Here is a 113,099-nt window from a genome sequence, read left to right as displayed (position 1 = left end):
ACCGCGTTCGCCCAGCACCTGCGCGACCTCCGGGAGGACCTGGGGATGTCCTCCACCGACATCGTGAAGTGGCTCAAGGAGAGCGAGCCCGGGGCCGCCGTCGACGCGAGCCGGCTCTCCAGATACCTGAGCGGCACCGACCTGCCGAAGCCCTCGCTGCTGCCCGCCCTGTACCGGCTGCTGGCCACGCGCCGGGCCGTGGACCCGGACCGGATGGCGGACGGCTGGAAGCTGCTCTACGCCGCGGCCCGGACCAAGGGCCCGCTGGTCGCGCGCGAGTACAAGGAGGAGGCCTCGCGGATCGCGCTGGAGGAGCACCGAGTCCAGACCGCACACGCCCTGGCCGGTCTGCGCGAACAGCTCGACCGGGGACGGGAGCACCGCGAGCGCCTCGGCGAGAGCCTCGCCGACGTGTTCACCCGGGCGGAGGGAACCCACCAGCAGGCACAGGACCTGGAGGAGGAGCTGCGCCGCGTCGGCCATCGGCTCGATGAGCTCGAAGACCTGGTGCAGCAGCACGAATCCGTGCTCCGCCTCCTCCAGGCCGATTCCGAGCGCGCCGCGCAGGCCCGGCGGGAGACCGGCACCGAGATCGACCTGTGGCGGGGGAACGTACCGGCCTCCTGGACGGAGGACCCCATGGCCCTGGCCCGCGGCGTGATCGCGCTGCGGGACGAGGGAGCGGACGAACAGGCCGATCACCTGCTGTCGCTGGCGGCGAGGGACCTTCCCGTGGCCCTCCTGCCCGAGGTCTACGACGCCTTCGAGGAACTCGGCCGCCTGCTCGAGCGCTCGCGCCTGACCCGAAGCATCAGCGCGCAGCGGAAGGCCAAGGACATCCTCGCGCTCACCACACCCGGCGAGAAGCTCAGTGGTCCCTTTCTGAACAGCAGGGAATTCCTGGAGATCTGGGCGGAGCAGGTGCTCGTCGAGACCGGCACCAGGGCAGCGGCCCGGGAGCTCCTGCTGCTGATGAGACTGCTCGACGAGACCGGCCGGGTCGGACACAAGATCCATCTGATCAAGGGCCTGAAGCAACGCACCGAGGGCTTGGCGGAGATCGCCGCGTCGGGCGTGTTCCAGTCCCACCAGGTGCCCGCGGCCAGAGGGGCGGCGCGGGGCACGACGTCCGCGGCTCCCAGACGGCGGCGGTGGTTCCGCTCCTGACCCCGGGCCGCGGACTGCGGGCCCAGGCCCGCGGCCCCGGCCCGCCGCCGCCGTCCGCCGTCCGCCGTCCGCCGTCCGCCGTCCGCCGTCCGCCGCGCCCCCTACCGCGCCCCGTACACCGGCTGCGGCCGCTCCGACTCCGCCAGGAGCTTCGCCGCCGTCTCCCCCGCCTCCGACGGAGTCCACCGCGCGCCCCGGTCCGCCGTGGGGCCCGGCCGCCAGCCCTCCATGACCGTGATCCGGCCGCCCTCCGCCTCGAAGACCCGGCCGGTGACCCCGGCCGAGGCGTCCGAGCCCAGCCAGACCACCAGCGGGGACACGTTCTCCGGGGCCATGGCGTCGAAGGCCCCGGCTTCCGGGGCGGCCATGGTGTCCGCGAAGGTCTGCTCCGTCATCCGGGTCCGCGCGGCCGGGGCGATGGCGTTGACCTGGACCCCGTACCGCCCCATCTCCGCCGCAGAGACCAGGGTCAGCCCGAGGATGCCCGCCTTGGCCGCGCTGTAGTTGCCCTGCCCGACCGAGCCCAGCAGCCCCGCCCCCGAGGAGGTGTTGACCACCCGGGCGGCCACCCGGCGGCCTTCCTTCGCCTCCGCCCGCCAGTACGCGGCCGCGTGCTTCAGCGGCAGGAAGTGCCCCTTCAGGTGCACCCGCATCACCGCGTCCCAGTCGTCCTCGTCGAGGTTCACGAGCATCCGGTCGCGCAGGAACCCCGCGTTGTTGACCAGGGTGTCCAGCCGTCCGAACGTCGAGACGGCCGTCTCGACCAGCGAGGCCGCGCCCTGCGAGGTGGCGATGTCCCCGCCGTGCGCCACCGCCTCCCCGCCCAGCGCCCGGATCTCGGCGACCACGAGCGCCGCCGGACCCTCCGGTCCCGGCAGCCCGTCCAGGCCGACCCCGAGGTCGTTGACCACGATCCGCGCCCCCTCCTCCGCGAAGGCCAGCGCGTGGGCCCGGCCCAGCCCCCGCCCGGCGCCCGTCACGATGACCACACGGCCCTCGGCAAGTCCCATGTCAGCTCTCCTTCTTCGGATTGTTCGCGGTTGCCGTGTCCAGGAAGGCGGGGCGTTCGCCGCCGCCGTGCACGAGCAGGCTCGCGCCGCTCACGTACGCCGCCCGGCCGGAGGCCAGGAAGACCGCCGCGTCGCCCACGTCGGAGGGTTCGGCCAGCCGCCCCAGCGGGACGGTCGCGCCGACCGCCGCGACACCGGCCTCGTCCCCGTAGTGCAGGTGCGAGAGCTCGGTCCGCACCATGCCCAGGACCAGCGAGTTGACCCGTACCTCGGGGGCCCATTCCACGGCCATGGAACGGGCCAGGTTCTCCAGGCCCGCCTTGGCCGCCCCGTACGCCGCCGTACCCGGCGAGGGGCGGGTCCCGCTGACGCTGCCGATCATCACGACCGAGCCGCGCGCCTCCCGCAGCCAGGGGTACGCGGCCAGCGAGGCGGTCATCGGGGCGACCAGATTGAGCTCGACGACCCGCGCGTGGCGTTCCGCCTCGCCCTCCCCCAGCAGCCGGTACGGGGTTCCGCCGGCGTTGTTGACCAGGCAGTCGAGCCGTCCGTGGCGCCTGGCGACCGACCTGAAGAAGTCCTGTACGGCGGCCGGATTGCGCAGGTCGACGGCGGTGAACGACGCCGAGCGGCCCTCGGCCACCACCGGTTCCTCCGGTGGCCTGCGCGCGCAGACGACGACCTCGGCCCCCGCCGCGAGGAACGACTTCGCGATCCCGGCGCCGACGCCCCGGGTTCCGCCGGTGACGACGACAACCCTCCCGTTGAGCTCCATCGGCTGCTACCTTCCTCACCTAACAAATGTTTGGTGGAAAGGTAGCTGATCCGCTCATGGGTGTCTCCACCTCCAGCCCCGACAAGGGCATCGCACTCGTCACAGTCGACTTCCCGCCCGTCAACGCACTGCCCGTGCAGGGCTGGTACGACCTGGCCGACGCCCTGCGCGCGGCCGGCCGGGACCCCGAGGTCCGGTGCGTGGTCCTCGCCGCCGAGGGCCGCGGCTTCAACGCCGGCGTCGACATCAAGGAGATGCAGCGCGACACCGGCCACACCTCCCTCATCGGCGCCAACCGGGGCTGCTACGAGGCCTTCGCCGCCGTGTACGAGTGCGAGGTGCCCGTCGTGGCCGCCGTGAACGGCTTCTGCCTGGGCGGCGGGATCGGCCTGGTCGGCAACGCCGACGCCATCGTCGCCTCCGACGACGCGACCTTCGGACTGCCGGAGCTGGACCGGGGCGCCCTCGGGGCCGCCACCCACCTGGCCCGGCTCGTCCCGCAGCACCTGATGCGCACGCTGTACTACACCTCGCGCACCGCCACCGCCGCCGAACTGCACGCGCACGGCTCGGTGTGGAAGGTGGTCCCGCGCGCGGAACTGCGGGCGGCCGCCCTGGAGCTGGCCGCCGAGATCGCCAAGAAGGACGGCTACCTCATCCGGCTGGCCAAGGCCGCCATCAACGGCATCGACCCGGTGGACGTGCGCCGCAGCTACCGCTTCGAGCAGGGCTTCACCTTCGAGGCCAACCTCAGCGGCGTCGCCGACCGGGTACGCGACACCTTCGGAAGCGACGGCACGGACGCAAAGGCGGAATCGGCATGACCGACAAGAGCATGACCCCCGACGAGGTGGTCGGGCGGCTGCGCAGCGGGATGACGGTGGGCATCGGCGGCTGGGGTTCGCGCCGCAAGCCCATGGCCCTGGTCCGGGCACTGCTCCGCTCCGCGGTCACCGATCTGACCGTGATCTCCTACGGCGGCCCCGACGTCGGCCTGCTCGCCGCGGCCGGCCGGATCCGCAGGCTCGTCACCCCCTTCGTCACCCTCGACTCCATCCCCCTGGAGCCCCACTACCGGGCCGCCCGCGAGAGCGGCGCCTTCGCCCTCACCGAGCTCGACGAGGCGATGTTCATGTGGGGCCTGCACGCAGCCGCCAACCGGTTGCCCTTCCTCCCGGTCCGTGCCGGGCTCGGCTCCGACGTCATGCGCGTCAACCCCGAGCTGCGCACCGTGACCTCGCCGTACGCCGACGGCGAGGAGTTCGTGGCGGTGCCCGCCCTGCGCATGGACGCGGCCCTGGTCCACCTCAACCGTGCCGACCGGCTCGGCAACGCCCAGTACCTGGGCCCGGACCCGTACTTCGACGACCTCTTCTGCGAGGCCGCCGACACCGCCTACGTCTCCTGCGAGGCGATCGTGGAGAGCGCCGAGCTCTCCAAGGCCGGCCCCCCGCAGTCCCTCCTGGTCAGCCGCCACTCGGTCACCGGCGTCGTGGAGAGCCCGAACGGCGCGCACTTCACCTCCTGCGCCCCCGACTACGAGCGCGACGAGGCCTTCCAGAAGCTGTACGCGACCACCCCCTGGCCCGAGTTCGCCGAGCGCTTCCTCTCCGGCGGCAGCGAGCACGCCTACCAGTCCGCCGTCCAGGCCTGGCACGAGGAGCAGAAGTGAGCAGCACGGCCACCAACGCCTCCACCAACACCTCCGCCCCCACCGTCACCCGCGCCGAGTACTGCGTGATCGCCTGCGCCGAGGCCTGGCGGGACAACGGCGAGGTGCTGGCCAGCCCGATGGGCCTGGTGCCCTCCTTCGGGGCCCGGCTGGCGAAGCGGACCTTCTCCCCCGACCTGCTGCTGACCGACGGCGAAGCCATGCTGGTCGGTCTCGACGGGACTGCCGAGGGCTGGCTCCCGTACCGCCGTCACCTGACGATGGTCACCGGTGGCCGCCGGCACGTGATGATGGGCGCCAGCCAGATCGACCGGTACGGCAACCAGAACATCTCCTGCATCGGCGACTGGGAGCGGCCCGCCCGCCAGCTCCTGGGGGTGCGCGGCGCTCCGGTGAACACCCTGAACAACCCGGTGAGCTACTGGATCCCCAAGCATTCCACCCGGGTGTTCGTCGAGCGCGTGGACATGGTCAGCGGGGTGGGCTACGACCGCGCCGAGGCGGCCGGGGTGACCCGCTTCCACCGGCTCCCCCGGGTGGTCAGCGATCTCGGCGTCTTCGATTTCACCGGCCCCGACCACAGCATGCGCCTCGTCTCCCTGCACCCCGGGGTCACGGTGGAGCAGGTCCGGGCGGCCACCGGCTTCGAGCTCGCCGGTGCCGACGGCGAGGTCCCGTACACCCGGGAGCCGGCCCCCGGGGAGCTGCGGCTGATCCGCGAGGTCATCGATCCCAAGGGCCTGCGCGACCGCGAAGTGCGGGTCTGAGCCGATGGAGACGGCATTCACCAAGCTGGTCGGGGTCGAGCATCCGATCGTGCAGACGGGCATGGGCTGGGTGGCGGGCCCGCGCCTGGTGTCGGGGGCGGCCAACGCGGGCGCGCTGGGCATCCTGGCCTCGGCGACGATGACGCTGGACCAGCTGCGCTCCGCGGTCCACGAGGTCAAGTCCCGTACGGACGCCCCCTTCGGGGTCAATCTGCGCGCGGACGCCGGGGACGCGGACGAGCGGGCCCAGCTGATCATCGACGAGGGCGTCCGGGTGGCCTCCTTCGCGCTCGCCCCGTCCAGGGAGCTGATCGCGAAGCTCAAGGACGCGGGGGTCGTCGTGATCCCCTCGATCGGGGCCCGCCGGCACGCCGAGAAGGTCGCGGCGTGGGGTGCGGACGCGGTGATCGTGCAGGGCGGCGAGGGCGGCGGGCACACCGGTGACGTGGCCACCACCGTGCTGCTGCCGCAGGTGGTGGACGCGGTGCGGATCCCGGTGATCGCGGCGGGCGGGTTCAGCGACGGCCGCGGTCTGGTCGCGGCGCTCTCCTACGGGGCCGCGGGCATCGCCATGGGCACCCGGTTCCTGCTGACCTCCGACTCCACCGTCCCGGACGCGGTGAAGGCCGAGTACCTGAAGGCGACCGTCAGGGACGTCACCGTCACGACGGCCGTGGACGGGCTCCCGCACCGGATGCTCCGCAGCGAGCTGGTGGCCTCCCTGGAACGGGCGGGCCGCACGAAGGCCCTGGCCAAGGCCGTGCGGCACGCGGCCGGGTTCAAGAAGCTGTCGGGTCTGTCCTGGGCGGAGATGATCCGGGACGGCCTCGCGATGAAACACGGCAAGGACCTGTCCTGGAGCCAGGTGCTGCTCGCCGCCAACACCCCCATGCTCCTCAAGGCGTCCATGGTCGAGGGCCGTACGGACCTCGGCGTCATGGCATCCGGCCAGGTCGCGGGCGTGATCGAGGACCTTCCGTCGTGTGCGGAGCTCGTCACGCGCGTCATGGCCGAGGCGCACACCGTGCTGGAACGTCTGCACGGCCTGGGCTCCCCCCACCCCGACCCGGCGCACCTCATCCCCCCGCATCCGCTCGGCACCCTGCCACCACCAGGGTGATTCCCCTTCTCCGTTACAGGAGTTGCCCCAGATGAGCCGTGCCCGAATCCGCCTGGCGACCGCGGTGATCGCTTCCGCCCTCGCCATCGGGACTCTGCCCGCCGTCGCGTACGCCGCGCCGGCGAACAGCGCCACCGTCTCGCGCCACCACCAGCAGGCGCAGCCCATCCGCCAGATACCCCTCCAGGGCGCGGTCAACGTCCGCGACCTCGGCGGGTACCGCACCTGGACCGGCGGCGAGGTCCGCCAGGGACTGGTCTACCGCTCCGACGCGCTGTCCAAGCTGACCGCGGCGGACCTCACCTCCGTCTCCGGTCTCGGCCTCACGAAGGTCGTCGACTTCCGCATCCCGATGGAGGTCCAGTACGACGGCGCCGACAAGCTGCCCGCGGGACTGGCCTCCACCGCCCGCCCGGTCAGCGACCTCGGCCTGTACGGGACCCTGGTCGGTGCCATCTCCAGCGGTGATCCCGTGAAGCAGGAGCAGATGCTCGGCGGCGGCCGCGCCGAGGCGTACATGCGCGACATCTACAAGACGTTCGTGACCAACCCCGAGAGCCGGGCGCAGTTCGCGGCGACCCTCCGCGAGATCGCCGACGGCAAGCAGGGTCCGGTGCTCTACCACTGCACTTCGGGCAAGGACCGGACGGGCTGGATGAGCTACGTCCTGCTGCGCGCCCTGGCCGTCCCACAGGACACCGCCGAGGGCGACTACCTGGCCTCGAACACCTTCCGCGGGGCGTACGACGCCCAGGTGCGGGCGGGGCTCAAGGCGTCCGGCCGGATGCAGAACCCGGATCTGCTGATCCCGCTCCAGGAGGTCCGCCAGGACTACCTGGACTCGGCGACCGCGCAGATCGAGGCCGACTACGGCAGCTTCTACGGCTACCTCACCGAGGGCCTCGGGCTGGACCTGAAGACCCTGGCGAAGCTCCAGGTCAAGATGGTCCGGTAAGCGTCCGGAGACACGAAAACGCCGGGCGGCGCGTGAATCGCGCCGCCCGGCGTCGTGGTGCTCGCGTGCTCCTGGATCAGGCGGAGCGGCGACGCCCCTGGCCGCCGCCACCGACCCGGCTGCGGGCCGAAGCCGCGGCCGCGCCGCCGGAGGGAGCGCCTCCGGTACGTCGGCCGCGCTCGCCGGAGCCGCCCGCGGCCGAACCCTGGCCGCCCTGGCCGCGGCGGGCCTGGCCGGACCCGGAGGCCGGAGCCTGACCGGCGACGCCGGAGCCGCCACCGGAACGGCGGCCGCGGCCACCACCGGCGGCCGGAGCGGAGCCCGTGCCGGAGCCGGTACGCGGACCGCCACCGCCCGAGCGGCGGCGCGCGCCACCGCCGGAGCCGCCGCCGGCCTGGCCGGCGGAGCGCTGGCGCGGCGGGGTGGGCTGCGGGACGTCCAGCACGACCGGGATGCCCGAGGGCTCCTTGGCGCCGGTGATCCGGGTCAGCTCCTCGTCGGAGGACTTGATCTGCGCGGTGCGCGGGGAGATCCCGGCGTCCGACATCAGGCGGGTCATATCGCGCTTCTGGTCGGGCAGGACCAGGGTGACGACACTGCCGGACTCACCGGCGCGGGCGGTACGGCCGCCGCGGTGCAGGTAGTCCTTGTGGTCGACCGGCGGGTCCACGTTGACGACCAGGTCGAGGTCGTCGATGTGGATGCCGCGGGCGGCCACGTTGGTGGCGACCAGCGCGGTGACCTCGCCCGTCTTGAACCAGTCCAGGGTCCGGTTGCGCTGCGGCTGCGAGCGGCCGCCGTGCAGGCCGGAGGCGCGGACGCCGTCGGCGAGGAGCTTCTTGACCATGCGGTCGACCCCGCGCTTGGTGTCGACGAACATGATCACCCGGCCGTCGCGAGCGGCTATGCGGGTGGCCACGGCCTTCTTGTCGGTCTCGTCCATGACGTACAGGACGTGGTGCTCCATCGTGCTGACCGCACCGGCGGACGGGTCGACGGAGAAGGCGACCGGGTCGTGCAGGAACATCTTGACGAGCTTGTCGATGTTCTTGTCGAGGGTCGCCGAGAAGAGCATGGTCTGGCCGTCGGGCTCGACCTGCTTGAGCAGGGCGGTGACCTGCGGCATGAAGCCCATGTCGGTCATCTGGTCGGCCTCGTCGAGGACCGTGATGGAGACCTGCGAGAGGTCGGCGTCACCGCGGTCGATGAGGTCCTTCAGACGGCCGGGGGTGGCGACGAGCACCTCGGAGCCGCGGCGCAGGGCGCCGGACTGCCGGTTGATCGACATGCCGCCCACGACGGTGGCGATGCGCAGGTTGACGGCCGTGGCGTACGGGGCCAGGGCGTCGGTGACCTGCTGCGCGAGCTCACGGGTCGGTACGAGGACCAGCGCGAGCGGCTGCTTCGGCTGCGCGCGGCGGCCGGCGGTACGGGCCAGCAGCGCCAGGCCGAAGGCCAGCGTCTTGCCGGAGCCGGTGCGGCCGCGGCCGAGGAGGTCACGGCCGGCCAGCGAGTTCGGGATGGTCGCGGCCTGGATCGGGAACGGCTCGGTGACGCCCTGGGCGGCGAGGGTCTTCAGCAGCGCCTCGGGCATGTCCATGTCGCCGAAGGCTTCCACCGGCGGCAGGGCCGGGGTCAGCGGTTCGGGCATGGTGAATTCTTGGGGCCTGGCTACGGGGGCGGACTTCTGCCGTCCCGCGCCAGCCTTCGGACGTCCCTGGGCCGCACCTCGACCCCGGGTGGGGCGGCGGCTGGGTCGTGCGGAGCTGGAGCTGGTCATGCGAGAAAGCCCTCCTGAAACCGGCAGGTACTGCATACAAATGCTGTAAACAGATCGAAACAGCAGACAAGCCGGGGCCCGCACCTTCACGGTGCGGGCCCCGGCATGCAGACTGCATTAGGCGGGGAGGATGTTCTCCGCCTGGGGGCCCTTCTGGCCCTGGGTGACGTCGAAGGACACGCGCTGGCCCTCGTTGAGCTCACGGAAGCCCTGGGTGGCGATGTTCGAGTAGTGGGCGAAGACGTCCGGGCCGCCACCGTCCTGCTCGATGAAGCCGAAGCCCTTTTCCGAGTTGAACCACTTCACGGTGCCAAGTGCCATTTTTGAATCTCCTGAATAGGCGGCAAAGGGCCCCATCCGGAGATTCCGGCAAAACAATAAAAGCGCCTGTCGGAGCAATCCCGTCAGGCGCACATAAAGTTCATGGGTACCACAACTGCAACGAGCTCTAAGCTAGCACACGTCGGTCGGGGAGTGCCGCCGCGAGCCTGTGACCTCCATCCCTGGTGGATCCGGCGCGCAGCCTCCCGCCCACCTCCGCCAGGGCCCGGCGCAGCCCCGGAATGCCCATCCCGCCCGAGTCGAGGACGATCCGCTCCCCCTCCGGCGCACTGTTGACCACGTCGAGGCGAACTTCCCCGTCCTCGGCGTAGAGACTCATCCGGACATCGGAGCCCGGGGCGTACTTGGCCGCGTTGGTGAGCCCCTCGCGGGCTATCCGCAGCAGCAGCCGCCCGTCGGCCGCGGGAAAGGAGCCCAGGCCGGGCTGCGTGTGGTGGGTGATCTCCATGCCGGTGGCCCGCATGTTCCGGGCCAGGGAGCCGAGGAAGCGGCCCACGTCCACGGGCGAGGTGTACGCACGGCTGCCCGCGGGGTCGGTCAGCATGTCCAGCACCTCCCTGACCTCGGTCATCGCGGCCCGCGCCGATTCCTCCACGGCGGCGGCGCCCTCCCGGACCCGGGGATCGGCCCCGGCGTCCAGGCGCAGCGCGGCGGCCTGCAGGGTGAGGGCGGTCAGGCGGTGTCCCAGGCCGTCGTGGGTGCGCTGGGCCAAACGGGTGCGCTCCTGCACGACGGCGAGGTCGGCCGCCTGGTCGACGGCGGCGTGGGCCTGGCGGGCCCGCTCGCGCAGCGCGGTCATGACGCCCCGGTTGCGGCGCACGGTCTCCCCGTAGAGGGCGGGCACCAGGATGGAGCCGAGTACGAAGGAAGCGGGGTCGCGCCCCGCGTACCCGAGCGGCAGGAACAGGTCGCGGGTGCCGACGTAGGCGACGGCCATGAGCAGGACCCCGCCCCAGCGGTGGGTGCGGCCGTACGCGGCCAGGGCGTAGGCGGCGAAGACGAGGGGGCCGCGGTCGTCGGAGACGACGGTGGCGGCGGTGGCCACGAGGGCCGGGAGCCAGGGGCGGGAGCGCCGCCAGAGCAGGGCGGCGGCCGCGGCCCAGCCGGCGGCGAGGCTGGTGGGGTAGTCGCTGACGAGGCCGAAGCGGTGGACGTCGTGGAGGTTGAGGGTGGTGAGCAGCCCGCAGAGGAGGGCGAGCCAGATGTCGGTGCGGCGGGCGCGCACGGGGTCGGGGGCCCCGCCGCTCTCACCGGTCAGGGCGCGCAGCCCGCGCTCCAGCAGCTGTCCGGCGCGACCGGGCACGGCCTGCATGACTCCACCACCCCCCGTTTGTACACAAAGCGCGCATCTCGCATGAAAACGTCCCCCCAGGTTGCCCGCCTTCCGCCGAAGGGGCATCCCGGGGGGACGCGTTGTGGGGGGACCGGCCTGCTCCCGGGTCCGTTACAGGGCGACGCCGAGGCCGCTCAGCCAGGTGACCGGGTTGATGTCGGCGCCGTAGCCGTTGCTCGAGCGGACCTCGAAGTGAAGGTGCGGGCCCGTGGAGTTGCCGGTGCTGCCGGAGCGGCCGATCTGCTCGCCCGCGGAGACCCGCTCGCCCGTGGAGGCGGTCGCCGAGGAGAGGTGGGCGGAGAGGGTGTAGCGGCCGTCGTCGTGCTTGATGACGACGGCATTGCCGTACGCACCCTGCCAGCCGGAGGAGACCACGGTGCCGGCGGCGGCCGCCTTGACCGGGGTGCCGGTGGACACCGCGAAGTCGATTCCGGTGTGGTGGCCGGCGGCCCAGCCGCCCGACTGGTGGTAGCGGGCGGAGATGCTCGCACCGGAGACGGGCAGGACGCCGCGGGCGCTGCCGGTACGGGAACCGCTGGAGTTGCCGGAGTTGTTGGAGCCGGTGGAGCTGCCGGTGCTCTTGGAGGGCTTCGGGGCGGCGGGGGTGGCCTTGCCGGAACCGGAACCGGAGCCGGAGCCGGGCGCGGAGCCGGAGCCCGCGCCCGCGCCGTACGAGAGGCGCTGACCCGGGAGGATCACGTCCGGGTCGGAGCCGATCACCGAGCGGTTGTCGGAGTAGAGCCGCTCCCAGCCGACGCCGAGCTCGGAGCCGATGGTGCCGAGGGTGTCGCCGCTGACGACGGTGTAGGTGTTCGCACCCCGGGCCGGCTTCGGCGCGGCCGGCGCCGAGGGGGTCTTGGCCTTCCCGGCGCCGGAGGTGCCGGCGCTGGAGGTGCCGGTGCCCTTGGTGGGTGCCTCGGGGGCCGGGCCGCCGCGCTGGAGGCCGGCGAGCTTGCCGCAGGAGGGCCAGGCGCCGGGGCCCTGGGCCGCGAGGACCTTCTCGGCGACGGCGATCTGCTGCGCCTTGGTGGCCTGGTCGGCCCGGGGGGCGTACTGCTTGCCGCCGAACCCCGCCCACGTACCGGAGGAGAACTGGAGGCCGCCGTAGTAGCCGTTGCCGGTGCTGATGCTCCAGTTCCCGGTGGACTCGCACTGGGCGACCTCGTCCCACGTGCCGACCGACGCGGCGGACGCGGGCTGCGCCACGAGACCCACGGCGGCGGGTGCGGCGATGCCGGCGACAACGAGACCGGCGAAGGTGCGGGCAGAGGGGAAAGACATGCGGAGTTCCTGACTTCGGGGACATTGCGGAGGCCGGTGCGCTGCGCGTCGAGCGGGTGGTGCCGGTGGTGCGGCACCGCGGTCGGCCTCGGTATCCACCGTCCGGGAGGGGGCGGGGTCGCCGAAGTCCCCGAAAGAGGACAAGGGGGGAGCAAAAGGGGACTGGGGAAGGAGGGTTACGCGGACTTAAGTCCCGATATGCCGGTAATGTCCGCAATAAGGTGGGGATTCAGGGGAGTCAGGGGAGGTGGGTCACATGGCGATCCGCGTGATGGTGGTCGACGACCAGAGCCTCATACGGTCGGGGATCGTGACCCTGCTCAGGAGCGCGCCCGACATCGAGGTGGTCGCGGAGGCGGCGGACGGAGCCGAGGCGGTGCCGCTCGCCCGTGTGCACCGGCCGGACGTGGTGCTGATGGACCTGGTCATGCCGAAGGTCGACGGCATGGAGGCGACCGTGCGGATGCTGCGGCTGCCCGACCCGCCGCGGGTGCTCGTCCTCACCGGCTACACGGCGGACGACCTGGTCCTGGACGCGCTGCGGGCCGGGGCGGCCGGGTTCCTGCTCAAGGACCTGCGCCCCGAGGAGCTCTTCGCCGGGATCCGCACGGTGGCCGCGGGCGGCAGCGCGCTGGCCCCCGGCGTGATGCGGGCCCTGCTGGAACGGGCGGACGCGCGCACCGGCGTCCCCGACCACACGGAGCAGCTCTCCACCCTCTCCCCCGGCGAACGGGACGTCCTCGCGCTGGTCGGCGAGGGCCGGACGAACCAGCAGATAGCGCAGGCGCTGCACCTGTCCCCGGCGAGCGTGAAGACGTACGTGTCGCGGATCCTGACGCAGCTGGACCTCTCGAACCGGACCCAGGCCGCGATCCTCGCCTACGAGGCGGGGCTGGTCCGCGCCGCGTAGCCGTCCCGCGGGGCCCGGTCGCGCGGTGCGGCCGTGACCCTGCGCAGTCCGGTCCGCGCCGCCCGGCCGCCACCCCGGCGCGGTCTGCCGCTGCCCCGGCGCGGTCTGGTCTGCGGGCGCGTGATCGAAAACAATGGCGCCATGACGACGACTCCCCGCTCCCGGTCCTTCGACGCCGCCGCCGCCCTGTACGCGGCATACCGGCCCGGCTATCCCGAGGCGCTTCACGACGCGGTGGAGGAGCTCGCCGGGCGCGCGTTCGCGGGGGCGCGGGTGGCCGACGTCGGGGCGGGGACCGGGATCGGCACGGCGCCGATGCACGCCCGCGGGGCCGAGGTCGTGGCCGTCGAGCCCGGGGACGGGATGGCCGCCGAGTTCCGGGTGCGCATTCCCGGGATCCCGATCGTGCGCGGGGACGGGGACCGGCTGCCGCTGGCCGGAGCCCGCTTCGACTTCCTGACCTACGCCCAGGCCTGGCACTGGACCGACCCGGCGATGGCCGTTCCCGAGGCCCGCCGGGTGCTGAAGCCGGGCGGCGCGCTGGCGATCTGGTGGAACGACCTGGACGAGTCGGCGCGCTGGGTCACGGAGCAGGGCGGGCGGATCCGCGACTTCTTCGAGACCGGCGGCCCGCGCGGCGGCCTCGGCGGGGCCGGTGCGGTCGGCGGGGCCGGCCCGGACAGCGGATTCCGCACGCTCCCGCGCGGCCTCGAATCCGGTTTCACCACCCGGACCGTCTCCTGGTCCCGGCGGATCCCGCTGGAATCGCACCTGGCGAACCTCGCCAGCCACTCCGCGTTCCTGCTCCTGGGCGAGGCCGGCACCCGGGAGTTCCTCGACGCCGAGCGGGCCCGGCTGGATCCGGTCTTTCCGGACGGAGTGGTGGAAGAGCCCTACGTGGTGACCCTCAGCGTGGCCGTCATCTGAGACGGCGCCGTGCGGAGTGGCCCCCTCCGGCCCGGCGGCAGGATTCTGGTGGCATGCCGTCCTCTCCGCTGTCTCCCCCCGTCCGGGCCTTCTTCCTGGTCAACGAGGGCCTCGCCTTCCTCCTGGAGGTCCTGGCCCTCGGCCTGCTGGCCTGGTGGGGATTCACCCGTGACATCGGCCGGGTGGGGTCCATCGCCCTGGCGGTGGCCGCGCCGCTCGCCGCCGCCGTGCTCTGGGGGCTCTTCGCCGCGCCGAAGGCCCGGTTCACCGTCCCCCTCGCCGCCCAGCTCGGGGTCAAGGCCGTGGTGTACGGCGCCGCCGCCCTCGCGCTCCTCGCGCTCGGGCAGCGGTCCTGGGCCCTGTGGTTCACGGCGGTGGTCCTCGTGAACACCGTCCTGGCGACCTACTACCGCACCCGCTCCTGAAGCACCGCCGCCCGGCACTGCGAGGGGGTTCCCCAGGCGTCGCGCAGCGGGCGGGCCTTGCGCAGCCACAGGGAGAGGTCGAGCTCCTCGGTGTAGCCGACGGCCCCGTGCAGCTGGAGGGCGGTCATGGCCGCCGCGTACGCCGCCTCGCCGGCGGTCAGCTTCGCGGCCGCGATCTCCCCGGGGGCCAGGGAGAGCGCGGCCGCCCACAGCAGCGGCCTGGCGAACTCCAGGCCGAGCAGGGTGTCGGCGAGCCGGTGCTTGACCGCCTGGAAACCGCCGATCGGCGTGCCGAACTGGGTGCGCTGCTTCGCGTACTCCACCGTCCGGGCCAGGAGTGCCTCGCCGGCTCCGAGGCACTGGGCGGCGGTCAGCAGCCGTGCCCAGTCCCCGGCGTCCCGCGCCGCCGCGGTGACCGCCGGGCCGGCCGCCAGCAGTTCGCCGCCGGGGTCCGGGACGGCGAGGCGCCGGGCGGGGTCGGTGGAGGCCCGCGGCGCTCCGGCGCCGCCGGCCAGGCGCAGCTCCCCGGCCGCGGACACGGTGAAGAGGTGGGTCGCCGCGTCGGCGTCCAGGGCGTACGGGCTGCCGCCGGGGAGGGTGAGGGTGGCCGAGGTCTCCCCCGCGACCAGCCCCGGGAGGAACCGCTTGGCCAGTGCCCCGTCGCCGAGCCGGGTGAGGAGCACGGCGGTCGCGGCCGTCTCCACCGCCGGGCCCGGCATCCCGGCGCGGCCCAGCTCCACGAATCCGGTGGCCAGTTCCAGCGGCATGAGGCCCAGGCCCTCGTGGGCCTCGTCGGCCGCGAGGGCGAACAGGCCCGTCCCGGCGAGCCGCGCCCACAGGGCCCGGCCGGGGGTGTGGTCGCCCGCGCCCCAGGACCGTACCGCCGCCGGGACGTCCGAGGCGGCGAGCAGGGCGTGCAGGGTGCGGGCGAAGTCCGACTGCTCTTCGGTCGGCAGGAAGCGCATCAGCGGCGGCCCTTCGGGAGGCCGAGCAGCCGCTCGGCGATGATGTCGCGCTGGATCTCGTTGGTCCCGGCGTAGATCGGGCCGGCCAGCGAGAAGATCCACGGCTCGGCCCATTCCCCGTCGGCGAGTTCCGCGTCCGGGCCCAGCAGGTCCAGGGCGCTCTCGTGCAGGGCGATGTCGTACTGGGACCAGAACACCTTGTTCAGGCTGGACTCGGCGCCGATCGTCTCGCCGGCGGCGAAGCGGGAGGCGTTGGCCCAGGTGAACAGCTGGTAGGCGCGGGCTCCGACCACCGCGTCGGCCACCCGGTCGCGCAGCGCGGTGTCGGCGGGGTCTCCGGCGGCCTGCCACAGCTCCACGAGCCGGTCGGCCGCGGCCAGGAAGCGGCCCGGGGCGCGCAGGGTCAGGCCGCGCTCGTTCCCGGTGGTCGACATGGCGATCCGCCAGCCCTGTCCGGGCTCCCCGATGACGTCGGCGTCCGGTACGAAGACCTCGTCGAGGAAGAGTTCGGCGAAGGCGGGCTTGCCGTCGAGGCGGCCGATGGGCCGCACGGTGACACCGGGGGCGTGCAGGTCGAACATCAGGTAGGTGAGCCCCTGGTGGGGTTTGGGGGCGTCCGGGTCGGTGCGGAAGATGCCGAAGGCGCGGTCGGCGAAGGCGGCCCGCGAGGACCAGGTCTTCTGTCCGGACAGCAGCCAGCCGCCTTCGGTGCGCACGGCCCTGGACTTGAGGGAGGCGAGGTCGGAGCCGGATTCGGGCTCCGACCAGGCCTGGGCCCAGATGACCTCGCCGCTCGCCATGGAGGGCAGGACACGGGCCCGCTGCTCGTCCGTGGCGTGGTCGAAGAGGGTGGGGGCGAGGAGGTTGATGCCGTTCTGGGAGACCCGGCCGGGCGCGCCCGCGGCCCAGTACTCCTCCTCGAAGACCAGCCAGTGCTCGATGTCGACGCCGCGGCCGCCGTACTCCTGGGGCCAGGACACCACCGACCAGCGCGCGGAGTGCAGCAGCGCCTCCCATTCCCGGTGGGCGGCGAAGCCCTCGCGGGTCTCCAGGGAGGGCAGGGGGGAGGCGGGCAGGTGGGCGGCCAGCCAGTCGCGCGCCTCGGCCCGGAAGGCCTCTACGGGTGCCGAATGGTTCAGGTCCATCAGCTGTTCGCCTCCGTCGTCACGGCGTGCTTCATGGCGGCGCCCTTCGTCGCGGCGCCCTTCGTCGCGGCACCCTTCGTCGCGGCACCCTTCATCGCGGACAGGTCCATGCCGCCGAGCGAGTCCGCCACCGTCTCGGCGTTGTGGGAGTGCGCGAGGTGGTGCAGGCCGAAGACGGAGTCCATGCCGGTGTGCAGGCCCTGGAGGTCCTCGGCCTGGTTGACGGCCCGCTTGGTGAGGGCGAGTCCGAAGCCGGGCATCTCGGCGATCCGCAGGGCGAGCCGGTCGGTGGCCTCCGCCAGCGCTTCCCGCTCGAAGACCCGGTTGACCATGCCGACCTCGTAGGCCCGCCGGGCGGACATCCGGTCGCCGGTGTAGAGGAATTCCTTGGCGATGCGCGGGGGCATCGCCCACGGGTGGGCGAAGTACTCGACGCCCGGGATGCCCATGCGGACGACGGGGTCCGCGAAGAAGGCGTCCTCGCTGGCCACGATCAGGTCGCAGACCCAGGCGAGCATCAGCCCGCCGGCCACGCAGGCGCCGTGGACGGAGGCGATGACGGGCTTGGGCAGTTCGCGCCAGCGCCGGCACATGCCGAGGTAGACCTCGGATTCGCGGGCGAAGCGGGATTCGGCGCCGGAGCGCTGCGAGTGGTCCCACCAGAGACCGGCCCGGCGTTCGAAGGGCAGGTGCGCGTCGCGGTCGGGGGTGCCGATGTCGTGGCCCGCCGAGAAGTGCTCCCCGGCCCCGGCCAGCACGACGACCTTGACCTCGGGATCGCCGGCGGCCCGGTAGAAGGCGTCGTCGAGGGCGTAGGTCATCGCGCTGTTCTGCGCGTTGCGGTAGCGGGGGCGGTTCATGGTCACGTAAGCGACCGGGCCGCGGCGCTCGTAGAGCACCGGCGCCCCGGAGTCGGGCGCCTGGGAGTCGGGGGCGCCGGAGTCGGGGGCGTCGGGCGTCGGGCTTCCATCCATCACGGGGCTTCCATCCATCAACCTTCCCTAACAAGTGTTTGGTAGGTTAACGTACGGCCATGACCAGCGTCGAGGAGTTCCGCGCCGAGGTTCGGAGGTGGCTACGGGCCCATCTCACCGGGGAGTTCGCCGCCCTCAGGGGCCGCGGCGGACCGGGCCGGGAGCACGAGGCCTTCGCCGAACGCCTCGCGTGGGAACGGCACATGGCCGCCCACGGCTGGACCTGCGTCGGCTGGCCCGTCGAGTACGGCGGCCGCGGCGCGAGCACCGCGCAGCAGATCGCCTTCCACGAGGAGTACGCGCTCGCCGACGCGCCCGCACGCGTGAACCACATTGGCGAACAGCTCCTCGGCCCCACCCTCATCGCCCACGGCACCGAGGAGCAGCGGCGCCGCTTCCTGCCGCCGATCCGGGCCGTCGAGGAGCTGTGGTGCCAGGGGTACAGCGAGCCCGACGCCGGCTCGGACCTCGCGGGCGTCCGCACCCGGGCCGCCCTCGCCGAGAGCTCCTGGGTGGTCGACGGCCAGAAGATCTGGACCTCCCTGGCCCACGAGTCGCAGTGGTGCTTCGTGCTCGCCCGCACCGAGCCGGGCTCCCGCCGCCACGCGGGGCTGTCCTACCTGCTGGTCCCGATGGACCAGCCCGGGGTCGAGGTCCGGCCGATCGTGCAGCTCACCGGCACCTCCGAGTTCAACGAGGTCTTCTTCGACGGGGCCCGCACGGACGCCGCCCACATCGTCGGCGCGCCCGGCGAGGGCTGGGCCGTCGCGATGGCCACCCTCGGCTTCGAACGCGGCGTCTCCACCCTCGGCCAGCAGGTCGGCTTCCGCCGCGAGCTCGAAACCCTGGCCGAACTGGCGCGGCGCAACGGCGCGCTGGCCGACCCGCTGATCCGCGACCGGCTGGTCCGGGCCTGGATCGGTCTGGAGACCATGCGCGCCTCCGCGCTGCGGCCCGCGACCGCCCCCTCCGTGGCGAAGCTGTACTGGTCCCGCTGGCACCGGGACCTCGGGGAACTCGCCATGGACGTGTGCGGGGCCGCCGGGCTCGTCGCGGCCGGCGCGCACGGGGACCCGTACGACCTCGACGACTGGCAGCGGCTCTTCCTCTTCTCCCGCTCCGACACCATCTACGCGGGCTCGGACGAGATCCAGCGCAACATCGTCGCCGAGCGGATCCTCGGCCTTCCCAAGGAGGTACGGGCGTGAACACACCCCTCAACGCACCCGAGTACGTGGCCGGGCACGGGCTGCTCGCGGGCCGGACCGCCGTCATCACCGCCGCCGCCGGGGCCGGGATCGGCGGGGCGACCGCCCGCCGGTTCCTGGAGGAGGGCGCCCGCGTCCTCATCGGCGACGCGCACGCCCGCCGCCTCAAGGAGAGCGAGGAGGCGCTGGCCGCGGAGTTCGGCGCCGACCGGGTCGCCTCCCTGCCCTGCGACGTCACCGACGAGGAGCAGGTCCGGGCCCTCTTCTCGCTCGCCGAACGGCTCCACGGCGGCCTCGACGTCGTCGTCAACAACGCCGGGCTCGGCGGTACGGCGAACCTCGTCGACATGACCGACGAGCAGTGGTCCCGGGTCCTCGACGTCACGCTGAACGGCACCTTCCGCTGCACCCGCGCCGCGATGCGGTCCTTCCGGGCGGCCGGCACCGGGCGCGGGGTCATCGTCAACAACGCCTCCGTCATCGGCTGGCGCGCCCAGACCGGGCAGGCCCACTACGCCGCCGCCAAAGCCGGGGTGATGGCACTGACCCGGTGCGCGGCGCTGGAGGCGGCGGAGTTCGGCGTACGGATCAACGCGGTCGCGCCGAGCCTGGCCATGCACCCGCACCTGGTGAAGGTCACCAGCGAGGAGCTGCTCGCCGAGCTCACCGCCCGCGAGGCCTTCGGCCGCTACGCCGAGCCGTGGGAGGTCGCCAACGTCATCGTCTTCCTGGCCAGCGGCTACTCGTCGTACATGACGGGCGAGACCGTATCGGTCAGCAGTCAGCACGCGTAGGCCGGCGTATGACCGGCCGGGGTATGACCAGAATGGGCGCGTGCCAACGAACAAGCCGACATCCCAGAAGAAGCCCCAGGTGACGGCGTCGCCCGAGCGCCGCCGTGAACTCCTCGACACCGCCGCCGAGGTCTTCGCCGCGCAGGGCTACAACGCCACCACCGTCCGCAAGATCGCCGACGCCGCCGGCATGCTCGCCGGCAGCCTCTACTACCACTTCGATTCCAAGGAATCGATGCTCGACGAGATCCTCTCCGCCTTCCTGAACGAGCTGTGGGAGGGCTACGACACCGTCCTCGCGGCCGGCCTCGGCCCCCGGCAGACCATCGAGGCGCTCGTCACCGAATCGTTCCGGGAGATCGACCGGCACCGTGCCGCCGTCGCGATCTACCAGAAGGAATCCCGCCACCTGTCGACCCAGCCCCGCTTCCACTACCTCTCCGACTCGCAGGTCAAGTTCGAGAAGGCGTGGCTGGGGACGCTGGAGCGCGGGGTCGCGGCCGGGGTCTTCCGCGCCGACCTGGAAATCCGCCTCACCTACCGCTTCGTGCGCGACACGGTGTGGGTGGCGGCGTCCTGGTACCGGCCGGGCGGCCAGCACAGCCCCGAGGAGATCGCCCGCCAGTACCTGTCGATGGTGCTGGACGGAATCGCCACACGTACGTAACCCCGCATATCCCTGAGGAGTTCTGATGCCCGAGGCCTACATAGTCGAAGCGGTACGCACCCCGGTGGGCCGGCGCAAGGGAGGCCTGTCCGAGGTCCACCCGGCCGACCTGGGGGCGCACGTCCTGAAGGCGCTCGTCGAACGGTCCGGGATCGACCCGGCGGCCGTGGAGGACGTGGTGTTCGGCTGCCTCGACACGGTGGGGCCGCAGGCGGGCGACATCGCGCGGACGGCCTGGCTGGCGGCGGGACTCCCCGAGGAGGTGCCGGGCGTCACCATCGACCGCCAGTGCGGATCCTCGCAGCAGGCGGTGCACTTCGCGGCGCAGGGCGTCATGTCCGGCACCCAGGACCTGGTGGTCGCGGGCGGCACCCAGAACATGTCGATGATCCCGATCGCCTTCGCCTCGCGGCAGGCGGCCGAGCCGCTGGGCTTCACGGAGGGCCCGTACCTGGGGTCGGCGGGGTGGCGGGCCCGGTACGGGGACTCCCCGGTCAACCAGTTCTACGGGGCCCAGCTGATCGCGGAGAAGTGGGGCATCTCGCGGCGGGACATGGAGGAGTTCGCCCTGCGCTCCCACCAGCGGGCGCTGCGCGCCATCGACGAGGGCCGCTTCGAGCGGGAGATCGTCCCGTACGGCTCCGTCTCGGTGGACGAGGGCCCGCGGCGCGACACCACCCTCGAGAAGATGGCGGGGCTGAAGCCGGTCATGGAGGGGGGCACGATCACGGCGGCGGTCTCCTCCCAGGTCTCGGACGGCGCGGCGGCGATGCTGCTGGCCTCCGAGCGGGCGGTACGGGAACACGGCCTGCGCCCGCGAGCCCGCATCCATCACCTGTCGGTCCGCGGCGAGGACCCGATCCGCATGCTGTCCGCGCCGATCCCGGCCACGGCCTACGCCCTGAAGAAGACCGGCATGTCCCTCTCGGACATCGACCTGGTCGAGATCAACGAGGCGTTCGCCCCGGTGGCGCTGGCCTGGCTGAAGGAGACGGGCGCGGACCCGGAGCGGGTGAACGTCAACGGCGGCGCGATCGCCCTGGGTCACCCGCTGGGCGCGACGGGCGTCAAGCTGATGACGACGCTCCTGCACGAACTGGAGCGGACGGGCGGCCGCTTCGGCCTCCAGACCATGTGCGAGGGCGGCGGCCAGGCCAACGTCACCATCATCGAGCGCCTGTAGCCTCCGGCGGCGCCTCGAACGCCGGCGGGGCTGGATCTTCCAGCCCCGCCCACGTTCACTTCCCCCCGACCCCGGTCCCCGCCACCCACGCCGCCGCCGCACCGATCGCCGCCGCCGAAGCGGGCAGCGGCAGGCCCAGGAAGCCGTGGAAGACCCCGGGGACCAGGTGGATCCCGCAGTCGACGCCCGCTCCGCCCAGCCGGCGCCCGTAGGCCAGGCCCTCGTCGCGCAGGACGTCGCAGTCCGCCAGGACGAGCAGGGTGCGGGGCAGCGCGCGGACCTGGGGTGCGCGCAGCGGGGAGACGTGCGGGTGGGCCGGGTCGCCGCCGTACTGGTCCCAGTACCAGGCCATGTGGGCCGCCGTGTGGAAGTACCCTTCCCCGAACTCCGCCACCGACGGCGAGCCCATCGACGCGTCCAGCGCGGGGTAGCACAGCAGCTGGCCGGCCAGTAATTCCGGCGCCCGCAGCGCGGTCACGGCCGCGAGGTTGCCCCCGCTGGAGTCCCCCGCGACGACCAGCCGCGCGGGGTCGCAGCCCAGGGCGGCCGCCGCCGCCCGGGCCCACAGCACGACCGTCAGCGCGTCGTCGGCCGCCGCCGGCCAGGGGTGTTCGGGGGCGAGGCGGTAGTCCGCGGAGACCACCACCGCGCCCGAGGCCACGGCCAGCTCCCGGCACAGCGCGTCGTGGGTGTCCAGGTCGCACATCACCCAGCCCCCGCCGTGGAACCAGGCGACGAGCGGACGGCCCGTGGCGCCCGGCGACGGGTCGTGGATCCGGACCGGAACGCCGTCCGCGACCGCGTCCCGCACCGAGGCCACCGCTGGTCCGGGCGCCCTGCGGGCCGCGGCCGCCGCCCGCAGGGCCGCCGTGTCCCCCGGCCCGGGGAAGGCGGCCGACATCGCGTCGCACAGCCCGCGGGCCGCCGGGGACAGGCCGTCGGGACCGCTCATCGCGCCGTCATCCCGCCGTCGACCGTGAACTCCGCGCCCGTGATGTACGAGGACCCGTCCGAGCAGAGGAAGAGCACCAGCTCGCCGACCTCCTCGGGCCGCCCGATCCGCCCCAGCGGCACGTGCGACCAGTCCCGCCCCGCGACCGCTTCGCTGACCATCGGGGTGTCGATCGCCCCCGGGTGCACGGAGTTGATCCTGATCCGGTCCCCGGCGAGGTCGAGCGCCGCCGACTTCGTCAGCCCGCGCAGCCCGAACTTGCTCGATCCGTAGGCCGCGTGGCCCGGGATCCCGACCAGTCCGGCGGTGGAGGAGACGTTGACGATCGAGCCGCCTCCCCCGGCGCGCAGCACCGGGGCCACCGCCTGGATGCCGAGGAAGGGCCCGAGCAGGTTGACCCGCAGCAGGGCCTCGAACTCCTCGGGGCGCTGGCGCTCGACGTGGGCCGTGCGCCACAGTGCCGCGTTGTTGACCAGGGCCGAGACCGTGCCGAAGGCGCGTACGGCCTCCCGTACGACCTCCGCCCAGCTGTCGGCTTCGGCCACGTCGTGCCGTACGTAGAGCCCCTGGTCGCCGAGGGAGGCGGCGACCGAGCGGCCCTCCTCCTCCCGGATGTCGGTGACCACGACCCGGGCGCCGGCCTCCGCGCACAGGCGGGCCTCGGCCGCGCCCTGGCCGCGGCCGGCGCCGGTGATGACGACGACCTTGCCGTCGAGGCGGACGGATCCGCCGGAACCCACGCCCACGGGTCAGCCCTCCAGCGCGCGGAAGTGCGGGATGACGCTCTCGCCCCACTGCCGGATGGTCTCCATGCACGCCTCCTGCGGGACGGTGCCCATCTGGATCAGGCACATGACCTCGTCGACGCCGATCTCGCGCAGCCGCTCGACGTAGGCGATGGCGGTCCGGGCATCGCCGTATGCATGCTCGGCGTTGTAGGTGCCGGTGTCCACGGGGCGGGCGGGGATGTTCGCCTCGTGGAGCCTGGCGACGAGCTCCCCGCGGCTCTTCTCCAGCGCCGCCACGTGCTCCTCGGCGGTCTCCTCCTCGGACCAGCCCGTCGGTTCGGGCGCGTTGCCGTACCAGTGCGCGATGGACTCGGCGAAGAAGCGCTGGCCGCGGGTGCCCAGGCGCAGCGCGCGCTCGGCGTCGTCGAGGACGATGGTCGGGCAGAGGGCGGAGAGGTGGTCGTTGACCTCGGTGGAGACGAAGCGGTCGCCGCTGCGGGTGGCGATGGCCTCGTCGTAGACCTTGCGCATCTCGCGCACGTCGTCGGCGCCGGCGAAGCCCATCACCAGCGCTCCGATGCCCAGTTCGGCGGCGAGCTTGAGGGTGTCGTGCTTGGAGCAGGCCATGAAGAGCGGCGGGTGCGGATCCTGGACCGGGCGGGGCAGGATCGCGCCGGGGCCGATGTCGATGGAGCCGTGCCACTCGAACTTCTCCTCGCGCCAGGCGGAGGAGAAGATCCGCAGCGCCTCTTCCATCTGCGGGTAGGTGTCCTCGGGCCTGACCCCGTACATGGACATCTCCTGGCGGGTGGCACCGCGCCCGGCGCCGATGTCCACGCGGCCGCCGGAGAGCACGTCGAGCATGGCGGCGCGCTCGGCGACGCGGACGGGGTGCTGGTAGCCGAAGGGCATGGTGACGACGCCGTGGCCGATGCGGATCTTCTCGGTACGGGCGGCGACCCAGGTCAGGAAGATCTCGGAGGCGCTCATGTGGGCGTACTGGGTGAGGGCGTGGTGCTCGACCGCCCAGATCCGGTCGAAGCCCATCTCCTCGGCGAACACGGCCTGTTCGACGCAGTCGCGGATGACCTGGCGTTCACGTTCGGGGGTCGGGTCGACGAGCTGCGCCTCGAAGATCATCGAGAACTTCACGGGGAACCTCCCAGCCGTGCGCTGCGCACGGCACGCTGGTGATGTATTTCTAATAGGAATACTTCTAGCAGTCATATCTTGTCGGGGGAAGAGTCACCACGAAGACCGGTCGTAGACTGCGCTGCGTGACGAACGAGGCGGCAGACGAGACGAACGGGCGCACCCTCCCCGCGACCAGCTGGGCGGTGCTCGGGCTGCTCTCCTTCGGGGAGGAGCTCTCCGGTTACGACCTGAAGAAGTGGTCGGACTGGTCACTGCGCTTCTTCTACTGGAGCCCGTCCTTCAGCCAGATCTACAGCGAGCTCAAGCGGCTCGAGAAGGCCGGCTACGCCTCCTCGCGACTGGTCTCCCAGGAGACCGGCACCCGCGACAAGCGGGTCTACCGGATCACCGGCGAGGGCATGACGGCCGTACGGCGATGGGCGCGCGAGGCGCCCGTCGACCCCCCGGTGCTCAAGCACGGGCCGATGCTGCGGCTGTGGCTCGGGCACCTGCTGGAGTCGGACCAGATGCGCGAAGTCCTCGTACAGCACCAGGAGTTCGCGGAGAAGATGCGGCGGCGTGCGGTGGCCGACGCGGAGGGGGCCAGGGACGAGGCCTCGTGGGCGTACCCGGCGCTCACCCTCAAGTGGGCGGAGCGGTACTACGCCTCCGAGCGCGACCTCGCGGCCGCCATGCTCGACGACATCGCGGAGCTGGAGAGCGGGCGCGGCGCGGCCGGGGCCGGGGGGACGGGCGCGGCCGGGACGCCGGACGCGGCTCCCGGGAAGTCCGGCAAGCCCGGGAAGTCCCCGAAGCCCGGCAAGCGCCCATAGGTGCGCCGGAAGTAGAGCAGCGGCGCGCCCTCGCGGTGCGCCGTCAGGGCGGTGACCCGGCCCAGCGCGATGGCGTGGTCGCCGCCGTCCAGGACGGCCTCCAGATCGCATTCGACGGTGGCCAGGGCCCCGTCCAGCAGGGGCGCACCGTTGCCGCCGGGCCGCCAGGCGGCGCCGGCGAACTTGTCCCCTCCGGTGACGGCGAACCGCCGGCACAGCTCCTGCTGGTCGGCCGCGAGGATGTTCACGGCGAAGGCTCCGGCGGCCTGGATCCGGGGCCAGGTGGTGGACGTGCGCGCCGGGCAGAAGCAGACCAGCGGCGGATCCAGGGACACGGACGAGAAGGACTGCACGGCCATCCCGGCGGGACGGCCGTCGGCTCCGCGCGCCGTGATGACGGCGACTCCGGTGCAGAAGCTGGACAGGACCGACTTCATGTCGGGCATGGGGACCTCCCCTGATTATTCCTACTAGGTATATGCCTAACCGAAACACCTGTGATTGGATACCGCCCACGCTCGCTCGTCAAGTAGGGAGGGTCCGATGCCACCACCACCCCCGCCGCAGCCACCCGCCACGCTCGCCCGGCTCCCCGAGTACGCCGCCGCCGCGTACGGGGAGCGCGAGGCGCTCGCCGACGGAGAGGTCCGCTGGACCTTCGCCCGCCTCGCCGCCGAGATCGCCGCCGCCGCCCGCGCCGCCATCGCCCACGGCGTCCGCCCCGGCGACCGGGTCGCCATCTGGGCCCCCAACAGCCGCCGCTGGATCACCGCCGCCCTCGGTGCGGTCGGCGTCGGAGCCGTCCTCGTCCCGGTCAACACCCGCTACAAGCCCGCCGAAGCCGCCGACATCATCCGGCGCAGCGGCGCCCGCGTCCTGCTCACCGAGCGCGGCTTCCTCGGCACCGATTACGCCCGCGACCTGCACGCCTCCGGCGAGGACCTGGGGGCGCTCGCCTCCACCGTGATCCTGCGCGACGGCTCGGGCGGCCCGGCCACCGCCGTCGGCGCCGACGCCGCCGTCGCTGTCGCCACCGCCACCGGCTGGGAGGCGTACCTGCGCGCGGGCGAGGCCGTTCCCGAGGAGGAACGGGCCGCGCGCGCGGCCGCCGTACGCCCCGGGGACCTCAGCGACATCCTCTACACCTCCGGCACCACCGGCCGCTCCAAGGGGGTCATGACCACCCACGGCCAGACCCTCCGCCTCTACGCCTCCTGGTCCGGCCTGGTCACCCTGCGCCCCGGCGACCGGTACCTGCTGGTCAACCCCTTCTTCCACACCTTCGGCTACAAGGCCGGGGTACTGGCCTGCCTGCTGCGCGGGGTCACCATGCTCCCCGAGGCGGTCTACGACACCGACCGCATCCTGCACCGCATGGCCGCCGAGCGCGTCACCTGCCTGATGGGCCCGCCGACCGTCTTCCACGGCCTGATCCGCCACCCGGCCCGCGCCTCCCACGACCTCTCCGCCCTGCGCCTGGCCGGCACCGGAGCCGCCTCCGTGCCCACCTCCCTCGTCGAGGAGATCCGCGGCGAACTGGGCGCGCCCGACGTGTTCACCGCGTACGGGCTCACCGAGTCCGGTGGGGTCGTGTCCGTCTGTCCCACCGACGCCGACGCCTGGACCCTCGCCCACACCGTCGGCCCGCCGCTGCCGGACACCGAGGTGCGGATCACCGACCCGCTCGGCACGGTGCTGCCCGCCGGGGAGCCGGGCGAGGTGCAGGTCCGCGGCTACCACGTCACCCCCGGCTACCTGGACGACCCGGCGTCCACCGCCGAGGCCGTGCTGCCCGGCGGCTGGCTGCGCACCGGGGACATCGGCGTCCTCGACGGGCGCGGCTACCTCGCCATCACCGACCGGCTCAAGGACATGTACGTGGTCGGCGGGTTCAACGCCTATCCGGCGGAGGTGGAGAACGTGCTGCTGACCCACCCCGCCATCACCGACGCGGCGGTCGTCGGCGCCCCCGACGAGCGGCTCGGCGAGGTCGGGGTGGCCTACGTCGTCACCACCGGGCCGGTCACCTCCGCGGAGCTGACCTCCTGGACCCGGGAACGGCTGGCCAATTTCAAGGTGCCCAGGCGGTTCACCCGCCTGGAGGAGCTCCCGCGCAACGCGGGCGGCAAGCTGCTGAAGACGGAGCTGCGCCGCGCGGCCCGAGGGGAGTCGGCGTGAACCCGCTGGAGCCGACCCCGGAGCACGGGGAACTGCGGGACGCGGTAAGGGCGGTCCTCGCCCGGCACCCCGGCCACGCGGCCTGGGCTCCGCTGACGGCCCGGGTCGGCGCGGCCGCGCTGGCGTTCCCCGAGGAGTACGGCGGCCTGGGGTGCGGGAGCGCCGAGGTCGCGGTGGTCATGGCGGAGCTGGGGCGCGCGCTGAGCCCCGTACCGTACCTGGGCTCGGCGGTGCTGACCGCAGGGGCGCTGCTCGCGGCCGGGGACCGGGAGGCGTGCGCGGAGCACCTGCCCGGGCTGGCGGACGGCACCGTCGTGGGAGCCCTGGCCTGGGCGGAGGCCGGGGGCTGGGAGGCCTCCGACGTGACGGCGCGGGCCGAGCCGGAGGGCCGGGACTGGGCCCTGTCCGGCACCAAACGGTACGTACTGGCGGGACCGGCCGAGCCGTCCCTGCTGCTGGCCTTCGCCAGGACCGGTCCGGCCGCCGCGCCGGGCGGCGACCCCGCCACCGCACCCCGCGTCGGGCCCGGCCAGGGCCTCGGGCTGTTCGAACTCACCGCCCCGCCGGCGGCCTTCACCGTACGGTCCACCATGGACCGCACCCGCCCCCTCGCGGAGCTGACCCTGGACCGGACCCCGGCCCGGCTGCTCTCGCCCGACGGCGCCGCGGTCCTCGCCCGGGTCCGGGACCTGGCCTGTACGGCGCTCGCCGCCGAGCAGGCGGGGGCGGCGGCGCGGGCGCTGGAGCTGACGGTCCGGTACGCGAAGGAGCGGGTGCAGTTCGGCCGGCCGATCGGCTCCTTCCAGGCGGTCAAGCACCGGCTGGCCGACATGTACACCGCGGTGGAGAGCGCCCACTCGCTCGCCCTCGCCGCCGCCGCCGCCGACGCGGCCCCGGACCTGGCCGCCGCGGCCAAATCGGGCTGCTCGGAGGCCTTCGCGTACGTGGCGGGCGAGATGATCCAGCTGCACGGCGGGATCGGCATCACCTGGGAGCACGAGGCCCACGAGTTCTTCAAGCGGGCGCACGGCTCGGCCCGGCTCTTCGGCTCCCCGGCCGCGCACCGTGAACGGCTGGCGCACCGCCTCGGGTTCCACGCCCGGCCCGGTGACTCCGAACGGGTGACGGCGAACGGGTGACGCCAACGGGGCCGCGGGCTGCCGTACCCTCGGCCCCATGACGGGCAGCGCGATAGACCTCCGGAAGATCGAAGAGACCGCCCCCGCCCTGGTGAGCCTCTACAAGAGCGCCGGGGTCTCGCTGCGCAAGCACGGCCTCGAAGGCTGGCGCGCCGCGGTCTACCTGGTCCTCGACTACTCCGGATCGATGCGCCCGTACTACCAGGACGGCAGCGTGCAGGCCCTCGCCGACCAGGTGCTGGGGCTGTCGGCGCACCTGGTGGACGACGACGCCCGCGTGCCCGTCGTGTTCTTCTCCACGGAGGTCGACGCGCTGGAGGAGATCTCCCTCACCGGCCACGTGGGGCGGGTCACCACGATCGCCGCCGGGCTCGGGCACATGGGCAAGACCTCCTACCACGCGGCGATGGACGCGGTGATCGACCACTACCTGGACTCGGGATCGGCCGCCCCGGCGCTCGTCGTCTTCCAGACGGACGGCGGTCCCGTCAACAAGCTCGCCGCCGAGAAGTACCTGTGCAAGGCCGCCCGGCTGCCGCTCTTCTGGCAGTTCGTCGGCTTCGGGAACACCCGCAGCTCGCAGTTCGACTTCCTGCGGCGGCTGGACGAACTGCCCGTCCCGCAGAAGCGGGTGGTGGACAACGCGGGCTACTTCCACGCCGGCCCCGATCCGCGCGCCGTCACCGATTCGGAGCTGTACGACCGTCTGCTCTCGGAGTTCCCGGCCTGGCTGGCCGCGGCCCGCACGGCGGGCATCGTGCGCGCCTGAGCGGCGGCTGTCGGTGCCTCGCGCTTTGATGGAGGTATGACGACGAACAACTGGGCCGTATTCGAACAGGCGGAACCGGATTTCGCGGCGGCGGTCAAGGCCCGCTTCGCACAGTTCCCGCACCACGTCCTCGCGACCCTGCGCAAGGACGGCTCCCCCCGCGCGACCGGACTCAACGTGGACATCCGCGGCGGTGAGCTGTGGCTGGGCATGATGCCCGGCTCCATGAAGGGCGCGGACCTGCGGCGCGACCCGCGCTTCGCCCTCCACACCAACCCCGGCGCGGGCGAGACCATGCCGGACGGGGACGTACGGATCTCCGGGCGGGCGGTGGAGATCGTGGAGCAGCCCGAGCTGCACCGGTACGCGGAGGAGACGGAGTCCCCGCACCCCTTCGACCTGTTCCGCGCCGAGCTGACGGAGGTCGTCCACGTCGGAGTGGAGGACGACGACCTCGTGGTGCGGTCGTGGACCCCGGCGCACGGGCTGCGCACCCTGCGCCGGGGCAACGACGACGAGCCGGCCCGCGAGGACCCGGCGGCCGGCTGAGCTATGCCCGGCCGGCGGCCCCCTGCGTGGCCTTCGGAGCCTTGAGCGGGGCCTGGTTGGGGGCCTTGACGGGCGCCTTGGCCTGGGCCTCAGCCGGTGTTTGGGCCTTGGCCGGGGCCTTCGGGGCCTTCTCCGGGGCCGGGTCGCCGATGTCCAGCCAGCTCCGGTCGATGTTCATCGTCACGTCCCCGTACGTGGCGTCGTGGTCGCCCCGGAACTGGTGGGCCCGGCGCCCCCCGGTCCACTGGCGGGTTCCCTCGGGCAGTCCCATGTCTGCGTCGGCGACCGAGGCCGAGCCGTTCCAGCGGGCCACCCACAGCGCGTCCGGCATGGCCTCCGGGGCCTGGGCGTAGTGGGCGCTCAGCGCCTTGGCCCCGGAGCTCGCCGAGACGTAGGCGGCCGCGCGGTAGCCCAGCTCGTGCAGGCGCACCGTCCAGGCGGTGAGGTAGGCGACGACCGGGGCGTCCCAGGTGGCCCGGTCCGAGTAGTTCTCCAGGTCGTTGTAGAGGACCGCGCCCTCGTCCAGGCCCAGCGCCGCGGCCGCCTGGGCCGCGCCCTCGGCCGCCTCGCTGCCCTGCTCGTTCGCCTCGGAGGGGTCGGTCGACAGCCCCGTCCCGGAGCTGTGCCAGGGCTGGGGGCCGACCCAGATAGGCATCAGGTGCCAGCCCGCCTCCGCCTGCCGGGTCACCCATGCCGCGGTGAGCTGCGGCTGGGCGCAGGCGCGGGCCCGGCCGCCGATGTAGATGCCGACGGCGCCGAAGGGCGAGTTGGCCCGCCAGGCGTTCATGGCCCGCTGCGTGGGGGCGGTGCAGGCGTCGAAGCCCTCGCCGGTGAAGGGCTCCTGGGCGGCGGGGCGGGGGCCGGGGCCGACGGCGACGGCCGGCTCGGCGGGGGCGGGGCCGGGGGCGGCCGGGGGCGTCAGGGCCCGGGCCCTGGTGAGTACCGCGCGTACGGCCTCGGGCGTGGAGGCGTAGGAGACGGTGGCCATCACCCCGGCGCGGCGCAGGGCGTAGCGGATCTCGTTGCTGTCGCCCCGGACCTTGGGGAGGGGGTCGCCCTCGTCCGCTCCGACGGTCGGGATGTCGGCGCGCGGCGGGGCTCCGTCGAAGGGCTCCAGGTGGAGGGTGTCGGCACGGGGGGCGGCGGCACGGGCGGCCCCGCATTCGCCCTGGGTGCCGGCGTGACCGAGGTAGAGGGTGGGCAGATCGAGGCGCAGGCACGCTTCGGGGTTCCGGTCGAGGTCGACGACCCGCCAGCCGGCGGGGACGGTGAGGCGCAGCCCGCGGTAGTCGACGGTGCGGCCGTCTGCGCCGCGCCCGTCGGCACCGCGCCCGTCGGCCGTGGCGCCGTGACCGGCGGGGGCCTGGGCGGTGCCGATCGGGACGGGAGCGAGCAGCGCGGCGCCCAGCAGGCAGCTCAACATCATGTGGGAGGGGAGCATGTGACCCACTGTTACCAGAATGCCCGGGGGTTGACGCAGAGGCACGAGAAGCCGCGGCCACCTGTTGACGGGACGGCCGCACCCGGCCGACGGCCCCCGCCCCGGACCTCGCCCCGAACAGCCCCTCCGGCGACGGCCTAGACCGGCTTCTCCGTCCGGCCCTTGCCCCGCCGCGGCGCGGTGGCGCCGCGGATCTCCTCCGTGGCCGCGCGGAACGCGGGCGCGGCGCGGGCGAAGTAGTCGAAGAGCACGGCCTGCTGCTCCGGGGCGTAGGAGCCGATGACCGCCGCGATGTGCCTGCGGGCCGGGCCGACCACGTCCTCGATCCGGTCCAGCGCGTCCGCCACGGGTTCCACGATGACCCGGCGCCGGTCGCCGGGATCGGCGGCCCGGCGGGCGTAGCCGGCCCGTTCGAGCCGGTCGATGAGCCTGGTCGTGGCGCCCGTGGTCAGCCCGGTGCGCGTGGCGAGTTCGCCGGAGGACAGGCCCCCTTCCAGGGTGATGAGGCTGAGCGCGTACCACTCGGAGGTGTGCAGACCGGCCGCCTCGGCACTGGCCAGACCCTGGAGGCCGACGGCGTCCAGGTACTGCCGGAAGACCGTGTGCGCGTTCGGACCGTCGCCGCCTGTTGCCATTCTCCGGATCCCCTCCTACATTTATATCTGCACGCATGCAGATACTGCGTTGGTTCAGTATCTGCTTCAGTCTAGCCAATTGGGGAGTGGTCCGTCATGCAGTCCACCAGCGAGTCCGTCGCCTCCGTCCAGGCCGTGCTGAACCGGCTCGTCGCCGCCTGGGAGCAGCACGACGCCGAGGCGTACGGCGAGCTGTTCACCGAGGACGCCACCTACATCACCTACGTCGGCACCTTCTACCAGGGGCGCCGCGACATCGTGGAGAGCCACCGCACCCTCTTCGCCGGCTTCCTCAAGGGCACCCGGCTGGCCGACGAGATCCTCGGCATCCGCTTCCACGGGCCCGGCGTGGCCGTGGTGAACGGGCGCGGGGACACCTACAAGGGCAAGCGCCCGGAGAAGCTCAGCAAGATCCAGACGTACACCCTCGTCCGCGACACGGCCCCCGGCGCGGACGGGCGGTGGCGGATCGCGGCCTTCCAGAACACCAAGCGCAAGCCGCTGATGGAGGCCGTGTCCTACCGCTTCGCCCCGGGCCTCGTCCCGGCCGCCGAGCAGTGACCGTGCCCGGCCGACCCGCGCACACCGACACCCGGACGACCTTACGGAGAGCCCGCATGACCACCGACCGGACCACAGACCGGACCGGAGACCGGACCGGAGACCGCAGCGACGACCGGACCGGCGACCGGACCGACCTGGCCGGCGCACCGCCCGCGCCCCCTTCGCGTCGGCGGAACCTGAAGCGCGTCCTCCTCGCCACCGCGCTCACCCTCGGGCTCACGGCCGGCGGCGGCTGCCTGTGGCTCGACTCCACCTCGGAGGTCAAGGCCACCGGCACCGCCGAGTGCACGGCCGTGGCCCCCGCCTCCCCGGGCGCCGGCACCGGCACGGACACCGGCTCCGCCACCCGTGACCGCGACGCCGTCTGCGGCGTACTGGCCTCGCTCGCCCGGGCCTGGGGCGCCGCCGACGCCGACGCGTACGGAGCCCTCTTCACCCCGGACGCCACGTACACGACGTACGTCGGCACCCACTACCAGGGCCGCGGCGACATCACCGAGGCCCACCGGGCCCTCTTCGGCGGCTTCGTCAAGGGAACGAAGCTGGCCGACTCGATCCTGGGCATCCGCTTCCTCGGCCCCGACGCGGCCGTCGTCACCAGCCGCGGGGACACCTACGAGGGCGGGCGGCCGCAGGAGCTGTCGAAGGTCCAGACGTACACGCTGACCCGCGAGGCCGACGGGCGGTGGCGGATCGCCGCCTTCCAGAACACCCGGCGCCAACCGGTCATGGAGAAAGCCTCCTTCCTGCTGTCGCCGGGCACGGTGCCCGGGGCCGAGAGATGAGCGCCCGCACCGCCCTGGTCACCGGGGCCAGTTCGGGCATCGGCCTGGCCTTCGCCCGCGAACTCGCCTCGGCCGGCTACGCGGTGACCGCCGTGGCCCGCGGCGAGGACCGGCTGCGCGCCCTCGTCGGGGAACTGGGCCCCGGCCACCGCCACCTGGTCGCGGACCTCGCCACCCCCGAAGGCCGGGAGCTGGTCGCCGCCGAGCTGGCCCGGCGCCCCGTCGACCTGCTGGTCAACAACGCCGGCACCGCCCACCACGGCCCCTTCACGGCGGCAGGCCCGCAGGAGGCGCTGACCTCCCTGCGCCTGGGCACCGACGCCGTCGTCGTACTGGCGCACGCCTTCCTCTCCGGGGCCCGGCGCGGGGACGCCCTCATCAACGTCTCCTCCACCCTCGCGCACGCCCCGGCCCCGGGCCTCGCCGTCTACAGCGCCGGCAAGGCCTTCGTGACCTCCTTCTCCGAAGCCCTCTGGTACGAGCAACGGCCCCTCGGCGTCCACGTCATGGCCCTCTGCCCCGGCCCGACCTCCACGGAATCGGAACCGGCGCCGGAGCCGCAATCCCGGCGCGGGCCCGGGCCCGGTCCCGAGTCCGCGCCCCGGTCCGCGCCCCAGTCCGCGCCCGAGTCCCGGCCCGTCCCCGACCCCGCGGCCGAGTCCGCGCCCCAGTCCGGGCCCGCGTCCCGGCCCGCGTCCGGGCCCGCCCCAGCCTCCGAGTCCGCCACCGGTTGCGCCCCCGCGCCCGCCCCCGCGCCCCGCCGCCACCAGGACGCCCCGTCGGTCCTGGTCCAGAGCCCGCGGGCGGTGGTGCGGGCCGCCCTGCGCGCCCTGGACCGCCGCAGCGGCCCCACCATCGTGCCCGGGCGGGCGAACTCCCTGTTCGTCCTCGCCACCCGCCTGCTGCCGCGGCGCACGCTCCTGGCGATGCTCAGCCGCTAGTGCGGCCGTTGGCGCGGACGTTGGCACGGCAGCGACCGCGGCCCGGTGGCCGGACCGCCACTCCCGCCGCTCCTGCTACTCCTGCTGCTCCTGGAAGGCGGGCAGGGCGAAGATCCGCTCCTTCCCCGACTCCTCCATGAGCTCCACCAGCGGCAGCACCAGCTCCCACAGGTCCTGCTTGTCGACCTCGCGTACAAGACCTTCGAGCTCGGAGTCGCCCAGCCCGGCGGCGGCGTCGGCCACCACCTTGCGCGCCTCCTCGGGCAGTACGCCGACCAGCGGCAGGAACTCCCCCCACAGCGCGGTCGCCACGACGGCCCGTACGACTCCCGCCAGTACCTCCGGATCCCGCAGGGAGTCCAGCCGGGCCACCGCGAGCCGGTCCTCCTCGCCGAGCAGCGCGACGAGCGGGAGCAGGGACTCCCACAGCCCCTCGGCGTGCGTCACCCGTACGAGCGAGTCGAGTTCGGTCCCGTCGAGGCGGGCGGTGAGCTCGGCGATCCGCAGCCGCTGGTCACCGCCGACCATCGCGGCGACGCCCAGGGCCTCCTCCCAGAGTCCTTCGGCCGCGGCGGCCCGGACCACCGCGGCGAGCCGGTCGTCGCCCATGAGCTCCAGGATGCGGGGCAGCCGCTCGGGCAGGTCCACGTAGAACCCGGCGCGCAGCACTACGGCATCGTCCACCTGCTCCAGGATCCGGCGGAGCACCTGGTCCCGCATGTGCCCGACGAAGCGGCCCATGGTGAGGTGGTCGCGGTTCTCGGCGAGGGTGACGGCGATGCGTACGACGAGCCCCTCGTCGAGCCGGTCGACGATCCCGGAGATCTTCCGGGGGTCGAGGTGTCCGCAGGCCTCGGCGGTGAAGGAGACGGGCAGCTTCGAGATGATGTCGGCGGCGCGGCCCGCCTCCAGCCGGCCGGCCACCCCGGCCGCCAGCCGGGGGCCGAGCGCCTTCTGCGAGATGGCGGCCGCCACCCCGGCGGGCACCAGTTTGGTCGCGGCGGCGATCCGGTCGAGCATCTCGGGCGCGCCGTCGTTCAGCACGCCGCTGACCTGCTCCCGGAACGTCCGTACGTCCTCGTCCGGCAGCCCGCGCAGGAAGCCGAGTTCCCCGGCGTCCGCCCCCACCAGCCGGGCGATCTTCTCCACTTCGGCGCGGCTCACCGGAACAGCACCTTGCGTACGGCACCGCGCACCAGGGCGGGTACCAGCTTGAGCGCTTCCTCCGCTGCCTCGTTCAGGCCGTCGGCCTGGCGCGCCCGCTCCGCTTTCAGCGCCTCGGCGAGCCGCGCGAGCTCCCCCGCGTCCAGCTCCGCGAACGACGCGGGGGGTCGCGCGCCCCCCAACTCCCCGCTCAACCGGCCCATTTCCTCATCTGTACGCACGGGACGACCTCCCACACCAAAGACGACACGACGACGGCTCGCGTCGAGCGTGACGCCGTATTGACTAATAGTCAATACTCGTGGGTAGCCCTGCCGGTGGAAGGAGTGGGCCGCCGGCGGGACGGTGCGCACCCCCACGGTGCACCGCCCCGCCGGCCGTACCGGCGGCCTCCCCTCCGGGCCGCCGACCCGCCGACCGCCCCACCCGGCGGGTCAGCAGCTCTTGGCTCCCGGCGGCGGCTTGAACACCGCGTCCAGCACGCGGTCCGCGGAGACTTCGACCAGGGTCCAGTCCAGCGTGGAGTCCGTGGCCGGCAGGTTCAGGTGCTCCGGAAGTTCGCTCTCCCTGAGCTCCTGCCCCACGTAGAGGACGGACAGCGTGCCGCCGCAGCCCGAGGGCGGCGGGGGCACGCTCCCCCGGACCAGGCCGTCGCCGGGACCCACCGCGAGGGTGAGGGTGTCGAGGGGGGCGTACGTGAATTTGTAGCCGGCCGTGCTCGAGGACTTGGTCATGTCCACCCGGAAGTGACTGAGCTTCACCGGCACCGGTTCGCACGGGCGCTGGGAGTCGTGCAGGCCGAGCCATACGCCGTTGTCCACCATGAAGAGGGCCGAGGAGTCCGAGGGCGCCGGCCGCTCGCTGCTGCGCAGCCCCTTGAGATAGCCGGTCATCCCCTTCGTGTCCAGACCCGACGTGACCGTGCACGGTGTGGTGGGCGCGGTGGACGGTGGCGGGGTGGGAGTGGGCGTGGGGCTCGGGCTCGGCGGGGTGGGGGCGGACGCCGAGGGGGTGGCGGCGGCGGAGGGCGGTGCGGACCTGAGGCTTCCCAGGGCCGACCCCGAGCCGGAACAGCCCGCCAGGACCAGCGCGGGAAGGGTCAGGAACGGAACGGCGAACACACGTAATCGGCGCATCAGGCCTCCACGTCAGGCGCGGCCGGGGTCGCTTTCGATGCTGGCAGCCCGGCTCCGGCAGCGGCATCCGTAGAACCGCCTACGTATCCCCGGGCCCGAATCCGGGTACCGGACATCCGGGGAGGCACCATGACGGACAGGACTCCGCTGGTCGGCCGGGGGGCCGAGCTCGACCGGCTGGACGAAGTGCTCGACGGGACGGCGGGGGGACGCGGCGGGACGGCGGGGGGACCGGGCGGGACGGCGGACGGACGCGGCGGGACACCGGGCGTCGTCGACCTCACGGGTGCGGCGGGCATGGGCAAGAGCCGGCTGCTCACCGAGGTGTGCGGCCGGGCCCGGACCCGCGGTCTGACCGTCCTGCGCGGCCGCGCCACGGAGTACGAACGGCACATCCCCTTCCGCCTGTTCACCGACGCCCTGGCCGACCTGGCCCCCCACCTCCTCCACCCCTGGTCGGCGGAGCCCTCCCTGACCCCGGTCCTCCACGGCACGACCCCGTCCGAGCCCGTGGACCGCTTCGCCGTGCACCGGGCCGTCGCACGGATGCTCGGGGCGCTCGCCGGGAGCGGTGAGGGCGATGGGGGCGATGGGGACGGCGGGAACGCTGGCGGCGGTGGGAACGATGGGGGCGGTGCGAGCGGTCGGAGCGGGCTGCTGATCGCCCTCGACGACCTGCACTGGGCCGACCCGGCCTCCCTCGAGCTCCTCGACCACCTCGTGCGCCACCCCCCGCACGCCCCCGTGACCGTCGTCGTGGCCCGCCGCGACCGCCAGACCTCCCCCTCGCTCGCCGCCGCGCTCACCCGGGGGGTCGACACCGGCGCCGTGCTGCGACTGGACCTCGGGCCCCTCGGCGAGCGGGCCTGCGTGGAGCAGCTCGCCCCGGAGCTGGCGCCCGGCCGTGCCGCCCGGCTGTACGCCGCCAGCGAGGGCAACCCGCTCTACTTCCTGACCCTGCTCCAGGGTCAGGCCGCCGGTCCCGCCGTCCCGGCCGGCGGCCTCACCGCCCTGCTGCTCGACGAGCTGACCCCGCTCACCGCCACGCAGCGGCGTACCGCCGAGGCCGTCGCCGTGCTCGGCGACCACGCCACCGTCCCGCTGCTGGCGCTCACCGCGGCGGCGCCCGACCCCGGGCAGCTCGACGCGGACCTCGGCGTACTGGCCGGCCGGGACTTACTGCGGCCCGGGCCCGGCGGGAGCTGGTCGCTGCGCCATCCGGTGCTGCGGACCGTGGTGCACGAGAACACCGAGCACCGGCGGCGTACGGGCATGCACCGGCGGGCGGCCGCCGCGCTGGCCGGGGCGGGCGCCGCCGCCGCCGTACGGGCCCACCACGTCGAGCGGGCGCTGACCGGCTGGGACCCGGAGGCGGCGACGGTGCTGCTGGAGGCCGCCGGGCAGGCCCGGACCACCGCCCCGGCGAGCTGCGCCCACTGGCTCGGGGCCGTCCTGCGGATCCTCCCGGACACCCCGGAGCACCAGGCGCACCGCCGGGAGCTGCTGCTGCGGCGCGCGCGGGCGCTGAGCGTGTGCGGGGAGCTGCGGGAGAGCCGCAGCCTGCTCTACGCACTGATCGCGCAGGTCGGCTCCGCCGAGGACGGCGGGCTGCGCGCGAGCGCCGTCACCCTGTGCGCCTCGATGGAGCGCCACCTCGGGGAGTACGGGGCCGCGGTCGCGCTGCTGCGCCGCGAGCTGGCCCGCCGGCCCGCCCCGCGCCCGGCCGACGCCCTCGCCCTCGGTCTCGAGCTGGGCTCCTCCGCTCCGCACGCGCTGTCCTACACCGAGGTGCGCGAGGACGTACGGCGCACGTTCGTGCTGGCCCGCCGGCTGGGCAACGGGCCGGCCGAGGCGGGGGCGCTGGCCACCTCCGCGCTCGGGGAGACGTACGGGGGCGATCCGGCCACGGCGCGCAGGCTGGCCGACCGCGCGGCGGCCCGGGTCGACGCACTGACCGGGGCCATGACCCAGGCCCTGTCCGACGAGGAACTCGCCGGACTCGCGGACCTCCCGGAGCCGTTGGCCCGGCTGGCCTGGACGGAGTTCTACCTGGAGCGGTACCCGGACGCGGAGCGGCACGCCGACCGGGGCCTCGCCCTCGCCCGGCGCGTCGGCCCGCTCCACCTCCTGCCGCACCTGCTGCTCTGCAAGGCGATCGTCCACATGAACACCTGCCGGCTGGTGTCGGCGCTGGAGTTCGTGGACGAGGCGGAGAGCATCGCCCGGGGCATCGGCAGCGAGGAACTCCTCGCCCTGGTCCTCGCGAACAAGGCGCAGGTGCTGCTCGCGGCCCTGCCGCCGGGCGACGGCACCCCCCTGGCCGTGGCGGAGGAGGCGGTCGCGCTGTCCGGGGTACGGAGCAGCTGGTGGAACTCCCTGGCCTGGTGCGTGCTGAGTTACGTGGCCCTGCACGGCGGCGACCCCGAGCGGGCCCGCTCCGCGATGCTCCGGGCGGGCGGCGGCCCGGCGCTCACCCACCTCCAGCCGACGATGCGGCCGCTGTTCCTGGAGTCCCTGGTCACCTCGGCCGTCGTCCTCGGCGACCTGGCGGGCGCGCAGGCGTGGGCGGCCCGGGCCGCGGCGGACGCGGATCGCCTCGGCCTGCCGACCCAACGGGCCTCGGCGCTGCGCAGCGCGGGCCAGTTGCTGGCGGCGCGCGGTGAGCCGGGGCCGGCGGCGGATCTGTACGCGCGGGCGGCCGCGGAGGCCGCCCGCTCGGGCGCGGCCCTGTGGGAGTCGCAGGCCCTCCTCATCGGCTCCTCCCTGGCGGCCCAGTCCGGGGACCCCACCACGGCGACGGCCCTGTGGCACCGCGGCCGCCACCTGGCCGATTCGGGCGGCGCCCACCTCCTGACGGGCCTGGCGGACCTCTTCCCCCCACCCCGGCCCACGAACACCCCGGCACCCGCACTGCCCACCACACCCACGGCCCCGCCCACACCCACGGCCCCGTCCACACCCACACCCCCACACACGGCCCCGCACACACCCACACCCCCACACACGGGCCCGTCCACACCCACACCCCCACACACGGCCCCGCACACACCCCCGTACACGGCCCCGTCCGCACCCGTACCCGCCCTCACGGCCCCGTCCGCACCCGTACCCGCCCTCACGGCCCCGTCCGCACCCGCCCCCGTGCACACGGCCGGACCCTCAGGCGCGCCCACCCCCACGCCTGCCCCCACCCCGGGCCCGCTCCCCCACCTCACCCCGCGCGAGCGGCAGATCGCGGTCCTGGTGACCGAGGGCCTCACCACCCCGGCCATCGCGGCGCGGCTCTACCTCAGCCCCCGCACGGTGGACACCCACCTGTCGCACATCTACCGCAAGACGGGCGTCACCACCCGCTCGGCCCTGGCCGCCCTCACGGCCCGCCACCTGCCGTGAGGGCCCGAGGCCCGCGGCCCGAGGCCCGCGGCCCGCCGGACGCCACCCGTCAGCGCGGGGCCAGCCGCGCGGGGCCGTCAGCACAGGGTCATCAGCGCGGGCCCCGGCCGGTGTGCCCGTCCTGGGCCGCCAGGACCTCGTCCCCGTGCTCGAAGGCCCAGACGCCGAACGCCTCGATCGGAGCGAGCAGACTCCGCCCCAGGTCGGTGAGCCGGTAGTCGACCCGGGGCGGCGACTGCGGCTGGACCCGGCGCTCGAGCAGGCCGTTGAACTCCAGCCGCCGCAGCGTCTCGGTCAGGACCTTCGGGCTGATCCCCCCGATGCGCTCGCGCAGCTCGGCGGGGCGCGCGGGCCCGTCGCGCAGCGTCCAAAGCACCACGGGATTCCACGTGTTGGACAGCAGATCGAAGGCGAGGCGGGCCCGGCAGTCGGCGAGGAATACCTGATTCGTCACGTACCACATGGTGCCTGGAGGCCTCCGTAATGTCGTGCCCCAACCGAAAGGGGGCGGTCCATGAGGATCGGTGTTCTGGGTACGGGCAACATGGCGGACGCGCTCACCACGCACTGGGTGAGGGCGGGGCACGAGGTGTTCATAGGGGGCCGGGACGGGGACGGGGCGCGGCGGCTCGCCATCCGTCTGGGCAACGGAACGGGCCACGGCAGTCTGCGCGCGGCGGCCGGGTTCGGTGAGGTCGTGCTGGCCGCGCTGCCGTACGGCGCGGGGGCGGAGGTCGTCGCCACGCTCCGCACCCCCCTGGCGGGGCGGGTGCTGCTCGACTGCGCCAATCCGGTCGGCCCCGGCTTCCGCCTGCTGACCGGCGACGGCCCCTCGGCGGCCCGGCGGCTGGCCGCGGCGGCTCCGGGCGCGCACGTGGTGAAGGCGTTCAACCTCTGCCACGAAGACGTGTGGCGCATGGACCCGCCGGTCTTCGACGGCCGTCCGCTGGCCGTCCCGGTCTGCGGCGACGACGCGACGGCGCTCGGTCTCGCCCACACCCTGGTATGGGACACGGGCTGCGTCCCGCTGTCCGCGGGCGGCCTGGACCGCGCCGGCCTCCTGGAGGCAACGGCCGCCCTGTTCATCGGCCTGTGGGTGGACCAAGGGGCCGACGCCCAGTCCATCGCCCCACCCCTGCCCTTCGCCACGGGCCCCACCCCCCACTAGGCCCCGTACACGCCACCGCGCCCGCCACCCCTGGTCGGGGACGTGGCGGGCGCGGTGTCGGAGTGCCGTACTTCGTTGTACGGACCGTATGAGGGGTCCCGGCGGGCCGGGGGTACTGCGAGACCTCAAGCCACCACCCGACGGCCGGAGGCCGGCGCAGCCGGGCGAAGCCCGGGAGGCCGCCTGCGGCCGAGCGGTGCGAGCACGGCGTCCAGAAGGAGTCGTGGCGGGCGTGGTGTCAGAATTCCGTACGCCGTTGTACGGACCGTGTGAGGGGTCCCGGCCGGGGCCGGGGGTACTGCGGGGTTACACGGTGATGGAGCGGTCCGTCGGCTTGACCGGGTACGGGAGGGCGCTGGTGCCGGTCAGGAAGCGGTCCACGCCGCGGGCGGCCGAGCGGCCTTCCGCGATGGCCCAGACGATCAGCGACTGGCCGCGGCCGGCGTCGCCGGCGACGAAGACGCCGTCGACGTTGGTCGCGTAGGAGGCGTCGCGCTCGATGTTGCCGCGGGCGTCCATCGCCAGGCCGAACTGCGCCGTCAGGCCGTTCTCCTGGTCGGTGCCGGTGAAGCCCATCGCCAGGGTGACCAGCTGCGCGGGGAGGACGCGCTCGGTGCCGGGCTTCTGGACGAGCTTGCCGTCCTCGAAGGCGACCTCGACCAGGTGGAGGGCCTGGACGTTGCCGTCCTCGTCGCCCTCGAAGTGGGTGGTGGAGACGGAGTAGATCCGCTCGCCGCCCTCCTCGTGGGCCGAGGTGACCTTGTACAGCATGGGGAACGTCGGCCAGGGCTGGCCGGCGGGCCGGTCCTCGGAGGGACGCGGCATGATCTCCAGCTGCGTGACCGAGGCCGCGCCCTGGCGGTGGGCGGTGCCCACGCAGTCCGCGCCGGTGTCGCCGCCGCCGATGACGACCACGTGCTTGCCCTCGGCGGTGATGGGGGGCGCCATGAAGTCGCCCTCCTGCACCTTGTTCGCGAGGGGGAGGTACTCCATCGCGAAGTGGATGCCCTTGAGGTCGCGGCCCGGGACCGGCAGGTCGCGGGAGACGGTGGCGCCCGCCGCGATGACCACCGCGTCGAAGCGCTTGCGCAGGTCGGTCGCGGTGATGTCGCGGCCGACCTCGACACCGGTACGGAACTTGGTGCCCTCCGCGCGCATCTGCTCGATGCGGCGGTTGATGTGCACCTTCTCCATCTTGAACTCGGGGATGCCGTAGCGCAGCAGGCCGCCGACGCGGTCGGCGCGCTCGTACACCACCACGGTGTGCCCGGCCCGGGTCAGCTGCTGGGCCGCGGCCAGACCCGCCGGGCCGGAGCCGATGACGGCGGCCGTCTTGCCGGAGAGGCGCTCGGGCGCCTGCGGGGTGACGTCGCCGTTGTCCCAGGCCTTGTCGATGATGGAGACTTCGACGTTCTTGATCGTGACGGCCGGCTGGTTGATGCCCAGCACACAGGCGGACTCGCACGGCGCCGGGCACAGCCGCCCGGTGAACTCCGGGAAGTTGTTCGTCGCGTGCAGGCGCTCGGAAGCGGCGGTCCAGTCCTCGCGGTACGCGAAGTCGTTCCACTCCGGGATCAGGTTCCCGAGCGGACACCCGTTGTGGCAGAACGGGATGCCGCAGTCCATGCAGCGGCCGGCCTGCTTGCTGATGATCGGGAGCAGCGAGCCCGGAACGTAGACCTCGCTCCAGTCCTGGAGGCGCTCGGCCACGGGACGGGTGCAGGCGGTCTCGCGCGGGGTGGTGAGGAAGCCCTTCGGGTCAGCCATTGGTCGCCGCCTCCATCATCTTCTCGGTGGTCTCGGACTCCGAGAGTCCGGCCAGCTCGGCGGCGTCCTTGGCGGCGAGCACTGCCTTGTACGTGGTCGGGATGATCTTGCTGAAGCGGGCCGCCGAGGCGGTCCAGTCAGCCAGGAGCTTCGCGGCCACGGTCGAGCCGGTCTCCTCCTCGTGGCGGCGCACCACATCGTGCAGCCACTGGGAGTCGGCGTCGGAGAGGGTTTCCACCGCGCCCGCGTTGCCGACGTTGACGTTGTGCACGTCGAGGTCGATGACGTACGCGACGCCGCCCGACATGCCGGCCGCGAAGTTGCGGCCCGTCTCGCCGAGGACGACCGCGGTGCCGCCGGTCATGTACTCGCAGCCGTGGTCGCCCACGCCTTCCGAGACGACCAGGGCGCCGGAGTTGCGGACGCAGAAGCGCTCGCCGGTGCGGCCGCGCAGGAACAGCTCGCCGCCGGTGGCGCCGTAGCCGATCGTGTTGCCCGCGATGGTCGAGTACTCGGCCAGGTGCTCGGCGCCGCGGTCGGGACGGACCACGACGCGGCCGCCGGAGAGGCCCTTGCCGACGTAGTCGTTGGCGTCGCCCTCCAGGCGCAGGGTCACACCCCGCGGCAGGAAGGCGCCGAAGGACTGGCCGGCGCTGCCGGTGAAGGTCAGGTCGATGGTGTTGTCGGGCAGGCCCGCACCGCCGAACCTCTTGGTGACCTCGTGGCCGAGCATGGTGCCGACGGTCCGGTTGATGTTGCGGATCGAGACCTGGGCGCGGACGGGCTGGGCGCTCTCGGCGGAGTCGGCGTTCAGCGCCTCGGCGGCGAGCTCGATGAGCTCGTTGTCGAGGGCCTTCTCCAGACCGTGGTCCTGCTCGATCAGGGCGTGGCGGACCGCGCCCTCGGGCAGCTCCGGCACGTAGAAGAGCGGCTCCAGGTCGAGACCCTGCGCCTTCCAGTGCGTGACGGCCTTGCTGGTGTCGAGGAGCTCGGCGTGGCCGACGGCCTCCTCGATCGTGCGGAAGCCCAGCTCGGCGAGGAGCTCGCGCACCTCCTCCGCGATGAACTCGAAGAAGTTGACGACGAACTCGGGCTTGCCCGAGAAGCGGTCGCGCAGGACCGGGTTCTGCGTGGCGATGCCGACCGGGCAGGTGTCCAGGTGGCAGACGCGCATCATGACGCAGCCGGAGACGACGAGCGGCGCGGTCGCGAAACCGAACTCCTCGGCGCCGAGCAGCGCGGCGATGATGACGTCGCGGCCGGTCTTGAGCTGGCCGTCGGTCTGGACCACGATGCGGTCGCGCAGCCCGTTGAGCAGCAGGGTCTGCTGGGTCTCGGCGAGGCCGAGCTCCCAGGGACCGCCCGCGTGCTTCAGCGAGGTGAGCGGGGAGGCACCCGTACCGCCGTCGTGGCCGGAGATGAGGACGACGTCCGCGTGGGCCTTGGAGACACCGGCGGCGACCGTACCCACGCCGACCTCGGACACGAGCTTCACGTGGATGCGCGCGGCCGGGTTGGCGTTCTTGAGGTCGTGGATCAGCTGAGCCAGGTCCTCGATCGAGTAGATGTCGTGGTGCGGCGGCGGGGAGATCAGGCCGACGCCCGGGGTGGAGTGCCGGGTCTTGGCGACCCACGGGTAGACCTTGTGGCCGGGCAGCTGGCCGCCCTCGCCGGGCTTGGCACCCTGCGCCATCTTGATCTGGATGTCGTCCGCGTTGACCAGGTACTCGCTCGTGACACCGAAGCGGCCGGAGGCGACCTGCTTGATGGAGGAGCGGCGCGCCGGGTCGTACAGGCGGTCCGGGTCCTCGCCGCCCTCACCGGTGTTGGACTTGGCGCCCAGCTGGTTCATGGCGATGGCGAGGGTCTCGTGCGCCTCCTTGGAGATGGAGCCGTACGACATGGCGCCGGTGGAGAAGCGCTTGACGATGTCGGCGACCGACTCGACCTCGTCGATGGAGATCGACGGCCGGGCCCCGGTCTCGTCGGTCCGGAACCCGAAGAGCCCGCGGAGCGTCATCAGGCGCTCGGACTGCTCGTTCACCCGGTCGGTGTACTGCTTGAAGATGTCGTACCGGCGGTTGCGGGTGGCGTGCTGGAGGCGGAAGACCGTGTCCGGGTCGAACAGGTGCGGCTCGCCCTCGCGGCGCCACTGGTATTCCCCGCCGATCTCCAGCGCGCGGTGCGTGGCCGCGATGCCGGAGGCCGGGTACGCCTTGGTGTGGCGCGCGGCCACCTCCTTGGCGATGACGTCCAGGCCGGCGCCGCCGATCTTGGTGGCGGTGCCCTGGAAGTACGCGGCGACGAACTCCTCGTTCAGGCCGACGGCTTCGAAGACCTGGGCGCCGCGGTAGGAGGCGACCGTGGAGATGCCCATCTTGGACATGACCTTCAGGACGCCCTTGCCGAGCGCGTAGATCAGGTTCTTGATGGCCTGCTCCGGCTCCAGGCCGGACAGGAAGGTACCGGCGCGCAGCAGGTCCTCGACGGACTCCATGGCGAGGTACGGGTTGACCGCGGCCGCGCCGTAGCCGATGAGCAGCGCGACGTGGTGGACCTCGCGGACGTCACCGGCCTCGACCAGCAGACCCACCTGGGTGCGCTGCTTGGTGGCGATGAGGTGGTGGTGCACGGCGGAGGTGAGCAGCAGCGACGGGATCGGCGCGTGCTCGGCGTCGGAGTGACGGTCCGAGAGGACGATCAGGTGCGCGCCGTTCTCGATGGCCGCGTCGACCTCGCCGCGGATCTCCGCCAGGCGGGCGGCCAGCGCCTCGCCGCCGCCCGAGACCCGGTACAGGCCCGAGAGGGTGGCGGCCTTCATGCCCGGCATGTCGCCGTCGGCGTTGACGTGTATCAGCTTGGCGAGCTCGTCGTTGTCGATCACCGGGAACGGCAGCGTGACGCTGCGGCAGGACGCGGCGGTCGGCTCCAGCAGGTTGCCCTGCGGGCCGAGCGAGGACAGCAGCGAGGTGACGAGCTCCTCGCGGATGGCGTCCAGCGGCGGGTTGGTGACCTGCGCGAAGAGCTGGGTGAAGTAGTCGAAGAGCAGCCGGGGGCGCTCGGACAGGGCCGCGATCGGGGAGTCCGTGCCCATGGAGCCGAGCGGCTCGCCGGCCGTACGGGCCATCGGCGCGAGGATGACGCGCAGCTCTTCCTCGGTGTAGCCGAAGGTCTGCTGGCGGCGGGTGACCGAGGCGTGGGTGTGGACGATGTGCTCGCGCTCGGGGAGGTCCTCGAGCTCGATCTCGCCGGTCGCCAGCCATTCGGCGTACGGGTGCTCGGCGGCCAGCGAGTCCTTGATCTCGTCGTCCTCGATGATCCGCTTCTGGGCGGTGTCGACGAGGAACATCTTGCCGGGCTGGAGGCGGCCCTTGCGGACGACCTTGGCCGGGTCGATGTCCAGGACGCCGACCTCGGAGGAGAGCACGACGAAGTCGTCGTCGGTGACCCAGTAGCGGCCGGGGCGCAGACCGTTGCGGTCGAGAACGGCGCCGACCTGGGTGCCGTCGGTGAAGGTGACGCAGGCGGGGCCGTCCCACGGCTCCATCTGCGTGGAGTGGTACTTGTAGAACGCGCGGCGGGCCGGCGCCATGGAGGTGTGGTTCTCCCACGCCTCCGGGATCATCATCAGCACGCTGTGCGGGAGCGAACGGCCGCCGAGGTGGAGCAGCTCCAGGACCTCGTCGAAGGAGGCCGAGTCGGAGGCGTCCGGGGTACAGATCGGGAAGATCCGCTCCAGTGCGCCCTCGCCGAAGAGGCCGGACGCCAGCTGGGACTCGCGGGCCTTCATCCAGTTCCGGTTGCCCTTGACCGTGTTGATCTCGCCGTTGTGCGCGACGAAGCGGTACGGGTGGGCGAGCGGCCAGGACGGGAAGGTGTTCGTCGAGAACCGGGAGTGGACCAGCGCGATCGCGGAGGCGAAGCGGCGGTCGGAGAGGTCCGGGAAGAAGGGCTCCAGCTGGCCGGTGGTCAGCATGCCCTTGTAGACCAGGGTGCGGGCGGAGAGCGACGGGAAGTAGACCCCGGTCTCGCGCTCGGCGCGCTTGCGCAGCACGAAGGCCTTGCGGTCCAGCTCGATGCCCGACGTCCCGTTGGAGACGAACAGCTGCGAGAAGGCCGGCATGGTGGCGCGGGCGCCGTTGCCGAGCAGGTCCGGGGTGACCGGGACCTCGCGCCAGCCGAGGACCGTGAGGTTCTCCTCGGCGGCGATGGCCTCGATCTGCTCCACGGCGACGGCCTGTGCGGTGCCGTCGGCGGGGAGGAAGGCGATGCCGACGGCGTACGCGCCGGCCTCGGGAAGGTCGAATCCGGCGACCTCGCGCAGGAACGCGTCCGGTACCTGGGAAAGGATGCCGGCGCCGTCGCCCGAGTCGGGCTCGGAGCCGGTGGCGCCGCGGTGCTCGAGGTTCCGCAATACGGTCAGCGCCTGCTCGACCAGCGTGTGGCTGGCCTCGCCGGTGAGGTTGGCCACAAAGCCGACGCCGCAGGCGTCGTGCTCGTTGCGCGGGTCGTACATGCCCTGCTGGGCGGGGCGACCGTCCATGGGCGACCAGGCGTTGTTGCTGAGGCCGGTCGCGGAGTGCGTGGATGCGGAACGCATCGGCTCTCCCGTCGTCGTCGTGGCATATGTGCATAGCCGAGGGACGACGTTGGCCCTCTGCGAAATTTCGTGCAGATTACATGATGACGACAATCCCGAGAAGCGGATATGCCATTCCAACATGCGGACACTGCCCGGAGCAGACAAGAGGGGACTTTCGCAGGTGTCCGGCGATCGGGACACGGGACGAAGGTCCCGGGTGGGGGCGGGCCTCATTGCCCGGCGCCCTCGTGGTGATGCCCGGCGGACACGGGATCGAAACCGCCGAGTAACTGACTACTTATGTTGCCTACTGCATAGTGTCTCACTCCCGGCCGGGTCAGCCTACGGCGCCACCGATCCAGGTCCCCAGGATGTAGGTCACACCCGCGGCCGCGCCACCCAGGACCAGCTGGCGCAGTCCGCTGTACCACCAGGAACGGGCCGTGACCCGGGAAACCACCGCGCCGCAGCCGAAGAGTCCGAGCAGCGCCAGCAGGACCGCCGGCCACAGGGTGGCGGCGCCGAGCAGGTACGGCAGCAGCGGGACCAGTGCGCCCAGCGCGAAGGAGCCGAAGGAGGACACGGCGGCGACCATCGGCGACGGCAGGTCGTCGGGGTCGATCCCGAGCTCTTCGCGGGCGTGGATCTCCAGGGCCTGCTCCGGGTCCCGGGACAGCTGCATGGCCACCTCGCGGGCCAGCGCCGGCTCGACCCCGCGCGAAACGTAGAGCTCGGCCAGCTCCTCCATCTCGTCGACGGGGTGCTTGCGCAACTGCTGGCGCTCTATGTCCAGCTCGGCGAGTACGAGCTCGCGCTGCGAGGCGACCGAGGTGTACTCCCCCGCCGCCATCGAGAAGGCGCCGGCGGCGAGGCCGGCCAGGCCGGTGATCACGATGGTGTGCGGGGCGACGGCGCCGCCGGCCACACCGGTCATCAGGGCGAGGTTGGAGACGAGTCCGTCCATGGCACCGAAGACCGCCGGGCGCAGCCAGCCGCCGTTGACGTCGCGGTGGGTGTGGTTGTCGCGGTGGGCGGTGTGAAGCGGCGCTTCGATATCGATGATGGACATTCCGGCTATCTCCCCTTTTGTACGAGTGGGTGCACAGAGCTGTGCCATGGACGACGCGCGGACACCCACTCCCCCTGAACACCTCGAAACTACGCACGATTTCCGGCGCCCGCCAGCAAGGAAGGCCGTACTTACCTGGGGTTTTGGGGGTCGGCGACCGGGTGACGACAGTGCGGAGCGGGTGTTTCGCGACGGGCGACAAACCACATGCCATGGCACAAATCCCCCAAGGGCTCAATATGAGTCCCATCAAGTGGAGAGGCGCGCCATGGAGCTGATTGCATCCAATCCGCAGGTCCTCCTCGAACGGGCCAGGGGCGCTCTTCTGGGTCTCGCGGTGGGTGACGCGCTGGGCGCCCCCGCGGAGAACATGAAGCCGTCGGAGATCCGGGCGAAGTGGGGCCGGATCGAGGGCTTCGTCTCGGACGACCCGGCCGGTACGGACGACACCGAGTACGCGATCTTCTCGGGCCTGCTGCTGGCCCGCCACGGATCGGCGCTGACCGTCGCGCACGTGGAACGCGCGTGGCACCACTGGATCGCGGACCTGGACGAGGGCCCCTTCCGCGGCGCGGGCTTCTCGGAGCGCGGCACCCTCGAAAACCTCCGCCGGGGCCTGGCGGCCCCCATCTCCGCCCAGCACCGGCACGCCTGGTCGGACGGGCTGGCCATGCGGGCGGCCCCCTTCGGGGTCTTCGCGGCGGGCCGCCCGGCCGAAGCCGCCCGGCTGGTCGCCATCGACGGCTGCGTCAGCCACGACGGCGAGGGCATCTACGGCGGCCAGGCCGTCGCGGCCGGGGTCGCGGCGGCGATGGCCGGGGGCTCGGCGGCCTCGGTGATCTCGGCGGCCCTCTCCGTCATCCCCTCGGACTCCTGGACCGCCCGATCCCTGCGCCGGGCCGTGACGGCCGCGCCGCGCGGCGAGCGGGCGGTGCGCTCGGCGGTGGTCATCGGCGGCTACCCCTGGACGGACCTGGCCCCCGAGGCGGTGGGCCTGGCCTTCGGCGCCTTCGCCGCGTGCGGCGGCGACTTCGCCTCGTCGGTCCTCACGGCGGTGAACATGGGCCGCGACGCGGACACCACGGCGGCGGTCGCGGGCGCCCTCGCCGGAGCCATGTCCGGAGCCCCCGCCATCCCGGCCGCCTGGTCCTCGGCGATCGGCCCGGTCCGCGGCAGCTGCCTCCCCTCGATGCGCGGCTACCACGTCCTGGACATCGCGGACCTCCTCACCCCGGAAACCGAGACCCCCCGATGACCCTGACCCCGACGAACCCCTCCCCCTCAAACCCGGCCGACACCCTGCCCACCCCCCTCCCCCCGGAGGCACAGGCCGGGCAGGCCAACGCCCCGGAGGGGCAGGCCCGGCACGGCAACGCCCCGGAGGGGCAGGCCCCCCTGGCCGACACCCGGGATCGGCGGGCCCCGCAGGGCGACGCCCCGGACCGGCAGGGCCCGCTGGGCGACACCCCGGAGGGACAGGGCCCCATGGCTGACACCCCGGACCAGCGGGCCCCGCAGGGCGACGCCCCCGACCGGCGGGCCCCGCAGGGCGAAACCCTGGACCGGCAGACCCCCCTGGCCGACACCCCGGACCAGCAGGCCCCGCGGGGCGACGCCCCGCACGGGCGGCCCTTGAAGGGCCAGGCCGATTCCGAGCCGACCCTGCTGCGCGACGCCCTGTGCGGGCCGAGCCCGAAGGGTCAGACTCCGGACCTGCAGGCCCCGAAGGGCCGCGTTCCCGCCGAGCGGAACCCACTGTGCGACACCCCGGACCAGCGGGCCCCGCAGGGCCAGGCCCAGGCTGGGCAAGCGCGGTGGGGCGACACCTTGGAGGAGCCGCCTCCGCAGGGCCGCACCCCGGACGGGCCGCCCCCACAGGGCCAAGCCCCAGACGGGCGGGCCCCGCAGGGCGACGCCCCGGACCGGCAGGGCCCGCTGGGCGACACCCCGGAGGGACAGGGCCCCATGGCTGACACCCCGGACCAGCGGGCCCCGCAGGGCGACGCCCCCGACCGGCGGGCCCCGCAGGGCGAAACCCTGGACCGGCAGACCCCCCTGGCCGACACCCCGGACCAGCAGGCCCCGCGGGGCGACGCCCCGCACGGGCGGCCCTTGAAGGGCCAGGCCGATTCCGAGCCGACCCTGCTGCGCGACGCCCTGTGCGGGCCGAGCCCGAAGGGTCAGACTCCGGACCTGCAGGCCCCGAAGGGCCGCGTTCCCGCCGAGCGGAACCCACTGTGCGACACCCCGGACCAGCGGGCCCCGCAGGGCCAGGCCCAGGCTGGGCAAGCGCGGTGGGGCGACACCTTGGAGGAGCCGCCTCCGCAGGGCCGCACCCCGGACGGGCCGCCCCCACAGGGCCAAGCCCCAGACGGGCGGGCCCCGCAGGGCGACGCCCCGGACGGACTGCCTCCGAAGGGCCGCGTTCCGGCCGAGCGGGCCCCGGGCCGGGGGGTGGCCGGGACGCCCGTGCCCGAGTTCCTTCCGGCCGCCGCGGCGGCGGCGGAGCCCACCGCGGTTCGGGGCGGCGCTGGACCCGGAGCTCCGGCCGCGCCGGTGCGGGGGCCCGGGGGCCTGCCCCCGGTTTCGGGAAGGGGCGGGTACGGGGAGAGTCCCCACGCCACCCCCCCGACGGCCGTTCCCGACCCGGAGCCCACCCCCGCCGGACGGGACGCCGCGCCGCGCACGCAGGCCCGTACCGCCGAGGCGGACGCCAACCCCACACCCGGCACCCCGCCGCCCGCGCAAGCCCGTACCGCCGAGGCGGACGCCAACCCCACACCCGGCACCCCGCCCCGTACGGCCGAGGCGGACGACCACGCACCCGGCACCCCGCCGCCCGCGCAGGGCCGTACCGCCGGGCAGGGGCGGGAAGTCGGCCAGGCGCCCGCAGGGGTTCGGCGGATCGAGGGGTTGCTGCTCGGGCTCGCCGCAGGCGACGCCGCCGGGTGGCCCGCGGCGCGCCACCGCGCCAGCCGGATGCCCGAGTGGACCCGCCGCCTCACCCGCGAGCTCGACACCTTCGCCGAGCAGAACGCCACCACCACCCTCCCCGTCCCCATCGCCCTCAACCAGCCCCCGGAACCCCTGCGCCTCGGCCCCTCCGACGACGCCGAGTGGGCCGCCTTCGCCGCCGAGTCCGTCCTCACCGCCGCCGGTGTGCTGCTCAGCGACCTCTCCCGGTCCAGGAGGATGCGCGCCGCCATCGACCTGGCCTGGAACGCCCTGGCCAGCGAGGTCGCGGCGGCAGCCGAACGCGCGCCCGAGGTCGAGTCGGCGGTCCTCCCGCTCCGCGCCCGGATCTCCGTCCGCGCGGGCCTCGGCAACCTCGCCGCCGGCCTGCGCCCGCCCGCCACCGGCCACGACAACCCGCACTACTTCGACGACGCCGCCTGCATCCGCGCCTGCGTCCTCGCCGTCGTCCACCCGGGGGACCCGCACGCCGCCGCGGACCTCGCCGAGTTCGACGCGCGCTACACCCAGGACGGCGACGGGGTCCACGGCGCCCGCGCCATGGCCGCCGCCATCGCCACCGCCCTCGCCGGCACCGGAACGGCCGCGGACACCGACGCCGCCGTCGACGCCGCCCTCGAACAGCTCCCGGAGTCCACCGAGATCGGCCGCAACGCCCGGCACGCCGTCAAACTCGCCCGCGCCGAGCCGAACGGCGGAGCATTCGCGATCGTCCCGCTCCTGGAGCACCAGATCGTCGACCACGTCTACAGCTACGGGATCGCCGCCGCCGAAACCGTCCCCGTGGCCCTCGCCCTCGCCACGGCCGCCCGCGGCCGCGTCGGCGAGGCGGTCCCGGCCGCCGCCTGCCTGTCGCGCGTAGCCGACTCCGCCCCCGCCCTCGCCGGCGCGCTGACCGGCGCCCTCGGCGGCGGCGACTCGCTCCCCGCCGCCTGGCGCGAGGCGTGCCGCGTCCTCTCCGGCTGCGCCCTCCCCCGGCTGGCGGGCACCGACCTCGTCGAACTGGCCGCGCTGCTCGCCCGTACGGAACTCACCTCGCCCAAGCCCAAGTACCAAGGAATGACCCGGACATGACGATGACGACCAACCCCACCCCCACCACCCCCTCCACCCCCTCCACGCCCACCACTCCCACCGCCCTCACCCTGGACGACAGGATCACCGGCGCCCTCGTCGGCGGAGCCGTCGGCGACGCGCTGGGCGGCCCGGTGGAGGGCTGGACCCCGGAGCAGATCGTGGAGCGGCACGGCGGCCGCGTGCGGGGCATCGTCGGGCCGTGGCACGAGGACTGGCGCACGGCCCGGCCGATCGCCCCGTACCACAAGGGCGACGGCCACGTCACCGACGACACCCTCATGACGCACGCGCTGGTACGGGTCTACGAGGCCGTACGGGACCACCTGGACGCGTACGCGGTCGCCGACCACCTGGTCCCCGACCTCATGACGACCCCCCGCTGGATCCCGGAACTGGAGGCGGACGCCCTGCCCCTCCAGCGGATCTTCCTCGCCGAGAAGTGGATCGTGACGCGGCTGCACTACGCGCACGTGGACCCGCGCGAGGCGGGCAGCGGCAACATCGTCAACTGCGGTGCGGCGATGTACATGGCGCCGGTCGGCCTGGTCAACGCAGGCAATCCGGCGGGGGCTTACGCGGAGGCGCTGGACGTGACCGGCGCGCACCAGTCCTCGTACGGGCGGGAGGCGGCCGGCGTGTTCGCGGCGGCGGTGGCGGCGGCGTGCGTGCCGGGCGCCACCGCCCGCTCGGTCGTCGACACCGCGCTGTCCCTGGCCAAGGACGGCACGCGCTCGGCGATCTCCGCGGTGGCCGAAGAGGCCGCCCGCCACCGGGACTTCGAGTCGGCGCTTGCGCCGCTGCGCGCGGCGGTCGCCCCGTACGACTCGGTCGGCGCGGACTACCGCAAGCCGTCCCTGGGGGCGCGGCGGCCCTCGCGCCTGCACGCGATCGAGGAGCTGCCGATCGCGCTCGGCATGCTGCTGATCGCCGACGGCGCCTACGAGGCTTCGGTGCTCGGCGCGGTCAACTACGGCCGGGACTGCGACTCCATCGCCACCATGGCCGGTGCGATCGCGGGCGCCCTGTCGGGCGAGGCGGCCGTCCCGACCGCCTGGGCCTCGCGGGTCGCGGAGGCCAGCCGCCTCGACCTGCACGCCCCGGCGACGGCACTGGCCTCGGTGACCCGCGAGGTCTTCGCCCGCGACCACGCCCGCCGCCGCGCCCACGAGGCCGCCTTCACCACCCTGACGACCCCCCGATGAACCCCACTCCCCCACCACCACCAACACCCCGCCCCCCGGCCCCGGGTGCTGGCACGGCCCCGAGTGCGGCCCCGACGATGCCCACCTCTCCTGCCCCGAGCACGGCCGCGGCCCGGGAGACAGCCAGGGGCGGAGCCCCAGGTGCGGGCGCGGCCCCGGGATGCCCGGGGCTGCCCGTCGCGGACGGGGAAGCGGGGCCCGCGGCCGGGGCCCGGGCCGGGGATCCGGTCCGGCTGACCTGGGTCCAGCCGGAGGACCTGGTCGGCCACGAGTTCCGGCAGGCCGCCGAGGACGGCCGCACGGAGGCCGCGGAGCCGCTGCTGCGCGTCTGGCTCGCGGCGGGCGGTCACCTCGCGCCCGCCCGGGCGGGCGCCTCCCCCGCCCCGGCCCCGCCGGAACTCCGCTCCCTGGCGGCCGAGCTCCTGACGGCTCTGGCGGCGCTCCCCCACCCCGCGTCCGCCGCCGAACCGACCCCCTGGCCCGCCATCAAGGCCACCTGGCCCGACGCGGGTCCCGGAGCCGAGGCGGGAGCCGGCGCCGGAGCGGGAGCCGGAGCCGGATCCCGCACCCCGCCCCTTCCCGGAACCGGGGGTCCGCACCCGGCCCCCCGGCCGGCCGGGACCGCTCGCGCGGATGCCACCCCGGCACCGCACGGCCCGGGACCCGCCACCACCCCGCACCCCCCGCACACCCGCCCCGCCCCCCACGACACCCCCCTGCGCCGCAGGCTCGAGGCCGGGTGGGTCGGGCGCGCCGTCGGGTGCGTGCTCGGCAAGCCCGTGGAGAAGCTGCCGCTGCACGGGATCCGGGCCCTGGCGCGGGCCGCCGGCAACTGGCCGCTCGACGACTGGTTCACCGAACGCGGGGTCCCGCCGGAGGTCCTCGCCGCGCACCCCTGGAACCGTCGCTCCGCCCCCACCTCCCTCGCCGAGAACATCGACGGTGCCCCCGAGGACGACGACCTCAACTACCCCCTCCTCGGCCTGCTCCTCCTCCAGCGCCACGGCAAGGGCTTCACCACCGCCGACGTCGGCCGGCTCTGGCTCGACGAGCTCCCGGCCGGCCGGACCTTCACCGCCGAGCGCGTCGCGTACCGCAACCTGCTGCACGGGCTGGAGCCGCCGCTCACCGCCACCCACCACAACCCGTTCCGCGAATGGATCGGCGCCCTCATCCGCGCCGACGTCCACGGCTGGACCAATCCGGGCGACCCGGCCGCCGCCGCGGCCCAGGCGTACCGGGACGCCTCCCTCACCCACACCGGGAACGGGGTCTACGCCGCCCTGTTCGTGGCCGCCGCCACCGCCACCGCCGCCACCGGCCGGGCCGACGTGCACACCGCGCTCCGGGCCGGGCTGGCCGTCGTACCGCCCCGTTCGCGCCTCGCCGAGGCCGTCCGCTTCGGGGTCCGGGCAGCCCGGGAGGAGCGCGACTTCGATACCGTCGTCGACCGCCTGCACGCCCGCTACGGCCATTACCACTGGGTCCACGCCGTCCCCAACACCGCCCTGATCGCCGCCGCCCTGACCCACGCCGACGGCGATTTCACCCGCTCCGTCTGCCGCGCCGTTTCGGGCGGCTGGGACACCGACTCCAACGGCGCCACCGCCGGCGCCCTCGCCGGACTGATCGCCGGCTCCGCGGACGACATCCCGCACCGCTGGACCGCTCCGCTGAAGAACCGCCTCGCCACCACCGTCCCCGGCTTCGACGGCATCGGCTTCGACGCCCTCGCCCACCTCACCGCACAGGAGGCAGCACGCTCATGACGGCCATCGCCGTGCTCGGCAGTACCAACATGGACCTCGTCGCCTACGTCCCCAAGGCCCCCCTCCTCGGCGAGACCGTCACCGGCCGCGCCTTCCGCACCGTCCCCGGCGGCAAGGGCGCCAACCAGGCCGTGGCCGCCGCCCGCGCCGGCGCGGAGGTGGTGATGATCGGGGCGGTCGGCGCCGACGAGTTCGGCGTACGGTTGCGCTCCGCGCTCGCCGCCGCCGGGGTCGAGACGGCGGCCCTGCGCACCGTCGAGGGCGCGAGCGGCACCGCGCACATCACCGTGGACGACGAGGGCGGCAACAGCATCATCGTCATCCCCGGCGCCAACGCCCGGGTCACCGGACTGGAGCCGGGCGACGAGTCCCGCATCGGCGCCGCCGATTCCCTCCTCCTCCAGCTCGAACTCCCCCTGGAGGCCGTGCTCGCCGGAGCCCGGGCCGCCCGCGCCCACGGTGTTCGTACGATCCTCACCCCGGCCCCCGCGCAGCCGCTGCCGGCCGAACTCCTCGCCGCGACCGACCTGCTGGTGCCCAACGAGCACGAGGCCGCCGCCCTCACCGGCCTCACCGACGTCCGCCAGGCCGCCGCGGCCCTGCTCCAGGACGTACCGGAGGTGGTGGTCACCCTCGGCGCGGCCGGGGCCCTGTACGCCGCTCGCGGCCGCGAGCCGCTGCTCGTGCCCGCGCCGCGCGCGCGGGCCGTGGACACCACCGCAGCCGGGGACACCTTCGTCGGCGCGCTCGCCGTGGCGCTGGGCGAGGGCCGGCCGGTGCCCGAGGCCCTGCGCTGGGCTTCGGCGGCCGCCGCGCTGTCCGTCCAACGGCCCGGCGCGCAGGACTCGATGCCGACCCGCGCGGAGACCGACGCCGCCTTCGCGGATCCCGCCGCCCCTGCGGATCCCGCCGACCCCACGGAGCCCGCCGACCCCGCGGACCCGTCCGACCCCGCGGAGCGGGAGGCCCGGGCGTGAAGGGCCCCGCCCCCCTGCAAGGGCTCCGCGTCCTCGACCTCGCCACCCTCTTCGCCGGCCCCCTCGCCGCCACCCTCCTCGGCGACTTCGGCGCCGAGGTCGTCAAGGTCGAGCACCCGAACCGCCCCGACCCCTCCCGCGGCCACGGCCCCGCCAAGGACGGCATCGGGCTCTGGTGGAAGCTGCTGGGCCGCAACAAGCGGACGATGACCCTCGATCTGTCCACTCCGGGCGGCCGGGACACCCTGCTGCGGCTGGCCGCCACCGCCGACGTGGTCATCGAGAACTTCCGCCCCGGAACCCTGGAGCGCTGGGGTCTGGGCTGGCCCGAACTGTCAGCCGCGAACCCGCGGTTGATCCTGACCCGGGTGACGGCCTTCGGCCAGGAGGGCCCGTACGCCCACCGGCCGGGCTTCGGCACCCTCGCGGAGGCCATGAGCGGCTTCGCGGCGATCACCGGGGAGCCGGAGGGGCCGCCGACGCTGCCGCCGTTCGGGCTCGCGGACTCCATCGCCGCGCTGACCACCGCGTACGCCGTGATGACGGCGCTCGCCGGACGGGACCGCACCGGGGAGGGGCAGGTGGTGGACCTGGCGATCATCGAGCCGATCCTCACCGTCCTCGGGCCGCACCCGCTCTGGTACGACCAGCTCGGCTACGTCCAGCCGCGCACCGGCAACCGGTCCACCAACAACGCCCCCCGCAACACCTACCGCAGCGCGGACGGCCGCTGGCTGGCGGTCTCCACCTCCGCCCAGTCCATCGCCGAGCGCGTGATGCGGCTCGTCGGGCGGCCCGAGCTGATCGGCGAGCCGTGGTTCGCGACGGGCTCCGGACGGGCCGGCCACGCGGACGTCCTCGACGAGGCGGTCGGCGGCTGGATCGCCCGCCACAAGGCGGACGAGGTGACGGCGGCGTTCGAGGAGGCCGAGGCCGCGGTGGCGCTGGTCTACGACGTACGGGACGTCATGGCCGATCCGCAGTACGCGGCCCTGGACACGGTCACCGAGGTCGAGGACCCGGAACTGGGCCCGATCCGGATGCAGAACGTCCTCTTCCGGCTCTCCCAGACCCCCGGCTCCATCCGGTGGGCGGGCCGCCCGCACGGCGCGGACACCGACGCCGTACTCACCGAACTCGGCCTGTCCGAAGCCGAGATCACCGCTCTCCGCACGGAGGGGGCCCTGTGATCCTGACCTGGCTCTACGTACCCGGCGACCGCCCGGAGGTGGTCGCCAAGGCCCTGCACGCCGGAGCCGACGCCGTCATCGTCGACCTGGAGGACGCGGTGTCGGCCTCCCGCAAGGAGTACGCCCGCGCCGCCACCGCCGAACTGCTCGCCGCCGGCCACCCGGTGCCGGTCCACGTCCGCGTCAACGCCCTGGACTCCCCCTGGGGCGGCGCCGACCTCAACGCCCTCGGCGGGCTGCGGGGCCTCGCCGGAGTGCGGCTGCCCAAGATCTCCGCACCCGAGCAGATCGTCGCCGCCGCCGACCGCACGGGCGGCGTGGCGCTGTACGCGCTGCTGGAATCGGCGATCGGCGTGGAGCGGGCCTACGAGATCGCCCGCGCGCACCCCGCCCTGCGCGGGCTGTCCCTGGGCGAGGCCGACCTGCGGGCCGACCTCGGCGTCACCGCGGAGGCGGGCCTGGACTGGCCGCGCTCCCGGGTGGTGGTCGCGGCCCGGGCGGCCGGGCTCGCGCCGCCGGCCCAGTCGGTGTTCCCCGACATCCGGGACCTGGAGGCACTGGCCACCTCCTGCGCCCGGGGCCGCTCGCTGGGCTTCCTGGGGCGGGCCGCCATCCACCCGCGCCAGCTCCCGGTGATCGAGCGGGCCTACCTGCCCGGCCCGGAGGAGGTCTTCGCCGCCGAGGAGATCGTGGCCGCGGCCCGCCGCACCCCCGGCGCGGTGGCCCTCCCCGACGGCCGCTTCGTCGACCCGGCGATGCTGGCCGGCGCGGAACGGGTGGTCGCCCTGTCCCGCCGGGACGCGCCGGTCCTGTCCTGACCGGCGGTCGGCCGTCCACCATGGGCGGTCAGGGAGCGGGGAACTGGGAGCGGGGAGCGAACCGGAAAACGGGAGGGGCGCCGCGCAACCGCGCGGCGCCCCTCCCGTTTCGACCGGAGGTCCGGTCAGAGCTTCTTGGCCCCGGGGGCCTCGGAGCCGGCCGTGCCCTCGGCTCCGGCCTTGCCGTCGGTCACGCCGCCGTCGGCCTCCGCCGCGGCGTCCTTCGGCCCGGCACCGGCTTCTGCCCCTGCACCGGCCTCGGCTTCGCCGTCTCCGGCCGGGGTGTCCCCGTCCTTGGCGCCGTCCTTGGCGTCCCCGGCCGGGGTGTCCCCGTCCTTGGCGCCGGCCACGGCGTCAGCGGGGGCCTCACGGTCCGGCTCGACGACCTCCTCGCGGCCCGGCCGCAGCTTCGCGGACAGCACGAGGTACGTCACGGCGAGCACGAAGACGACGATCGAGGTCCACACGTTGAGCCGCAGGCCCAGGACGTGGTGGGCCTCGTCGACCCGCATGTACTCGATCCAGCCGCGCCCCACGCAGTACGCGGCGACGTACAGCGCGAACGCCCGCCCGTGTCCGAGCGTGAAGCGGCGGTCGGCCCAGATCACCAGGAGGGCGACGCCGATGCACCACAGCGACTCGTAGAGGAAGGTCGGGTGGTAGGTCCCGGCGACGCGGTTCGGACCGTCGCTGATCTCCACCGCCCACGGCAGGTCGGTGGCCCGTCCGTACAGCTCCTGGTTGAACCAGTTGCCCCAGCGTCCGCAGGCCTGGGCCAGCGCGATCCCGGGGGCGAGGGCGTCGGCCCAGGCCGGCAGCGGGATGCCGCGGCGGCGGCAGCCGATCCAGGCACCGACCGCGCCCAGCGCGATCGCCCCCCAGATGCCGAGGCCGCCCTCCCAGATCTTGAAGGCGTCGACCCAGTCGCGGCCCTCGACGAAGTACAGCTGGTAGTCGGTGATCACGTGGTAGAGGCGCCCGCCGACCAGGCCGAACGGGACCGCCCACACGGCGATGTCCGCGACCGTGCCCGGCTTTCCGCCGCGGGCGACCCACCGCTTGTTGCCGAGCCAGACGGCGACGAAGACGCCGATGATGATGCAGAACGCGTAGCCGCGCAGCGGGATCGGTCCGAGATGGAGCACGCCCGTCGACGGACTGGGAATGAAGGCAAGGTTCATGGCAAGACCCGACGCTACCTTGCCGGACGGTGGTGACCACAACCCGTCCGGCAAGCTGCTGCCGAATCCAGACTGCGATCAGTGGTCCATGGGCATCCCGGTGTGGTCCGGGGAGGCGTCGTCGGCCCCCGAGGAGCCGGCCGTCGTCTTCGCCGTCGAGCGCGTGGACGAGGCCGAGGGGGAGGCCGACCGGCCGGAGGAGGACTTCCCGGTCGCCGACGCCGACGCGGACGGGGACGCCGACGCGGACGCCTTCCCGCCGCCGGGGGCGCCCTTGCCGGCCGCCTCCACCTTCTCCTTCAGTTTCTGCGGGGTCAGCGGGTTGGCCTGGTCCGCGAAGATGTCCTTGCCGTCGAGCAGCACCGTCGGGGTCCCGCGGAACTCGCCCTTGCGGAAGGCGTCCTGCGACTTCTTCACCCAGGTGTCGTGGGTGCCGCCCTCGACGCACGCGCGGAACTCCGGGGTGACCAGCCCGTCCACCTTGCCGGCCAGCTCCAGCAGTTTGGCGTTCTGGCCGTAGGCGTCGCTGGTCTCCTCCGGCTGGTTCTGGAAGAGCACGTCGTGGTACGCGGCGAACTTCCCGGCGTTCTGCGCGCAGGCCGCCGCGTTGGCGCCCTTGAGCGAGCCGGTGCCGTTCATGTTCCCGTCGATCAGGGTGACCAGGTGGTACTCGACCTTGAGGAGGCCCTTGGCCTCCAGCTCGTGGACGGTGTCGCGGTAGTTCGTCTCGAAGGCCTTGCAGGCCGGGCAGCGGAAGTCCTCCCACACGGTCAGCGTGGAAGGGGCCTCGGCCTTGCCGGCTTGGATGGCGAGTGCGTCCTTGCCCGTGGCCCCGGAGGGGACGACCACCGGGCCGCCCTTGGCGGAGGACCCGCCCTTGCCGGTGTTCGCCGCGATCAGGCCGACGACGGCCGCCAGGCCGAGTACGCCGACCACCGCCGCCGACACGATGAGGGTCCGCCGCCGCTTGTCCTTGGCCTTCTGCCGCTCTCGCTCCGCCTGGAGTCGCTCGCGGGCCGATCGTTTCGTCGCATCGCGGTTCGCACCGTCGTTCATGTTGCTCACGTTCGGCCAAACGAAGCAGGGAGGCACTCTCGTGCCTCCCTGCCGCTACTTCCACCCGATCGGGCTACAGAACCCGCTCAGGGGTCCGCGTCCCCGATCGAACGCGGCGCGACCGAACGTGCGCTCAGCTCCTGCGCACGCCTTCGGCCAGCTCGCCCGCCAGCGCCCGTACGGCGGCCAGCCCGGCCGCCCGGTCCGGCGCGTCCAGCAGCAGCTTCACGAAGGCCGAGCCGACGATCACCCCGTCGGCGAAGCCCGCGACCTCCTTGGCCTGCTTGGCGTTGGAGACGCCGAGCCCGACGCAGACCGGCAGGTCGCTGGTGGCGCGGGTGCGGCGGACCAGATCGGCGGCCTGGTTGCCGACCGACTCGCGGGTGCCGGTGACGCCCATGAGCGAAGCGGCGTAGACGAAGCCGGAACCGGCCGCCGTGATGGTGGCGAGGCGCTCGTCCTTGCTGCTGGGGGCCACGACGAAGACGGTCGCGAGACCGTGCTTGGCCGCGTGCTCGCGCCACAGCGCGGACTCCTGGACCGGCAGGTCGGGCAGGATGCAGCCCGCGCCGCCGGCCGCGGCGAGCTCGGCGGTGAACCGCTCGACGCCGTAGCGGTCGATGGGGTTCCAGTACGTCATGACCAGGATCGGGGCGCCGGTCGCCTCGTGCGCCTCGCGGACGGTCCGCAGCGTGTCGGCGATCTTGACGCCGCCGCGCAGGGCGATGTCGTCGGCGGTCTGGATGATCGCGCCGTCCAGGACCGGGTCGCTGTGCGGGAGGCCGATCTCGACGACGTCCGCGCCGCCCGCGATGACGGCCTTGACGGCCTCGATGGCTCCGTCCACGGTCGGGAACCCGGCCGGGAGGTAGGCCACGAGGGCCGCGCGGTCCTCGGACTTCGCCTTCGCGAGGGTGGCCGAGAGGAGTTCGATGTTCCCGCTCACTTGGTCTCCCCCTCGGAGGCGTTGGTGTCGTACAGGTCGAAGTAGCGCGCGGCGGTGTCCATGTCCTTGTCGCCGCGGCCGGACAGGTTGACGACGAGCAGCCCGTCCTTGCCCAGCTCCTTGCCGAGGTCCAGCGCGCCCGCGAGGGCGTGCGCCGACTCGATCGCCGGGATGATGCCCTCGGTGCGCGAGAGGAGCCGCAGCGCCTGCATCGCCTGGTCGTCGGTGACCGCGCGGTACTCGGCGCGGCCCGCGTCCTTGAGGTACGAGTGCTCCGGGCCGATGCCCGGGTAGTCCAGACCGGCCGAGATGGAGTACGGCTCGGTGATCTGGCCCTCCTCGTCCTGCAGGACGTAGGAGCGGGAGCCGTGCAGGATGCCGGGCTCGCCCGCGGTCAGCGTGGCCGCGTGCTCGCCCGTCTCGACGCCGTGCCCGGCGGGCTCGAAGCCGACCAGGCGGACGCCGGCGTCCGGGATGAAGGCGTGGAAGAGGCCGATGGCGTTGGAGCCGCCGCCGACGCAGGCGGCGACGGCGTCGGGCAGCCGGCCGGCGCGCTCCAGGATCTGGCGGCGGGCCTCGACGCCGATGACCCGGTGGAAGTCGCGGACCATGGCGGGGAAGGGGTGGGGGCCGGCGACCGTACCGAAGAGGTAGTGGGTGCGGTCCACGTTGGCGACCCAGTCGCGGAACGCCTCGTTGATGGCGTCCTTGAGGGTGCGCGAGCCGGACTTCACCGCGATGACCTCGGCGCCCAGCATGCGCATGCGGGCCACGTTGAGGGCCTGGCGCTGGGTGTCGATCTCGCCCATGTAGATGGTGCACTCGAGGCCGAAGAGGGCGCAGGCGGTGGCGGTGGCCACGCCGTGCTGTCCGGCGCCGGTCTCGGCGATGACGCGGGTCTTGCCCATGCGCTTGGTGAGCAGCGCCTGGCCCAGCACGTTGTTGATCTTGTGCGAGCCGGTGTGGTTCAGGTCCTCGCGCTTGAGGAAGATCCGCGCGCCGCCGGCGTGCTCGGCGAACCGGGGCACCTCGGTGAGGGAGCTGGGGCGGCCGGTGTAGTTGACCATCAGGTCGTTGAGCTCGGCCGCGAAGGCCGGGTCGCCCTTGGCCTTCTCGTACTCGACGGCGACCTCGTCCACGGCGGCGACGAGCGCCTCCGGGATGAACTTGCCGCCGAAGTCACCGAAGTAGCCCTCGGCGTTGGGGATGTGACCCTCGGGGTCCGGGATGAAGAAACTGCTGGCGCTGGACATGCCCAGGTACTCCTACGGATGCGACGCGGATGTCTTCACCGTATTGCGCCGCCCGCCCCTCACGCGTGCACCCCGCTGGGGCGTGGACGTACGGGTACGGGTCGGCCCGGCCCGGAGTCGACGGCTCGGGGGCGGACCGCAAGGAGGCGGCCGCGGACCCGGTGTACGGCGTACACCGTCCGCGGCGGCCTCGTCACGACGCGACTGGGGGCCGCCATCGCATGCCGTTGACCTGACCGGGCTCGGAGCCGATCACGTACCGGACCCGCCGCCCGCGCACGCGCCGGGCCGGGGCGCGGCAGCCGCGGGGGCGGCAGCCGCGCGCCAGGGGCGCGTGCGCCGTCGGCACACCGGCCAGGCCGGAGCCCGGTCGGGTGCGGACGGAGGGGCGGTTTCGGGCCATGGGACGGGTCAGCTCCGCCCGTGGCGCAGGGCGGGGTGGGCGCCGGCGGCGACGAGGTCGGCCACGGCCGCCTTCGGGTCGCGGCCGGTCACCAGGGACTCCCCGACGAGGACGGCGTCCGCGCCCTCGTTCGCGTAGGCGATGAGGTCGTGCGGCCCGCGGATGCCGGATTCGGCAACCTTGACGATGTGGGCCGGGATCTCTCCGACGATCCGCTCGAAAGTGGAGCGGTCGACCTTGAGGTCCTTCAGGTTGCGCGCGTTGACGCCGATGATCTTGGCGCCCGCGGCGACCGCACGCTCGATCTCCTCCTCGTCGTGGACCTCGACGAGCGGGGTGAGACCGATGGACTCGGCCCGCTCGATGAGGGAGACGAGGGCCTCCTGCTCCAGGGCCGCGACGATCAGCAGCACGAGGTCGGCGCCGTAGGCGCGGGCCTCCCACAGCTGGTACGCCGTGACGATGAAGTCCTTGCGCAGGATCGGGATGTCCACGCGGGCGCGGACGGCCTCCAGGTCGGCCAGGGAACCGCCGAAACGACGCTGTTCGGTGAGGACGGAAATGACCGCCGCACCGCCCGCCTCGTAGTCGGCGGCGAGCCCGGCCGGATCGGCGATGGCTGCCAGCGCACCCTTTGACGGGCTGGAGCGCTTGACCTCGCAGATCACCTTGACGCTGTCGCCGCGCAGGGCAGCGACGCCGTCCTTGGCCTGGGGCGCCTTGGCGGCACGCTCCTTGAGCTCGTCGAGGCTGACGCGCGCCTGCCGTTCGGCAAGGTCTTCGCGGACCCCTTCGATGATCTCGTCGAGCACACTCACGCGAGCGGCCCCCTTCCGGGTCGATGACGGTCGGCCGCCTTGCAGACACGTACAACTGCAAGGTCAGCAGTTCAAATGGTATCCGCAGGACGCCTTGCCCTCCGCACGCGGTTGACCGCGTCCCATTAAATGGACATACGGAATCTTTACTTCAGCTATACCTCAGGGTGCCAGAAACGAGCCCGCGGGCAGGTTCCGGACAATCGAGAACACCAGGGCCACCGCACCGATCACCCACCAGTACAACGGCCGAACGACGAGCCTGGGGGCCGGTACGCCGCGATAGGCGCGAACCAGCCACAGCACCATGAAGCCCGCGAAGAAGAAGTAGCCGGCGACCGCCAGGGCATTCGCCCCGGCAGCCGTCACGAGATCGCCCTGGGCGAACGCGTGGGCGCTGCGCAGCCCGCCGCAGCCCGGGCACAGCACCCCGGTCAGCCTGAACAGCGGGCAGACCGGATAGTGACCGGGCTCGTTCGGGTCCACGGTGCCCACGTACGCGAGGGCCGCGGCGGCCGCGGCCAGCGTGAGCGCCGGGGTCGCGAGCCGCTTCGCCCGGGAAACGGGCGGTGCGGGCGGCGGCGGGCCGGCGTGCTGCGGCGCGGCGGGCGCGAGGCCGGAAGGGTGAGAGTCCACCCGCTGATTCTCTCCGCTCATGACAAAAGGCGCAGCCCGACGGGGCCGCGCCTTTCGGGGACCGCGTCCGCGCTCAGACCTTGGCGGCGAGGCGGTTCGCGGCGATGACCTCGGCGAGGTCGTTGTGGGCGGCCTTCGGCGCGCCCATGCCCGCGGCCTTCATCGCCATGCCCACGACACCGCCGAGCACGACGACGGCGAGGCCCGCGTAGAAGCCCCAGATGTTCGCCAGCACCGTGAAGGCGCCGGAGACGCAGAAACCGATGAAGGCGATGATGACACCGGTCCAGGCGGCCGGGGTGTGTCCGTGGCTAGTGCCCGCCATGAGTTGCTCCTCGTTGGGTCTGGGGTTGGGCTGGGTTGGGCTGGTGGTTCTGTCGCGCGTCGCACGTGCCGTGCCGAACGCTCGACGGTCATTGTCCCGCACCAGGTGGCGGCGGATTTCACGGGGTCGGCCCCGGGGGCCGTTTCCGGGCTCCGCCCGGCGCACCGGGGCTAGGCCGGGCCGGTCGGGTCCTCGCCCCGGTCCAGAGCCTTCCACAGGTCCTCGGGCCGGTCCGGGTCCACCACGGCCGCCTTGCGCGGACGCGGGCTGCCGTCGCGCTCGTAGCGGCCGCCCATGGCGGGCCAGGCGCTCCCGAACCGCAGGGCGAGCAGGCCGGCCAGCAGGATCAGCGCCGCGCCGGCGGCCGTCACGTAGGGCCACGCTGTGTGGGTCAGGCCGGCCACGTGCGCGGCGGTGTCCGCCGTCGTGCGGGCGGCTGCCGCGTCCAGGGCGCTGCGGCCGTCGGCGTTGGCCAGCGCGGCCGCTCCCGCGCCCAGGCCGCTCAGCGCGAGCAGCGCCGACACCAGCAGCCGGCTCCTGCCGCGTACGGCGAAGACGGCGACCAGGGCCGCGAGGCCCACGATGGCCAGGGCCGCGGGCAGGCCGGTGACCTCCCGCCCGTCGGCGGTCAGCGGCAGCGAGCCGCCGCCGATGGCGGCGACGCCGCGGGCCCAGACGCGGCCGGAGGCGAGCAGGACGACGGTGGCGCCGAGCGTGCCGAGCAGCAGGGCGGCGGCCACGCTGCGGCGGCCGCCGCTGCGGCCGGCGGCCTGGGGATCGGCGGCGGCCTCGGGATCGGCGGCGGCGTCATCGGTGGTTCGGGGCGGGGGTACGGCACTCACGCACCCCACTATCCCCTACCGGTTCACGCGCCGTGGAGGCGGTTGGCCGCTCCCACCGCGCGGAGCACCGCGGCGGCCTTGTTGCGGCACTCGGCGTCCTCCAGCTCGGGCACCGAGTCGGCGACGACCCCGGCGCCCGCCTGCACGTACGCCTTGCCGTCGCGCAGCAGGGCGGTGCGGATGGCGATGGCGGTGTCGGAGTCCCCGGCGAAGTCCAGGTAGCCGACGCAGCCGCCGTAGAGCCCGCGGCGGGTGGGCTCCAGCTCCTCGATGATCTGCATGGCGCGGGGCTTGGGCGCACCGGACAGGGTGCCGGCCGGGAAGCAGGCCGTGAGCACGTCGAAGGCGGTCCGGCCCTCGGCGACGCGGCCCGTCACGGTCGAGACGATGTGCATGACGTGCGAGTACCGCTCGATGCTCATGAAGTCGACGACCTCCACGGAGCCCGGCTCGCAGACCCGGCCCAGGTCGTTGCGGCCCAGGTCGACGAGCATGAGGTGCTCGGCGCGCTCCTTGGGGTCGGCCAGCAGCTCCTCGGCGAGCTCGTTGTCCTGCTGCGGGGTGGCGCCGCGGTGCCGGGTGCCGGCGATGGGGTGGACCATGGCCCGGCCGTCCTCGACCTTGACCAGCGCCTCGGGGCTGGACCCGACCACGTCGAAGCCGTTCTCGAAGCGGAAGAGGTACATGTACGGCGACGGGTTGGTGGCCCGCAGCACGCGGTAGACGTCCAGCGCGGAGGCCCGGCAGGGGGTCTCGAACCGCTGCGAGGGAACCACCTGGAAGGCCTCGCCGGCCCGGATCCGCTCCTTCACGTCCTCGACGGCGTCCTGGTACTTCTCGCCGCCCCACAGCGCCGAGTACTCCGGCAGCTCGGAGGCGGGCAGCGGCATCGGCGCGTACGGGGCGGGCCGCGCGAGGTCGGCCTCCATGGCGTCGAGGCGGGTGACGGCGTCCGCGTACGCCTCGTCCACGCCCGCGTCGAGGTCGTTGTGGTTGATCGCGTTGGCGATCAGCAGGACGGTGCCGTCCCAGTGGTCCAGGACCGCCAGGTCGGAGGTGAGCAGCATGGTCAGCTCGGGGAGCTGGAGGTCGTCCTCGGTGTGCTCGCCGATGCGCTCCAGCCGGCGCACGATGTCGTAGCCGAGGTAGCCGACCATGCCGCCGGTGAAGGGCGGCATGCCGGAGGACAGGTCCCGGGGGGTGTGCAGGGCCTCCACGGTCTGGCGCAGGGCCTCCAGGGGGTCGCCGGAGGTCGGGACGCCCACGGGCGGGGTCCCGATCCAGTGGGCCTGGCCGTCCTGGACGGTCAGGGTGGAGGCGCTGCGGACGCCCACGAAGGAGTAGCGCGACCAGGAGCGGCCGTTCTCGGCGGACTCCAGGAGAAACGTCCCCGGACGCTCGGCGGCCAGCTTGCGGTAGAGCCCGACGGGCGTGTCCCCGTCCGCCAGCAGCCTGCGGCTGACGGGGATGACGCGGCGGTCGGCCGCGAGCTTGCGGAACGTCTCAAGATCCATTGAGTGGCACCCTTACCTGTTCGGCTTGACCTATTCGGCTTCGGCAGTGGGGCCGGGAGTGCCGGCCAGGGGCAGGACGTCGGCATCGAAGCACGTACGGGCACCGGTGTGGCAGGCCGCCCCGACCTGGTCCACCCGGACGAGCAAGGTGTCGGCGTCGCAGTCGAGCGCGACGGACTTCACGTGCTGGAAGTGGCCTGAAGTGTCCCCCTTCACCCAGTACTCCTGGCGGCTGCGCGACCAGTACGTACAGCGGCCGGTGGTCAGGGTGCGGTGCAGGGCCTCGTCGTCCATCCAGCCGAGCATGAGCACCTCACCGGTGTCGTACTGCTGGGCGATGGCCGGGACCAGACCGTCCGCGGAGCGCTTGAGGCGGGCGGCGATGGCGGGATCGAGGGAGGACGTACTCATGGGAGCCATTGTGCCGGGCCGCGGGGACGATCAAGGATCCCTGTCCGCCTGATGGGCAGGCGCGGGACGGGTTCCAGCCGTAGGCTGGCCCGCATGTCTACCCATGCGAAGCGTGAACGACTGCTGCTGGCCGATCTGTTGGAGTCGGCCGGACCGGAGGCGCCGACGCTGTGCGAAGGCTGGCGGACGCGGGAACTCGCCGCCCACGTGGTGGTACGGGAGCGCCGCCCGGACGCGGCGGGCGGGCTGCTGCTGAACGTCCTGAAGGCCCGGCTGGACAAGGCGATGGAGGAGTACGGGGCCAAGCCGTACGAGGAGCTCATCCAGTTGATCCGCACGGGTCCGCCGAAGATGTCGGTGTACTCCCTCAAGCAGATCGACGAAGCGGCGAACGCGGTCGAGTTCTACGTCCACGCCGAGGACGTCCGGCGCGCCCAGCCGGACTGGTCCCCGCGGACGCTGGACCCGGTCTTCTCCGACTCCCTGTGGTCCCGGCTGGAGAAGCTGGCCCGCCTGACGGGCCGCCGCTCCCCGGTGGGCCTGGTCCTGCGCCGCCCGAACGGCCAGACGGCGGTGGCCCACAAGGGCGCGCCGGTGGTGACGGTGACGGGCGAACCGGGCGAACTGACCCTGTTCTGCTTCGGCCGCCAGGACGCTGCCGCGGTGGAACTGGACGGCCCGAAGGAAGCCGTCGCGAAGCTCACCGTCGCGAAGCTGGGCATCTGATCCCCGCTGCCCGCACGTGCACGCCGCCGGCTGGGCGATCCAGCCCGTCCGGCGTTTGAGGACCGGGTCCGGGCGGAGCCCGGGGAACGGGCGAAGGGCGGGTAGGGGACCTCCGCCCCGCAGGGCCTGAGGGGACCTCCGCTCCACAGGGCCGACCACCCGCCCACCGGCCCCCGCGCCGGGATGGCAGGGGCGGCACCCCGGCCGGCCTCAGGCGAAGGCCAGCTCCGCGCGGCGGACGGCGGGGGCGGACGTGCCGACGATCGCGCCCGCCATGCTCACCCCCGCACCCGCCAGGAAGACCGGGGTCACCCCCCAGAGGTCCGCCGCGAGGCCGAAGACGGGGTACGCCAGCGGCGCCAGCCCCACCGCCGTGAAGGCCATCACCGAGCTGACCCGGCCGAGGTACGAGGGGTCCGTGGACGTCTGGATCAGGGCCACCGCCAGGCCTCCGCAGATCCCGCAGACCAGCCCCGTCAGCACGGCCAGTGCCACCGCCACCGCCAGGCTCGGGGCCAGCGCCAGGGCCCCGATCCCCGCCGAGCCGATGATCAGGGTGAGGTTCTGGACCGCCCCGGCCCGCGGGAACCTCGGGATCAGGGTCAGCAGCAGCGCACTCGCGGCCGCGCCCACCCCCATCCCGCCGACGATCCAGCCGACCCCGCCCGGCCCCCAGCCGCGGTCCCCCGCGACCAGGATCAGCCCGAGCGTCATCGGCGCCGAGGTGCCCAGCTGGCTCAGCGCCCCCGACAGGACCAGGGGCCCTATCAGGCCGTGCCGCCGGATGTACCCGATCCCCGAGCGCAGCTGCTGCATGGGAGTCTGCGCGGGCCTCCCGGACGGTCCCGGGCCCGGCGCCACCGGCAGCGGGGTGATCCGTACCGCCACCAGCAGCACCAGGGAGAGCCCGAACAGCGCGGCGGCCGTCCCGAAGGCCGCCGCCGGTCCGCCCAGCCCCATCGCCAGACCCGCCACCGGCGGCCCGGCGGTGTGGCCGACGCGCTCGGCCAGGCTGCGCAGCCCCTGGACCCGGACCAGCTGCCCGGGACCGGCGATCCGCGGCGGCAGCGCGCCGACGGCCGGCATGAACAGCGCGTCCACGACCCCGAAGACGAGCGCGACGAGCACCAGTACCCACAGGCCGGGCGAGGTGAGCGCGACCAGCAGCGCCAGGGCCAGGATCACCGCGCAGCGCACGGCGTCCGAGGAGATGACGACCAGCCGCGGCCCGAAGCGGTCGGCGACCACCCCGCCGCCCAGCATGAGCAGCGCCCGCGGCACCGCGCCGACGGCCATGACCAGGCCGACCTCGGCCGGGCCGGCCGTCTGGGCGGCCGTCCAGCCGAGGGAGAGGAAGTAGATCCCGTCCCCGATCAGCGAGGCCCCGTAGGCGGCCAGCCACCGCAGGACATTGGCGTCCCGCCACACGTTCCGGTCCAACGCAGGCCCCCCGGCGAACGGTCCTCAGCGGACCGGGTGGCCCGCCTCCCTCAGCGCTTCCTTGACCTGTCCGATGCGCAGGTCGCCGAAGTGGAACACGGACGCCGCGAGCACCGCGTCGGCGCCCGCCGCGATCGCCGGCGGGAAGTGCGCGAGCTTGCCCGCACCGCCCGAGGCGATCACCGGGACCGTGACGTGCCTGCGCACGGCCGCGATCATCTCGGTGTCGTAGCCGTCCTTGGTACCGTCCGCGTCCATCGAGTTCAACAGGATTTCCCCGGCGCCCAGTTCGGCCGCCCGGTGGGCCCACTCGACGGCGTCGATGCCGGCGCTCCGCCTGCCGCCGTGGGTGGTCACCTCGAAGGAACCGGAGGCGGTGCGGCGCGCGTCCACGGACAGCACGAGCACCTGCCGGCCGAACCGCTCCGCGATCTCCTGGATGAGCTCGGGCCGGGCGATGGCGGCGGTGTTCACGCCGACCTTGTCGGCGCCGGCCCGCAGCAGCTTGTCCACGTCGTCGGCGGTGCGCACGCCGCCGCCCACGGTCAGCGGGATGAAGACCTGCTCGGCGGTGCGGCGCACCACGTCGTAGGTGGTCTCCCGGTTCCCGGAGGACGCGGTGATGTCGAGGAAGGTCAGCTCGTCGGCGCCCTCGGCGTCGTAGAGCTTGGCCATCTCGACCGGGTCGCCGGCGTCGCGCAGGTTCTGGAAGTTGACTCCCTTGACCACGCGGCCGTTGTCCACGTCCAGGCAGGGGATCACCCGTACGGCGAGGGTCATGCGGAGCCTCCGGCGACGGGGCCGAAGGCCTCGACCTCCACCTCGACGACCATGCTCGGGTCCACGAACCCGTTGACGATGATCAGCGTCGAGGCGGGGCGGATCTTGTCGAAGAGCTCGCTGTGGGCACGGCCGACCTCGTCCACGTCGCGGGCGTGCGTGAGGTAGAGCCGGGTGCGGACCACGTGCTCGGGGCCGAGTCCGGCCTGCTCCAGGGCCTTGAAGGCCACGCCGAAGGCCTTGACCGTCTGGTCGTACGGGCCGCCCGCGTCGGCGCCGGTGCAGCCGGAGACCAGGACCAGCCCGTTGGGGAGCTGGACGGCACGGGAGTAGCCGAGGACGTCCTCGTAGGCGCCGCCGGAAGAGATGCGTCGGCCCTCGAAAGGGTTCGTGGAGCTGTTCTCGGAACTCATGCGGAGACCACCTTCAGGGCTTCTTCGAGCGTGAACGCCTTGGCGTACAGGGCCTTGCCTACGATCGCGCCCTCGACGCCGTCCCCGACCAGGGCGGCCAGCGCGCGCAGGTCGTCGAGGGAGGAGATGCCGCCGGAGGCCACCACGGGCCGGTCGGTGGCCGCGCAGACGTTCTTCAGCAGCTCCAGGTTGGGACCGGTGAGGGTGCCGTCCTTGCCGATGTCGGTGACGACGTACCGGGCGCAGCCCTCGGAGTCCAGGCGCGCGAGGGTCTCGTAGAGGTCCCCGCCCTCGCTGGTCCAGCCGCGGCCCTTGAGGGTGGTGCCGCGCACGTCGAGGCCCACGGCGATCCGGTCGCCGTGGTCGGCGATGGCCTTGGCGGCCCACTCGGGGGTCTCCAGGGCGGCGGTGCCGAGGTTGACGCGGGTGCAGCCGGTGGCGAGGGCCGCGGCGAGCGAGGCGTCGTCGCGGATGCCGCCGGACAGTTCGACCTTGATGTCCATGGCGCCGGTGATCTCCGCGACGAGCGCGCGGTTGTCACCGGTGCCGAAGGCGGCGTCCAGGTCGACCAGGTGCAGCCACTCGGCGCCGGAGGCCTGCCAGGCCAGGGCGGCCTCGAGCGGGGAACCGTAGGAGGTCTCGCTGCCGGACACGCCGTGGACGAGGCGGACGGCCTGGCCGTCGCGGACGTCGACGGCGGGGAGCAGTTCGAGCTTCTTCGACGTCGTCATCAGAGGGTCTCGATCCAGTTGGTGAGGAGCTGGGCGCCGGCGTCCCCGGACTTCTCGGGGTGGAACTGGGTGGCCCACAGGGCGCCGTTCTCCACCGCCGCGACGAACCGCTCGCCGTGCGTGGCCCAGGTGACCCTGGGGGCGCGGATCAGCGGGTTGGTGACTTCCAGGGACCAGTCGTGGGCCGCGTAGGAGTGCACGAAGTAGAAGCGGGCGTCCGCGTCCAGCCCGGCGAAGGCCTGGGTATCGGCCGGCGCCTCGACGGTGTTCCAGCCCATGTGGGGGACGATCGGGGCCTTGAGCGGTCCGATCGTGCCGGGCCACTCGTCGAGTCCCTCGGTCTCCACGCCGTGCTCGATGCCGCGCTCGAAGAGGATCTGCATCCCGACGCAGATGCCCATGACGGGACGGCCGCCGGAGAGCCGACGTCCGATGATCCAGTCGCCCCGGGCGTCCTTGAGCCCCTTCATGCAGGCCGAGAAGGCGCCGACCCCGGGGACGAGGAGCCCGTCGGCGTCCATGGCCCGGTCGTAGTCGCGGGTGATCTCCACGTCCGCGCCGACGCGCGCCAGGGCGCGCTCGGCGGAGCGGACGTTGCCGAAGCCGTAGTCGAAGACCACGACCTTCTTGGTGGGGCTGACTGCGCTCATTCCCAAATTCCCTGGATCCGCAGGACTCCGGCGACGAGGCAGAGGACGGAGCTGATGGCGAGCAGGATGACGACCGACTTGGGCATCTTCTGCTTCTGGAAGGAGTAGACGCCGCCGGCCAGGAAGAGGCCGAGGACGATCAGGATCGTGTTGAGCCCGTTCACGCTAGAGGGCGCCCTTCGTGGAGGGCAGGATGCCGGCGGCGCGCGGGTCGAACTCGGCGGCGTAGCGCAGGGCCCGGGCCAGCGCCTTGAACTGGCACTCCACGATGTGGTGGGCGTTGCGGCCGTACGGCACGTGGATGTGCAGGGCGATCTGGGCCTGCGCGACGAAGGACTCGAAGATGTGCCGGGTCATCGTCGTGTCGTACGAGCCGATCATCGGCGCCATGTTCTCGGGCTCGGTGTGCACGAGGTAGGGGCGGCCGGACAGGTCGACGGTCACCTGGGCGAGGGACTCGTCGAGCGGCACGGTGCAGTTGCCGAAGCGGTAGATGCCCACCTTGTCGCCGAGGGCCTGCTTGAAGGCGGCGCCGAGCGCCAGGGCGCTGTCCTCGATGGTGTGGTGGCTGTCGATGTGCAGGTCGCCCTCGGTCTTGACGGTGAGGTCGAAGAGGCCGTGGCGGCCGAGCTGGTCGAGCATGTGGTCGTAGAAGCCCACGCCCGTCGAGACGTCGACCTTGCCCGTGCCGTCGAGGTCTATCTCGACGAGGACCGAGGTCTCCTTCGTGGTCCGTTCGACCCGTCCGATGCGGCTCATGCGTGCTGCTCCTTCTTCAGTGCGCGAACCGCTTCCAGGAACGCGTCGTTCTCGGCCGGGGTGCCCGCGGTGACCCGCAGCCATCCCGGCACGCCGTTGTCCCGGACCAGGACGCCCCGGTCGAGGATCTTCTGCCAGGCGGTGTGGGAGTCCTCGAACCGGCCGAACTGTACGAAGTTCGAGTCGGAGTCGGTGACCTCGAAGCCGATCCCCCGCAACTCGGTGACCAGGCGGTCCCGCTCGGCCTTGAGCTGCTCGACGTAGCCGAGCAGGGTGTCGGTGTACTCCAGGGCGGCCAGTGCGGTCGCCTGGGTGACGGCCGACAGGTGGTACGGCAGGCGTACGAGCTGGACCGCGTCGACCACGGCCGGGTGCGCGGCCAGGTAGCCCAGGCGCAGTCCGGCGGCGCCGAAGGCCTTGGACATGGTCCGGGAGACCACCAGGTTCGGGCGGCCCTCGATCAGCGGGAGGAGGGAGTCGCGGTGGCTGAACTCCACGTAGGCCTCGTCCACGATGACCAGGGAGGGCTTGGCCGCCTGCGCGGCCTCGTAGAGCGCGAGGACCGTCTCCGCCCCGACCGCGGTGCCCGTGGGGTTGTTGGGCGAGGTGATGAAGACGACGTCGGGGGCGTGCTCGGCGATGGCCCGCTCGGCGCTCTCCACGTCGATCGTGAAGTCGTCCCGGCGCGGACCGGAGATCCAGTCGGTCCCGGTGCCGCGCGCGATCAGCGCGTGCATCGAGTACGAGGGCTCGAAGCCGATCGCGGTGCGCCCGGGTCCGCCGAAGGTCTGCAGCAGCTGCTGGAGCACCTCGTTGGAGCCGTTGGCGGCCCAGACGTTCTCCCGCGCGACCGGGTGCTTGCCGGTACGGGTGAGGTAGGCGGCGAGCTCGGTGCGCAGCTCGACCGCGTCCCGGTCGGGGTAGCGGTTGAGGGTGCGGGCGGCCTCGGAGACGCGCTCGGCGATCCGCGCGACGAGCTCTTCGGGGAGCCCGTAGGGGTTCTCGTTGGTGTTGAGCTGGACGGGCACGTCCAGCTGCGGGGCTCCGTACGGGGACTTGCCGCGCAGCTCGTCGCGGATGGGAAGGTCGTCGATGCCGATGTCGGCCGTGCCGGTCATGCCTGCGGAACCTTCCACCCGAAACGTGCCTTGAGAGCCGCGCCGTGCGCGGGCAGGTCCTCGGCCTCGGCCAGCGTCACCACGTGGTGGGTGACCTCGGCGAGGGCGTCCCGCGTGTAGTCGACGATGTGGATGCCGCGCAGGAAGGACTGCACGGACAGCCCGGAGGAGTGGCAGGCGCAGCCGCCGGTGGGCAGCACGTGGTTGGAGCCGGCGCAGTAGTCGCCGAGCGAGACCGGGGACCACGGGCCGACGAAGATCGCGCCGGCGTTGCGCACGCGCGCGGCCCAGGCGGCCGCGTCGGCGGTCTGGATCTCCAGGTGCTCGGCGCCGTACGCGTCGACGACCTTGAGGCCGTCCTCCAGGCTGTCGACCAGCACGATCGCGGACTGGCGACCGGCCAGGGCGGGCTTGATCCGGTCCTCGACGTGCTTGGAGGCCGCGACCTGCGGCTCCAGCTCCTTCTCCACGGCGGCCGCGAGCTCCGCGGAGTCCGTCACCAGGACGGCGGCGGCCAGCGGGTCGTGCTCGGCCTGGCTGATCAGGTCGGCGGCCACGTGGACCGGGTCGGCCGTGGAGTCCGCCAGGACGGCGATCTCGGTCGGGCCGGCCTCGGTGTCGATGCCGATCTTTCCGGTGAAGTAGCGCTTGGCGGCGGCGACCCAGATGTTGCCGGGGCCGGTCACCATGTTCGCCGGGGCGCACTCCTCGGTGCCGTACGCGAACATCGCGACGGCCTGGGCGCCGCCGGCGGCGTACACCTCGTCGACGCCGAGCAGCGCGCAGGCGGCGAGGATCGTCGGGTGCGGCAGTCCGTCGAAGTCCACCTGCGGCGGGGACGCGAGCGCGATCGACTCGACGCCCGCCTCCTGGGCCGGAACCACGTTCATGACGACGGAGGAGGGGTACACCGAGCGGCCGCCCGGGGCGTACAGCCCCACGCGCTCCACCGGAACCCACTTCTCGGTCACCGTGCCGCCGGGGACCACCTGGGTGGTGTGCTCGGTGCGGCGCTGGTTGCGGTGCACGATCCGGGCGCGCCGGATCGACTCCTCGAGGGCGGCGCGGACGGCCGGGTCGAGCTGGTCGAGGGCGGCCCGCAGCGCCTCGGCAGGCACCCTGACCTGCTCGAGGGTCACTCCGTCGAACTTCTGCGCGTACTCGATCAACGCCGCCGTCCCACGATGGTGGACGTCCTCGCAGATGGGCCGCACCTTCTCCAGGGCGGCTTCCACGTCGAACTCGGCACGGGGCAGCAGATCGCGCAGGGCGCCACCCTCGGGGAGGGTGTCACCGCGCAGGTCGATACGAGAGATCACCAGGCAATTCTCTCAGACCGCCTCACGGCACCGTTCCTCCGTATCACTGGCTGATACAGGCCACGGACGTTCCCGGATGTCACACGGGCCCTCTAGCGTTCGCTTGCGCGCGGTGACGTCCACCGCGCCAGCGGAGGGGGGCCGCCATGGCCGAAGCACGCGCGGGCGCGGAACCGGCCGATCTCACCGGCCCCGAACAGCTCATGTGGAACGCGTACCGGACGGGCAGCGTCTGCGACCTCAGCACCCGCGCCGCCGACCGGGACGATCCGCACGCCGACCGGGTCTGGGGCTCCGAGCGCAGTGTCCGGGCGCGGGTGGTGGCGCTGCTGCTGCTGCACGGGCCGGGCCCGGTGCCGGGCCGGGTGGCCTCGCTGAAGCTGCGCGGCGTGCGGATCACCGGCCGCCTGGACCTCTCCGGGGGCACGGTGGCCCCGTACGTGGAGCTCCAGTCCTGCCGCTTCGACGGCGAGATCCAGCTCTCCGAGACCCGCTTCGGGACGCTGCGGCTGGTCAACTGCGCGATACCCCGGCTGGACGCGGCCCGCCTGCACACCGAGGGCGACCTGCACCTGCCGCGCTGCCGGGTGGCGCGCGGGATCCGGCTGACCGACGCGCAGATCGGCACCGATCTGCTGATCAGCGAGGCGGTGGTGCAGCGCGACAGCAAGGGGCGGGCCATCGCCGCCGACGGGATGTCGGTAGCGCAGGACTTCCAGGGCGAGCTGCTCCAGACGTACGGGGAGCTGAGCCTGCGCGGCGCCAAGGTCGGCGTGTCGATGAACCTGCGCGGGGCCCGCCTGGTCAATCCGAACGGGAGGCGGGCGCTGAACGCCCCGCAGCTCACCGTCGAGCGCACCCTGTACCTGACCTCCATCGCGCTGGGCCACACCCCGGGCGACTCCGATTCCTCCACTCCCCCGTACGGGCTCGGGTACACGCCCGTACGGGGCCAGCGCGCGCAGCCCTTCGAGTGCTGGGGCGGCCTGCGCCTGGACGACGGCCGCTTCGGCGACGCCGTGGACTTCTACGGGGCCCGGTTCACCCTCACGGAGGACCAGGAGGTCTCGCTGCGCCGGATCCACACCCCGGAGCTGCGGTTCGTGGGCGAGCGGCCGGAGCGGGGGCGGGTGGTGCTGTCGGGGGCCAAGGTGGTCAAGCTCGTCGACACCTCCACGAGCTGGCCCGGCCCGGGCCGGGTCTCCATGGAGGGGTTCGGCTACGAGAACCTCGCGCCGCGGGGCCATTTCCCGGCGCCCCGCCGGCTGGAGTGGGTCGAGGCGGCCACCACCGAGTACTCCCCGGAACCGTACGAGCGGCTGGCCGCCGTACTGCGGGCCTCGGGGGAGGACGCGGACGCCCGCGAGGTGCTCCTGGCCAAGCAGCGGCGCCGCCGGGCCACGCTGCCGCCCGCGCTGCGCGCGTGGGGGTACATGCAGGACTGGACGGTGGTCTACGGCTACCGGCCGGGGCGGGCGGCCCTGTGGATGACGGTCCTGTGGGCGGCGGGGGCCGTGCTCTTCTCGCTGCACGGGAAGCCGCCCGCGATCAAGGCCGACGAGCACCCCGACTGGAACGCGGCGCTGTTCGCCCTGGACCTGCTGCTCCCGGTGATCGACCTCGGCCAGCAGGACCAGTGGATTCTGAAGGGCGGCTGGCAGTGGGGGGCGGCGGCGCTGGTCATCCTGGGCTGGATCCTGGCCACGACGGTGGCGGCGGGAGCGTCCCGGCTGTTGAGGCGGGGGTGACGGTCCGCTGGCCGCGGCCACTACCCTGTGCCTCGTGACCACCGTTCGCCTGCCCCTCTTCCCGCTGAACTCGGTGCTGTTCCCGGGACTCGTCCTCCCGCTGAACATCTTCGAGGAGCGTTATCGCGCCATGATGCGCGAGCTGCTGAAGGCGGGAGAGGAAGAGCCCCGCCGTTTCGCGGTCGTCGCGATCCGCGACGGCCGGGAGGTGGCCCCGACCGCGCCCGGCCTGCCGGACCAGACCTCCCTGCCCGAGCGCGGCCCGGCCGCCGGCTTCGGCGCGGACCCGGTCCAGGCCTTCCACCGGGTGGGCTGCATCGCGGACGCGGCCTCGATCCGGGAGCGGGAGGACGGCAGCTTCGAGGTGATGGCGACCGGCACGGTCCGGGTCCGCCTGCTGTCGGTCGACGCCTCCGGCCCGTTCCTGATGGCGGAGCTGGAGGAGCTGCCGGAGGACTCGGGGGAGGGCGCGGGAGCGCTGGCGGAGGGTGTGCTGCGGGCGTTCCGCGCCTATCAGAAGCGGCTGGCGGGAGCCCGCGAACGGTCCCTGACCGGCATGGACCTCCCCGACGAGCCCTCGGTGGTCTCGTACCTGGTCGCGGCGGCCGCGGTGCTCGACATCCCGGCGAAGCAGCGCCTGCTCCAGGCCCCGGACACGGCGACCCGCCTCGCGGAGGAGCTGAAGCTGCTGCGCACGGAGACGGCCGTCATCCGCCACCTCCCGTCGCTGCCGGCCGTGGACCTGACGCGCATGCCGACGAGCCCGAACTGATGGCGAAGAAGAAGCCGGCGCCGGCGGGCACTCCGGCGATCGTGGCGCTGACGGCGGCGGGCGCCGATTTCACCGTCCACGCCTACGAGCACGATCCGGCCCACCCGTCCTACGGCGAAGAGGCGGTCCAGGCCCTCGGGGTCCCCCCGTCCCAGGTCTTCAAGACGCTGCTGGCCGATGTGGACGGCTCCCTGGTGGTGGCGGTGGTCCCGGTCTCGGGCAGCCTCGACCTGAAGGCCCTGGCCGCCGCGGTGGGCGGCAAGCGCGCCGCGATGGCCGACCCGGCCCTGGCGGAACGCACCACGGGCTACGTCCTGGGCGGCATCTCCCCGCTGGGCCAGCGCAAGCGGCTGCCCACGGTCCTGGACGCCTCGGCGGCGGACTTCCCCACGATCTGCGTGTCGGCGGGCCGCCGCGGCCTGGAGGTCGAACTCCCCGCGTCCACGCTGACCGCCCTGACCTCGGCCGCCCTGGCCCCGATCGCCCGCCCGTAGCCCTGGATTCATCCGCCCCGCCGGCGTTTGAGCCGCGCGGTCTGGGGCGGAGCCCCAGGGAACGGGCGAAGGGCGGGTGGGGGACAGCCCCCGCAGGGCCCGCCGCTCCCGGCCGGGCTACGCCCGGGGAGGCTCCGTACCGGACGGGTCCGGGGCCGGGGAAGGGTCCGGGTACGCGATGTCGGTGGAGTCGGTGGAGTCGGCAGGGGCCTGGTGGTACGTCGACGGCCACACCTGCATCGCCGGCGCGGCCTCCCGCGGCCCCCAAAGCGCCGTCAGCCCCAGGTGGACGACGACCGCGGCCATCGGCCAGGCGAGCAGCGCCCCGTGCGCCATGAGCTCCAGCGGTGCGTCGAAGGAGACTCCCTTGCCCGCCCGGCGGGCGGCCGCCGCCAGGTCCGAGGACGGGCCCAGCCACAGGCCCAGCTGCCAGCCCACCAGCGCGGCGAAACCCGATCCGATCCCGAGCCCGAGCACCTGCGCGGCGCCCCCGCGGCGGCGCCACAGGAAGACCGCGACCGCGCTCAGGACGCCGAGCCCGATCGACAGCAGGAGGAAGGTGCCGTCCGCCCCGATGCGCGCCTCGCTCTCGGTGTCGCGCAGGTAGACGGCCTCGCCGTTCGAGAAGTACTGCACGCGCGGCGCGAGCCACACCCACAGCAGCCCGAGCAGCACGCCGGCCACGCCCACCACGAGGGCGATGGCGGCCCCGTCGCGGACGTCGGACGGGGAGAAGGCGGGCTCGGAGGACGCCGGAGGCGTGGGGAGGACCTGCGCCGACGGCGGCTGGTCGGGCTTGTCATAAGGGGTCACGGCTTCGGTCACCCCCACATCGTGCCAGGTCTCGGGCCGGAGGGATCGGGCGGCTGTGGCCTCAGCGGACCGCCGCCCGCCGGTAGGCCCAGGTCGCGACGGCCAGGGACAGGGCGCCCACCACCGCGCATACGCCGAGGTCGAGGAGGACCGCCGCCCAGTCCGGGTGCGGCTCGAAGGTGCGGGCGAAGGCCTCCACGCCGTACGTGGACGGCAGCAGGTCCCGGGCCCACACGATGACGTCGGGCATCCGCTCGGGCGGCAGTACGCCCAGCAGCAGCGCCGCCGACATGCCGAGCTGGCCGGCCAGGGTGGCCAGTTCCTGGCGCGGCGCGAGCAGTCCCAGCGCCGCACCGAGCCCGGCGAGCGCGGCCCCGGCGAGCGGCACCACGGCCACCAGGATCCACAGTCCGCCCATCGGCAGCCCGAACAGCACGCTGCCGAAGACGGCCGTCACCAGGGTGCCCGGCAGGGTGAAGGAGGCGTACGCGGCGGCCGCGCCCAGCACCACCGACGCGGGCGGTACCGGCAGGGTGGCGTAGTGGTCCAGCCCGCCGCTGGCCCGGAGCTGCCCGAAGTACTGGGCGAGCAGGTTCAGTGCGACGAAGGCCACGACCAGCACGGAGGAACCGGCGACGACGGCCCGTGCCTCGGAGCCCCCGTCGACCACGCCCCGCATCAGGATCATGATCCCGACGGATTGGAAGGTGGCCACGAAGAGCAGCGGGATCCGCGCGACCCGCGCGCGGGACAGCTGTGCCCGGTAGACGGCGGCGAGCGCCGGGAGGAACCGGGCGCGCGGAGCCAGTACGGCCGGGGCGCTGCCGCGCACGTCAGCGGTCGCGGCGCCGGTGGTGGTGGCGGTGGAGCTCACGCCTTCACCAGTCCCTTCGAGGTGCGCCCGCCCAGGGCGAGGTACACGTCCTCCAGGCTCGGCGTGGCCAGCGTGAAGTCGTCGAGGGCCGCGAAGGCCGGGCCCCCGGTCACGGCGGCCACCGCCGCCCGCGCCTCGTCGGGTGCCAGCCGCAGCACCCAGCGCCGCCCGGATTCGGTGGCCGCCGCGGCGAGCGAGGCGACCTCCGGGAGTTCCAGCGGCGGGGTGGTGCGCCAGACGAGTTCGAGGCGGACCTCGCCGGAGACCCGGGCCTTGAGTCCGGCGGGGGTGTCGCAGGCGATGACCCGGCCCTGGTCGATGACGGCGACCCGGTCGAGGACGGTCTCGGCCTCGATGACGTTGTGGGTGACCAGCAGCACGGTGGCCCCGGTCTCGGCGCGGCGGCGGTCCACGGCGGACCAGACGGCCCGCCGGGCCACCGGGTCCATGCCGGTGGTGGGCTCGTCGAGGACCAGGACGGGCCGCTCCCCCACCAGTGCGGCGGCGAAGCACGCGAGGCGCCGCTGCCCGCCGGAGAGCTTCTTCAGGGGCCGCCCGGCGATCGGGGTCAGCCCGAGCTCCTCGAGTACGGAATCCCGCGCGGCCCGCGCGGCGCGTACGTCCAGTCCGCGCAGCCGGCCGGTCGTCTCGGCGGCCAGCGACACGGTGAGGTCGTCGAGGGCGGTGGACTCCTGCCCGAGGTAGGAGAGCAGCCGGGCCGCCCGCTCGGGGTGGCGCACGAGGTCGTGGCCGAGCAGGGTCACCGAGCCGCTGTCCGGCCGCATCAGTCCGGTGAGCTGGCGGACCAGGGTGGACTTGCCGGCGCCGTTGGGGCCGAGCAGCCCGAAGATCTCGCCGCGCCGCACGTCCAGGGAGATCCCGTCGGTGGCACGGGTCTCGGGCAGGGCGGGAGCCCCGCGCCGTCCCCGTACCGCCGGGTACGTCTTGACCAGGTCACGCACCGCGCAGACCACGTCGGGGGCCGGTCCCGCGGCCGCTGCCGCGGTCGGCCTGCCGAGGTCTGCTGCCTGTGCTGCGCCCGTACTCACGAGGGAGCAGCCTACGGGGTTGCGGCCCCTACTCGGCTGCCGGGGGCGCCGGGGCCACCGGGACGGGGGCTCCCGCCGCCGCGGGCACGGCGGCCGGGGTGCCCGCGCCGGCCACGTGTTCGGCGGCGGCCCGTACGTCGATCTCGCGCCAGAAGCCGGCCCGGATGGCGTAGCGGTCGTGCTCGTCGATCTGGTCGTCCTTGTGGGCGAGGAGTCCGAACCTGGCGGCGTAGCGGAGCAGTTCCCCGTCGATCCGGTGCGGGATCCGCGGGTACATGGTGGCGAGCTTCTGCAGGTGCACGGTCTCCGGGAGCCGTTCCATCCAGCGCCGGGCGAAGACCTGTCCGACCTCGAAGGGGTCGCCGCCGACGGTGGTGATGTCCTCCTCGCGGTCCGCCCAGCGCTGCTCGGCGGAGGTGAGCTGGGCGAGGGTGGGCAGCGAGGCGGTCTCGGCGGGTTCGCCGAGCGGCCCCGCGCGGTCGATCCAGCCCTTGTCGGAGGACCAGCGCAGGGCGCTGCCGGCCGGGGCGGACCCGAGGCCCGGGACCGCCGCGGGGGCGGGTCCGGCGGCGCCGGGGGCGCGCAGGGAGCCCGCCAGGTCCTTGGGGGTCGGGACGGCCCTGCCGTTGGCGGTGGCGGGCGAGGCGGGGGCGGGTACACCGCCCTCCTCGGGCTCCGCGGCGCCCGGGGACCGGCTGCCGTTGCCGCGCGCGGCCTCGGCGAGGGCGGCCTCGGGCAGCGGTGCGGAGAGGATGGCGGCGATCTCGGGGCGCGGGGCGGGCGGCGGGGCGCAGAGGCCGGTGAGGTCGCGGGCGCGGACGGCCCGGGTGATCCAGGCGCGGTCCAGGACGCGGCGCTCGTCGGCTTCGGCGACGAGGTCCTCGGACTGGTTGTAGTCCCCGTCGGCGGCCTGGACGGCCCACAGGTGGACGGCGACCCCGTGTTCCTTGGCCGACATCAGGCCGGGGAGCAGGTCCCCGTCTCCGGTGACGAGTACGACGTCCGAGCAGGCGCGGTTGCGGGCCAGCTCGGTGAGCTCGGCGTGCATGGCCGCGTCGACGCCCTTCTGGGCCCAGCGGCCGTCGCTGCGGGTCAGGGCGCCCAGGCGGACGGTGACGCGGGGCATGACGCGCAGCCGGCGGTGCTCGGGCTGGGGCACCCGGTCGGGTGCCCCGTCGAACCAGTAGATCCGCAGGAGCGGCTGCTCGGTGTCGGCCTCGGCGCGCTCGCGCAGGCCGTGGATGAGCGCCGCATGGTCGACGGTGATGCGGGAGCGTGAGGGCTCTCCCGCGAGAAGGCTCGCGGCGGCGCCCAGCAGATAGCCGGCGTCCACCAGGACGACGCAGCGGTCCACGCGTACCACCCTCTTCCCTGGGGGTCCTCTGTGTGTTTCGCGGTTTCCCCGAGTCTGCCCGACGGCAAGGGCGTTGACGGCCGGAACTCGATCATCGGCGTGGCGTATCTCCCAGAGGTCCCCGGTGAGGCGCCTGACTACGCGCGGTAATGATCCAAAATGCGCCGTTTACGGCGCTGTGTGAGTGTGAAGGCGGCCCTGGCCCCTACACCCCTCACGGAGGCTTCCCATGGCCAAGAACAAGAACCGCCAGCAGCCCGCCAAGTCCCAGGACCGCACGGCTTCGCAGGATCCGGCGAAGAGTTCGATGGAATCCTCGCCCGCACCCTCCCCCTCGGCGGCCCCGAGTCCACTGCAGATGGCCGGCAAGAAGAGGGAAAAGAAGTTCGGCCACAACTGACAGCTCGACCGTCAGCGCAAACTGACACCGCGCACTGACAGCGCGAACTGACACCGCTTTCCCGTACGTGGAAAGGCCCGCCCCCGGTCGACAGGGGGCGGGCCTTCCCGCGTACGGGGGTGTGCCCCGGGGCCGGGCTGCTAGCCGGCCAGGCAGGACGGCCCGAGCAGCACCTTGAGGTCGCCGAAGAGCGCCGGGTCGGGCTTGACCCGGTGCTTGTCGAGGCGGAGGACGGTGGTGGTGCGCGGCCCCTGGAGCTTGATCCGCACCTCGCTGTTGCCCTGGTGGTGGCGCAGGATCTCGCCCAGCCGGGTCACCATCGGCGGGGTGACCTTGACGGTGGGGATGGTGAGGACGACCGGGGCGTTGGTGCCGGCGTTCGACAGGTCGGGGACCATCATCTCCATGGCGACCAGCCGGGGGACGTCCTCGCGCTTGTCCAGGCGGCCCTTGACGAAGACGACGGTGTCCTCGACCAGCTGGGTGGAGACGAGCTGGTAGGTCGCTGGGAAGAACATGCACTCGATGGAGCCGGCCAGGTCCTCGACGGTGGCGATGGCCCAGGCGTTGCCCTGCTTGGTCATCTTGCGCTGGAGGCCCGAGATGATGCCGCCGATGGTGACCACGGCGCCGTCGCCGTGCTCGCCTCCGGTGAGCTGGGAGATGCCGGCGTCGGTCTTGTCGGAGAGGACGTGCTCCAGGCCGAAGAGCGGGTGGTCGGAGACGTAGAGGCCGAGCATCTCGCGCTCCTGGGCGAGCAGGTAGGCCTTCTCCCACTCGACGTCGGAGAACTCCACGTCGAGGCCGAATCCCGGCTCGTCGCTCGTGTTCTCGTCACCCATTCCGCCGAAGAGGTCGAACTGTCCCTCGGCCTCCTTGCGCTTGACGGCGACCACGTTGTCGATCATCGGCTCGTGGTGGGCGACCAGGCCCTTGCGGGTGTGGCCCATCTCGTCGAAGGCGCCGGCCTTGATCAGGGACTCGACGGTGCGCTTGTTGCAGACGACGGCCTCGACCTTGTCCAGGAAGTCGGGGAAGGTGGAGTACTTCCCCTTGGCCTTCCTGGTCTTGATGATCGACTCGACGACGTTGGTGCCGACGTTGCGGACGGCGGTGAGGCCGAAGAGGATCACGTCGTCGCCCTGGGCGGCGAAGTTGGGCTCCGACTCGTTCACGTTCGGCGGGAGCACCTTGATGCCCATGCGGCGGCACTCGTTCAGGTAGATCGCGGACTTGTCCTTGTCGTCCTTGACCGAGGTGAGCAGGCCCGCCATGTACTCGGCCGGGAAATTGGCCTTGAGGTAGGCGGTCCAGTAGGAGACCAGGCCGTACGCGGCCGAGTGGGCCTTGTTGAAGGCGTAGCCGGCGAAGGGGACCAGGACGTCCCACAGCGCCTTGATCGCCTGGTCGCTGAAGCCCTTCTCCTTGGCGCCCGCCTCGAAGATGACGAAGTTCTTCGCCAGTTCCTCGGGCTTCTTCTTGCCCATCACGCGGCGCAGGATGTCGGCCTCGCCGAGCGAGTACCCGGCGATGATCTGGGCGGCCTTCTGGACCTGCTCCTGGTACACGATCAGGCCGTAGGTGACCGCGAGCACCTCTTCGAGCGGCCCCTCCAGCTCCGGGTGGATCGGGGTGATCTCCTGCTGCTTGTTCTTGCGCAGGGCGTAGTTCGTGTGCGAGTTCATGCCCATCGGGCCCGGCCGGTACAGGGCCGAGACGGCGGAGATGTCCTCGAAGTTGTCGGGCTTCATCAGGCGCAGCAGGGAGCGCATGGGCCCGCCGTCGAACTGGAACACGCCGAGGGTGTCGCCGCGGCCGAGCAGTTCGAAGGTCTTGGGGTCGTCGAGCGGCAGGCCGAGGAGATCGATGTCGATCCCCTTGTTGGCCTTCACCATCTTGACGGCGTCGTCCATGATCGTGAGGTTGCGCAGGCCGAGGAAGTCCATCTTCAGCAGGCCGAGCGATTCGCAGCTCGGGTAGTCCCACTGGGTGATGGTGACGCCGTCGGAGTGGCGGACCCAGACCGGTACGTGGTCGGTGATGGTCTCGCTGGACATGATCACGCCGGCGGCGTGCACGCCCATCTGGCGGACCAGGCCCTCCACGCCGCGGGCGGTGTCGATGACCTTCTTGACGTCCGGCTCGTTCTCGTACATCCCGCGGATCTCGCCGGCCTCGCCGTAGCGGGGGTGCTGCGGGTCGAGGATGCCGGAGAGCGGGATGCCCTTGCCGAGGACGTCGGCGGGCATGGCCTTGGTGAGGCGGTCGCCCATGGCGTACGGGTAGCCCAGGACGCGCGCGGAGTCCTTGATCGCGTTCTTGGCCTTGATCGTGCCGTAGGTGCCGATCATGGCGACCTTGTCCGCGCCGTACTTCTCGGTCACGTACCTGATCACCTCGACGCGCCTGCGCTCGTCGAAGTCGATGTCGACATCGGGCATGGAGACGCGCTCGGGGTTCAGGAACCGCTCGAAGATCAGGCCGTGGGTGATCGGGTCGAGGTCGGTGATGCCCATGGCGTACGCGACGATCGAGCCGGCCGCGGAGCCTCGGCCGGGGCCGACCGCGATGCCCTGGTTCTTGGCCCACATGATGAAGTCGGCGACCACGAGGAAGTAGCCGGGGAAGCCCATCGAGATGATCGTGTCCATCTCGTACTCGGCCTGCTTCATCCGGTCGTCCGGGATGCCTCCGGGGTAGCGGCGCTGCATGCCCCGCATGGTCTCCTCGCGGAACCAGGTGACCTCGGTGTAGCCGTCCGGGATGTCGAACTTCGGCATCAGGTTCCGGAACTGGAACATGCCCTCGGTGTCGATCTGGTCCGCGACCAGCTTCGTGTTGGCGCAGCCCTCCTGCCAGGCGTCCGAGGAGTCGATGGCGTACATCTCGTCCGTGGACTTCAGGTAGTAGCCGGTGCCGTCGAAGCGGAAGCGGTCCGGGTCCGAGAGGTTCTTGCCGGTCTGGATGCAGAGCAGGGCGTCGTGGGCGCCGGCCTCGCTGGCGTAGGTGTAGTGGGAGTCGTTCGTCACCAGCGGCGGGATGCCGAGCTTCTTGCCGACCTCCAGCAGCCCGTCGCGGACCCGGCGCTCGATCTCGATGCCGTGGTCCATCAGCTCCAGGAAGTAGCGGTCCTTGCCGAAGATGTCCTGGTACTCGGAGGCGGCCTTGAGGGCCTCGTCGAACTGGCCGAGGCGCAGCCGGGTCTGGAGCTCGCCGGAGGGGCAGCCGGTGGAGGCGATCAGGCCCTCCGACCACTTGCTGATGGTCTCCTTGTCCATGCGCGGCCACTTGGTGAGCCAGCCCTCGGCGTACGCGTCGGAGGACAGCCGGAAGAGGTTGTTCAGGCCGGTGGCGTTCGCCGCCCAGATCGTCTTGTGGGTGTAACCACCGGAACCGGACACGTCGTCGCGCTTCTGGTGGGGCTGGCCCCACTGGATGCGCCGCTTGTTGCGCCGGGACTCCGGGGCGACATATGCCTCGATCCCGATGATCGGCGTGATTCCGGCCTTCTTCGCGGTGTGGAAGAAGTCATACGCCCCGTGCAGGTTGCCGTGGTCGGACATGGCGATGTGCGACATGCCCATCTCATTGCACGCGTTGAACATGTCCTTCAGCCGCGCGGCACCGTCCAGCAGGGAGTACTGGGTGTGGACGTGCAGGTGCGTGAACGGCGTCTTGGTCACGGTGGGGGCTCCTGAAGATCACAGTGGCGCGCAGTGCCTCGATGAGGGGCGGTGGCCGGGTGACGGGTGGGCGGGGAGAGAGGGGCGGCAGCTTTGAATCCTACGTCTCCCGGGTGACAGATCACGGGCACTGGCGGGTACGGTCATGCGTTGCACGACCAACGGCAGTGTCCGGCCGCGCATGATCAAAACGTGATCCACCCCGCACCACCTGGAGGCACCCGCCATGGCGGTTCCCGAGACGACCGACGAGCAGCGCGCCGAGCAGATACTCGACGTGTTCGACATCGCCTTCGGCGAGCTGATCACCGCCGACCCCGCCGCCTTCCGCGTCAAGTTCCGGAAGATGGCCGCTTCGGCCTTCGCCTTCTACCGGGGCACCGCCTGCCTCTTCTACGCCGACCTGGAGCGCGAGCGGCACGGCGGCCCGTACCTGGACGAGCGCACCGGCCGGGTGTGGATCCACGGTGATCTGCACGCCGAGAACTTCGGCACCTACATGGACTCCAACGGCCGGCTGGTCTTCAACGTCAACGACTTCGACGAGGCCTACGTCGGCCCCTTCACCTGGGACCTGAAGCGGTTCTCGGCCTCCGTCGCCCTGATCGGCTACACCAAGGCGCTCAGCGACGACCAGATCAGCGAGCTGGTGCGGATCTACGCGGCCGCCTACCGGGAGCGCATCCACGCGCTGGCGACCGGCGCCAAGCACGAGGAGGTCCCCTCCTTCACCCTCGACAGCGCCGAGGGCCCGCTGCTGGCGGCCCTGCGCTCGGCCCGCAGCCGTACCCGCTTCGCCCTCCTCGACTCGATGACCGAGATCCGCGAGTTCGAGCGCCGCTTCTCCCCCGGCCCCGGAACCATCGAGCTGGACGCCGCCACCCGGTACAAGGTGCTCGCCGCCTTCGACGGGTACCTCGAGACCCTCCCCGAGGAGTCCCTGATCCGCCCGGACTCCTACCGGGTCAAGGACGTCGTGGGCCGCCGGGGCGTCGGGATCGGCTCGGCGGGCCTGCCCTCGTACAACATCCTGCTGGAGGGCCACAGCGACGCCCTGGAGAACGACGTCGTGATCTACCTCAAGCAGGCGCAGACCCCGGCCGTGTCCCGGCACGTCACCGACCGGGCGGTGCGCGACTACTTCCAGCACGAGGGGCACCGCACGGTGATCTCCCAGCGGGCCCTGCAGGCGCACGCCGACCCGTGGCTCGGCTGGACCGAGCTGGACGGGGCCGGGCAGCTGGTGGCGGAGGTCTCCCCGTACGCGGTGGACCTGGACTGGTCGGACCTGGACGACCTGGAGGAGATCGCGGCCGTGGTCGCGGACCTCGGCCGGGCGACGGCGACCATGCACGGCGCGGCGGACGAGCAGGAGAGCGGCCAGACGCTGGTCCCCTTCTCCACCGAGCGGGCCATCGACGCGGCCATCGCCGCCGACGAGGAGGGTTTCGCGGACCTGCTGGTGGACTTCGCCCACGCCTACGGCGCCCGGGCGCGCGCCGACCACCAGATCTTCGTGGACCTCTTCCGCAACGGCCGGATCCTGCCTTAGCCGGGACCAAGGGCTCCCTCTCACAGGGACTCATGGCACACTCGCGACGATGCACATATCCGGAGTGGGGCTACGAGGGCTGCGGGCCGCGCTGTTCAGCGCGCTCGTCGTGCTGCTCTCGGCCGGGTCACACGTCCTGATGTCCCGGGTGCCGCTGCCTCCCGCCCTGGTGGGAGGCGCTTTCGCCGCGGTGTTCGCGATCGCCTTCGCCCTGGCCGGGCGCGAGCGGGGCCTCGGCCCCATCGCCGGGCTGCTGGTCCCCCTGGAACTGGCCGCCGACACCGTCTTCACCTCCGGTCAGGACCTCTGCTACGGACCCGCCGGCGGCCCCGTCTCGGGTCCGCTGCGCGCGCTGGGCCTGGCCGACCTGTGCGGCGGCGCTCCCCTGGGCGCGCCGATCACCGGGATCGGCGGGGGCCACGCCGACCCGGCCGCGCTGCTGGCGGTACCCGGACCGTGGACGCCCTGGCTGCTGCTGGGCGCGCACGTCTCGGTCGGGCTGCTCGCCTCGGTGTGGCTGCGGCACGGGGAGCGGGCGCTCGGCCGGCTGCTGAGGGCGGCCTCCGCCTGCGCCTTCCGGCCGCTGCGGATGGCCTCGGCCCGGGCGGTGGCGGCCCTCGCCCCGGTACGGCGGCTGCCGCGCGCGGCGCGTAGGGTCCCGGTGGCCCGCACCCGGTTCCCCGCACATTCCGTGGGTCGGCGGGGACCTCCCCGCGTACGCGGCGCGCTCGCTCGCGCCTGACGTACGCAGCAGGACAGTCCCCCCTTTCATCCGGCTTCCCCGGCGGAGCCGTACCCCCCGGAGTTCATGATGAGTGCACGCAACAGCCAGGCGAGCAAGGCGGCGGCCCGCGAGAAGCTGCGCGCCGAACGCGAGAAGCAGGCCAAGAAGGCCCGGGCCCGCCGCCAGGTGTTCGTGGCGGCCGGTGTCGTGGCCGCCCTGGCCCTGGCCGGCGGCGTCGGCTACGCGGTCGTACAGGCCAACAAGCCCGGCGAGTGGGACAAGGCCGCCGACACCGCCCTGGTCGCGCCGAAGAACACCACGGGCGAGAACGGCACGACCGTGGTCATAGGCAAGGCGGACGCCAAGAAGACCCTGGAGCTGTACGAGGACTCGCGCTGCCCGGTCTGCGCGAGCTTCGAGCAGGCGGTCGGCCCGCAGGTCAAGAAGGACCTCGACGCCGGCAAGTACAAGATCCAGTACATCGGTGCCACCTTCCTCGACAAGGGCTTCCCCGGCAGCGGCTCGAAGAACGCCCTGAGCGCGCTGGGCGCGGCCCTCAACGTCAGCCCCGAGGCGTTCCTGGAGTACAAGACGGCCCTCTACTCCGCGGAGAACCACCCGGAGGAGAAGGACGACAAGTTCGCCAAGGACGACGTCCTGCTGACGATCGCGGACCAGGTCCCGGCCCTCAAGGGCAACGCCGAGTTCAAGAAGGCCGTCGAGGACGGCACGTACAACCGGTGGGCGCTGGAGATGTCCAAGACCTTCGACAAGAGCGGTGTGACGGGCACGCCGACGCTGAAGATGGACGGAAAGAAGCTCGACCCGCTGCCGCAGACGCCCGAGGCGTTCACGGCGGCGATCGACAAGGCCATCGCCGGCTGACCCCGCCGGGCGGGACCGGCTGACGGACGGGCGAACTCCGAGAGTTCGCCCGTCCGTTGCTTTCACGGGGCTGTTCCAACCCGCTTACCCATCGGTAATCTGACCGCCCGTGACCAGTCAACTCTCCCCTTCTGTCACGGAATCCGCCATTCCGTCGACCCCCCGCCGCCGCTCGGTCGTCCTGGCCGCAGCGGCCACGGCAGCGCTCGTCCCGATCACCGCGCTGGGCGCCGAAGCCGCCCGCGCCGCAACGGGCGCCGCCCCCGTCTTCCTGCACGGCGTCGCCTCCGGCGACCCGCTGCCCGATGGGATCCTGCTGTGGACCCGCGTCACCCCCACCGCCGCGGCCGTACCGGGCTCCGGCGCCGGCCCGGCCGTCCCGGTGGGCTGGGAGCTCGCCGAGGACAAGGCCTTCTCCCGGGTCGTCGCGAGCGGCACCGTCACCACGAGCGCCGCCTGCGACCACACCGTCAAGGCCGACGTACGAGGGCTGCGGCCGCAGACCGCGTACTGGTACCGGTTCACCGCCGGCGGCGCCACCTCCCCCGTCGGGCGGACCCGTACCGCACCCGCCCCCGAGACCGCGCCCGCCGGGGTCCGCTTCGGCGTGGTCTCCTGCGCCAACTGGGAGTCCGGCTACTTCTCCGCCTACCGCCACCTGGCGGCGCGGGCCGATCTGGACGCGGTCCTGCACCTGGGCGACTACATCTACGAGTACAAGACCGGCGGCTACCCCGAGCCGGAGTACGTCGTACGCCAGCACGAGCCGCTGCACGAGATCCTCGACCTCGCCGACTACCGCACCCGCCACGGCAAGTACAAGACGGACCCCGACCTCCAGGCCCTGCACCTGGCGCACCCGGTCATCGCGATCTGGGACGACCACGAGGTCGCCAACGACTCCTGGTCCGGCGGCGCCGAGAACCACGACCCCGCCACCGAGGGTGACTTCGCGGCCCGCGCGGCCGCCGCCCGCCAGGCGTACTTCGAGTGGATGCCGGTCCGCACCTCCACCGAGGGCACCGTCTACCGCCGGCTGCGCTTCGGCACCCTCGCCGACCTGCACCTCCTGGACCTGCGAACGTTCCGCTCGCAGCAGGTGGGCACAGGCAGCGGCAAGGTGGACGATCCGGAGCGCACCATCACCGGGCGGGCGCAGCTGGACTGGCTCAAGGCCGGGCTGGCGGGCTCGCAGGCCACCTGGAAGCTGGTGGGCACCTCGGTGATGATCTCGCCGGTGGCCTTCGGAGCGCTGCCGGCCCACCTGCTGGAGCCCCTCGCGGAGCTGCTCGGCCTGCCCAAGGGCGGCCTCGCGGTCAACGTGGACCAGTGGGACGGGTACACCGACGACCGCCGGGAGCTGCTGGGCCACCTGACGGACCGCGGCATCCGCAACACCGTCTTCCTGACCGGTGACATCCACATGGCCTGGGCGAACGAGGTCCCGGTGACGGCGGCCACCTATCCGTGGTCCCGGTCGGCGGGCGTGGAGTTCGTGGTGACGTCGGTGACCTCCGACAACATCGACGACCAGCTGCACGTACCGGCGGACACGGTCTCACTGGTCGCCGAGACGGCGATCAAGGCCGCCAACCGGCACGTGAAATGGCTGGACATGGACGCCCACGGCTACGGCGTTCTGGACGTGACGGCCGAACGATCGCAGATGGACTACTACGTCGTTTCGGACAAGCGCCGCCAGGACGCCACAACCGCCTGGGAGCGCTCGTACCGGACCTTGAACGGGTCCCAGAAGGTGGAGCGGGCGGACCGGCCGGTGCGATAACCGACGCTCCTTGCGCTGACATTCAGCCAAATCTGCTGCGCGGAGGGGCGTTTGGTGCAGACCATGCGTCCCTCTGACATCAGAAGCAACAAATGTTTTACGCAAGACACTTGACCCGTTTATGACATGCACACGTAAGCTTCGCGCCAGCGTGAGGAGATCCCTCCCGTCATACCCCCACTCGCGAGGAGCACACGTGCGCGCCATTGCCCGCATATCCCCCCTTCTTCGCCGCCGCTTGCTGGGTGCCGCCGTACTCACCGGCACCCTGGCGTTCACCCCGCTCGCCGCCCCCACCACGCTCGCGGCCGCCAAGACCGGCGCCGAGGTGTGCGCCGGTGACGCCTCCGGCGCGGCGGCCAACGCCCGCGTGGCGCGACCGAAGGACCAGCACGCGGCCGATCCCAACGAGGTCACCACGGCCCAGACCAAGGCCATGGACGCCGACCTCAAGGCGAAGCTGGACGAGGTCACGGCCGAACCGCGCAGCCTGCGCGTCGCGGAGGCCGTCACGACCATCCCCGTGTACGTGCACGTGATCACCTCCGGCTCCGCCGGAAACCTGACGGCCGCACAGATCAACAGCCAGATCTCGGTCCTCAACGCCGCCTACGCGGGCCAGGGCACCGGCAACGTCAACTCCGGCTTCCAGTTCTCCCTCGCCGGCACCGACTACACCAACAACTCCACCTGGTACAACGTCTCGGACGGCACCAGCGCCGAGAAGAACATGAAGAACGCCCTGCGCAAGGGCGGCAAGAACGCGCTCAACCTCTACACCGCCAACCTCGGCGGCGGACTCCTCGGCTGGGCCACCTTCCCCAGCTCCTACGCCTCCCAGCCCAAGATGGACGGCGTGGTCATCCTCAACACCTCGATCCCCGGCGGCTCCGCCACCAACTACGACCAGGGCGACACCGCCACCCACGAGGTGGGCCACTGGCTCGGGCTCTACCACACCTTCCAGGGCGGCTGCTCGGGCAGCGGCGACTCGGTCTCCGACACCCCGGCCGAGGCCAGCGCGGCCTTCGAGTGCCCGACCGGCCGCAACACCTGCAGCGCCAGCGGCGTCGACCCGATCCACAACTTCATGGACTACACGTACGACTCCTGCATGTACCAGTTCACCGCGGGCCAGGTGACCCGCATGAAGAGCATGTGGACGGCGTACCGCGCCTGACGCACACATGACGATGGGGCCCCCGTACGGGGGCCCCATCCGTGCGTCCGGCTCCGTGCTCCGCGCTCCGTCCGACTAGAGGCTGTCGAGGAAGGTGAGGGCGACCGCCCAGGTCTGCCCGGCGGCCTCGGCGTCGTAGTCGTCCAGCCCCGGGTCGGTGAACAGGTGCCCGGCCCCCGGATAGGTGTGGACCTCCACGTCCGCCCCGGCCTTCCGCATCCGCAGGTACCAGGCGGTCAGCCAGTCGTGCGGCTCGAAGGGGTCCGGGTCCGCGATGTGCAGCTGCACCGGCAGCTCGTCGACCGAGGTGTTCTCCTCCAGGTCGGCCGTGCCGTGCAGGAGCAGCAGCCCGCGCGTCTTCTCGTCGGCCAGCGCCAGGTGCTGGGCGATCGAGCCGCCGAAGGAGAAGCCGGCGTAGACCAGCCCCTGGTCGGAGAAGGGGGCCGAGGCCAGTACCGCGCGCTTGAGCAGCTCGTCGCGGCCGATCTCCTCCTGGTGGGCCATGCCCTCCTCGACGGTCTCGAAGGTGCGTCCCTCGAAGAGGTCCGGCACCTGGACCTGATGCCCGGCCGCACGCAGCCGGTCGGCCGCCTCCCGTACCGCGGGCCGCAGCCCGTAGGTCGAATGGAAAAGCATGATGTTCATGCCCCCATCGTGCCAGTTTCGACGGACCGCCTCCGGTTACGTTGGGCCTCATGGACACGGACTCCCTCCTGCGCCCGCTCGTGGCCGTCGCGGGCACCCTGGCCGTCACCCTGCTCGCGGGCTGGCTGCTGGACCTGCTGCTCCGCCGCGCCGACGCCCGGCACAGCGAGACCCCGCTGTGGGGGCTGCTGCGCCGCTGCCGCCCCCCGTTCCTGCTGGTCCTGGCCGCCTCCCTGCTCCAGGGGCTGCACCGGCGCCCGGACGGCCGGGGGCACGCGCTGACCCTGATCCTGATCGCCTCGACCGCGTGGCTCCTGGTGCGCATCACGACGGCGGTCGTGGACTCCACGTACGCGCGCTACGCGGCCGACGCCCCCGACGACGCCCGGGTCCGCCGGGTCCGCACCCAGGTCACGCTGATCCAGCGGGTCGTCACCGCGGTGGTGATCGTGGTGGCGGTCGCGCTGATGCTCCTCACGTTCCCGCCCATGCGGACGGTCGGGACCTCGATGCTGGCCTCGGCCGGGGTGCTCGGCATCGTGGCGGGCATCGCGGCCCAGTCCTCGCTCGGGAACCTCTTCGCCGGACTGCAGATCGCCTTCGGCGACACCGTCCGGATCGGCGACACGGTGGTGGTCGACAAGGAGTGGGGCACGGTGGAGGAGATCACCCTCACCTTCCTCACCGTCCGCACCTGGGACGAGCGCCGGATCACGATGCCGGTGTCGTACTTCACGAGCAAGCCCTACGAGAACTGGTCGCGCGGCGGCGCGCAGATGACGGGCACGGTGTTCTGGCACCTGGACCACAGCGCCCCGGTGGACCTGATGCGGGAACAGCTCCAGCGGATCCTGAAGGACATCCCGGAGTGGGACGGCCGCACCGGCTCCCTGGCCGTCACGGACACCACCCCGAACACGATCCAGGTCCGCGCGGTGGTCACGGCCCGGGACGCCGACACCGTCTGGACGCTCCGCTGCGCGGTCCGCGAACGGCTGATCACCTGGCTCCTGACCCACCACCCGTACGCCCTCCCCCACATCGCCACCACGGAGGCGCACCGCCCACCCGGCCCGTGACCCGGGGACCGCCCCCCGAAGATCCAGCCCCTTCGGCGTTTGAGGAACGGGGTCTGGGGCGGAGCCTCAGGACGGGGCACCGAAGGTCAGCCGGAACAGCGCGCCCCCGCCGGCGGCGGCCTCCGCGGACAGCTCCGCACCGTGCGCCCGCGCGATCTGCCGGGCCATCGCCAGCCCCAGCCCGGACCCCGGCAGGGCCCGCACCGCCCCCGCCCGGTAGAACCGGTCGAAGACGTACGGCAGATCCGCCTCCGCGATCCCCGGCCCGTGGTCCCGTACGGTCACCTCCGCACGCCCCCCGCCCCGCACCACCAGCTCCACTTCCACCTCCGCCCCGGCCGGGCTGAACTTCGCCGCGTTGTCCAGGAGGTTCCCCAGCAGCCGGCTCAGCCGCGCCGGCACCCCCGCCACCACCACCGCCTCCTCCGCCCGCACCCGGAACGACACCCCGGGCCAGTGCGCCCGCGCGGCCCCCGCGCAGTACTCCACCAGCGGAGCCAGCCGCACCTGTTCCACCAGCAGCTGGGGTTCCTCGTCGCGGGCCAGCTCGATCAGGTCGTTGACCAGCCCCGTCACCTCCCGCAGCTGCCTCCCCAGCGCCATCGAGGCCCGCTCCCGCTGCTCCGCCGTCAGCCGCTCGCCCCGCGCCAGCAGCTCCGCGTTGGTCCGCAGCGCCGTCAGCGGCGTCCGCAGCTCGTGCGAGGCGTCCGCGACGAGCCTGCGCTGCGCGGTCACGGACTGTTCCAGCTCCTCCAACATGGTGTTGAAGCTCCCCGCGAGCCGGGTGATCTCGTCCTCCCCGCCCCGTCCGGGCGGCGGCAGTTCGATCCGGTGCCGCGGGTCGCGGGTGGCGGCGATCCGCTCGGCGGTGGCGGTGAGCCGGGTGACGGGGGCGAGCCCGGTCCGCGAGACCCAGTACCCGAGCAGCGCGGCCAGCAGCACCCCGGCGGTGCCCGTGAGGGCGAGCCAGCGGGCGGCCCGGTCGATGCCGGTCTCCACCGAGTCGGAACGCACGGCGACCTGCAGGGCCCGGTCCTTGAGGAAGTCGGTGGTGAGCATCCGGGCGGGATGCCCCTCGACGACGATGTTCGTGTAGAAGGGGGCCCGGTCCTCCACGGCGACCTGCCGGGTGGCCGGTGCCACCGGCATCCGGTACGCGCCCTCCCCGCCCGCCGGGTCCTTCGCCGGGTCGGCCGGGACGATCTGGACGCAGGCGGGCGCCGCCAGGAACCGGCAGTCCCAGGATGCGGTCCCGGGCGGGGAGTCCCCGTACTGCTTCGCGGCGAGCCGGGCGGCCTGGGTCAGGCTCAGGTCGAGCTGCTGGTAGAGCGCGGCCCGGCCCTCCAGGAAGGCCGCGGTGCACACGCCGAGCGCCACGAAGGCCACGGCGGCGGTGACGGCGAGCGCGAGGCGGGTCCGCAACGGCCTGCGCCGCCGCCACCGCGCGCCGAGGCGCCGCCCGCTGCTCACGCCGTCTCCAGCCGGTACCCGACCCCGTGCACGGTGTGCACCAGCCGGGGCTCCCCGCCGGCCTCCAGCTTGCGCCGCAGGTAGCCGACGTAGACGGCCAGCGAGTTCGAGTCCGGCCCGAAGTCCCGCCCCCACACGAGCTCCAGGACGAGCTCGCGCGGCAGCACCTGCCCGGGGTGGCGCAGGAGCAGTTCCAGCAGCGCCGACTCGGTGCGGCTGAACTCCAGCGGCCGCTCGCCGCGCCGCCCGGTGCGGGTCCCGGGGTCGAGGACCAGGTCGGCGTACCCGAGCACGGGCGGGCCGCCGGGATCGGGGGCGGCCCGCCGCAGGAGGGCCCGTACCCTCGCCACGAGCTCGTCGAGCGCGAAGGGTTTGACCAGGTAGTCGTCGGCCCCGGCCTCCAGCCCGTCGACCCGGTCGCTGACCGCGTCCAGGGCCGTGAGGACGAGTACGGGCGTACGGTCGCCCGCCGCGCGGAGCTGTCGGCACACGCCTAGCCCGTCCAGCACCGGCATCATCACGTCGAGGACCACCGCGTCGGGCTCCCAGAGGGCCACCTCGGAGAGGGCGGCCAGCCCGTCGGGCGCACCGCGCACCTCGTACCCCTCGACGGCGAGCCCGTCCTCGACGGCGGCCCGCACCTCGGGCTCGTCGTCCACCACCAGAATCCGCTGCATGCGCATGCGGCAAAGCCTCCCAAATGGTTCTGAGAGAACCTCTTAGAACGTTCTTAGGACGCACCGGGAGTGTGCGGCCATGAACACCTCACCCTCACGCTCCCCCTCGCGCCGGCCGCTCTCCGTCGTGATCGGCGCGGGCGGCACCGGCGGCCACATCTACCCCGGGCTGGCCCTGGCGGAGGCGCTGCGCGCCGCCGTGCCGGGCGCCGTGGTCTCGTTCATCGGCACCGAACGCGGCCTGGAGACCGAGCTGATCCCGGCCGCCGGCTACCACCTGCACACCGTGGACATGATCCCCTTCGACCCGGCGCTGGGCGCCCGGCGCTATCTGCTGCCGGCGGCGCTGCTGCGCTCGGCCGGGCAGGCGCGGGCCGTGATCCGGGCGCAGCGGGCGCACGTGGCCGTCGGCATGGGCGGCTATCCGAGCGCGCCCGCCGTGCTCGGGGCCCGGATGGCCGGACTGCCGGCGGTGATCCACGAGTCCAACGCGGTGCCGGGCCGGGCCAACCGGTTCGCCGCCCGCCTCACCCCGCACATGGCGGTGGCCTTCGACCGCAGCCGGGACCATCTGGCGGGCGGGGAGCGGGCGCTGACCACCGGAATGCCGATCTCCGCGGCGCTGGCGGGGCTCGCCGGGCTGTCCGGTGCCCGGCGGGCGGCCCTGCGCGCCGGGGCCCGGCGCGAGCTCGGGGTGCCGGACGGGCGGCGGCTGGTGGTGTTCAACGGCGGCAGCCTGGGAGCCGTCCGGCTGACCTCGGCGGCGACCGGGCTGGCGGCGCGCTGGCAGGCACGGGAGGACGTGCAGCTGCTGATCAAGACGGGCCCGGCGGCGCTCGCGGACACGGTGGCGGGACTGTCCGCCTCGGGCGGGCGGCGGATCGCGCGGGCCGTGCCCTACCTGGACCGGATGGACCTGGTGTACGCGGCCGCCGATCTGGTGGTGTGCCGGGCGGGCTCGGCCACGGTGGCGGAGCTCGCGGCGACCGGGGTCCCGGCCGTGCTCGTCCCGTACCCGTACGCCCCGGGTGACCACCAGACCCACAACGCCCGGGTGCTGTCCGACGCGGGAGCCGGACTGCTCCTGGCCGACGCCGGGGCCACGGACGGCCGTCTCGCGGAGCTGCTCTCCCCGCTGCTGGCCGATCCGGCGCGGCTGGCCGCGATGGCCGGCGCGGCCGACCCGGGCCCGCACGCGCGGGCCGCCGAACTGCTGGCGGCGCAGGTCCTGCGGGTCGCCGGCTTCCCCGCCCCCGCCTCCGTCCCTTCCCCCTCGCCCTTCCCCTCCCCCCTGGAGCTCGTATGACCACGCACCCGACCACTCCCGCCCAGCCCCACACCCACGCCCGCACCCCCACGGACTGGGCCGGGCGCACCGTCCTCGTCACGGGCGCCGAGGGGTTCATCGGCTCCACCCTCGTCGACCTGCTGGTGGCGCGGGGCGCGAAGGTGCGCGCCTTCGTGCACTACAAGCCGTACGCCGAGAAGGGCCACCTGGCCCGGTACCTGGCCGACCCGGACGGGCCGGTGGAGATGTGGGCGGGCGACATCCGCGACGCGGGCCGGGTCAGCGACGCGGTGGCCGGCTGCGACACCGTCTTCCACCTGGCGGCCCTGATCGGGATCCCGTACAGCTACGCCTCCCCCGGCGCGTACGTCCAGACCAACGTCACCGGGACCGAGAACATCGCGGAGGCCTGCCGCCGCCACGGCGTGCGCCGCCTCGTCCACACCTCCACCAGCGAGGTCTACGGGACCGCCCTGACCGCGCCGATCTCCGAGAGCCACCCGCTGCAGCCGCAGTCCCCCTACTCCGCGTCGAAGATCGGCGCGGACATGATGGCGCTCTCCTTCCACCACGCGTTCGAGTTGCCGGTGACGGTGGTGCGGCCCTTCAACACCTACGGGCCCCGCCAGTCGGCGCGCGCGGTCATCCCCGCGATCCTGGCCCAGCTCCACTCGGGTGCCCGGGAGGTCCGGCTGGGCTCCCTGGCCCCCACCCGGGACTTCACGTACGTGACGGACACGGCGGCGGGCTTCCTGGCGGTCGCCGAGTGCGACCGGACGCTGGGCGAGGTGGTCAACCTCGGCACCGGAGAGGAGATCTCCATCGGCGACCTGGCCCGGGCCCTGATCACCGCGTCGGGCCGGGAGGCCGAGGTCGTCGTGGACCCGGCCCGGCTGCGCCCCGCGGGCAGCGAGGTCCAGCGCCTCCTGTCGGACAACTCCCGCGCCCGTGACTGGGCCGGCTGGAAGCCCGCGGTCCCCCTCCGGGAGGGCCTGACCCGCACCTCGGACTGGGTGGCCTCGCACCTCCACCTCTTCGCCCCGGACCGCTACCAGGTGTAGGCCCGGGCCGGCCGGCGGGCCCGGCAAGATGCGAAAGAGATGGCCTAGGTGCTGCGCAGGCTGCGGACGTCCAGGTGCCGGAGCACCCGGTCGACGATCTCCGGATCGGCGCCGGGCTCGCTCCGGGCGGCCAGGATCTCGTGCCGGGCGGCGGACATCATCTCCCGCTGGATGCGCTGGACGTCGCGGATCCGCTCCACCCGCTTCGCGTACGCCTCCCGGCGCTCCTCGTCGACCATGTCGGGGCTGATCCTCGCCCCCACGTCGTACGCCCGCCGGTAGAGCGTCTCCACCAGGTCTTCGGGGAGGTCCTCCGCCTCCTCGATCTCCTTCAGCCGCCGCTTGGCGGCCTTGGCGGCGCGGATCGCGAGGGCGCGGGCGATGTCCGCCTCCGCGTCCTGGTCGGCCTCCACGCCGAGCCGGCGGACCAGCCAGGGCAGGGTCAGCCCCTGGAACACCAGGGTCGCCATGATCACGGCGAAGGCGATGAAGATGATCTGGTCCCGGGCCGGGAAGTCCTCCCCGGCGTCCGTCCGCAGCGGGATCGCCAGGGCCAGCGCCACCGAGGCCACGCCCCGCATGCCCGCCCACCACATCACCACCGACTCCCGCCAGCTCAGCGGGATCTCCTCCTCGTAGTCGCGCCGCGAGTGCAGCTTCTGCGCGAGCCAGCCGGCCGGCAGCAGCCAGACCAGCCGTACGACGACCACCACCCCGACCACGGCCGCCGCCCACCCGGCCATCTCCCACTCCCGGCCCTTGGCGACGCCGAACACGTTGTGCAGCTCCAGCCCGATCAGCCCGAACGCGACACCCGTGACCAGCATGTCCACGACCTCCCAGAACGTGTGCCCGGCCAGCCGGCCCAGCACGTCGTCGGCGTCGTTCGCGTACTCGGCGAGGAACAGCGCCGTGGTCAGCACGGCCAGCACGCCGGAGCCCCGGAGCTCCTCGGCCAGTACGTAGGACACGAACGGCACGAGCAGCGTCAGCCCGATCTGGAGCGTGGCATCGCCGAGCCGCCCCATGAGCCGGTTGGCCACCCAGCCGAGCGCGAGCCCCACGGCCACGGCGACGACGGCCGACAGCACGAACTCCCCGAGCGCGTCGGGCCACGAGAAGCTGCCGCTGACGGCGGCGGCGATGGCCACGTGGTAGAGCACGATGGCGGTGACGTCGTTGAAGAGCCCCTCGCCCTCCAGGATCGACACCATGCGCCGGGGCAGCCCCAGCGACCCGGCCACGGCGGTGGCGGCGACCGGGTCGGGCGGAGCGACCAGCGCCCCGAGCGCGACGGCCGCGGCGATCGGGAGGCCCGGGACGACGGCGTGCGCGGTGACGGCCACGGCGACGGTGGTCACGAAGACCAGGGCGACGGCCAGCAGCAGGATGGGCCGGACATTGGCGGCGAACTGCCGCCAGGAGGTCCGCTGCGCGGAGGCGTACAGCAGCGGGGGCAGCACGAGGGGCAGGATGTACTCGGGCGGGATGTCGACGTTCGGCACGACGGGCACCAGGGCGAGCCCCACCCCGCCGAGCGTCATCAGCACCGGCGCGGGCAACCCCAGCCGGTCCCCGAGCGGCACGGTGACCACGGCCCCGAGCAACAACACGAACAGCAGCGCCAGCTGATCCACTCCCACACCCTGCCAGTCCGCCGCGCCCGGCTGCGCGGATCGGGGGTGCGTGTCGGGCTCCGCCGGCGGGCCGGCCCCGCCGGGTCGGCGCGGCGCCGTGTCCGGGGGCTCCGCCCCGGACCCCGCACCTCATACGACGGCGGGGCCGGATCTACGGCAGGGCGCGCCGCATCGCGCGGTGCGGGATGCCCGCGTCCTCGAACTCCGGGCCGTAGGCCACGTAGCCGAGGCGCTCGTAGAAGCCCAGCGCATGCGTCTGCGCACCCAGGTCCACGTACGACAGCCCCAGCCGGGCCGCCTCCGCCTCGATCGCCCGTACCAGCGCGACCCCGGCGCCGAGTCCGCGCGCGGACTTGCGTACGGCCAGCCGGCCCAGCGAGCCGACGTCCGCGGAGCCCGTCTTGCCCAGGGCCCGCGGCCCGTGCAGCAGGCGGCCGGTGCCGAGCGCGACCCCGTCCGGGCCCTCGGCCAGCACGTGGACCGCGATCTCGTCGTACGCGTCGTACTCGATCGACTCCGGCACGGACTGCTCGACCACGAACACCTCGGTGCGCACGGCGAAGCACGCCTTCAGGTCGGCCTCCGTGGCGACGACCCGCACCGAAACGGCGTCGGCGGCCGCGGCGGTCACTCGCTCTCCTTGCGGATCACGTCCAGCGCGTTCTGCAGGTCCGCCGGGTAGGTGCTCGCGAACTCCACCCACTGGCCGTCCGACGGGTGCTCGAACCCGAGCCGTACCGCGTGCAGCCACTGCCGGGTGAGCCCGAGGCGCTTGGCGACGGTCGGGTCGGCGCCGTAGGTCAGGTCGCCGACGCAGGGGTGCTTGTGCGCGGCCATGTGCACGCGGATCTGGTGCGTGCGCCCGGTCTCCAGCTTGATGTCCAGCAGCGACGCGGCGCGGAAGGCCTCGATCAGGTCGTAGTGGGTGACGGAGGGCTTGCCCTCCTGGGTCACGGCCCACTTGTAGTCGGCGCTGGGGTGGCGCCCGATCGGCGCGTCGATCGTGCCGCTCATCGGGTCCGGGTGGCCCTGCACCAGCGCGTGGTAGCGCTTGTCGACGATCCGCTCGCGGAACTGGTTCTTCAGCGAGGTGTACGCGCGCTCCGACTTCGCGACGGCCATCAGGCCGGACGTGCCGACGTCGAGGCGGTGCACGATGCCCTGGCGCTCGGAGGCGCCGGAGGTGGAGATGCGGTATCCGGCGGCGGCCAGTCCGCCGATGACGGTGGTGCCGGTCCAGCCGGGGCTGGGGTGGGCGGCGACGCCGACCGGCTTCATGATGACGACGATGTCGTCGTCGTCATGGACGATCTCCATCCCGGGGACGGGCTCGGCGACGACCTCGACCTTCCGGGGCGGCTCGGGCATCTCGACCTCGAGCCAGGCGCCACCGTGCACACGCTCGGACTTCCCGACGACACTGCCGTCGACCAGCACCTTTCCCGCGGCCGCGAGTTCGGCCGCCTTCGTCCGGGAGAAACCGAACATACGGGCGATGGCGGCGTCGACACGCTCGCCCTCGAGGCCATCGGGAACGGGCAGGGTGCGGATCTCGGGAATCGTACTCACCTGTCGAGTATGCAGGACCGGACAGACGCCCGGTCCCGCAATCACTTCCCGATCAGTCCTTGTGGACGGTGCCGTCCGGGTCCAGGCCCTTGAAGGACAGCAGGACGATCAGGATCCCGCCGCACACGATCGCCGAGTCCGCGAGGTTGAAGACCGCGAAGTGGGCCGGGGCGATGAAGTCGACGACGGCCCCGCGGAAGATGCCCGGCGAGCGGAAGATCCGGTCGGTCAGGTTGCCCAGCGCCCCGCCCAGCAGCAGGCCCAGCGCGATCGCCCACGGCAGGCTGTAGAGCTTGCGCGCCAGCCGCACGATCACCACGATCACGGTGGCGGCGATGCAGGTGAAGATGATCGTGAAGGCCTCGCCGAAGCCGAAGGCGGCGCCGGGGTTGCGGATCGCGTCGAACCTCAGCAGGTTGCCGATGATCTCGATCGGCGGCTGGTGCTCGAGCTTCGCCACGACCAGCATCTTGCTGCCGAGGTCGATCACGTAGGCGAGAACCGCCACGACGAGCAGCGCGACGATCCGCCGCCGCCCCTTGGGCGCGGCGGATTCGGGCTGGGTGCCGTCTTCCCCGACGTCCGGCGTACCGATGATGCGCTCCGCCTCTGCCACGTGAGTCCCTCGAACTAGCTCGAACCAGGTTGCCGGAAAGCACCGCGCCGACCGACCCGCCAGGTCCTGGACCCTGACGAGACACGAGAGTACGTCAGGGCACCCTCCGGCCGCCGCCCCGCCCGGGCCCCGGAAGAGGCCGCCCGCGCCGCGCTCCCGGCCGGGCGCCCGCCCGGCTCCGCTCGGCGCCCGCCCGGCTCCGCCCGGTGCCCGCTCAGTGCCTCCGCTCCTGCTTCTGCTTGCAGTCCACGCACAGCGTGGCCCGCGGGAAGGCCTGCATGCGCGCCTTGCCGATGGGCTGGCCGCAGTTCTCGCAGATCCCGTACGTGCCCGCCTCGAGGCGCTCCAGGGCCCGCTCCGTCTGCTCCAGCATGGAGGTGGCGTTCGCCGCCAGCTGCAGTTCGGACTCCCGGGTGATGTTCTTGGTGCCCGTATCGGCCTGGTCGTCGCCCGCGCCGTCGCCCGAGTCCCGCATCAGGCCCGAGATGGCCACCTCGGAGGCGTCCAGTTCGGCGCGCAGCCGCAGCACCTCGCTCATCAGCTCACTGCGGGCCTCGTCGACCTCCTCCTGCGTCCAGGGGTCCTCCCCGGGGCGTACGGCGAGCTCGCCGGGGGTGCGGGCCGCCACGACCCGCGCCTTGGGCAACCCGCTGGTCGCGGCCGTGGCCGTCTTCCTGGCCGTGCCGGTGCTCTTCTTGGCGACCACTTTGCGGGCTCCCGTCTCATGCGCGGCCTCGGCCGCACCCTCGGCCGCGGCCTTCTTGGCCGTGACCTTCTTCGCGGCCGCCTTAGTGACGGCGGCGGCCTTCTTGGCAGGTGCCTTCTTGGCGGCCGGCTTCTTGGCAGCCTCCTTCGTGGCGGCCGACTTCTCCGCAGCCTTCCCGACAGCCTTCTTGGCAGTACTCCCGGCGGTCTTCTTCGCCACCATGGCCGCGGCCCCTTCACATACTGTGATCATTGCTCGCGAATCGTGCCGGAACGATAAATCGACTCCGGCCCCGCGGCAACGGGGCACGCGTCCAGCGAGGTCAACCTGCATCCGTTGTGCCCAGCGGGGAGCCCCGTAATCCGCCTCTACCACCCCACCGCACCCCGCGGCGGCCCATCGGCCCATTCGGGTCACGCGGGCCCCCTCCGCACCCCTCTCCCGCACCCCCGCGCCACACCCCGTAAACCGGTCTGCCGGCAGCCGCCCCGGCCCGTACACTGGGCCCAGCGAGAGGCATGGACGGGGACGAGTAGCGTCGGACGCAGCCAGGAGCGACCCGGGGACGGTGAGAGCCCGGGGGCGAGCGCGATGCGAAGGATCACCCCTGAGCCGCCGGAAGAGAGCAGCACGGAGCCCGCAGGGGTTCCGTACGGCAGGTAGAACCGGCTTCGCACCCCAATGAGGGGGCCCTCGGACCACGCGTCCGGAGGCCAAGGAGGGTGGTACCGCGGGAGCCCAGTGGCTCTCGTCCCTCCGGACGGAAGTGACATCCCGCCGGAGGAAGAGTTCAGCCTCATGACCACACCGCCGCAGTACCGCCCGGTACCCGCCCAGGTCGACCTGCCTGCCCTCGAGCACGGCGTCCTCGACTTCTGGCGCGAGAGCAAGACCTTCGACAAGACGCTGCAGCAGTCCGAGGGACGCCCCGAGTGGGTCTTCTACGAGGGCCCGCCCACCGCCAACGGCATGCCCGGCGCGCACCACATCGAGGCCCGCGTCTTCAAGGACGTCTTCCCGCGCTTCCGCACCATGCGGGGCTACCACGTGGCCCGCAAGGCCGGCTGGGACTGCCACGGCCTGCCCGTGGAGCTCGCCGTCGAGAAGGAACTGGGCTTCAACGGCAAGAAGGACATCGAGGCGTACGGCATCGCCGAGTTCAACGCCAAGTGCCGTGAGTCCGTGACCCGCCACACCGACGCGTTCAGCGAGCTCACGACCCGGATGGGCTACTGGGTCGACCTGGACGACGCCTACCGGACCATGGACCCCGAGTACGTCGAGTCCGTGTGGTGGTCGCTGAAGGAGATCTTCGACAAGGGCCTGCTCACCCAGGACCACCGCGTCGCCCCCTGGTGCCCCCGCTGCGGCACCGGCCTCTCGGACCACGAGCTCGCCCAGGGCTACGAGACCGTCGTCGACCCCTCGGTCTACGTCCGCTTCCCGCTGACCTCCGGCCCCCTCGCGGGCGAGGCGGCGCTGCTCGTCTGGACGACCACCCCCTGGACCCTGGTCTCCAACACCGCCGTCGCCGCGCACCCGGACGTCACGTACGTGGTGGCGACCGATGGGCAGGAGAAGCTGGTCGTCGCCCAGCCCCTGCTGGAGAAGTCCCTCGGCGAGGGCTGGGAGGCCACCGGCGAGACCTTCACGGGCAAGGAGATGGAGCGCTGGACGTACCGGCGCCCCTTCGACCTGGTCGAGTTCCCGGAGCCCGCCCACTACGTCGTGAACGCCGAGTACGTCACGACCGAGGACGGCACCGGTCTGGTCCACCAGTCCCCCGCCTTCGGCGCCGACGACCTCGCGGTCTGCCGCGCGTACGGCCTGCCCGTCGTGAACCCGGTCCGCCCCGACGGCACCTTCGAGGAGGAGGTCCCGCTGGTGGGCGGCGTCTTCTTCAAGAAGGCCGACGAGAAGCTGACCGCCGACCTCGACGCGCGCGGCCTGCTCTTCAAGCACATCGCCTACGAGCACAGCTACCCGCACTGCTGGCGCTGTCACACGGCCCTGCTCTACTACGCGCAGCCGTCCTGGTACGTCCGCACCACCGCCGTCAAGGACGCGATGCTGCGGGAGAACGAGAAGACCAACTGGTTCCCGGACTCCGTCAAGCAGGGCCGCTTCGGCGACTGGCTGAACAACAACATCGACTGGGCGCTGTCCCGCAACCGCTACTGGGGCACCCCGCTGCCCATCTGGCGCTGCGAGGACAACCACCTCACCTGCGTCGGCTCCCTCAAGGAGCTGGGCGAGCTGACGGGCACGGACCAGTCGAACCTGGACCCGCACCGCCCGTACATCGACGAGGTCACCTTCCCCTGCACGCACGAGGGCTGCTCCCTGACCTCGGTCCGCGTGCCGGAGGTCATCGACGCCTGGTACGACTCGGGGTCGATGCCGTTCGCCCAGTGGGGGTACCCGCACAAGAACAAGGAGATCTTCGAGAAGCGCTACCCGGCGCAGTTCATCTCGGAGGCCATCGACCAGACGCGCGGCTGGTTCTACACGCTGATGGCGGTCGGCACCCTCGTCTTCGACAAGTCCTCCTACGAGAACGTGGTCTGCCTGGGCCACATCCTCGCCGAGGACGGCCGAAAGATGTCCAAGCACCTGGGCAACACCCTCGAGCCGATCCAGCTCATGGACACGCACGGCGCGGACGCGGTGCGCTGGTTCATGGCGGCCGGCGGCTCCCCGTGGGCGGCGCGGCGCGTGGGCCACGGCACGATCCAGGAGGTCGTCCGCAAGACGCTCCTCACGTACTGGAACACGGTCGCCTTCCAGGCCCTGTACGCCCGTACGTCGAACTGGGCCCCCTCGGCCTCCGACCCGGCGCCCGCGGACCGCACGGTCCTCGACCGCTGGCTGCTCTCGGAGCTCCACACCCTCACGGCCGAGGTCACCGCGGCGATGGAGGCGTACGACACCCAGCGCGCCGGCAAGCTCCTGTCCTCCTTCGTGGACGACCTCTCCAACTGGTACGTCCGCCGCTCGCGCCGCCGCTTCTGGCAGGGTGACGCGGCCGCGCTGCGCACGCTGCACGAGGTCGTGGAGACGGTCACCCGCCTCCTCGCCCCCCTGACCCCCTTCATCACGGAGCGGGTCTGGCAGGACATGATCGTCCCGGTCACCCCGGAGGCCCCGGAGTCGGTGCACCTGTCGACGTGGCCGGTCGCGGACACGGCGATGGTGGACCCGGCCCTCTCGCAGCAGATGCTGCTGGTACGCCGCCTCGTGGAGCTGGGGCGTGCGACGCGGGCCGAGTCGGGCGTGAAGACCCGCCAGCCGCTGTCCCGGGCGCTGGTGGCCGTATCGGGCTTCGAGACCCTCTCCCCCGAGCTGCACTCCCAGATCACGGAGGAGCTGAACGTCTCCTCCCTGGCCTCCCTCTCGGAGGTCGGCGGGTCCCTGGTGGACACGACGGCCAAGGCGAACTTCCGGGCGCTGGGCAAGCGCTTCGGCAAGGGCGTGCAGGACGTGGCCAAGGCCGTGGCCGCGGCGGACGCGGCGGCGCTGTCCCTGGCCCTGCGCTCCGGCGAGGCCTCGGTGGAGGTGAACGGTTCGCCGGTCGCCCTCACGCCGGAGGAGGTCATCATCACGGAGACCCCGCGCGAGGGCTGGTCGGTGGCCTCGGACTCCGGTGCCACGGTCGCCCTCGACCTGGAGATCACCCCGGAGCTGCGGCTGGCGGGCCTGGCCCGTGACGCGATCCGCCTGATCCAGGAGGCCCGGAAGAACTCCGGCCTGGACGTCGCTGACCGGATCGCCCTGCGGTGGTCCTCCGAGGACCCGGAGGTCGTGACGGCCCTGACGGACCACGCGGTCCTCATCGCCGACGAGGTCCTCGCGACGGACTACGCGTCCGGTGACGCGGACACCACGTACGGTGACCCCTTCACGGACGAGCCCCTGGGCCTGACCTTCCGCCTCCGCAAGGCCTGACCCTCCCCCCTGTGGCCCGGCACCCCTCCTGGGGGTGCCGGGCCACAGCCGTCCCTCTTCCCGGGCCAAAACCAGCCCCTCCGGCGCTTGAGGAGCGGGGTCCGGGGCCGGGAGCCCCAGGGACGGGCGAAGGGCGGGCAGGGGACCTCTCCGCCCCGCGCAGCGGCTCCTGCCCCCGCCCCGGCCCGCAGGGGGCGCAACCGGCCGGGGTACGGAAACGGGCCGGGCCCGGTGCCCCCGAAGGGGAACCGGGCCCGGCCCGACCGTCTGCCGACGGGCTACCGCTTAGTTGTCGTCCTCGTCGATCAGGAAGCCCCGCATGGGGGACGGCGCCTGCTGCATCGGCTGCGGAGCAGCCGGCCGCACCGGAGCCATCGGCTGCGTCATCGCCGGGGACATCTGCTGCTGGCCACCACCGTAGGACGGGCCCATCGGGGACGGACCACCCATCGGCGACGGGCCGCCCATGGACGGACCGCCCATGGAGTGCATCGCACCGGCCGGAGCCATCGACGGGCTCGGCGAAGGCGGCAGCGCGGGACCGGCGGGGTTCCGCGGCGGGGCCAGCGAGTCGTCGGCCTGGGTCTCCAGCTGGCGCAGCTGCGACTCCAGGTAGGACTTCAGGCGGGTGCGGTACTCACGCTCGAAGCCCCGAAGGTCCTCGACCTTGCGCTCCAGCGTGGCGCGGGCGGACTCCAGGGAGCCCATCGCGACGCGGTGCTTCTCCTGCGCGTCCCGCTCCAGCGCGTCGGCCTTGGCGCGGGCGTCCCGCTCCAGACCCTCGGCGCGCGACCGGGCCTCGCCGACGATCTTGTTGGCCTCGGAGCGGGCCTCCGCGATCGCCTGGTCGGCGGTCTGCTGCGCGAGCGACAGGACGCGGGCGGCGCTGTCGCCACCGGGGCCCTGCTGCGGAAGCTGCTGCGGCTGCTGGTGCATCTGCTGGCCCATCGGCTGCATCTGCTGGCCCATGGGCTGCATCTGCTGCCCCATCGGCTGCATCTGCTGGCCCATCGGGTTCTGGCCGCCCATGGACTGCTGCTGCATGGGGTTGCCCATCGGGCCGGGGCCCTGCTGGCCCATGCCCTGCTGGCCCATCTGCTGCTGGCCCATCTGCTGCTGCCCCATCTGCTGCTGCCCACCCATGGTGTGCTGCTGCATGGGGCCGCCCATCTGGCCCGGACCCTGCGGTCCGTGTCCACCGGGGCCGGCCGGAAGCTGCGGCTGGCCGCCCGGGAGCTGCGGCGGACCCATCTGGGGCTGCTGCTGCGGGGGGCCGGATATGGCCGCGGGCACGGGGGCTCCGGGGCCGCGCTGGTCCTGGGGTTCGGGCTTGCGCATGCCCTGCTGCTGGTTCTGCGCGGCGGCACGCGTGGCGGCAGCGAGCTTGGCGCGCAGGTCCTCGTTCTCGCGCAGCAGGCGCGTCAGCTCGGACTCGACCTCGTCGAGGAAGGCGTCGACCTCGTCCTCGTCGTAGCCCTCTCGCAGGCGGACGGTCGTGAACTGCTTGTTCCGCACGTCCTCGGGAGTCAGCGGCATGTCTTCTTCACCTCTACGTAGTCGTCGGCAGTGGGCAGGACCGTATCGGGACTGTCCCCGCGCCCGCGGGGAAGCTCATCGTTCACACGCTTCTCGCAGCGGTGCTCACGAAACTGATGAGGATGTAAACGATGATCATCAGAACGAAGAAGGACAGGTCGAGTGCCACGCCCCCGAGACGCAACGGCGGGATGAGCCGCCGAAGGAGCTTGAGCGGTGGATCGGTGACAGTGTAGGTGGCCTCCAGAACGACCACCATCGCCTTGCCGGGTGTCCATGAACGTGCGAACTGGAACACGTAGTCCATGACCAGTCGGAAGATCAGCACGATGAGGAAGCACATCAGAGCGATGTAGACCACTTGCAGTGCGACGCCCATCCCGCGCTTCCCTCTCCCCTGCTCCCGATCTGTTCCCGGTCCCGTATCTGACGGATCGGTCTAGCTTTGGTTGAAGAACCCGCCCTCCGCGATGCGGGCCTTGTCCTCCGCCGTGACATCGACGTTAGCAGGAGACAGCAGGAACACCTTCTGTGTCACGCGTTCAATGCTGCCGTGCAGGCCGAACACGAGCCCGGCGGCGAAGTCGACGAGACGCTTCGCGTCCGTGTCGTCCATCTCCGTGAGATTCATGATCACCGGAGTGCCCTCACGGAAGTGTTCCCCGATGGTACGGGCCTCGTTGTAGGTCCGGGGGTGCAGTGTCGTGATGCGGTACGGCTCCCGCTCGGAGACGACCTTGGGCATGATCACGGGGGCGTTCTTCTCCAGATTCGAGCGTTCGGGTGTGATGGATGCCACGGGGGCGATTCGCGCAGGACGTCCGTTTTCAACCGGCATTGGGATGGGTTCCCTTGGCGCCGGAGGCTGTGCAACTCGTACCGGTTCGTCCGATACGGGCGTTTGGTGCGAGACGGGCTGCTGTCGACGACGCTCCCGTTCCGGTTCCGGCTCGGGTTCGAACTCGTCGTCGGGGTCGTACCCCGGGTTGTCGTACCGGTCGTCCTCCACGAGGCCGAGGTAGACCGCCATCTTGCGCATCGCGCCGGCCATTCTCTGAGTCCTCCGCTCTGTGGTGGATCGCCCTGTCGCAGGTGTATCGCCGTGTCACGAATGTCACCAACTGCCCGCGATCCACGTGGCCTGTCCGCTCATCAGCGGAAATGACCATATTTTCTGCTGTGGTCCGACTTTCTTCGCGACGTTACCCGAGCCGGGGTCTCGCGCCGAGTACCGCAGTGCCGACGCGTACATGTGTCGCACCGGCCGCAACGGCCTGTTCCAGGTCTGCGCTCATCCCGGCCGACACCATCGTGGCAGTCGGATGGTCCGCGCGCAGGCGGGATGACAATTCCACCAGTCGCTCGAAGGCCGCCTGTTCGCGGCCCGCGTACTGCCCGGCCAGCGGAGCGACCGTCATCACCCCGTCGATGCGCAGTCCCGGCGCCGCCGCCACGAGGTCCGCCAGCTCCGCGAGCTGCTCCGGCGCGGCGCCGCCGCGGGCCCCCCGTTCGCCCGACTCGGCGTCGAGGGCGATCTGCACCAGACAGCCCAGTTCCCGGCCGGTCGCCTGCGCGCCCGCCGAGAGGGCGGTGACGAGCTTCGGCCGGTCGACGGACTGCACGAGGTGTGCGTATCCCGCCACGGAACGGACTTTGTTCGTCTGCAACTGGCCGACGAAGTGCCAGCTGAGCGGCAGATCCGCGCAGGCCGCGGCCTTGGGGGCGGCATCCTGGTCCCGGTTTTCCGCCACGTGACGGACCCCCAGGTCCGCCAGCAGACGTACGTCGCTCGCCGGGTAGGTCTTGGTGACCACGATGAGGGTCACCTCTTCCCGCCCGCGCCCCGCGGCCGCACAGGCGGCCCCGATGCGTTCCTCCACCCGCGCGAGGTTCTCGGCGAGCTCGGCCTTACGATCCGTCATTCTTCAGTCCAACCAGACATATCCGGCAAGCCGCCCGGTCACCCGGTCGCGGCGGTACGAGAAGTGGTCCCGCGACTCCAGTGTGCAGACCGGGGACCGGCGGCGGTCAGCCACCCCCGCCGCGGCCAGCTGCGCGTGCACCCCGGCGACCACGTCGACGGCCGGCGTCCCCCAGCTGGTCTCGGAGTACGCGGCCGGCACCACCTCGGCGACCTCTGCCCGCATCTGCTCCGGAACCTCGTAGCAGCGTCCGCACACGGCCGGTCCGGTACGGGCCACCATGCGCGCGGGGTCCGCTCCGAGCGCGGTCATCGCCTCGACGGCGGCGCCCACGACTCCGGCGACCAGCCCGGGCCGCCCGGCGTGGGCGGCTCCCGCGATGCCGGCGACGGGGTCGGCCAGCAGGACCGGCGTGCAGTCGGCGGTGAGGACCGCGAGGGCGAGCCCCCGGCGGGCGGTCACCACCGCGTCCACCGAGGGGATCGGGCCGGCCTGTCCCCACGGGCCGTCGACCACCGCCACGTCCCGGCCGTGCACCTGGTTCATCCAGACCACCCGGTCCGGCGCGATGCCCAGCGCCTTCGCCGCGGCGGCCCGGTTCGCGCGAACGGCGGCCGGGTCGTCTCCGACCGCGCCGCCGAGATTGAGCTCCTCGTACGGAACGGCGCTCACCCCGCCCCACCGGTCGGTGAAGGCGAAGTGGGCGCCGCTCTCGCTGTGCTGCTCCAGGGTCACTTCAAGAAGTCCGGGACATCCAGCTCCTCGGCCGGGCTGTCCTGGTACGGCCTGGCCGTCGGGACCTGCGCCGGGGCCGGCGCCTCGGCGACCGGGACCGGCTCGGACCGGACGGGCTCCTCGCGCGGGGTGACCGAGCCGAGTCCGCCGAAGGCCGGGCGCACCGGCTCGGCGGAACGGACCGGAGCCGGGGCCGGCTCCTCGCGCTTGGTGGACGCGGCGCCGATGACGTTGTCCCGGCGGGCCGGGGGCTGTCCGCCGTCGAACCCGGCCGCGATGACGGTGACCCGCACCTCGTCGCCGAGCGCGTCGTCGATGACGGCGCCGAAGATGATGTTCGCCTCGGGGTGCGCGGCCTCGCTGACCAGCTGCGCGGCCTCGTTGATCTCGAAGAGACCGAGGTCCGAGCCACCGGAGATGGAGAGGAGCACGCCACGGGCGCCGTCGATGGACGCCTCCAGCAGCGGCGAGGAGATCGCCATCTCGGCCGCGGCCACCGCGCGGTCGTCGCCGCGGGCCGAGCCGATGCCCATCAGGGCCGAGCCGGCCTCGGACATCACGGACTTGACGTCCGCGAAGTCGAGGTTGATCAGACCCGGGGTGGTGATGAGGTCGGTGATGCCCTGGACGCCGGACAGCAGGACCTGGTCGGCCGACTTGAAGGCGTCCAGCACGCTGACCTGGCGGTCCGAGATGGACAGCAGTCGGTCGTTGGGGATGACGATGAGGGTGTCGACCTGCTCGCGGAGCTGGGCGATGCCGTCCTCGGCCTGGTTCGCGCGGCGCCGGCCCTCGAAGGTGAACGGCCTGGTGACCACACCGATCGTCAGGGCGCCCAGCGAGCGCGCGATGTTGGCGACGACGGGTGCGCCACCGGTTCCGGTGCCACCGCCTTCACCGGCGGTGACGAAGACCATGTCGGCCCCCTTGAGGACCTCCTCGATCTCCTCGCGGTGGTCTTCTGCCGCCTTGCGGCCGACATCCGGGTTGGCGCCGGCGCCAAGGCCCCGGGTGAGTTCCCGGCCGACGTCGAGCTTGACGTCGGCGTCGCTCATCAACAGCGCCTGGGCGTCTGTGTTGATGGCGATGAACTCGACGCCCTTGAGACCGACCTCGATCATTCGGTTGATGGCATTGACACCACCGCCGCCGACACCGATGACCTTGATGACTGCGAGGTAGTTCTGCGGTGCTGCCACGTCGAAGGCCTCTCGCCTCGAGTTACGTGTCGTTCGCCTCGCGGGC

Annotated in this window: 104 protein-coding genes and 1 pseudogene (1 of these 105 only partly in view); 44 read left to right on the top strand and 61 right to left on the bottom strand. The window is 73.0% G+C overall.

The annotated features are described in order from the left end of the window. Positions 1–1,167 carry the 3' portion of a helix-turn-helix domain-containing protein gene (locus tag OG904_RS23455; protein WP_405494037.1) on the top strand. The gene continues 81 nt to the left of window position 1, outside the view, so only the last 1,167 of its 1,248 coding nucleotides appear in the window; its start codon lies beyond the left edge, outside the window; it ends in the stop codon at positions 1,165–1,167. Between the two features lie 101 nt (positions 1,168–1,268). On the opposite strand, the gene OG904_RS23450 is transcribed toward OG904_RS23455, so the two are convergent. Further along, positions 1,269–2,177 carry an SDR family oxidoreductase gene (locus OG904_RS23450; RefSeq protein ID WP_405494035.1) on the bottom strand — a complete coding sequence of 303 codons (909 nt, stop codon included), beginning with the start codon at positions 2,175–2,177 and terminating at the stop codon, positions 1,269–1,271. Position 2,178: 1 nt separating this feature from the next. Further along, positions 2,179–2,952, bottom strand: coding sequence for an SDR family oxidoreductase (locus OG904_RS23445; protein ID WP_405494033.1), 774 nt, complete (start codon positions 2,950–2,952; stop codon positions 2,179–2,181). A 56-nt stretch (positions 2,953–3,008) separates the two neighbouring features. On the opposite strand from OG904_RS23445, the gene OG904_RS23440 reads away from it, so the two are divergent. Genes OG904_RS23440 through OG904_RS23420 form a run of 5 tightly spaced genes read left to right on the top strand, consistent with a single transcriptional unit; the run spans position 3,009 to position 7,466 of the window. Further along, complete coding sequence (locus tag OG904_RS23440; RefSeq protein WP_405494031.1) at positions 3,009–3,776, top strand: enoyl-CoA hydratase family protein; 768 nt, start codon at positions 3,009–3,011, stop codon at positions 3,774–3,776. Beyond that, complete coding sequence (locus tag OG904_RS23435; RefSeq protein WP_405494029.1) at positions 3,773–4,624, top strand: CoA transferase subunit A; 852 nt, start codon at positions 3,773–3,775, stop codon at positions 4,622–4,624. The genes OG904_RS23440 and OG904_RS23435 overlap by 4 nt, the downstream gene beginning before the upstream one ends. Then, the gene (locus OG904_RS23430; protein ID WP_405494027.1) at positions 4,621–5,391 is read left to right on the top strand and encodes a CoA-transferase subunit beta; all 771 of its coding nucleotides are present in this window, start codon (positions 4,621–4,623) and stop codon (positions 5,389–5,391) included. The genes OG904_RS23435 and OG904_RS23430 overlap by 4 nt, the downstream gene beginning before the upstream one ends. Positions 5,392–5,395: 4 nt before the next feature. Next, positions 5,396–6,511 (top strand): NAD(P)H-dependent flavin oxidoreductase, encoded by a 1,116-nt coding sequence (locus OG904_RS23425; RefSeq protein ID WP_405494025.1) that lies wholly within the window; start codon positions 5,396–5,398, stop codon positions 6,509–6,511. A gap of 31 nt (positions 6,512–6,542) precedes the next feature. After that, positions 6,543–7,466 carry a tyrosine-protein phosphatase gene (locus tag OG904_RS23420; RefSeq protein WP_405494023.1) on the top strand — a complete coding sequence of 308 codons (924 nt, stop codon included), beginning with the start codon at positions 6,543–6,545 and terminating at the stop codon, positions 7,464–7,466. Positions 7,467–7,542: 76 nt separating this feature from the next. Here the strand turns inward: OG904_RS23420 and OG904_RS23415 are convergent, their stop codons facing one another. From OG904_RS23415 to OG904_RS23400, 4 genes are all read right to left on the bottom strand, one after another. Continuing rightward, positions 7,543–9,246 carry a DEAD/DEAH box helicase gene (locus OG904_RS23415; RefSeq protein WP_405494021.1) on the bottom strand — a complete coding sequence of 568 codons (1,704 nt, stop codon included), beginning with the start codon at positions 9,244–9,246 and terminating at the stop codon, positions 7,543–7,545. A gap of 117 nt (positions 9,247–9,363) precedes the next feature. After that, positions 9,364–9,567: a cold-shock protein gene (locus tag OG904_RS23410; RefSeq protein WP_112447913.1), complete on the bottom strand. Its 204-nt coding sequence runs from the start codon at positions 9,565–9,567 to the stop codon at positions 9,364–9,366. A 127-nt stretch (positions 9,568–9,694) separates the two neighbouring features. Continuing rightward, positions 9,695–10,900: a sensor histidine kinase gene (locus OG904_RS23405; RefSeq protein WP_405494018.1), complete on the bottom strand. Its 1,206-nt coding sequence runs from the start codon at positions 10,898–10,900 to the stop codon at positions 9,695–9,697. Positions 10,901–11,032: 132 nt separating this feature from the next. Next, positions 11,033–12,202, bottom strand: a complete 1,170-nt coding sequence (locus OG904_RS23400) for a transglycosylase family protein (RefSeq protein WP_405494016.1) — start codon at positions 12,200–12,202, stop codon at positions 11,033–11,035. Positions 12,203–12,458: 256 nt separating this feature from the next. Between OG904_RS23400 and OG904_RS23395 the strand changes: the two genes are divergently transcribed. The 3 genes from OG904_RS23395 to OG904_RS23385 all read left to right on the top strand — a co-directional run bounded on the left by OG904_RS23395 (position 12,459) and on the right by OG904_RS23385 (position 14,464). Then, a complete protein-coding gene (locus OG904_RS23395) occupies positions 12,459–13,112 on the top strand; it encodes a response regulator (RefSeq protein ID WP_405494014.1) in 654 nt (217 codons plus the stop codon). Between the two features lie 141 nt (positions 13,113–13,253). After that, on the top strand, positions 13,254–14,039 hold the full coding sequence (locus OG904_RS23390) for a class I SAM-dependent methyltransferase (protein WP_405494012.1): 786 nt from the start codon (positions 13,254–13,256) through the stop codon (positions 14,037–14,039). A 53-nt stretch (positions 14,040–14,092) separates the two neighbouring features. Continuing rightward, positions 14,093–14,464, top strand: a complete 372-nt coding sequence (locus OG904_RS23385; RefSeq protein ID WP_405494010.1) for a YrdB family protein — start codon at positions 14,093–14,095, stop codon at positions 14,462–14,464. Here OG904_RS23385 and OG904_RS23380 read toward each other — a convergent pair. The 3 genes from OG904_RS23380 to OG904_RS23370 are packed head-to-tail and all read right to left on the bottom strand — an operon-like array spanning position 14,446 to position 17,548. Then, on the bottom strand, positions 14,446–15,429 hold the full coding sequence (locus OG904_RS23380) for an acyl-CoA dehydrogenase family protein (RefSeq protein ID WP_405494008.1): 984 nt from the start codon (positions 15,427–15,429) through the stop codon (positions 14,446–14,448). The two genes, OG904_RS23385 and OG904_RS23380, sit on opposite strands and share 19 nt — an antisense overlap. Then, positions 15,429–16,574: an acyl-CoA dehydrogenase family protein gene (locus OG904_RS23375; protein WP_405494006.1), complete on the bottom strand. Its 1,146-nt coding sequence runs from the start codon at positions 16,572–16,574 to the stop codon at positions 15,429–15,431. Before OG904_RS23375 ends, OG904_RS23380 begins: the two co-directional genes overlap by 1 nt. Next, on the bottom strand, positions 16,574–17,548 hold the full coding sequence (locus OG904_RS23370) for an enoyl-CoA hydratase (protein ID WP_405494004.1): 975 nt from the start codon (positions 17,546–17,548) through the stop codon (positions 16,574–16,576). The genes OG904_RS23375 and OG904_RS23370 overlap by 1 nt, the downstream gene beginning before the upstream one ends. A gap of 59 nt (positions 17,549–17,607) precedes the next feature. On the opposite strand from OG904_RS23370, the gene OG904_RS23365 reads away from it, so the two are divergent. From OG904_RS23365 to OG904_RS23350, 4 genes are read left to right on the top strand one after another with little or no spacing between them, the layout of a single operon-like run. Next, the gene (locus tag OG904_RS23365; RefSeq protein ID WP_405494002.1) at positions 17,608–18,756 is read left to right on the top strand and encodes an acyl-CoA dehydrogenase family protein; all 1,149 of its coding nucleotides are present in this window, start codon (positions 17,608–17,610) and stop codon (positions 18,754–18,756) included. Continuing rightward, positions 18,753–19,550: an SDR family oxidoreductase gene (locus OG904_RS23360; RefSeq protein WP_405494000.1), complete on the top strand. Its 798-nt coding sequence runs from the start codon at positions 18,753–18,755 to the stop codon at positions 19,548–19,550. Before OG904_RS23365 ends, OG904_RS23360 begins: the two co-directional genes overlap by 4 nt. A 40-nt stretch (positions 19,551–19,590) precedes the next feature. Next, positions 19,591–20,217, top strand: a complete 627-nt coding sequence (locus tag OG904_RS23355) for a TetR/AcrR family transcriptional regulator (RefSeq protein ID WP_405493998.1) — start codon at positions 19,591–19,593, stop codon at positions 20,215–20,217. A 25-nt stretch (positions 20,218–20,242) separates the two neighbouring features. Beyond that, positions 20,243–21,400 carry an acetyl-CoA C-acetyltransferase gene (locus tag OG904_RS23350; RefSeq protein ID WP_405493996.1) on the top strand — a complete coding sequence of 386 codons (1,158 nt, stop codon included), beginning with the start codon at positions 20,243–20,245 and terminating at the stop codon, positions 21,398–21,400. Positions 21,401–21,455: 55 nt separating this feature from the next. Here the strand turns inward: OG904_RS23350 and OG904_RS23345 are convergent, their stop codons facing one another. The 3 genes from OG904_RS23345 to OG904_RS23335 are packed head-to-tail and all read right to left on the bottom strand — an operon-like array spanning position 21,456 to position 24,232. Next, positions 21,456–22,352, bottom strand: a complete 897-nt coding sequence (locus OG904_RS23345) for an alpha/beta hydrolase (RefSeq protein WP_405493994.1) — start codon at positions 22,350–22,352, stop codon at positions 21,456–21,458. Beyond that, positions 22,349–23,098: an SDR family NAD(P)-dependent oxidoreductase gene (locus OG904_RS23340; RefSeq protein WP_405493992.1), complete on the bottom strand. Its 750-nt coding sequence runs from the start codon at positions 23,096–23,098 to the stop codon at positions 22,349–22,351. The genes OG904_RS23345 and OG904_RS23340 overlap by 4 nt, the downstream gene beginning before the upstream one ends. A 3-nt stretch (positions 23,099–23,101) precedes the next feature. Beyond that, positions 23,102–24,232 (bottom strand): LLM class flavin-dependent oxidoreductase, encoded by a 1,131-nt coding sequence (locus tag OG904_RS23335; protein ID WP_405493990.1) that lies wholly within the window; start codon positions 24,230–24,232, stop codon positions 23,102–23,104. Positions 24,233–24,348: 116 nt separating this feature from the next. On the opposite strand from OG904_RS23335, the gene OG904_RS23330 reads away from it, so the two are divergent. Further along, entirely contained in the window at positions 24,349–25,047 is a 699-nt protein-coding gene (locus OG904_RS23330; RefSeq protein WP_405498212.1) for a PadR family transcriptional regulator, read from the top strand. A 47-nt stretch (positions 25,048–25,094) separates the two neighbouring features. On the opposite strand, the pseudogene OG904_RS23325 reads toward OG904_RS23330, so the two are convergent. Next, positions 25,095–25,484 (bottom strand): annotated as a pseudogene (locus tag OG904_RS23325) (flavin reductase family protein); the annotation flags it as partial. 106 nt (positions 25,485–25,590) lie between these two features. Between OG904_RS23325 and OG904_RS23320 the strand changes: the two are divergent. From OG904_RS23320 to OG904_RS23305, 4 genes are read left to right on the top strand one after another with little or no spacing between them, the layout of a single operon-like run. Beyond that, the gene (locus OG904_RS23320) at positions 25,591–27,225 is read left to right on the top strand and encodes a FadD3 family acyl-CoA ligase (protein WP_405493988.1); all 1,635 of its coding nucleotides are present in this window, start codon (positions 25,591–25,593) and stop codon (positions 27,223–27,225) included. Beyond that, complete coding sequence (locus OG904_RS23315) at positions 27,222–28,364, top strand: acyl-CoA dehydrogenase family protein (RefSeq protein ID WP_405493986.1); 1,143 nt, start codon at positions 27,222–27,224, stop codon at positions 28,362–28,364. Before OG904_RS23320 ends, OG904_RS23315 begins: the two co-directional genes overlap by 4 nt. 37 nt (positions 28,365–28,401) lie before the next feature. Next, positions 28,402–29,133: a VWA domain-containing protein gene (locus OG904_RS23310; RefSeq protein ID WP_405493984.1), complete on the top strand. Its 732-nt coding sequence runs from the start codon at positions 28,402–28,404 to the stop codon at positions 29,131–29,133. 36 nt (positions 29,134–29,169) lie between these two features. After that, a complete protein-coding gene (locus tag OG904_RS23305) occupies positions 29,170–29,682 on the top strand; it encodes a pyridoxamine 5'-phosphate oxidase family protein (RefSeq protein ID WP_405493982.1) in 513 nt (170 codons plus the stop codon). A 1-nt stretch (position 29,683) separates the two neighbouring features. Here the strand turns inward: OG904_RS23305 and OG904_RS23300 are convergent, their stop codons facing one another. Both OG904_RS23300 and OG904_RS23295 read right to left on the bottom strand, forming a co-directional pair. Then, positions 29,684–31,123, bottom strand: a complete 1,440-nt coding sequence (locus tag OG904_RS23300; RefSeq protein ID WP_405493980.1) for a DUF1906 domain-containing protein — start codon at positions 31,121–31,123, stop codon at positions 29,684–29,686. A 137-nt stretch (positions 31,124–31,260) separates the two neighbouring features. Beyond that, the gene (locus tag OG904_RS23295) at positions 31,261–31,758 is read right to left on the bottom strand and encodes a MarR family winged helix-turn-helix transcriptional regulator (RefSeq protein ID WP_405493978.1); all 498 of its coding nucleotides are present in this window, start codon (positions 31,756–31,758) and stop codon (positions 31,261–31,263) included. A 96-nt stretch (positions 31,759–31,854) separates the two neighbouring features. Here OG904_RS23295 and OG904_RS23290 point away from each other — a divergent pair, with 96 nt between their 5' ends. The 3 genes from OG904_RS23290 to OG904_RS23280 are packed head-to-tail and all read left to right on the top strand — an operon-like array spanning position 31,855 to position 34,048. Beyond that, positions 31,855–32,319 carry an SgcJ/EcaC family oxidoreductase gene (locus OG904_RS23290; RefSeq protein WP_405493976.1) on the top strand — a complete coding sequence of 155 codons (465 nt, stop codon included), beginning with the start codon at positions 31,855–31,857 and terminating at the stop codon, positions 32,317–32,319. Between the two features lie 56 nt (positions 32,320–32,375). After that, positions 32,376–33,107 (top strand): SgcJ/EcaC family oxidoreductase, encoded by a 732-nt coding sequence (locus OG904_RS23285; RefSeq protein WP_405493974.1) that lies wholly within the window; start codon positions 32,376–32,378, stop codon positions 33,105–33,107. Continuing rightward, positions 33,104–34,048: an SDR family NAD(P)-dependent oxidoreductase gene (locus OG904_RS23280; protein ID WP_405493972.1), complete on the top strand. Its 945-nt coding sequence runs from the start codon at positions 33,104–33,106 to the stop codon at positions 34,046–34,048. The genes OG904_RS23285 and OG904_RS23280 overlap by 4 nt, the downstream gene beginning before the upstream one ends. A 75-nt stretch (positions 34,049–34,123) precedes the next feature. Here OG904_RS23280 and OG904_RS23275 read toward each other — a convergent pair whose 3' ends face one another. The 3 genes from OG904_RS23275 to OG904_RS23265 form a co-directional block, all read right to left on the bottom strand. Further along, positions 34,124–35,212 carry a hypothetical protein gene (locus OG904_RS23275; RefSeq protein ID WP_405493970.1) on the bottom strand — a complete coding sequence of 363 codons (1,089 nt, stop codon included), beginning with the start codon at positions 35,210–35,212 and terminating at the stop codon, positions 34,124–34,126. Further along, positions 35,209–35,433 carry a hypothetical protein gene (locus OG904_RS23270; protein WP_405493968.1) on the bottom strand — a complete coding sequence of 75 codons (225 nt, stop codon included), beginning with the start codon at positions 35,431–35,433 and terminating at the stop codon, positions 35,209–35,211. Before OG904_RS23270 ends, OG904_RS23275 begins: the two co-directional genes overlap by 4 nt. Before the next feature lie 213 nt (positions 35,434–35,646). Beyond that, the gene (locus tag OG904_RS23265) at positions 35,647–36,348 is read right to left on the bottom strand and encodes a hypothetical protein (protein ID WP_405493966.1); all 702 of its coding nucleotides are present in this window, start codon (positions 36,346–36,348) and stop codon (positions 35,647–35,649) included. A gap of 129 nt (positions 36,349–36,477) precedes the next feature. Here OG904_RS23265 and OG904_RS23260 point away from each other — a divergent pair, with 129 nt between their 5' ends. Continuing rightward, positions 36,478–39,741: an AAA family ATPase gene (locus OG904_RS23260; protein ID WP_405493964.1), complete on the top strand. Its 3,264-nt coding sequence runs from the start codon at positions 36,478–36,480 to the stop codon at positions 39,739–39,741. A gap of 91 nt (positions 39,742–39,832) precedes the next feature. Here OG904_RS23260 and OG904_RS23255 read toward each other — a convergent pair whose 3' ends face one another. Continuing rightward, complete coding sequence (locus OG904_RS23255; RefSeq protein WP_405493962.1) at positions 39,833–40,195, bottom strand: winged helix-turn-helix transcriptional regulator; 363 nt, start codon at positions 40,193–40,195, stop codon at positions 39,833–39,835. Between the two features lie 60 nt (positions 40,196–40,255). Here OG904_RS23255 and OG904_RS23250 point away from each other — a divergent pair, with 60 nt between their 5' ends. After that, a complete protein-coding gene (locus tag OG904_RS23250) occupies positions 40,256–40,909 on the top strand; it encodes an NADPH-dependent F420 reductase (protein WP_405493960.1) in 654 nt (217 codons plus the stop codon). 306 nt (positions 40,910–41,215) lie between these two features. On the opposite strand, the gene OG904_RS23245 is transcribed toward OG904_RS23250, so the two are convergent. The 3 genes from OG904_RS23245 to OG904_RS23235 all read right to left on the bottom strand — a co-directional run bounded on the left by OG904_RS23245 (position 41,216) and on the right by OG904_RS23235 (position 48,327). Continuing rightward, on the bottom strand, positions 41,216–42,676 hold the full coding sequence (locus tag OG904_RS23245; protein WP_405493958.1) for a glutamate synthase subunit beta: 1,461 nt from the start codon (positions 42,674–42,676) through the stop codon (positions 41,216–41,218). After that, complete coding sequence (gene gltB / locus OG904_RS23240; RefSeq protein ID WP_405498210.1) at positions 42,669–47,219, bottom strand: glutamate synthase large subunit; 4,551 nt, start codon at positions 47,217–47,219, stop codon at positions 42,669–42,671. The genes OG904_RS23245 and gltB overlap by 8 nt, the downstream gene beginning before the upstream one ends. A gap of 376 nt (positions 47,220–47,595) precedes the next feature. Continuing rightward, the gene (locus OG904_RS23235; RefSeq protein ID WP_405493956.1) at positions 47,596–48,327 is read right to left on the bottom strand and encodes a VIT1/CCC1 transporter family protein; all 732 of its coding nucleotides are present in this window, start codon (positions 48,325–48,327) and stop codon (positions 47,596–47,598) included. Positions 48,328–48,595: 268 nt separating this feature from the next. On the opposite strand from OG904_RS23235, the gene OG904_RS23230 reads away from it, so the two are divergent. The 7 genes from OG904_RS23230 (at position 48,596) to OG904_RS23200 (ending at position 58,333) form a co-directional block, all read left to right on the top strand. After that, positions 48,596–49,582 (top strand): ADP-ribosylglycohydrolase family protein, encoded by a 987-nt coding sequence (locus OG904_RS23230; RefSeq protein ID WP_405493954.1) that lies wholly within the window; start codon positions 48,596–48,598, stop codon positions 49,580–49,582. A 1,301-nt stretch (positions 49,583–50,883) separates the two neighbouring features. Further along, a complete protein-coding gene (locus OG904_RS23225; RefSeq protein ID WP_405498208.1) occupies positions 50,884–52,374 on the top strand; it encodes an ADP-ribosylglycohydrolase family protein in 1,491 nt (496 codons plus the stop codon). After that, positions 52,371–53,579, top strand: a complete 1,209-nt coding sequence (locus OG904_RS23220) for an ADP-ribosylglycohydrolase family protein (RefSeq protein ID WP_405493952.1) — start codon at positions 52,371–52,373, stop codon at positions 53,577–53,579. Before OG904_RS23225 ends, OG904_RS23220 begins: the two co-directional genes overlap by 4 nt. A gap of 77 nt (positions 53,580–53,656) precedes the next feature. Continuing rightward, positions 53,657–55,348 (top strand): ADP-ribosylglycohydrolase family protein, encoded by a 1,692-nt coding sequence (locus OG904_RS23215; protein WP_405493950.1) that lies wholly within the window; start codon positions 53,657–53,659, stop codon positions 55,346–55,348. After that, positions 55,345–56,325: a ribokinase gene (rbsK, locus tag OG904_RS23210; RefSeq protein ID WP_405493948.1), complete on the top strand. Its 981-nt coding sequence runs from the start codon at positions 55,345–55,347 to the stop codon at positions 56,323–56,325. The genes OG904_RS23215 and rbsK overlap by 4 nt, the downstream gene beginning before the upstream one ends. Beyond that, positions 56,322–57,515 carry a CaiB/BaiF CoA transferase family protein gene (locus tag OG904_RS23205; RefSeq protein WP_405493946.1) on the top strand — a complete coding sequence of 398 codons (1,194 nt, stop codon included), beginning with the start codon at positions 56,322–56,324 and terminating at the stop codon, positions 57,513–57,515. Before rbsK ends, OG904_RS23205 begins: the two co-directional genes overlap by 4 nt. Next, a complete protein-coding gene (locus OG904_RS23200) occupies positions 57,512–58,333 on the top strand; it encodes an HpcH/HpaI aldolase/citrate lyase family protein (RefSeq protein ID WP_405493944.1) in 822 nt (273 codons plus the stop codon). The genes OG904_RS23205 and OG904_RS23200 overlap by 4 nt, the downstream gene beginning before the upstream one ends. Before the next feature lie 125 nt (positions 58,334–58,458). On the opposite strand, the gene lgt is transcribed toward OG904_RS23200, so the two are convergent. The 11 genes from lgt to hisI form a co-directional block, all read right to left on the bottom strand. Next, complete coding sequence (lgt, locus tag OG904_RS23195; RefSeq protein WP_405493942.1) at positions 58,459–59,514, bottom strand: prolipoprotein diacylglyceryl transferase; 1,056 nt, start codon at positions 59,512–59,514, stop codon at positions 58,459–58,461. A 78-nt stretch (positions 59,515–59,592) separates the two neighbouring features. Continuing rightward, positions 59,593–60,570 (bottom strand): DsbA family protein, encoded by a 978-nt coding sequence (locus OG904_RS23190; RefSeq protein ID WP_405493940.1) that lies wholly within the window; start codon positions 60,568–60,570, stop codon positions 59,593–59,595. A 133-nt stretch (positions 60,571–60,703) separates the two neighbouring features. Beyond that, positions 60,704–61,516: a tryptophan synthase subunit alpha gene (gene trpA / locus OG904_RS23185; RefSeq protein WP_405493938.1), complete on the bottom strand. Its 813-nt coding sequence runs from the start codon at positions 61,514–61,516 to the stop codon at positions 60,704–60,706. Next, positions 61,513–62,769 carry a tryptophan synthase subunit beta gene (gene trpB / locus OG904_RS23180; protein ID WP_405493936.1) on the bottom strand — a complete coding sequence of 419 codons (1,257 nt, stop codon included), beginning with the start codon at positions 62,767–62,769 and terminating at the stop codon, positions 61,513–61,515. Before trpB ends, trpA begins: the two co-directional genes overlap by 4 nt. 193 nt (positions 62,770–62,962) lie before the next feature. Continuing rightward, positions 62,963–63,172, bottom strand: a complete 210-nt coding sequence (trpM, locus tag OG904_RS23175; protein WP_266877044.1) for a tryptophan biosynthesis modulator TrpM — start codon at positions 63,170–63,172, stop codon at positions 62,963–62,965. 8 nt (positions 63,173–63,180) lie between these two features. Next, positions 63,181–63,990, bottom strand: a complete 810-nt coding sequence (gene trpC, locus OG904_RS23170; RefSeq protein WP_250743801.1) for an indole-3-glycerol phosphate synthase TrpC — start codon at positions 63,988–63,990, stop codon at positions 63,181–63,183. Positions 63,991–64,152: 162 nt separating this feature from the next. After that, positions 64,153–64,647: a DUF2752 domain-containing protein gene (locus tag OG904_RS23165; RefSeq protein ID WP_405493933.1), complete on the bottom strand. Its 495-nt coding sequence runs from the start codon at positions 64,645–64,647 to the stop codon at positions 64,153–64,155. Between the two features lie 52 nt (positions 64,648–64,699). Then, positions 64,700–64,951 (bottom strand): HGxxPAAW family protein, encoded by a 252-nt coding sequence (locus OG904_RS23160; RefSeq protein ID WP_405493931.1) that lies wholly within the window; start codon positions 64,949–64,951, stop codon positions 64,700–64,702. A gap of 170 nt (positions 64,952–65,121) precedes the next feature. Next, entirely contained in the window at positions 65,122–65,802 is a 681-nt protein-coding gene (locus OG904_RS23155) for a TIGR02234 family membrane protein (protein ID WP_405493929.1), read from the bottom strand. 14 nt (positions 65,803–65,816) lie between these two features. After that, positions 65,817–67,307, bottom strand: a complete 1,491-nt coding sequence (locus OG904_RS23150; protein ID WP_405493927.1) for an anthranilate synthase component I — start codon at positions 67,305–67,307, stop codon at positions 65,817–65,819. Positions 67,308–67,337: 30 nt separating this feature from the next. Beyond that, the gene (hisI, locus tag OG904_RS23145; protein WP_405493925.1) at positions 67,338–67,727 is read right to left on the bottom strand and encodes a phosphoribosyl-AMP cyclohydrolase; all 390 of its coding nucleotides are present in this window, start codon (positions 67,725–67,727) and stop codon (positions 67,338–67,340) included. Between the two features lie 84 nt (positions 67,728–67,811). Between hisI and OG904_RS23140 the strand changes: the two genes are divergently transcribed. Next, complete coding sequence (locus OG904_RS23140) at positions 67,812–68,444, top strand: TIGR03085 family metal-binding protein (protein WP_405493923.1); 633 nt, start codon at positions 67,812–67,814, stop codon at positions 68,442–68,444. A 210-nt stretch (positions 68,445–68,654) separates the two neighbouring features. Here OG904_RS23140 and OG904_RS23135 read toward each other — a convergent pair whose 3' ends face one another. Genes OG904_RS23135 through hisD form a run of 9 tightly spaced genes read right to left on the bottom strand, consistent with a single transcriptional unit; the run spans position 68,655 to position 75,654 of the window. After that, positions 68,655–69,884, bottom strand: coding sequence for an MFS transporter (locus OG904_RS23135; protein ID WP_405493921.1), 1,230 nt, complete (start codon positions 69,882–69,884; stop codon positions 68,655–68,657). A gap of 24 nt (positions 69,885–69,908) precedes the next feature. After that, the gene (gene hisF, locus OG904_RS23130; RefSeq protein WP_405493919.1) at positions 69,909–70,664 is read right to left on the bottom strand and encodes an imidazole glycerol phosphate synthase subunit HisF; all 756 of its coding nucleotides are present in this window, start codon (positions 70,662–70,664) and stop codon (positions 69,909–69,911) included. Next, entirely contained in the window at positions 70,661–71,077 is a 417-nt protein-coding gene (locus tag OG904_RS23125) for a RidA family protein (protein WP_405493917.1), read from the bottom strand. The genes hisF and OG904_RS23125 overlap by 4 nt, the downstream gene beginning before the upstream one ends. Then, complete coding sequence (priA, locus tag OG904_RS23120; RefSeq protein WP_405493915.1) at positions 71,074–71,808, bottom strand: bifunctional 1-(5-phosphoribosyl)-5-((5-phosphoribosylamino)methylideneamino)imidazole-4-carboxamide isomerase/phosphoribosylanthranilate isomerase PriA; 735 nt, start codon at positions 71,806–71,808, stop codon at positions 71,074–71,076. Before priA ends, OG904_RS23125 begins: the two co-directional genes overlap by 4 nt. Next, on the bottom strand, positions 71,808–72,458 hold the full coding sequence (gene hisH / locus OG904_RS23115; protein WP_405493913.1) for an imidazole glycerol phosphate synthase subunit HisH: 651 nt from the start codon (positions 72,456–72,458) through the stop codon (positions 71,808–71,810). Before hisH ends, priA begins: the two co-directional genes overlap by 1 nt. After that, positions 72,455–72,622 carry a hypothetical protein gene (locus tag OG904_RS23110; protein WP_405493911.1) on the bottom strand — a complete coding sequence of 56 codons (168 nt, stop codon included), beginning with the start codon at positions 72,620–72,622 and terminating at the stop codon, positions 72,455–72,457. Before OG904_RS23110 ends, hisH begins: the two co-directional genes overlap by 4 nt. A gap of 1 nt (position 72,623) precedes the next feature. Beyond that, complete coding sequence (gene hisB, locus OG904_RS23105) at positions 72,624–73,217, bottom strand: imidazoleglycerol-phosphate dehydratase HisB (protein ID WP_328298154.1); 594 nt, start codon at positions 73,215–73,217, stop codon at positions 72,624–72,626. Continuing rightward, entirely contained in the window at positions 73,214–74,335 is a 1,122-nt protein-coding gene (locus OG904_RS23100; protein WP_405493909.1) for a histidinol-phosphate transaminase, read from the bottom strand. The genes hisB and OG904_RS23100 overlap by 4 nt, the downstream gene beginning before the upstream one ends. Next, positions 74,332–75,654 carry a histidinol dehydrogenase gene (gene hisD, locus OG904_RS23095; RefSeq protein ID WP_405493907.1) on the bottom strand — a complete coding sequence of 441 codons (1,323 nt, stop codon included), beginning with the start codon at positions 75,652–75,654 and terminating at the stop codon, positions 74,332–74,334. The genes OG904_RS23100 and hisD overlap by 4 nt, the downstream gene beginning before the upstream one ends. A 146-nt stretch (positions 75,655–75,800) precedes the next feature. Between hisD and OG904_RS23090 the strand changes: the two genes are divergently transcribed. The 3 genes from OG904_RS23090 to ybaK are packed head-to-tail and all read left to right on the top strand — an operon-like array spanning position 75,801 to position 78,668. Next, positions 75,801–77,402: an oxidoreductase gene (locus tag OG904_RS23090; RefSeq protein WP_405493905.1), complete on the top strand. Its 1,602-nt coding sequence runs from the start codon at positions 75,801–75,803 to the stop codon at positions 77,400–77,402. A gap of 34 nt (positions 77,403–77,436) precedes the next feature. Continuing rightward, complete coding sequence (locus tag OG904_RS23085) at positions 77,437–78,174, top strand: LON peptidase substrate-binding domain-containing protein (RefSeq protein WP_405493904.1); 738 nt, start codon at positions 77,437–77,439, stop codon at positions 78,172–78,174. Continuing rightward, complete coding sequence (gene ybaK / locus OG904_RS23080; RefSeq protein ID WP_405493903.1) at positions 78,174–78,668, top strand: Cys-tRNA(Pro) deacylase; 495 nt, start codon at positions 78,174–78,176, stop codon at positions 78,666–78,668. Before OG904_RS23085 ends, ybaK begins: the two co-directional genes overlap by 1 nt. A gap of 117 nt (positions 78,669–78,785) precedes the next feature. Here ybaK and OG904_RS23075 read toward each other — a convergent pair whose 3' ends face one another. From OG904_RS23075 to OG904_RS23060, 4 genes are all read right to left on the bottom strand, one after another. Next, positions 78,786–79,493, bottom strand: a complete 708-nt coding sequence (locus OG904_RS23075) for a hypothetical protein (protein WP_405493901.1) — start codon at positions 79,491–79,493, stop codon at positions 78,786–78,788. Between the two features lie 49 nt (positions 79,494–79,542). After that, positions 79,543–80,355 carry an ABC transporter permease gene (locus OG904_RS23070; RefSeq protein ID WP_405493899.1) on the bottom strand — a complete coding sequence of 271 codons (813 nt, stop codon included), beginning with the start codon at positions 80,353–80,355 and terminating at the stop codon, positions 79,543–79,545. After that, positions 80,352–81,329, bottom strand: coding sequence for an ABC transporter ATP-binding protein (locus tag OG904_RS23065; RefSeq protein ID WP_405498206.1), 978 nt, complete (start codon positions 81,327–81,329; stop codon positions 80,352–80,354). The genes OG904_RS23070 and OG904_RS23065 overlap by 4 nt, the downstream gene beginning before the upstream one ends. A 103-nt stretch (positions 81,330–81,432) precedes the next feature. Beyond that, positions 81,433–82,758, bottom strand: a complete 1,326-nt coding sequence (locus tag OG904_RS23060) for an NYN domain-containing protein (protein ID WP_405493897.1) — start codon at positions 82,756–82,758, stop codon at positions 81,433–81,435. Positions 82,759–82,987: 229 nt separating this feature from the next. Here OG904_RS23060 and OG904_RS23055 point away from each other — a divergent pair, with 229 nt between their 5' ends. After that, positions 82,988–83,158 carry a hypothetical protein gene (locus OG904_RS23055; protein WP_405493895.1) on the top strand — a complete coding sequence of 57 codons (171 nt, stop codon included), beginning with the start codon at positions 82,988–82,990 and terminating at the stop codon, positions 83,156–83,158. A 140-nt stretch (positions 83,159–83,298) separates the two neighbouring features. Here OG904_RS23055 and dnaE read toward each other — a convergent pair whose 3' ends face one another. After that, positions 83,299–86,841 (bottom strand): DNA polymerase III subunit alpha, encoded by a 3,543-nt coding sequence (gene dnaE / locus OG904_RS23050; protein WP_405493893.1) that lies wholly within the window; start codon positions 86,839–86,841, stop codon positions 83,299–83,301. A 226-nt stretch (positions 86,842–87,067) separates the two neighbouring features. Between dnaE and OG904_RS23045 the strand changes: the two genes are divergently transcribed. From OG904_RS23045 to OG904_RS23025, 5 genes are all read left to right on the top strand, one after another. Further along, entirely contained in the window at positions 87,068–88,393 is a 1,326-nt protein-coding gene (locus OG904_RS23045) for a DUF2252 domain-containing protein (protein WP_405493891.1), read from the top strand. A 49-nt stretch (positions 88,394–88,442) separates the two neighbouring features. Then, positions 88,443–89,135 (top strand): hypothetical protein, encoded by a 693-nt coding sequence (locus tag OG904_RS23040; protein WP_405493889.1) that lies wholly within the window; start codon positions 88,443–88,445, stop codon positions 89,133–89,135. Between the two features lie 69 nt (positions 89,136–89,204). After that, on the top strand, positions 89,205–90,002 hold the full coding sequence (locus OG904_RS23035; protein WP_405493887.1) for a DsbA family protein: 798 nt from the start codon (positions 89,205–89,207) through the stop codon (positions 90,000–90,002). A gap of 109 nt (positions 90,003–90,111) precedes the next feature. Continuing rightward, positions 90,112–91,788, top strand: a complete 1,677-nt coding sequence (locus OG904_RS23030; protein WP_405493885.1) for an alkaline phosphatase D family protein — start codon at positions 90,112–90,114, stop codon at positions 91,786–91,788. A 196-nt stretch (positions 91,789–91,984) separates the two neighbouring features. Then, on the top strand, positions 91,985–92,968 hold the full coding sequence (locus tag OG904_RS23025) for a zinc metalloprotease (protein ID WP_405493883.1): 984 nt from the start codon (positions 91,985–91,987) through the stop codon (positions 92,966–92,968). A gap of 75 nt (positions 92,969–93,043) precedes the next feature. Here OG904_RS23025 and OG904_RS23020 read toward each other — a convergent pair whose 3' ends face one another. After that, positions 93,044–93,613: a dienelactone hydrolase family protein gene (locus OG904_RS23020; RefSeq protein ID WP_405493881.1), complete on the bottom strand. Its 570-nt coding sequence runs from the start codon at positions 93,611–93,613 to the stop codon at positions 93,044–93,046. Positions 93,614–93,663: 50 nt separating this feature from the next. On the opposite strand from OG904_RS23020, the gene OG904_RS23015 reads away from it, so the two are divergent. After that, positions 93,664–94,692, top strand: coding sequence for a mechanosensitive ion channel family protein (locus OG904_RS23015; RefSeq protein WP_405493879.1), 1,029 nt, complete (start codon positions 93,664–93,666; stop codon positions 94,690–94,692). Positions 94,693–94,758: 66 nt separating this feature from the next. Here the strand turns inward: OG904_RS23015 and OG904_RS23010 are convergent, their stop codons facing one another. Both OG904_RS23010 and OG904_RS23005 read right to left on the bottom strand, forming a co-directional pair. Further along, entirely contained in the window at positions 94,759–96,162 is a 1,404-nt protein-coding gene (locus tag OG904_RS23010; protein ID WP_405493877.1) for a sensor histidine kinase, read from the bottom strand. Continuing rightward, a complete protein-coding gene (locus OG904_RS23005; RefSeq protein WP_405493875.1) occupies positions 96,159–96,845 on the bottom strand; it encodes a response regulator transcription factor in 687 nt (228 codons plus the stop codon). The genes OG904_RS23010 and OG904_RS23005 overlap by 4 nt, the downstream gene beginning before the upstream one ends. Before the next feature lie 73 nt (positions 96,846–96,918). On the opposite strand from OG904_RS23005, the gene OG904_RS23000 reads away from it, so the two are divergent. After that, entirely contained in the window at positions 96,919–98,145 is a 1,227-nt protein-coding gene (locus OG904_RS23000; protein ID WP_405493873.1) for a UDP-N-acetylglucosamine--N-acetylmuramyl-(pentapeptide) pyrophosphoryl-undecaprenol N-acetylglucosamine transferase, read from the top strand. Then, positions 98,142–99,188, top strand: a complete 1,047-nt coding sequence (locus OG904_RS22995) for an SDR family NAD(P)-dependent oxidoreductase (RefSeq protein WP_405493871.1) — start codon at positions 98,142–98,144, stop codon at positions 99,186–99,188. Before OG904_RS23000 ends, OG904_RS22995 begins: the two co-directional genes overlap by 4 nt. Before the next feature lie 44 nt (positions 99,189–99,232). On the opposite strand, the gene OG904_RS22990 is transcribed toward OG904_RS22995, so the two are convergent. From OG904_RS22990 to OG904_RS22970, 5 genes are all read right to left on the bottom strand, one after another. Next, positions 99,233–100,825 (bottom strand): Na+/H+ antiporter, encoded by a 1,593-nt coding sequence (locus OG904_RS22990; RefSeq protein ID WP_405493869.1) that lies wholly within the window; start codon positions 100,823–100,825, stop codon positions 99,233–99,235. A 151-nt stretch (positions 100,826–100,976) separates the two neighbouring features. After that, positions 100,977–101,456, bottom strand: a complete 480-nt coding sequence (locus OG904_RS22985) for a GNAT family N-acetyltransferase (protein WP_405493867.1) — start codon at positions 101,454–101,456, stop codon at positions 100,977–100,979. Then, positions 101,453–102,394 (bottom strand): RluA family pseudouridine synthase, encoded by a 942-nt coding sequence (locus tag OG904_RS22980; RefSeq protein WP_405493865.1) that lies wholly within the window; start codon positions 102,392–102,394, stop codon positions 101,453–101,455. The genes OG904_RS22985 and OG904_RS22980 overlap by 4 nt, the downstream gene beginning before the upstream one ends. Before the next feature lie 52 nt (positions 102,395–102,446). Then, positions 102,447–103,010, bottom strand: a complete 564-nt coding sequence (gene lspA / locus OG904_RS22975; protein WP_405493863.1) for a signal peptidase II — start codon at positions 103,008–103,010, stop codon at positions 102,447–102,449. 214 nt (positions 103,011–103,224) lie between these two features. Beyond that, complete coding sequence (locus tag OG904_RS22970; protein ID WP_405493861.1) at positions 103,225–103,938, bottom strand: TraR/DksA family transcriptional regulator; 714 nt, start codon at positions 103,936–103,938, stop codon at positions 103,225–103,227. Positions 103,939–104,514: 576 nt separating this feature from the next. Here OG904_RS22970 and ileS point away from each other — a divergent pair. Continuing rightward, on the top strand, positions 104,515–107,661 hold the full coding sequence (gene ileS, locus OG904_RS22965) for an isoleucine--tRNA ligase (RefSeq protein ID WP_405493859.1): 3,147 nt from the start codon (positions 104,515–104,517) through the stop codon (positions 107,659–107,661). 285 nt (positions 107,662–107,946) lie between these two features. Here the strand turns inward: ileS and OG904_RS22960 are convergent, their stop codons facing one another. The 6 genes from OG904_RS22960 to ftsZ form a co-directional block, all read right to left on the bottom strand. Then, entirely contained in the window at positions 107,947–109,197 is a 1,251-nt protein-coding gene (locus OG904_RS22960) for a DivIVA domain-containing protein (protein ID WP_405493857.1), read from the bottom strand. An 82-nt stretch (positions 109,198–109,279) separates the two neighbouring features. Next, entirely contained in the window at positions 109,280–109,576 is a 297-nt protein-coding gene (locus OG904_RS22955) for a YggT family protein (protein ID WP_112450285.1), read from the bottom strand. Positions 109,577–109,636: 60 nt separating this feature from the next. Then, entirely contained in the window at positions 109,637–110,248 is a 612-nt protein-coding gene (locus tag OG904_RS22950) for a cell division protein SepF (protein ID WP_405493855.1), read from the bottom strand. A gap of 151 nt (positions 110,249–110,399) precedes the next feature. Continuing rightward, the gene (locus OG904_RS22945) at positions 110,400–111,119 is read right to left on the bottom strand and encodes a YggS family pyridoxal phosphate-dependent enzyme (protein WP_405493853.1); all 720 of its coding nucleotides are present in this window, start codon (positions 111,117–111,119) and stop codon (positions 110,400–110,402) included. 3 nt (positions 111,120–111,122) lie between these two features. Continuing rightward, positions 111,123–111,854, bottom strand: a complete 732-nt coding sequence (pgeF, locus tag OG904_RS22940; RefSeq protein ID WP_405493851.1) for a peptidoglycan editing factor PgeF — start codon at positions 111,852–111,854, stop codon at positions 111,123–111,125. Continuing rightward, positions 111,851–113,053, bottom strand: coding sequence for a cell division protein FtsZ (ftsZ, locus tag OG904_RS22935; RefSeq protein WP_328298187.1), 1,203 nt, complete (start codon positions 113,051–113,053; stop codon positions 111,851–111,853). The genes pgeF and ftsZ overlap by 4 nt, the downstream gene beginning before the upstream one ends. Between the last annotated feature and the right edge of the window lie 46 nt (positions 113,054–113,099).

This window comes from Streptomyces sp. NBC_00096, from assembly GCF_045041305.1.
Lineage (GTDB): Bacteria > Actinomycetota > Actinomycetes > Streptomycetales > Streptomycetaceae > Streptomyces.
The sequence above is the reverse complement of the archived record's forward strand: the minus strand, read 5'-3'. Positions and strand labels throughout refer to the sequence as shown.

Excerpts from the sequence above, each read along its gene's own strand:
- OG904_RS23450 (WP_405494035.1), bottom strand. The coding sequence starts at position 2,177 with ATGGGACTTGCCGAGGGCCGTGTGGTCATCGTGACGGGCGCCGGGCGG.
- OG904_RS23445 (WP_405494033.1), bottom strand. The coding sequence starts at position 2,952 with ATGGAGCTCAACGGGAGGGTTGTCGTCGTCACCGGCGGAACCCGGGGC.
- OG904_RS23440 (WP_405494031.1), top strand. The coding sequence starts at position 3,009 with ATGGGTGTCTCCACCTCCAGCCCCGACAAGGGCATCGCACTCGTCACA.
- OG904_RS23435 (WP_405494029.1), top strand. The coding sequence starts at position 3,773 with ATGACCGACAAGAGCATGACCCCCGACGAGGTGGTCGGGCGGCTGCGC.
- OG904_RS23425 (WP_405494025.1), top strand. The coding sequence starts at position 5,396 with ATGGAGACGGCATTCACCAAGCTGGTCGGGGTCGAGCATCCGATCGTG.
- OG904_RS23420 (WP_405494023.1), top strand. The coding sequence starts at position 6,543 with ATGAGCCGTGCCCGAATCCGCCTGGCGACCGCGGTGATCGCTTCCGCC.
- OG904_RS23415 (WP_405494021.1), bottom strand. The coding sequence starts at position 9,246 with ATGACCAGCTCCAGCTCCGCACGACCCAGCCGCCGCCCCACCCGGGGT.
- OG904_RS23410 (WP_112447913.1), bottom strand. The coding sequence starts at position 9,567 with ATGGCACTTGGCACCGTGAAGTGGTTCAACTCGGAAAAGGGCTTCGGC.
- OG904_RS23405 (WP_405494018.1), bottom strand. The coding sequence starts at position 10,900 with ATGCAGGCCGTGCCCGGTCGCGCCGGACAGCTGCTGGAGCGCGGGCTG.
- OG904_RS23400 (WP_405494016.1), bottom strand. The coding sequence starts at position 12,202 with ATGTCTTTCCCCTCTGCCCGCACCTTCGCCGGTCTCGTTGTCGCCGGC.
- OG904_RS23395 (WP_405494014.1), top strand. The coding sequence starts at position 12,459 with ATGGCGATCCGCGTGATGGTGGTCGACGACCAGAGCCTCATACGGTCG.
- OG904_RS23390 (WP_405494012.1), top strand. The coding sequence starts at position 13,254 with ATGACGACGACTCCCCGCTCCCGGTCCTTCGACGCCGCCGCCGCCCTG.
- OG904_RS23385 (WP_405494010.1), top strand. The coding sequence starts at position 14,093 with ATGCCGTCCTCTCCGCTGTCTCCCCCCGTCCGGGCCTTCTTCCTGGTC.
- OG904_RS23380 (WP_405494008.1), bottom strand. The coding sequence starts at position 15,429 with ATGCGCTTCCTGCCGACCGAAGAGCAGTCGGACTTCGCCCGCACCCTG.
- OG904_RS23375 (WP_405494006.1), bottom strand. The coding sequence starts at position 16,574 with ATGGACCTGAACCATTCGGCACCCGTAGAGGCCTTCCGGGCCGAGGCG.
- OG904_RS23370 (WP_405494004.1), bottom strand. The coding sequence starts at position 17,548 with ATGGATGGAAGCCCGACGCCCGACGCCCCCGACTCCGGCGCCCCCGAC.
- OG904_RS23365 (WP_405494002.1), top strand. The coding sequence starts at position 17,608 with ATGACCAGCGTCGAGGAGTTCCGCGCCGAGGTTCGGAGGTGGCTACGG.
- OG904_RS23350 (WP_405493996.1), top strand. The coding sequence starts at position 20,243 with ATGCCCGAGGCCTACATAGTCGAAGCGGTACGCACCCCGGTGGGCCGG.
- OG904_RS23345 (WP_405493994.1), bottom strand. The coding sequence starts at position 22,352 with ATGAGCGGTCCCGACGGCCTGTCCCCGGCGGCCCGCGGGCTGTGCGAC.
- OG904_RS23320 (WP_405493988.1), top strand. The coding sequence starts at position 25,591 with ATGCCACCACCACCCCCGCCGCAGCCACCCGCCACGCTCGCCCGGCTC.
- OG904_RS23310 (WP_405493984.1), top strand. The coding sequence starts at position 28,402 with ATGACGGGCAGCGCGATAGACCTCCGGAAGATCGAAGAGACCGCCCCC.
- OG904_RS23305 (WP_405493982.1), top strand. The coding sequence starts at position 29,170 with ATGACGACGAACAACTGGGCCGTATTCGAACAGGCGGAACCGGATTTC.
- OG904_RS23300 (WP_405493980.1), bottom strand. The coding sequence starts at position 31,123 with ATGCTCCCCTCCCACATGATGTTGAGCTGCCTGCTGGGCGCCGCGCTG.
- OG904_RS23295 (WP_405493978.1), bottom strand. The coding sequence starts at position 31,758 with ATGGCAACAGGCGGCGACGGTCCGAACGCGCACACGGTCTTCCGGCAG.
- OG904_RS23290 (WP_405493976.1), top strand. The coding sequence starts at position 31,855 with ATGCAGTCCACCAGCGAGTCCGTCGCCTCCGTCCAGGCCGTGCTGAAC.
- OG904_RS23285 (WP_405493974.1), top strand. The coding sequence starts at position 32,376 with ATGACCACCGACCGGACCACAGACCGGACCGGAGACCGGACCGGAGAC.
- OG904_RS23280 (WP_405493972.1), top strand. The coding sequence starts at position 33,104 with ATGAGCGCCCGCACCGCCCTGGTCACCGGGGCCAGTTCGGGCATCGGC.
- OG904_RS23265 (WP_405493966.1), bottom strand. The coding sequence starts at position 36,348 with ATGCGCCGATTACGTGTGTTCGCCGTTCCGTTCCTGACCCTTCCCGCG.
- OG904_RS23260 (WP_405493964.1), top strand. The coding sequence starts at position 36,478 with ATGACGGACAGGACTCCGCTGGTCGGCCGGGGGGCCGAGCTCGACCGG.
- OG904_RS23250 (WP_405493960.1), top strand. The coding sequence starts at position 40,256 with ATGAGGATCGGTGTTCTGGGTACGGGCAACATGGCGGACGCGCTCACC.
- OG904_RS23245 (WP_405493958.1), bottom strand. The coding sequence starts at position 42,676 with ATGGCTGACCCGAAGGGCTTCCTCACCACCCCGCGCGAGACCGCCTGC.
- gltB (WP_405498210.1), bottom strand. The coding sequence starts at position 47,219 with ATGGACGGTCGCCCCGCCCAGCAGGGCATGTACGACCCGCGCAACGAG.
- OG904_RS23235 (WP_405493956.1), bottom strand. The coding sequence starts at position 48,327 with ATGTCCATCATCGATATCGAAGCGCCGCTTCACACCGCCCACCGCGAC.
- OG904_RS23230 (WP_405493954.1), top strand. The coding sequence starts at position 48,596 with ATGGAGCTGATTGCATCCAATCCGCAGGTCCTCCTCGAACGGGCCAGG.
- OG904_RS23220 (WP_405493952.1), top strand. The coding sequence starts at position 52,371 with ATGACGATGACGACCAACCCCACCCCCACCACCCCCTCCACCCCCTCC.
- OG904_RS23215 (WP_405493950.1), top strand. The coding sequence starts at position 53,657 with ATGCCCACCTCTCCTGCCCCGAGCACGGCCGCGGCCCGGGAGACAGCC.
- rbsK (WP_405493948.1), top strand. The coding sequence starts at position 55,345 with ATGACGGCCATCGCCGTGCTCGGCAGTACCAACATGGACCTCGTCGCC.
- lgt (WP_405493942.1), bottom strand. The coding sequence starts at position 59,514 with ATGAACCTTGCCTTCATTCCCAGTCCGTCGACGGGCGTGCTCCATCTC.
- OG904_RS23190 (WP_405493940.1), bottom strand. The coding sequence starts at position 60,570 with ATGAACGACGGTGCGAACCGCGATGCGACGAAACGATCGGCCCGCGAG.
- trpB (WP_405493936.1), bottom strand. The coding sequence starts at position 62,769 with ATGTCCAGCGCCAGCAGTTTCTTCATCCCGGACCCCGAGGGTCACATC.
- trpM (WP_266877044.1), bottom strand. The coding sequence starts at position 63,172 with ATGGCCCGAAACCGCCCCTCCGTCCGCACCCGACCGGGCTCCGGCCTG.
- OG904_RS23165 (WP_405493933.1), bottom strand. The coding sequence starts at position 64,647 with ATGAGCGGAGAGAATCAGCGGGTGGACTCTCACCCTTCCGGCCTCGCG.
- OG904_RS23160 (WP_405493931.1), bottom strand. The coding sequence starts at position 64,951 with ATGGCGGGCACTAGCCACGGACACACCCCGGCCGCCTGGACCGGTGTC.
- OG904_RS23150 (WP_405493927.1), bottom strand. The coding sequence starts at position 67,307 with ATGGATCTTGAGACGTTCCGCAAGCTCGCGGCCGACCGCCGCGTCATC.
- hisI (WP_405493925.1), bottom strand. The coding sequence starts at position 67,727 with ATGGCTCCCATGAGTACGTCCTCCCTCGATCCCGCCATCGCCGCCCGC.
- OG904_RS23140 (WP_405493923.1), top strand. The coding sequence starts at position 67,812 with ATGTCTACCCATGCGAAGCGTGAACGACTGCTGCTGGCCGATCTGTTG.
- hisF (WP_405493919.1), bottom strand. The coding sequence starts at position 70,664 with ATGACCCTCGCCGTACGGGTGATCCCCTGCCTGGACGTGGACAACGGC.
- OG904_RS23125 (WP_405493917.1), bottom strand. The coding sequence starts at position 71,077 with ATGAGTTCCGAGAACAGCTCCACGAACCCTTTCGAGGGCCGACGCATC.
- priA (WP_405493915.1), bottom strand. The coding sequence starts at position 71,808 with ATGACGACGTCGAAGAAGCTCGAACTGCTCCCCGCCGTCGACGTCCGC.
- hisH (WP_405493913.1), bottom strand. The coding sequence starts at position 72,458 with ATGAGCGCAGTCAGCCCCACCAAGAAGGTCGTGGTCTTCGACTACGGC.
- hisB (WP_328298154.1), bottom strand. The coding sequence starts at position 73,217 with ATGAGCCGCATCGGACGGGTCGAACGGACCACGAAGGAGACCTCGGTC.
- OG904_RS23100 (WP_405493909.1), bottom strand. The coding sequence starts at position 74,335 with ATGACCGGCACGGCCGACATCGGCATCGACGACCTTCCCATCCGCGAC.
- OG904_RS23090 (WP_405493905.1), top strand. The coding sequence starts at position 75,801 with ATGGCCGAAGCACGCGCGGGCGCGGAACCGGCCGATCTCACCGGCCCC.
- ybaK (WP_405493903.1), top strand. The coding sequence starts at position 78,174 with ATGGCGAAGAAGAAGCCGGCGCCGGCGGGCACTCCGGCGATCGTGGCG.
- OG904_RS23055 (WP_405493895.1), top strand. The coding sequence starts at position 82,988 with ATGGCCAAGAACAAGAACCGCCAGCAGCCCGCCAAGTCCCAGGACCGC.
- OG904_RS23045 (WP_405493891.1), top strand. The coding sequence starts at position 87,068 with ATGGCGGTTCCCGAGACGACCGACGAGCAGCGCGCCGAGCAGATACTC.
- OG904_RS23040 (WP_405493889.1), top strand. The coding sequence starts at position 88,443 with ATGCACATATCCGGAGTGGGGCTACGAGGGCTGCGGGCCGCGCTGTTC.
- OG904_RS23035 (WP_405493887.1), top strand. The coding sequence starts at position 89,205 with ATGAGTGCACGCAACAGCCAGGCGAGCAAGGCGGCGGCCCGCGAGAAG.
- OG904_RS23020 (WP_405493881.1), bottom strand. The coding sequence starts at position 93,613 with ATGAACATCATGCTTTTCCATTCGACCTACGGGCTGCGGCCCGCGGTA.
- OG904_RS23015 (WP_405493879.1), top strand. The coding sequence starts at position 93,664 with ATGGACACGGACTCCCTCCTGCGCCCGCTCGTGGCCGTCGCGGGCACC.
- OG904_RS23005 (WP_405493875.1), bottom strand. The coding sequence starts at position 96,845 with ATGCGCATGCAGCGGATTCTGGTGGTGGACGACGAGCCCGAGGTGCGG.
- OG904_RS23000 (WP_405493873.1), top strand. The coding sequence starts at position 96,919 with ATGAACACCTCACCCTCACGCTCCCCCTCGCGCCGGCCGCTCTCCGTC.
- OG904_RS22995 (WP_405493871.1), top strand. The coding sequence starts at position 98,142 with ATGACCACGCACCCGACCACTCCCGCCCAGCCCCACACCCACGCCCGC.
- OG904_RS22970 (WP_405493861.1), bottom strand. The coding sequence starts at position 103,938 with ATGGTGGCGAAGAAGACCGCCGGGAGTACTGCCAAGAAGGCTGTCGGG.
- ileS (WP_405493859.1), top strand. The coding sequence starts at position 104,515 with ATGACCACACCGCCGCAGTACCGCCCGGTACCCGCCCAGGTCGACCTG.
- OG904_RS22960 (WP_405493857.1), bottom strand. The coding sequence starts at position 109,197 with ATGCCGCTGACTCCCGAGGACGTGCGGAACAAGCAGTTCACGACCGTC.
- OG904_RS22955 (WP_112450285.1), bottom strand. The coding sequence starts at position 109,576 with ATGGGCGTCGCACTGCAAGTGGTCTACATCGCTCTGATGTGCTTCCTC.
- OG904_RS22950 (WP_405493855.1), bottom strand. The coding sequence starts at position 110,248 with ATGGCCGGCGCGATGCGCAAGATGGCGGTCTACCTCGGCCTCGTGGAG.
- OG904_RS22945 (WP_405493853.1), bottom strand. The coding sequence starts at position 111,119 with ATGACGGATCGTAAGGCCGAGCTCGCCGAGAACCTCGCGCGGGTGGAG.